Here is a 112,417-nt window from a genome sequence, read left to right as displayed (position 1 = left end):
GTCCCTGCTCCAGTCGAGCAGCACCGCGGTCATCATGGGACGGTGGGATTCCAGCAGCCCGCACAGGCGGTTCGCCACCCCGTCCACGAAATCCCACCAGGCTCCAGTGCGGATGATTTCCTCGTAGAGGGGAAGCATCAGTGCATCTCCGGCCACCATTCGAAGACCCGTGAGATCAATCGCCGCATACCGCTCCTCCCTGGCTGCGGCCGTGCGCCAGAGATCCAGCACCGTGGAGCGAAGCTGGCCGGCGGAAGTGAACGGATGGGAAGCGGCCGCGGCGAGTGCCAGCCGCCTCACTTCCGGCACCCTGACGCCCAGGGAGGGCAGGGTGGACTTCATGTACGCCTGGACGCCGGCCGCGCGCACCGGGTCCGCCCGTGCCAGCAGTTCCGCCCGGACGGCGTCCAGTACGTCAACATTCGGCGTTTCAGCGTCCGGCACTTGGTTCTCCCGCATGGGGCAACTCTAGGGGCTGACGTTCCTGCCTGCGGCAGGCTCCTGAGCCCACCCCATCCGGTTCAGCCAGGCGGCGCACAGGGCTGTCCACTGGTCCGGCCCCGGAACGTCCGCGGCAAGGCCCAGTCCGTGGCGCCCGTGCGGAAACACATGGAGTTCGGCCGGCACCCCGGCGCGGGCCAGTGACGCGGCGTAGGCGAGGCTGTGATGGACGGGCACCGCTTCATCATCGGCAGTGTGCCAGAGAAACGCCGGCGGGGTAGTGGCTGTGACATGGAGCTCAGCGGACATCCCGCGCAGCAGATCGTCCGACGGCGACGCGCCCAGCAGGTTGTCCACTGACCCCTGATGGGGCTCGTCCAGGCAGGACACTACGGGGTAGCACAGGACTGTCAGATCGGGGACCGCTGCCCGGACATCCAGGGTGGCACTCCCGGTGGCAGCCGCCGTGGACAGGGTTGCCGCCAGGTGACCTCCCGCAGAGAAGCCCAAAACCCCCACCCGCGTGGCGTCCACAGTGAGCCCCAAGGCACCTTCGCGGATGCGCAACATGGCTTCCTTGGCATCCTCGAGCGGGGCAGGGTGACGGTGTGGAGCAACCCGGTACCGCAAAACGTAGGCGTGGATTCCCAGGCCTGCCAGCCAGCTGGCCACAGGTTCGGCCTCGTGGTCGGCCTGGCGCGCATATCCTCCACCGGGGAGGACCAATACTGCCGGCCGGGGCGCCGAAGACGAGCCGAGGTCCGGGACGGCTGTGAACGATCCGGGGAGCATCAGGCTACTGTTTCGGTGCTGCGCCGGAGCGTGACCTGACCGGTGACAGGCGTTAACGCGGCACCGTCACTGTCCCTGCCGGCGGCACTGCGTGCCGCCTGCCGGCCGATTTCCTCAAGGGGAAGGCGGACAGTCGAAAGGGCGGGGCGGAAATCCCGCAGGGTCTCGATGTCGTCAAAACCTGCCACGGTGGCGTCCCGCGGGATCCGCAGTCCCTGGGAGCGCAAGGCGGCGGCGGCCCCGATGGCCATGACATCGTTGACGGCGAAAATGCACAGCGGCTTAGTTGAGCCTGCAGATGTGGCGGCCGGGGGCGGGTCACCCTCAGCTGCGGTGGTGCCCGCTGATCGGGCAGCTTTGATCCTCGCAGCAAGCGTGAGCCCGGCGTCGTAGCCGCCGGACCTGTTGAAGTCCGTCCTCAGGACCTCCGCTGCCGGCCGGCCGGCAGCCTTCAGTCCTTCCTGGAACCCGCGGATCCGGTCATCGGAGGTGAGCAGGCCCGCCGGACCGCCGATGATGACAAAGTCACCGCCGCGGGTGGCGGCAAGTTCGGCCGCGAGCTCCGCGGCCAGCTCTTCATTAGGTACCTGAACCACGTGGTAGCCCTCTGCGGCGCTGGCGCCGATCACCGCGTGGCCAACAACTGCCACCTGGCCTCCGTTGCGGCAGTAGCGGTCCAATTCGGCGGCGAGTTCAGCGTTACCCGCCCGGTCCTCAGGACGGGACATCCGGGATCCGGCAATCACTATCGAATCCGCCCGCCGGGCGGCAAAGGCTGCCACGGCCTCCTTCTCACTCTCCGGAGCACCTTCAGTACTGGCCAGAAGCACCATTTTGCGCTGTTCCCGGGCGGCTTCCTGCACACCGCGGGCGATCGCGGAAAAGTAGGGATCGGCGATGTCATGCACGATCAGCCCGATCAGTCCGGAACTGGATTTGGCCAGTCCCTGGGCCTGGGCGTTGGGAATGTATCCAAGGGATTCTGCCGCCTGGCGCACACGGTCTGCGATGTCCTTGCCCGGCGTGCGGGCGGACCCGTTCAGGACACGGGAAGCTGTGGCCGGCGAGACGCCGGCCAGCCTGGCCACCTCGGTAAGGGTGCTTGCTGCCACGGCTTCTCCTGTTGTTGTCCTTGTTCGGCGCTGTTGGCGCTGGCTTCATTATGGCAGTTTGAAACTGCCGGGGGAAAGCGCTTGCCAAGTAAGGATCCGGTGGTGCATCATGGATGCAGTGGGAATGCGCTTTCCCGAATCAGCTTGAGTAACACTGCTCACTCACCGTGGAGGACACATGGGCTTCGAAACAAAGACGATCCGCATTGCCATGAACGGCATCACCGGCCGGATGGGGTACCGCCAGCACCTGCTGCGTTCCATCCTCCCCATCCGCGATGCAGGCGGCTTCACCCTTGAAGACGGCACCCGGGTACAGATCGAACCGATCCTGGTTGGCCGCAACGAAGCCAAGATCCGCGAGCTCGCCGAACTGCACAAGGTTGCCGAGTGGACCACGGACCTCGACTCCGTCATCAACGACCCCACCGTTGACATCATCTTTGATGCCTCGATGACCAGCCTCCGCGCCGCCACCCTGAAGAAGGCAATGCTGGCCGGCAAGCACATTTTCACCGAGAAGCCCACGGCTGAAACCCTGGAAGAGGCCATCGAACTGGCCCGCATCGGCAAGGAAGCCGGCGTCACTGCAGGCGTTGTGCACGACAAGCTGTACCTGCCCGGCCTGGTCAAGCTCCGCCGCCTGGTGGATGAGGGCTTCTTCGGACGCATCCTCTCCATCCGCGGCGAATTCGGCTACTGGGTCTTCGAAGGCGACGTCCAGGCAGCCCAGCGCCCGTCCTGGAACTACCGCAAGGAAGACGGCGGTGGAATGACCACGGACATGTTCTGCCACTGGAACTACGTCCTCGAAGGCATCATCGGCAAGGTCAAGAGCGTCAACGCCAAGACCGCCACCCACATCCCCGCCCGCTGGGACGAGGCCGGCAAGGAATACAAGGCCACCGCCGACGACGCCTCCTACGGCATCTTCGAACTCGAAACCCCGGCCGGCGAGCCGGTCATCGGCCAGATCAACTCCTCCTGGGCCGTCCGGGTCTACCGCGACGAACTGGTGGAGTTCCAGATTGACGGCACCCACGGTTCCGCCGTGGCCGGGCTGAACAAGTGCGTCGCCCAGCAGCGCGCACACACCCCCAAGCCGGTCTGGAACCCGGACCTGCCCGTCACGGAATCCTTCCGCAGCCAGTGGCAGGAAGTCCCGGCCAACGCAGAGCTGGACAACGGCTTCAAGCTCCAGTGGGAAGAGTTCCTCCGCGACGTCGTCGCCGGCCGCGAACACCGCTTCGGCCTGCTGTCCGCTGCCCGCGGCGTCCAGCTTGCTGAGCTGGGCCTGCAGTCCAACGACGAACGGCGCACCATCGACATCCCGGAGATCACGCTCTGATGACTTCCCTGATCCTTCCCTCCAGCGACGGCGGCACCCGCGAGTACCGCCTCCAGGGCGGCACATCGTGGGCGCGTCCCACGGCCCCACTCACGGCCCGCCGCGCCTACGCCGCCGCGCACGTGATCCCCGAGGTCCTCGGAGACAATACGCCCGGCGCCCCCGCCAGCCTCGACTGGGACGCCACCATGGCCTACCGTCATGAGCTCTGGTCCTATGGCCTCGGCGTCGCCGATGCCATGGACACCGCCCAGCGCGGCATGGGACTTGACTGGGCTGCCACCCAGCAGCTCATCAAGCGCACGGGTGTGGAGGCAGCCTCGGTAGCCTCCTCCGGTAACGCCGCAACTGCAGGCAAGACCGTGCGGGACCTCGTCTCGTGCGGAGCCGGCACAGACCAGCTCGACAGTGCCGCCCTGCCTGCGGGCGAAGCCGGACTTGAAGCCGTGCTGAACGCCTACCGTGAGCAGATCGCTGTCGTGTCCGAAGCCGGACCCAAGGTCATCCTGATGGCCTCCCGTGCCCTGGCGAAGGTAGCCGGCGGCCCGGAAGACTACCTGAAGGTGTACTCCACCCTGCTCCAGGAAGTGGACCAGCCCGTCATCCTGCACTGGCTCGGGACGATGTTCGATCCCGCCCTCGCAGGCTATTGGGGTTCAGCTGATGTGGACCAGGCTACGGAGACGTTCCTCTCCCTGATTCGCGACAACGCGGACAAGGTTGACGGCGTAAAGGTTTCCCTGCTTGACGCCAGCCACGAGGTGGCCCTCCGCGCAGTCCTGCCCGAAGGCGTCCGCCTCTACACCGGGGACGACTTCAACTACCCCGAGCTGATCGACGGCGACGGCAGCCACCACTCGGACGCCCTGCTGGGGATCTTCGCAGCCATCTACCCGGCCGCCTCCGTTGCGCTGCAGCAGTACGACGCAGGCAACGCTGCCAAGGCGCGCGAAATCCTGGATTCCACCCGTGAACTGGGCAAGCACATCTTCAGCGCACCCACCTTCTACTACAAGACCGGGATCGCCTTTATGTCCTGGCTCAACGGCAAGCAGCCCGGCTTCCAGATGGTGGGCGGCCTGCACTCCGGCCGCTCCGTGTGCCACCTGGCCAAGACGTTCGAACTCGCCGACCAGGCGGGGCTGCTGAAGGATCCGGCCCTGGCCGCATTCCGGATGTCGGACTACCTGCGCATCAACGGAGTGGGAGTATGAGCGACTTCTCCCGCCTCGCGATCAACAGCGCCACCACGAAGAAATGGACCCTCGCCCAGGTTGTTGACGGCTGCGTCAACGCCGGAATCCCGTCAATCGGGCCGTGGCGTGACCGCGTCGAAGAAGCCGGCCTGGACAAAGCGGCACGCCTGATCAAGGACGCCGGCCTCCGGGTCTCCTCCCTGTGCCGCGGTGGCTTCCTGACCGCTGCCGATGCCGAGGGGCAGGCCGCCGCGCTGGCCGACAACCGGGCAGCCATCCTCGAAGCCGTGGCCCTGGATACCAAGGAACTGTTTCTTGTGGTCGGCGGACTGGCGCCAGGCGAGAAGGACGTGGTGGCCGCGCGCCGGCGCGTCGCGGACCGCCTCGCCGATCTGGCCCCGTTTGCCCAGGAAAACGGCGTCCGCCTGGTCCTGGAGCCGCTGCACCCGATGTACGCGGCAGACCGTGCGCTCATTTCCACATTGGGGCAGGCGCTGGACCTCGCGGCACCCTTCGACGCCTCCACAGTGGGCGTGGCCGTGGATACCTTCCACGTCTGGTGGGACCCGGAGCTCAAGGCCCAGATCGCGCGGGCCGGCCGGGAGGGCCGGATCGCCTCCTACCAGGTATGCGATTTCAACATGCCCATCGCTGCCGATCCGCTGCTCTCCCGCGGTTACATGGGCGACGGCGTCATAGACTTCGCAACCATCGGAACCTGGGTCCGCGACGCAGGCTACACCGGCGATATCGAAGTCGAAATCTTCAATCAGGAGATCTGGGACACGGACGGCAACACCGTCCTGGCCACGGTCAAGGAGCGGTACGAGGAGCTTGTGCTCCCGTACGCCTGACCTGATTCAGACCGCGGGCTCCTGCTAACGTCACGGCAGGAGCCTGCGCCCCACCAGGCAAAAGGACCTGCACCGTTCACGGTGCAGGTCCTTTTGTGTGCCGGCAGGAACTAGGCGAGATAGGCGGCAGCGTGCCTGCGGTACCTGGCAAGGGTGCCGCCGTCGGACGCTCCTGCCTGCATCTCCACACCGCTGAGGGCCCAGGCCGGGAACGCGCCGGCCAGCACCGCGGCAGCCTGGCGGGCGGCGCCGTCGGCTACATATTCGCCGGGCGTCGGAACAAACACGGGCAGGCCCAGCAACTGACTGGCCGCCTGCTGTACCGCGGCGGACTGCGCGCCGCCGCCCACCAGGATGGCGCGCCGGGCATCCACGCCCTGTGCCTGCAGGGCGGCGAGGCCGTCAACGAGGGAACAGACCACGCCCTCGACGGCGGCGCGCGCCAGGTTGGCGGGGGTGTAGTTGGAACGGGTGATGCCGTGCAGGGAGCCGGCGGCCTCGGGCAGGTTTGGGGTTCGTTCGCCGTCGAAATAGGGGACAAGTGTCAGCCCGCCGGCTCCCGGGGCGGCCGTCAGGGCCAGTTCAGTGAATTCCGCGAGGCTGACGTCCAGCAGTGCTGCGGTGGCGTCGAAGACCCGCGTTGCGTTCAGGGTGCAGGCGAGCGGCAGGAAGTTGCCCGTGGCGTCGGCAAATCCTGCCACCAGCCCGGACGCGTCCGCTGCCGGCGTGGCCGAGACCGCAAATACGGTGCCGGACGTGCCCAGCGAGATCACCACATCGCCCACCCCCGCGCCCACGCCAAGGGCGGCGGCGGCGTTGTCCCCGGCGCCCGGACCAATGAGCGCCCCTTCCGCAGTCTTCCCTGAAGCGTCCAGGGGGCCGACGACGGCGGGAAGCCGGGGGACGTGGCCCAGGGACTTTTCCAGCGCATCAGGAAGGTACTGGCCGGTGGATGCAGAAAAGTAGCCGGTGCCTGATGCGTCAGAGCGGTCGGTGCGGAGGGCGGCGAGGCCTTCCGCGCCGCTGCCGGGGCCGAAGCCTGCCAGCCGCCAGGACAGCCAGTCGTGGGGAAGGCAGACCGCTGCGACGCGGGCAGCGTTGTCCGGTTCGTTCTCGGCAAGCCAGCGCAGCTTGGTGATGGTCAGGGAAGCCACTGGAACGGTTCCCGTGATGCCGGCCCAGTAGCGCGCCCCCTGGCCGGGATCGCCGCCGCCAGCTTCCCGGATCAGGTCCAGCGCGGCCGGGGCACTGCGGGTGTCGTTCCAGAGCAGGGCCGGGCGGATGACATTCCCGTCAGCGTCCAGGCAGACCATGCCGTGCTGCTGTCCGCCCACGGAAACCGCACTGACGCCGCCGAGGCCGCCGGCCTGGTGGACGGCTTCCTGGAGGGCGTTCCACCAGTGGTCGGGATGCACCTCGGTTCCCGCGGGATGGCCGGCGCGGCCCTGACGGAGGAGCTCACCGGTGGCAGCGTCGCGGATCACCACTTTGCAGGACTGGGTGGAACTGTCGATGCCGGCAACGAGGCCCATGGTCAGCGGGCGTTGAGCAGGTGCTCGATGGCCAGTTGGTTAAGCCGCACAAAGGCGAAGGAGCGCTCGGCAGCGGCGTCGGCGTCGAACGTCTCGAAGGCCGCGGTGTCCGCCAGAAGGTCCGCGGCTGATTCGCCGGCTGCCAGGGTGGACTCGCCCAGTTCGAAGACTCCGGAGGCTGCCAGTGCTTCCTGCACCTGCGGGTCTGCGCGGAAGGCGAGGGCCCGTTCCTTGAGGAGGAGGTACATGGACATGTTGGACTTTGCGGATTCCCAGACACCGTCATAGCCGTCGGTGCGGGAGGGCTTGTAGTCGAAGTGGCGGGGGCCGTCGTACTTTGGCCCGCCGTTCGGGAAGCCGTTTTCGAGCAGGTCCACGGTGAAGAAGGCGCTGGTGAGATCACCGTGGCCGAACACGAGGTCCTGGTCGTATTTGATGCCGCGCTGGCCGTTGAGGTCGATATGGAAGAGCTTGCCCGCCCAGAGGGCCTGTGCGATCCCGTGGGTGAAGTTCAGGCCGGCCATCTGCTCGTGGCCCGTCTCCGGGTTCAGGCCCACAATGTCGCCGTGTTCCAGTTCGGCGATGAACGCCAGGCCATGGCCGACGGTGGGCAGGAAGATGTCGCCGCGGGGTTCGTTGGGCTTGGGCTCCAGAGCAATGCGGAGGTTGTAGCCCTTGTCCTTGATATAGGCGGCGGCGGTGTCGACGCCTTCCTTCATCCGGTCCAGGGCAGCGGACAGGTCCTTGGAACCGTCGTACTCGCTGCCTTCACGGCCGCCCCACATCACGAATGTTTCAGCACCGAACTCGGCGGCAGAATCGATGTTGCGCAGTACCTTGCTCAGGGCGAAGCGCCGGACCGAGCGGTCGTTGGAGGTGAAGCCGCCGTCCTTGAACACCGGGTGGCTGAAGAGGTTGGTGGTCACCATCGGGACCTTGAGGCCGGTCTCGGCGAGTGCTGCCTTGAAGTTCTTCAGGATCAGTTCGCGCTCAGAGGCAGTGGCGTCGAAGGGGACCAGATCGTTGTCGTGGAACGTGAGGCCGTACGCGCCGAGTTCGCTGAGCTTGTGGACCGCTTCCACCGGGTCCAGCGGCTTCCGGGTGGCAACGCCGAAAGGATCGGCTCCCGTCCAACCGACGGTCCAGAGGCCGAAGGTGAACTTATCGGTGGGTGCGGGCGTGAGAGTCATGATGCGTCCTTGCATGTCAGGGACCGGAAGTACCGGTGAGTTAGTTTATTGCTTGAACTATATGATCCGGAATGAGCTAAGGTCAATAGCAAAGCGGGCGGTTGCGCCGTCCGGGCAGAAGGCGTCCAGGCAGAAGGAGGGGCCATGGCAGGTTCAGCAACGGCTGCAGGTTCCCCGGAGCAGGGGACGCCGGGAAGCATGGGTGACGTCCGCCGTGCCAACCTGGCCCTGGTCCTTGGCCGGATTGCCAAAGCGGGCGCCGGCACCCACCTGACCCGGGCCCAGATCGCCGTTTCCACGCGGCTCACCAAGGCCTCCGTATCGAGCCTGGTGCTGGACCTGATCGACGCCGGAATCATCAGGGAAATAGGGCTGAAGCCGCAGGGTGAGCGGGGACGTCCAGGCGTGGGCCTGGAACTGAATCCGGCCAACGCCGTGCTGGGAATGGAAATCAATGTCGACTACATTTCCGCAGGGCTTACTGACCTGGCAGGAAACCTTTTGCTCCAGGAGGTGCGGGAGCGGGATAACCGCGGAACCGCTCCTGCGGCTGTGGCGGCGGCCCTGGCCCGGCTGGCAGCCGAACTGCGGGATGCGGCCCGGGCGCGGGGGATCCGCGTGCTCGGCGGCGGACTTGCGGTGCCCGGACTTGTCGATCCCAAATCCGGGACCGTGATCGCGGCTCCCAACCTCGGCTGGAACAACGAATCCTTGGACTTGCCGGCACTGGTTCCCAATGTGCCGTTGGGCACCACACTTTTCAACGAGGCTAACGCTGCAGCCCTGGCGGAAGTTCGCTACCGCCCTGCCGGGGACGCAGACTTTCTGTTCGTCTCAGGGGAAGTAGGCGTCGGCGGCGGGCTGGTGATCGGCTCTGAGCTGTTCACCGGCCCGCACGGACACGCCGGCGAGCTGGGCCATGTAGTGGTCCAGCCTGAGGGGGCCGCCTGCTCCTGCGGCGGCAGGGGCTGCCTGGAGACAGTGGCAGGCCAGGATGCAATTTTTGTTGCGGCGGGAGTTACCACGAACCGGCAACAAAACGCGCAACTATCCGCCGCTCCGTCACGGTCCGAAAGCCTGGCGCAGTTGCTGGCAGCGCTGGCCGCCGGGGATGCGGACGCCCTCGACGCCGTCGCGCGTGCCGGCCATTACCTCGGCGTGGCTGTCGCCTCCACCGTCCGGCTGCTGAATATCTCCTCGGTGGTACTGGGGGGCCATTTTGCCATTTTGGGGGAGTGGATCACGCCGGCGCTCTCTCAGAGCCTGGCAACCTACGCCCCTGGAATAGTACTGCCGGGCAGCATCAGCCTGTCCGCAGTAGGCCAGGCGGGTGCCGTCCTTGGAGCTGCCGGCAGCGTGGTGCGGGCTTTGGTGGAGGCCCCGCACAGGCTGTCTTCCTAAGGGGATTTGGCGCCATCCGTGCTTCCCCGGCCCTCTGCCGGACCGAGCTCCTGGAACAGTGTCACCTGAAGCCCCGCCGGTGCTGCCAGCCTGGAGTTCAAGGACCGCCACGGGGTTTCGCGCGGCGTGGCAAGGAGTTCAGCCCCGGCTTCCACCAGCTCAGCGGTTACGGACGCTGTGTCCTCCACCTCGAAAGCGACCCTCAGCCTGGCGCTGGGCTGGCCATCAGCTTCCACCCTGTCGATAAGCTTCACCTGGGCAGGGTTGGACAGCTCCAGGGTGGCCCGCCCGGCATCAAGTATCGAGACGCGCGCGTCCCCTTCGCCCTCATACGCTTCCAGCTCCGCAAGGCCAAGCACATCGCGGTAGAAGTGCAAGGCCGCTTCGTAGTCCTCGGACTCAACAACAAGGCGGAGCTGGCGTACGGGACCCTTGGCATTTTCGGTGTTCATGCTTGTACCGTAAGCCCTGGAGCCACCCTGTCCGGGGCAAGCGTGCGGATTGCCCCCTTACGCTGCAAAGTCGAGTGGCCCTGACCTTGCGTTTCCGCAGGTCAGAGCCACACACTTTGTGCCCCAGGAGGGAATCGAACCCCCGACCGGCGGATTAGAAGGCCGCTGCTCTATCCCCTGAGCTACTGGGGCACGTGGCGCCACGACCAGAAATCCGGCGCATGAAAAGTTTACATTGCCCCGTGCACGGCAGCGTCACGGTGGCTGGTTGCCGGCGTCCGTGTCCCTTCGGGGCACATCCTGTCCTCCACAGGCGGACCTGGCCAGAGTTATGCACATACGGAAAGTTGCCCCTGCCTGTCCTGTCCGGTCCGCGCGAAGCTGGTCTTGCCGCCAAGGCACCACCTTTAGAGACAGGACATGACGATGAATGACACGATTACGATCCGTGGCTTCGTGGCTACCGAGATCAAGACCTCCACCACTCCTGGTGGGGTTCCCACCGCCTCCTTCCGCTTCGGCTCCACCGGCCGTCGCTTTGACCGGACCTCAAACAGCTGGGTGGACCTGCCCACCAACTGGTTCAATGTCCAGGGCTACCGCCAGTTGGCCGGGAACATGGCCTGCAGCATCAAGAAAGGCCAGCGCGTGATTGTGGTCGGCCGGCTCAAGCTGCGCAGCTGGGAGAAGGACGGCCGGACCTACCATTCGACTGAGATCGACGCCGACTCGGTAGGCCACGATCTGATGTGGGGTTCTGCCAACTACACCCGCAATGCGAACAACGGCCTGCACCTGGTGCCGGAGAACACCGCGTCGGGGCAGGGGCTGGCGGAGCCGCCGCATGACATCGGCCTCACTGATCCCGAGGACGACGACCGCGATCCGGGCGATGAAGACCACTCTGACGATGGTGAAGCCGCCGGGATATTTCTGGAGGATTCAGACGGCAACCGCACCCCTGTCAATGCTGAAACGGGGGAACTCGCCGGGTCCGCCGTCTGACCCGCCGTCTGACCCGCCGTCGTCCCTGCCGCCGGCCCCGCAACCGGTCCTGCAGTTCCGTCCGGGGGCGGGCCGCGTGGCAGAATGGCGGCATGAAGCGAGCCACGGTGGACCCACAGCCAGCCCAGGTCACCCGCAGGCCCGCTCACTCCCGCACGGGTCAGTGCCGCACAGGGCTGGCGCCTGCACCGCGGCCGGCCGCGGTGCTTACAGGGTGCCTCATGCTGGCCCTCTCACTCGCAGCCTGCACCGGCGGCCCATCGGATGTGGCGGCTACTGCAGCGGCTACGCCGTCGGAGTCGCCCGGCACGGCTACGCAGCCTGACGCCACTGCGCCCGGCACCACCGCCCCCGGCGCAGCTGGTCCTGTTGCCGCCGCACCGGCCGAGGACGATGCTACTGCCCTTCTGAAGCAAAGGGTCTCTGACGCGTTGAGCCGGCTGGCGTCGGGAACGCCCAAGCCGGCCACCGCGCAGGTGACAGATGCGCTGACCGGCGCCGGGGTAGCACCTGCAGCCCTGGAAGTTTCGGCGAGCCGTACACCCACCGGGCTGGAGGCCGATGCCATTGAAGCCGGGGTATTGCAGGGCAGGGACTGTGTGATCGGCCAGGTCCGGGACGGCAGCGTTACGGTCACAGTTCTTCCCGTGCTGGCAAGCGGCAAGTGCTTTGTGGGCTCAGCCGCCTGACCCTTCGAATGTGAGATATGCACGCCAACCCACTAGATTTGGAACCATGGCGGAATTTATCTACACAATGACCAAGGCCCGCAAGGCTGTTGGCGAAAAACTCATTCTTGACGACGTAAGCATGTCCTTCTTCCCGGGCGCCAAAATTGGTGTTGTTGGCCCGAACGGCGCCGGTAAGTCCACCATCCTGAAAATCATGGCCGGACTGGACACCCCTTCAAACGGCGAGGCCCGGCTCAGCCCGGGGTACACGGTGGGAATCCTGTTGCAGGAACCACCGCTGAACGAGGAAAAGACCGTCCTGGGCAACGTCCAGGAAGGTGTGAGCGAAATCTTCGGCAAGATCCAGCGCTTCAACGAGATCTCCGAGGAAATGGCCAACCCGGACGCCGACTACGACACATTGCTCGAAGAAATGGGCCACCTCCAGGAGGCCATTGACGCCGCCGACGCCTGGGACCTCGACTCCCAGCTGGAACAGGCCATGGACGCCCTCCGCTGCCCGCCCGCGGATGCTGACGTGACCCTCCTCTCCGGTGGTGAGCGCCGCCGTGTGGCCCTCTGCAAGCTCCTGCTGCAGAAGCCGGACCTCCTTCTCCTGGACGAGCCCACCAACCACTTGGACGCCGAGAGCGTGCTGTGGCTGGAACAGCACCTCTCCAGCTACGCCGGAGCCGTCCTGGCCGTCACCCACGACCGTTACTTCCTTGACCACGTCGCGGAGTGGATCGCCGAAGTGGACCGCGGCCACCTGTACCCCTACGAAGGCAACTACTCCACTTATCTCGAGAAGAAGCGCGCCCGCCTCGAAGTCCAGGGCAAGAAGGACGCCAAGCAGGCCAAGCGCCTCACCGAAGAACTCGAGTGGGTCCGCTCCAACGCCAAGGGCCGTCAGACCAAGTCCAAGGCCCGCCTGGCCCGCTACGAGGAAATGGCCGCCGAAGCGGACCGTACCCGCAAGCTCGACTTCGAAGAGATCCAGATCCCGCCGGGGCCCCGCCTCGGCGGGCTGGTGCTCGAAGCCAAGGACCTGCAGAAGGGCTTCGAGGACCGGACCCTCATCGACGGACTGTCCTTTACCCTTCCCCGCAACGGCATTGTCGGCGTCATCGGCCCCAACGGTGTTGGCAAGACCACGCTGTTCAAGACCATCGTGGGCCTGGAACCGCTCGACGGCGGCGTCCTGAAGATCGGCGATTCGGTCAAGATCTCCTACGCGGACCAGAGCCGCGGCGGCATCGATCCGAACAAGACCCTGTGGGAAGTAGTGTCGGACGGCCTGGACTACATCCAGGTGGGCCACGTCGAAATGCCTTCGCGTGCCTACGTGGCTGCATTCGGCTTTAAGGGCCCGGACCAGCAGAAGAAGGCCGGGGTGCTCTCCGGTGGTGAGCGCAACCGCCTCAACCTCGCGCTGACCCTCAAGCAGGGCGGAAACCTGCTGCTCCTTGACGAACCCACCAACGACCTCGACGTGGAGACCCTCAGCAGCCTCGAAAACGCGCTGCTTGAATTCCCCGGCTGCGCCGTGGTGGTTTCGCACGACCGCTGGTTCCTGGACCGGGTGGCCACCCACATCCTTGCCTACGAAGGCGACGAGGAGAACCCCTCCAAGTGGTACTGGTTCGAGGGCAACTTCGAATCCTACGAGGAGAACAAGGTGGAGCGCCTCGGTCCCGATGCGGCCAAACCGCACCGCGTGACGCACCGCCGCCTCACCCGCGACTAGTCACAAACCGCGGCGACAACGCGGCTGAACAGAAAGGCCGGCTTCCCGTCAGGGGCGCCGGCCTTTCTGCTGCCCAGGAAATGTCCTAAGGGCAGGCGGAGTCAGTCCCGCCCGGCCTTGCGGATCTGATGTTCCAGGACTTTGGTTTGGAAGGCACCCACCACTTTGTTCTTCAGGTCCGTGGGAACGCGGACCATGCCCTCCTGTGCCACGGAGGCGACGTGCTGCCCGGCCCGGTTGAAGATCTTGCCGGTCGCTAGTCCGCGGGCACCCTGGGCGCTGGGGGATTCCTGGACGTACAGCAGCCACTCATCCACGCGGGCGGGCCGGTGCCACCACATCGCATGGTCAAGACTGGCAACGCTCATGCCGGGCGTGATCCAGCTGAGCCCGTGCCGGCGCAGGATGGATTCGAGCAGGGTGTAGTCGCTGGCGTAGGCCAGGGCAGCCCGGTGCAGGTTCGAATCATCAGGCATAGGCCCGAACGTCTTCATCCACACCGCGTTCCTGGCCTCCTTCTTCCCCTTGGCCGATACGTACAGCGGTGGGTCCACGTGCCTGATGTCGAAGGGCCGCTCGTACGCCCAGTGCCGTGCCACGGGGTGGTCAAACTTGCCAAGCAGTTCGGCGGTGCTGGGCAGCGACTCGGGGTCGGGAATGCCGGCGGGCATCGTCGACTCGTGGTCGATTCCGTCATCCAGGCCCTGGAACGAGGCGATCATCGAGAGAATGGGCAGGCCTTCCTGATAGGCGTGGACCCGCCGCGCCGAAAAGGACCGGCCGTCGCGCAGCCGCTGCACGCCGAAGGTAATTGCCTTGTTGGCGTCGCCGGGGCGCAGGAAATAGCCATGCATGGAATGCACAAACCGCTCGGGGTCCACTGTCCGCATCGCCGCGACAAGTGACTGGGCCAGAACCTGGCCGCCGAAAACCCGCTGATGGGGCTGCTGCTGGGACGGTCCAAGGAAGATGTCCTCGTCGGTCCGGGCGCCTTCAAGCTCACCCAGGTCAAGGAGTTGGATCAGCGATGAGGTGGGGTCACCGCTGGGAGGTGCCAGCAGTCCGGTTTCGGCTTCAGTCATGGTTTGACTCTAGACGGCGCCCCGCCGCTGCTCAACCAAGGTCCAGCCGGTAGTGTTCATGGTGTGTCTGACCTACTAACCCAGTCCTTCCGGTTCGCCGATCCGCGTGATCTCGCCGATCTGCGCACCTTCGCCACCCGCGCAAAAGCAGTCGACGACGGCGCCATCCGGCTTCAGGGGGCAGGCTCGGTTCTCGCGGCGTACGTATGCGTCCTAAGGCCGCGGCTGCTGGGCGAATCCACCCCCACCATTCTTGGGCTGCGCACCATGGCCCTCGCCGAGCCCTCCGCGACCGATGTCACGGTTCCACTGTCGGCTGTCCTGGACCGCCTTGCCAGGGCGGGGGAGGACGACGTCGAGCTGCCGGTTCCGCCGTCCACCGTCAGCGAATCGTGGACCGGAGTCGGCGCGCCGCGCACCGGCTGGGAGCTGGTGGGAACGCTGCCCGATTCAGGGCTCCGGCAGGCGGCCGAAACCGGCATCTCCGAAGTTGCTGCCATCGTGCCGACCAACCCGGGCGCGCTGATCGTCAATAACGCCAGGGCCGCGGTCTGGGGCAGGGAGCTGGACGCATCAGGGATTCCGCTCGGCGCGGCCTTCGCTGCACTGACCCTGGGTTTCCTGGCCGACGGGGACCAGAAGCTTTTCCGGTCCGGGCGCTGGTTCCGCCTCAGCGGTCCGCGCGGCCACGTCCTGGCCAGGACCGGCAGCGGGCTGCAGCAGCCCTGACCCCGGTCACGGCTGCACGGAGTCCTAAGGCTCCGAAGGACTGTTCACCATGGACAGGGCGGCCCGTTCCATGTAGTCCCACAAGGTCCCCTTATACAACGGAGGAAGGTCCAGGGAATCCACGGCTGCCCGCATGTGGAACAGCCAGCGGTCCTTCGCTTCTGGTGTAACACGGAAGGGTATGTGGCGCATCCGCAGGCGAGGGTGGCCGCGTTCCTCGCCGTACGTGGTGGGCCCGCCCCAGTACTGTTCCAGGAACATCAGGAACCGCCGCTTGGCGGGGGCCAGGTCCTCCTCCGGATACATCGGACGTAGCAGGGGATCCGTGGCCACGCCGTCGTAGAACACATCGATCAGCTTGACGAACGTCGGATGCCCGCCCACGGCGTCGTAGAAGTTGTCCGTGTAGCCGGGCTGGCTGAACGGATCGTTCTGCATCAATTGGCGGGGCTGCTGCGGCTCGGCAGGTGTGGTCATGACTCTATTCTCCGGCCTTCTGGACAGTCTTTTTCGCCTCGGTGGGCGGCTCATGCAGTGCTGTCTCGGTTGCCGCGTCAGGGACCTCGGCCGCCGGGACGTAGTTACCCTGGGAGCGGTTGCCGACCCTCAGGATTTCACCGTTGCGCAGGTACCAGATGGCGCCGTCCTCGGAGCGGACCCGGGTGATGCGCAGGCCCATGGACTCCACCACACCCACAACCTCGCTGGTTTCGATGACATCGCCGATTCCGTACTGGTCTTCAATGGTAATAAAGATTCCGGCCAGGAAATCGCGGATCAGCTGCTGGGCGCCGAAACCGATGGCTACACCCAGGATTCCCACGCTGGTCAGCAGCGGGGCGATGTTGATGTCAAGGTTCTGCAGGACGTACATGCTGGTGATCACGGCCACGAGCACGCCCACGATGCTGTTGAGCAGGGACCCGATGGTTTCCGCCCGCTGGACCCGGCGCTCATGGTCCAGCGCCCGGATGGCCGGTGCCACCCACTTGAAATGCGCCTTCTTGAAGAAGTTGCTCCCAGCGGCCACCCGCTTGCTGATCCGGGAAATCACAAAGGTTGCCACCAGCCAGATAGCGATACCGACACCCAGGCTGATGACGATTCCGGTGAGGCTGATGCCGTCCGGCTCACTGGCGGCGGATGGAAGTATGGACAACATGCTGAACATTGGGGGTGAAACTCCTTGAGGGTCTCCGGCGGCGGCCGGTGGAAGGCATAGGCTGGCGCTCGGGTTGCCCCGGCACGCCTGGCTCTGTTCTCTTTCAACCCTAGCGCCGTACCGTGGACCCATGCGCATCCTGATACTCGGTGGGACTGCTTTTCTCTCCTCGGAAATCGCCCGGCAGGCCCTGGCCGCCGGGCACCAGGTCACGTGCCTGGCCCGCGGTTCGGCGGCTCCACCGCCGGAGGGGGTCCAGTGGCTGCAGGCGGACCGTTCACTGGGCGCAAACGCATATCAGGGTGTCAGCGGCGGTTGGGACGCCGTGGTTGAAGTGGCCCGCGATACGCGACAGGCCGAGGAAGCGCTCGTTGCTCTCGCACGGCGGACCGGGCACTGGACGTTTGTCTCGAGCTGCTCCGTCTATGCGGACCATTCGACGCCGGGAGCAGCAGAGGATGCCGCCCTCCTGCCGCCCCTGCCTGCCGGGACGGAATCCACCCCGGAAAACTACGGGGAATCGAAATCAGCCATCGAGCAGGCCACCCTGGCCGCGGCCGGGGACAAGGCGCACCTTTGCCGCGCCGGGCTCATCGGCGGCCCAGGCGACGCCACGGACCGTTACGGCTACTGGCCGGCCAGGTTTGCCCGGGACAACGCGCCTGCGGTGGTGCCGGACATCGCCGGCCATCCCACGCAGGTCATCGATGTCCGCGACCTCGCCCGGTGGATCCTGGATGCCGCGGAGAGGGGTGTCACCGGAGCCCTGAACGCGGTGGGAGACCAGGTGCCCTTCGGCGATTACATCGCAGCGGCAAGGACCGCCGGCGGGTACCAGGGCGAGGTGGCCACAGCGCCGGAGGACTGGCTGGTGCAGAAGGGGATCGATTACTGGTCCGGCCCCGATTCCCTTCCGCTGTGGCTGCCGCCTCGCCACGAGGGCTTTTGCGCCCGCAGCAACCTGGCCGCCCGTGCCGCCGGACTGAGAACCCGGCCCTGGCAGGAGACCGTGGCTGACACGCTGCTGGGCGAGCGGAGCCGCGGCCTGGACCGGCACCGGAAGGCCGGGCTTTCCCCCGCCACGGAGTCCCGGCTGGCAGTTGAGCTCCTGGCAGGCGCCTAACCGGCCAGGGTCACGGGTTCGTGCAGCACCGGAAAATTGACGCTCCGCGCGATGAAACAGACCTGATTGGCCTCGTGATGCATCTGCTCGGCCAGGGCCACGTGGGCCGGGTCCGCCAGGGTCACCTGCGGGTGCAACGTGACCGACTCAAACTGCCCGCTGCCGTCCCGGTTCAGGCGCAGGATTCCCGTGGCGTCATCCTGGTAACCGGTGACCACCACGCCGTGCCGGACGGCCACGTGAAGGAACGAAAGCATGTGGCACTGCGCCAGGGCCGCCAGGAGCAGCTGTTCCGGGTTGTACCGTTCGCGGTCCCCGTGGAAGGTCGGATCGGCTGAGCCCGGCAGGACCGGCAGGCCCGGGATCCGGATGTCGTGGTCCCGTGAGTAGCCACGGTACGACGACGTCCCATCCCCCAGGTTGCCGGTCCACTGCACGGTCAGCGCATAGCGATGCTCACTCAGGCTCATGGCCTCACGCCCGGAGTTCGCCGGGGAGAACGTCCGCCGCGCGAGCCCGCAGGGCGCGGGCAACGCCGTCGCGGTTCTCCAGCATCATCCGCCGCAGCGCGGTGCTATCTGCCGCAAGGCCGGCCAGGAAACGGTCTGTACGGTCCACGGTTGCCTGTGTTGTCAGGAGCGCGGGATAGAGCCCGACGACGATCTGCTGGGCAAGTGCGTGGGTCCGCTTCGCCACGATCCCCGGGACAGCCTCGAAGTACTTCTCCGCGTAAGGCTCAAGGAGCGTCCGGTCCAGAACGCGCATAAAGCCGGTCACCGCCGAACCCTGCAGTGCGTTGGACAGCTCTCCCTTGACCACAATCGCATCCCAGGCCTTGGCCTTGGCCTCGGCGGTAGGGATAGCCGCCGCAGCCAGGGCTGCAGCGTTCTGTCCGCTCGCGGTGTGGTCACGGTCAAGCTCTGCATCGATGTCGTCCTGGCCCAGCCGGCCGCCCGCCACCAGCGAGGCGACCAGCTCCCAGCGGAGGTCCTGGTCCACGGTCAGCCCTGCCAGCGTTTCCGAGCCGTCCAGCAGCCCGGCCACGGTATCCAGCTGGTTGCCGCTGCGGGCCAGCTGGGCGAAGGCTTTCACGAACTGCAGCTGGGCGTCCGAACCGCCGGGTGCGGCGGCGGCCAGGTCCCGGAGCGAGGCGGCGGCGTCAACAGCGGTGGCCTCGCGGTACTCTTCGGCCACGTAGAAATTCAGGGTGGTTGCGAGCTGGCGCAGCTGGGTCTGGATGACGGACGAGTCCGATTCCGAACCAACATTGGCCAGGATCAGCCGGACGTAGCGGCGGGCCGGCGTCTCGCCATCACGGGCTGCGTCCCAGGCGGAGTTCCACACCAAAGTCCGGGGGAGGCTCCGGCTGAAATCCTTGAGGTGGGCCGTGGCGGTGGCCAGGGATTTTTCGTCCAGCCGGACTTTGGCATAGGCGAGGTCGTCGTCGTTGATAAGGATCAGGTCCGGCTGTGCCAGCCCGGTGAGGCCGGGCACCTCGGTGCGCTCGCCGTCCACGTCGAGTTCCTCGCGGTGGATCCGCTCCAGCTTGCCCGCACCGTTGAGGTTGTAGAAACCCACGGCCAGGCGGTGCGGACGGATGGTGGGCCACTCTTCAACAGCCGTCTGGATGATGCTGAACGAAGCAAGGTTCCCGTCCGCGTCCAGGGTGAGCTCGGGCTGAAGGGTGTTGACGCCGGCAGTTTCCAGCCAGAGCCGGCCCCACTGGTCGAGGTCGCGGCCGCTGGCTTTTTCGAGCTCCACCATCAGGTCGCTGAGCTCAGTGTTCTGCCAGGCGTGCTTGGCGAAGTACTCGCGGACACCGGCCATGAACTGCTCCGGCCCCACCCAAGCGACCAGCTGGCGCAGCACCGATGCCCCCTTGGCGTAAGTGATGCCGTCGAAGTTGACCTCCACGTCCTGCAGATCATTGATTTCAGCGAAGATCGGATGCGTGGTGGGCAGCTGGTCCTGGCGGTAGGCCCAGGATTTTTCCACGGAGGCGAAGGTGGTCCAGGCGCTGGTGAAGGACGTGTTTTCCACCGCCGCAAGGTGGGACATGTATTCGGCGAAGGATTCATTCAGCCAGAGGTCGTTCCACCAGCGCATGGTCACGAGGTCGCCGAACCACATGTGGGCGAGCTCGTGCAGGACGGTGATCGCGCGGCGCTCCACCTGCGCGTCCGTCACCTTGCCACGGAAAACATAGCCTTCCAGGATGGTCACGGCGCCGGCATTTTCCATGGCGCCGGCATTGAACTCGGGGACAAACAGCTGGTCGTACTTCTCGAACGGGTACGGGCAGCCGAACTGGGCCTCGAAGAACTCAAAGCCCTGGCGGGTCAGCTCGAAGATGTTGTCCGCGTCCAGGTACTGCATCAGGGACTTGCGGGCAAAAACGCCCAGCGGGATAACACGGCCGTCGGAGCTGGTAACTTTGCTGCGCACCGACTGGTACGGGCCGGCGATCAGAGCCGTGACGTAGGAGGAGAGCCGCGGCGTCGGTGCGAAGGACCACACGGACCGGGCTCCGCCGTCGTCCGCCGGCGTGGTGGTTTCCGGAGCCGGGGTGGGGGAGTTGGAGATGACATCCCAGTGCGACGGTGCGGTCACGGTGAAGGCGAAGGTGCCCTTGAGGTCAGGCTGTTCGAAGACCGCGAACATCCGGCGCGAATCCGGCACCTCGAACTGGGTGTAGAGGTACACCTCGCCGTCCACGGGATCCACGAAGCGGTGCAGCCCTTCGCCCGTGTTCATGTAGGGCGCGTCAGCCACCACGGTCAGCTCATTTGAACCGGCAAGGTCAGGCAGCTGGATCCGGATTCCGTCAGCTGTTTCGGCGGGATCGAGCTGGCGGCCGTTGAGCGTGATGCTGTGCACGGTGTGGGTCACCGCATCGATGAAGGTGGAGGATCCAGGCGCCGCGGTGAATTTCACGTGCGTGCTGCTGCCGAAAACCTTGTCGCCCTTTGTCAGGTCCAGGCTGACATCGTACGACTCGACACTGATCAGTTCGGCGCGCTCGCGGGCTTCGGTGCGCGTCAGGTTCATGCCTGGCAAGTGGTTCCTCCAGAATGGGGTAGCGGTTGCCGGCGGGCGGTGGCCTGCACCGGCACAGTGAAGTCATTCTGTCACGGCCCCCGCCGGGAGTAGCGTTAATGCATGGGAAAGTTCCGGGATTCTGTGGATGGCAGTGCACTGCGTTTCGCGGTGGGCTTTCCCGTCGTGCTGGCCGCGGCTTTTGTGTTCTGCGCCTTCTTGCTGCGGCCCGATCTTCCGGAACCCATGGCAATCGGCTGGACGGCCGACGGCGGCTCCGCCTTTGCTCCTTTTGGCGCCTACGCCGGTGGCGGCGCGCTGATCATCATCGCCGCCGGATGGCTGGTGCTGTCCCAGGCGGTCCCGCTCTCGCGTCCCGCCGTGATGCGCCGGATCATGATGGGGACAGGCCTGTTCCTGAGCCTGTTTGTCACCTCCGTCCTTGCCGCGGGCCTGGTGGGCCAGACCGGCCTGGCCGACGCGCGGGAGTCCCACGTTGACCTGACAGTACTGGCGCTTGGCAGCGGGGCCGCCGTCTCGCTCGGGGTCATCATGGCGTTCGTCTTCAAGGCCGACAGGCAGTGGTCGCCGGAGGATGACAGGGCCCTGGAGCTGGCCCTCGCCCGCGAGCTTGATCCTGAACTGGCCGGCGACACCATCCGCCTGTGGGTGCACGCGCGCAGTTCCGTGTTCGTCATGATCGCCGTTGCCACCCTCTTCCCGGCCGCGCTTATTACCGTGGCGCTGCCATGGCTTGGCGCCCTGGTGGCCATCCTTGCGGTGGTGGCTGCTGCTTTCCTCTGCGCCCGGGTGAAGGCCGACCGCCGCGGCCTGCGGGTCTTCGTAGCGGGCGTGCTGCCCGTTATGGATGTGCCGGCGGCTGCGATCTCCGCCGCCAGCGCCGCGGACGTCCGCGCAGCAGATTATGGCGGGTGGGGCTACCGGAACCACAGCGGCACCGCCGCGATGCTCGTCAGCAGCGGTCCCGCCGTCGTCGTGCGTAAGACCGACGGCCACAGCCTGGCGGTAAGCGGCGGAAGTCCTGACAAGGCGGCGCGGCTTGCCGAAGTCCTCACCCGCGTCGCGGCGCGGGCACGCCGGGGCGGTGCAGCCAATCAAGCCGCCGGTGCCCCGGAGTCCTAGCATCCGCAGCGTCCTAGTATCCTTGTCCGTGTTGATCTGCCCCTGGCCTAATGAACGGATACAGCTGTGACTTCTTCCCCCTCCTTCCCGCGGGTCCACATCGCCACCGACCATGCGGGCATGGAACTCAGCGCCCATCTGGTCACACACCTCACGGCCAAGGGCTACGACGTCGTGGACCACGGCCCCAAGGTGTATGACGCCCAGGATGACTACCCCTCCTTCTGCATCAACGCCGCGCTCGCAGTGGTGGCTGACCAGCAGTCCGGCGTCCACGCCCTCGGAATTGTGTTGGGCGGCTCCGGCAACGGCGAGCAGATCGCCGCGAACAAGGTCAAGGGTGTCCGCGCTGCCCTCGCCTGGAACCTCTCCACGGCCACGCTGGCGCGCGAGCACAACGACGCCAACGTGGTGGCCGTGGGCGGCCGCCAGCATTCTGTCGAGGAAGCCACCGGACTCATCGAAGCCTTCCTGGCGGAGCCTTTCAGCAACGACGAACGCCACGTCCGCCGGATCGGCAAGATTGCGGCCTACGAGGCCACCGGCGAGGTCATCGAGTAGTGCCGGAGGGGCATTCCGTCCGCCGCCTGGCGCAACAGTTCGGGGACGTCTTCACAGGTGCTGCGCTGTCCGTGAGCAGTCCGCAGGGCCGGTTCGCCGCAGGCGCCGCCGTGCTCGACGGCCACACACTGACCGAATCCCGCGCCCACGGCAAACACCTCTTCCTGCACTTTGACCACGCGATGGTGCTGCACGTCCACCTGGGCCTCTACGGTGCGTGGGATTTCGGCGGCGACGCCACGTTCCGCGGTGCCTCCAGCATCGGCGCGCCGCGGAAGGTGGGGGAGCAGGAACTGTACGACGCCGGCGGCGCCGGGGTTGGCGGCGAGGACGTCTACCAGGGGCCTCCCGAGCCCCGCGGCGCTGTCCGTGTCCGGCTCGTCAGCGGGCACGGCTGGGCGGACCTCCGCGGGGCCACCACCTGCGCCGTGATCACTGAGGCAGAGGCGCTGGCTGTCCTGGCAAGGCTCGGCCCGGACCCGCTGCGGAACCTGCCTGCGGACAGGGCTCGTTTCGTTGACGGACTGCTGGCCCGGAAGACGCCGGTGGCTGCGCTGCTGATGGACCAGAAGGTGATCGCCGGCGTCGGGAACGTCTACCGGGCCGAAGTGCTCTTCCGCCGGCAGCTGGATCCGTGGCTGCCGGGCAACGCCCTCTCCCGCGGAGCCGCCGGGCTCCTGTGGGACGACACCGCAGCAGTAATGTCCGACGGCGTGCGCGACGGGCGGATCATCACCACACCTGCGGTTTACTGGGAGGCGGGTGCGCTCCTGCCCGCGGGAGAGCATGCGCACTATGTCTACAAGCGGGAGGGGCTGCCATGCCGGGTTTGCGGCGTGCCCGTGGCGATCACCGAGCTCGCCGGCCGCAAGCTGTACTGGTGCCCGCGCTGCCAGCAACCCAGAGAGTAAGCCCCGCACGAAGCTGCGGGACACAAAAAAGGGCCCCTCGTGTGCGTCAGGGGCCCTGCTCTTTGCTGGAGGGGACGACGGGAATCGAACCCGCGTAATCAGTTTGGAAGACTGAGGCTTTACCATTAAGCTACGTCCCCGGGAGTACAGCGTTGCTGATGGTTTCCATCTTAGCGGCCGGACTTTCGGGCTGGCTGTTGAAGCCGGATACAACTAAACCTAATTCATGCCCCACGTGTCAAATGTGCATTCACGACCGGAATGGCCGTAGACTTGCCTGTGCACTTACGGGGTGTAGCTCAGCTTGGCTAGAGCACCTGCTTTGGGAGCAGGAAGTCGCAGGTTCAAATCCTGTCACCCCGACTCTGCGGCCCGGGCCGACGGCCTGGACAGATCGTTGCATTTGCAGAAAACCCATCCCACAAACCCAGGAGTACTTAGACCGTGAAGAGCGCTGTCGAGAACCTCACCCCCACGCGGGTCAAGCTCAATGTTGAGGTCCCCTTTGAGGAATTGAAGCCCAGCATCGACGAGGCATACAAGACTGTTGCTTCGCAGATCCAGGTCCCTGGCTTCCGCAAGGGCAAGGTCCCCTCCAAACTGATCGACCAGCGCGTTGGCCGCGGCTACGTCCTGGAGACGGCCATCAACGAAGGCCTTAACGGCTGGTACCAGGCAGCGGTGCAGGAATCCGGCATCCGCCCCCTGAGCCGCCCCGAGGTTGAGATCACCGAAGTCCCGGACCCCACTTCCACGGACGGGGAACTCAAGTTCCACGCCGAGGTTGATGTGCGCCCGGAGATCGAACTGCCTGACTACGCCGGCATCAAGGTTGAGGTTGCCGCCGCAGAGTCCTCCGACGAAGACGTCGACAAGGCCCTGGATGAACTCCGCGGCCGCTTCGGCACGCTGAAGTCCGTGGACCGCCCCGCTGCCGATGGCGACTTCCTGACCATCGACATCAACGCCTCCATTGACGGCGCCGACGTCGACTCCGCCTCGGGCCTGTCCTACCAGGTAGGCGCCGGAACCATGCTCGAAGGCCTGGACGAAGCCGTCACCGGCCTCAGCGTTGATGAAGACGCCATCTTCGAAACCACCCTGGTGGGTGGCGACCACGCCGGCGAAGCCGCGCAGGTCAAGGTGGTTGTCAAGGCTGTCAAGGAGCGCGAGCTTCCCGAGGCCAACGACGACTTCGCCCAGCTGGCCTCCGAGTTCGACACCCTTGCCGAACTCCGCGAAGACCTGGCCAAGCAGGCTGCCGATTCCAAGGTTGTCGAGCAGGGCGTAGAAGCCCGCGACAAGGTCCTGGACAAGCTCGTTGAGCTCGTTGAGGTTCCGGTTCCGGACTCCGTGGTTGAAGAGCAGCTCGAAGCCCACTTCAAGGAGGGCAACGGCCACGGTGAAGGCGAACACGACACCGAGGAACACCGCGAAGAGGTCAAGGCCAACACCGCCCGGGCGTTCCAGAACGAAGTCATCCTCGACGCCATCGCCGAAAAGGAAGAAGTCAACGTCAGCCAGAACGAGCTGATCGACTACATCGTCACCACCGCCAGCCAGTACGGCATGGACCCGAACCAGTTCGCCCAGATCATCGATCAGAGCGGCCAGGTCCCCATGATGGTCTCCGAGGTCCGCCGCCGCAAGGCGCTGGCCGTGGTCCTTGGCCAGGCAACGGTCACCGACACCGACGGCAAGGCCGTTGACCTCAGCGACTTCGTCCGCCCCGGCGGCGAAGAGGAAGCTGCTGGCGTTGAAGCCGAAGCCGTCGAGGCGGAGGCTACCGAAGGCGCCGAGGCCGAAGCCGCCAAGAACGACGATCCGGCAGCCGTAAAGTTCTAGCACGCCCTGCGTGAGAGCAGCCCCTGGACCAAACGGTCCGGGGGCTGCCTGCTTTAACCGACGCCCCATGGCGATCGTGCGCCGTCAGCGAACAGCGCGATTCCGGCGAACAAATAGGCCGGCAAAACGGTTAGTGTCCAAGTAGTGAAGTTCAGTGATGTCGTTCAGTAACGTCACCGTCACCAGCGAGAGGTAAGTACACATGTCACAGCACGCAGAGGCCCCCCGGATGGCGACGGTCGATCCCGCAGCCCAGGACAACTACATCTACAACCGCCTCCTGAAGGAGCGGATCATCTGGCTCGGCTCCGAGGTGCGTGACGACAACGCCAACGCCATCTGCTCCCAGCTGCTGCTCCTGTCCGCCGAAAACCCGGAAAAGGACATCTACCTTTACATCAACTCCCCGGGCGGTTCCGTGACGGCCGGCATGGCTATTTATGACACCATGCAGTTCATCCCGAACGACGTCGTCACAGTCGCCACCGGCCTGGCAGCCTCCATGGGCCAGTTCCTGCTGTCCTCCGGCACCAAGGGCAAGCGCTACGCCACCCCCAACGCCCGCGTGCTGATGCACCAGCCCTCCGGCGGTATTGGCGGTACGGCCTCGGACATCAAGATCCAGGCCGAGCTGATCCTCCACATGAAGAAGGTCATGGCCGAGCTGACCGCCGACCAAACCGGCCAGTCCGTGGAAACCATCCTCAAAGACAACGACCGCGACAAGTGGTTCACCGCCACCGAAGCCCTCGAGTACGGTTTCTTCGACAAGATTGCGGCCCACGCGGGTTCGGTGTCCGGTGGCGGCGGCACCGCCAACGGCACCTCCGGCGACTCCGCCTCCTAGAAGTAACCCGGCACTGCAGAACACCCAGATCAGGAGCAACAAAAATGACCTACAACTTCGGATCGACTGCCGGTAATCTTCCGACCAGCCGCTACGTCCTTCCCCAGTTCGAAGAGCGCACGCCTTACGGCTTCAAGCGCCAGGACCCCTACACCAAGCTGTTCGAAGACCGCATCATCTTCCTCGGCGTCCAGGTGGACGACGCCTCCGCCGATGACGTCATGGCCCAGCTGCTGGTCCTTGAATCAACCGACCCGGACCGCGACATCACCATCTACATCAACTCCCCCGGTGGTTCGTTTACGGCCATGACGGCCATCTACGACACCATGCAGTACATCCGTCCCGAGATCCAGACGGTTTGCCTGGGGCAGGCAGCAAGCGCAGCAGCAGTCCTGTTGGCCGCCGGCACGCCGGGCAAGCGCCTGGCACTGCCCAACGCCCGTGTCCTCATCCACCAGCCGGCCCTCTCCGGCGGGCAGGGCGGGCAGGCCTCGGACCTCGAGATCCAGGCAGCTGAGGTCATGCGCATGCGCGCGTGGCTCGAAGACACGCTGGCAATGCACTCGGGCCGGACCTCCGAGCAGGTCAACAACGACATTGAGCGCGACAAGATCCTCACCGCGGCCGACGCCATGGCCTACGGCCTGATCGACCAGGTGCTCGATTCGCGCAAGATGAAGCCGCAGGCCATTACCCGCTAGTACAGGTTCCAACAGGCCGGTGCGGTCCAGTTATTTTGGGCGGCACCGGCCTTCTCTTTCCACCCTTGAGGCCGAATGTGACCTAGAGTGGAAGATGTCACGGCCGGCCCTCCCAGGCCCGCCGCGTTTCCAGCAACGGTGCACAGCTGCCTGGCAGCAAGATACTAAAGGGGTTCACATATGGCTCGGATTGGCGAGAGCACGGATCTGCTGAAGTGTTCTTTCTGCGGAAAGAGCCAGAAGCAGGTGCGCAAGCTCATTGCCGGGCCCGGTGTCTACATCTGCGACGAATGCATTGAGCTCTGCAATGAGATCATTGAAGAGGAACTCGCGGAAGTCGCCGATCTGGGAAGCTTTGAACTCCCCAAGCCCCGCGAGATTTTTGACTTCCTGCAGGAATACGTCATCGGCCAGGAGCCCGCCAAGCGGTCGCTCGCCGTCGCGGTTTACAACCACTACAAGCGGATCCAGGCCGGGCACGCGCCCAAGAGCGGCAGCCTCGCTGAGGGCGGCCATCACGACGACGTCGAGATCGCGAAGTCGAACATCCTCCTGATCGGCCCCACCGGCTGCGGCAAGACCTACCTCGCGCAGACCCTGGCACGGCGGCTGAACGTGCCGTTCGCCGTAGCCGATGCCACCGCCCTCACCGAGGCCGGGTACGTGGGCGAGGACGTGGAGAACATCCTCCTCAAGCTCATCCAGGCGGCGGATTACGACGTCAAGAAGGCCGAACAGGGCATTATCTACATCGACGAGATCGACAAGATTTCGCGCAAGAGCGAGAACCCCTCCATTACCCGTGACGTTTCCGGTGAAGGCGTTCAGCAGGCGCTGCTGAAGATCCTGGAAGGAACCGTGGCCTCCGTGCCGCCGCAGGGCGGACGCAAGCACCCGCACCAGGAATTCATCCAGATCGACACCACCAACGTGCTCTTTATCGTGGCCGGCGCCTTTGCGGGCCTGGAAGAGATCATCGGATCCCGTTCCGGGCGGAAAGGCATCGGTTTCGGTGCCCCGCTCAACGACGCCAGCAACAAGGTGGACTCCTACGGGGAGGTTATGCCCGAGGATCTCCTGAAGTTCGGACTGATCCCGGAATTCATCGGCCGGCTTCCCGTCATCACCACGGTCTCCAGCCTTGACCGCGACGCCCTCATCCAGATTTTGTCCACGCCGAAGAACGCTCTGGTCAAGCAGTACCAGAAGATGTTCCAGATCGACGGCGTGGAACTCGTGTTCGACGACGGCGCGCTGGATGCCATCGCCGAGCAGGCGCTCGAACGTGGAACCGGCGCCCGGGGTCTTCGCGCCATCATGGAGGAAGTGCTCCTGCCGGTCATGTTTGACCTCCCCAGCCGCGAAGATGTTGCCAGCGTGATCATCACCGAGGACGTTGTCCTCAGCAAGGCCGAACCCACCCTCGTTCCGCACGTGACCAAGCGCCGCAAGTCCGCCTGACACCACCGCAGCCGCAGTTTCGAAACCGTAAGAATCCAGAGGTAATCACGCATGTCTGAAACCACCACCAACCACGCCGACTTCTGGTTCGATCCGCTGTGCCCCTTCGCCTGGATTACTTCCCGCTGGATCGGCGAGGTCGAGGACGTCCGCGACATCAAGACGGTCTGGCACGTCATGAGCCTTTCCGTCCTGAATGAGGGCCGGGACCTGGAACCGTCCTACCGCGAAGCAATGGACAAGGGTTGGGGGCCTGTCCGGGTCATCATTGCAGCCCGGGAGCAGCACGGCGATCAGGTCATCAAGCCGCTCTACGACGCCATGGGGACACAGATCCACATTGGCAAGGAGAAGGACTTCAGCGTCGTCATCAAGAAAGCGCTGGCAGAATGTGGACTTCCCGCCGAGCTGGCCGAAGCCGCCACCACAGACGCCTGGGACAAGCAGCTGAAGGCCAGCCACGAGGAAGGCATCTCCCTGGTGGGCCAGGACGTCGGAACCCCGGTTGTTGCCTTCAACGGCACCGCCTTCTTCGGCCCGGTGCTCACCCGGATCCCGCGGGGAGAGCAGGCCGGTCAGCTCTGGGATGCGACGGTAACGCTGGCCGGGTATCCGCACTTTTTCGAGATCAAGCGCAGCCGGACCGAGAGCCCGGAATTCAGCTGACCTGCGCGAACAGAGCCCCGGAAGAACTACTCTGATGTAGTTCTTCCGGGGCTCTTGCGCTTCCCTGCCTGCGGTACCAAAATAGTTCTTACCCACTTCGAAAGAAGCGGGACGCAGGAACCGAAGATTCAGTGATATGTATTCGACGCAGCCATCGGCAAAGCCGGATACAAGCTACCAGTGACGAGGTAGGAAGACCTGAAATTCTTAGGATCCCGCCAGACCATCAAAGACGTCACCAGATGGCCGAAAAGTCGAAGCCCCACCAACGGCAAAACGCTGATGGGGCTTCCCCTTTGCCCAAAAACAGGAGGCCCGCCCGGAGTGGGCGGGCTCCCATCAGGCCGTAGGGCCCTCTTCAGCCGGGGCCAGGACGACGTCGCTGACGGTCAGTTCGCCCTCGCCGGCCACCAAGGCGATCTCGCGGGCGTTCGACGCTGCCTTGAGGTCACCCAGCCCCGCCTTCAGCTGGGTGGTCAGTGACTCGGACGCCGTGATCGTGGCTGACAGGACCTCCGTGCGCTGCTTGACCTTGGCTTCGGACTTCGCTTTCCGGACCCCGCTCAGGGCAGAGCCAACCGTGGCGAGCAGCGTGGTGTCGCCGTCGACCTCCAGGGCTGTGGGCCATTCGGCACGGTGGACCGATCCGTTGCGCCACCAGCCCCAGACCTCTTCAGTGGCGAAGGGCAGGAACGGGGCGAACAGCCGCAACAGGGTGTCCAGGCTTGTCGCGAGAGCCGCCAGGACCGATGCCTGCTCAGCCTCCCCGGCCGCTCCGTATGCACGGTCCTTGATGAGCTCCACGTAGTCATCCGTGAACTGCCAGAAGAAGCTCTCGGTGATCTGCAGGGCACGGGCGTAATCGTAGTTATCGAACGCCTTGGTGGACTGACGCACCACGTCCGCCAGCTGGGCGAGCACCGCCCGGTCCAGGGGATTGGCGAGGACGGACAGGTCAGTGGACACCACCGAGTTCTCCGTCGCACCCAGGTTCAGGACGAACTTGGAAGCGTTCAGCAGCTTGATGGCCAGGCGGCGGCCGATCTTCATCTGCGCAATTTCGTACGCCGTGTCAGCGCCGAGCTTGGCCGAGGTAGCCCAGTAGCGGACGGCGTCCGAGCCGAATTCGTCGAGCACGTCAGTGGGAACCACTACGTTGCCCTTGGACTTGGACATCTTCTTCCGGTCAGGATCCAGGATCCAGCCGGAGATGGCCGCGTGCTTCCAGGGGGCCGTGTCCTGCAACGCATCAGCCTGGACCACCGAGGAAAACAGCCAGGTGCGGATGATGTCGTGGCCCTGGGGACGCAGGTCAAACGGGAAGACCTTGGCGAAGAGGTCCTCGTCGCGGCTCCAGCCGCCCACGATCTGCGGTGTCAGGGAGGAGGTTGCCCACGTGTCAAGGATGTCGGCGTCACCGGTGAAGCCGCCGGGGACATCGCGCTGTGCTTCCTCGTAACCCGGGGCGGCATCTGCGGCGGGGTCCACGGGCAACTGCTCGTCCCGCGGAACGATCGGGGCCTCGTACTGGGGGTTGCCGTCAGCGTCCAGGGGGTACCAGACGGGGATGGGCACGCCGAAGAAGCGCTGGCGGGAGACCAGCCAGTCGCCGTTCAGTCCCGAGATCCAGTTCTCGAAGCGGGACCGCATGAAGGCGGGGTGGAAGTCGATCTCGTGGCCGCGGGCGATCAGGCGGGCGCGGCGCTCTTCGTCACGGCCGCCGTTGCGGTAGTACCACTGGCGGGACGTGACCACTTCGAGGGGCTTGTCGCCCTTTTCGTAGAAGTTCACGGGGTGCATGATCTTCTTGGGTTCGCCGTCGATGAGGTCCTCGGCGGCAAGAAGCTCCACCACGGCTTCCTTGGCGCTGAAGACGGTCTTGCCGGCGATCGCTTCGAAGGCGGTGCGGCCGGCGTCGGTGGTGATCCAGGCCGGGGTCTCGCCGACGATGCGTCCGTCGCGGCCCACGATTGCGCGGGTGGGGAGCTGGAGTTCGCGCCACCAGGTGACGTCGGTGAGGTCGCCGAAGGTGCAGACCATGGCAATGCCGGAGCCCTTGTCTGCCTTGGCCAGAGGGTGGGCCCTGACTTCAACCTCGACGCCGAAGACCGGGGAGGTGACCTTCTTGCCGAACAGCGGCTTGTACCGTTCGTCATCGGGGTTCGCCACCAGCGCCGCACAGGCGGCCAGCAGTTCGGGGCGGGTGGTCTCGATGAAGATCTTCTCGCCGTCTTCGGTGAAGAACGGGTAGCGGTAGTAGGAACCGGCAACCTCGCGGTCCTCCAGCTCGGCCTGGGCCACGGCGGTCCGGAACGTGACATCCCACAGGGTGGGGGCCTCGGCCATGTACGCGTCGCCGGCTGCAAGGTTGGCCAGGAAGGCGCGCTGGGAGACTTCGCGGGAGGCGTCATCGATGGTCCGGTAGGTCAGCTGCCAGTCCACGGACAGGCCAAGCTGCTGGAACAGGCTTTCGAAGACCTTCTCGTCTTCCACAGCCAGTTCTTCGCACAGCTCGATGAAGTTCTTGCGCGAGACAACATCGAAATCGCGCTGGTTCTTTGCAGGCTCGGCGGGAGCACGGTAACCGGCGTCGTAGGGGATGGCCGGGTCGCAACGGACGCCGTAGTAGTTCTGGACGCGCCGCTCGGTGGGCAGGCCGTTGTCATCCCAGCCCATCGGGTAGAACACGTTCTTGCCGATCATGCGCTGGTAGCGGGCCAGCACGTCCGTCTGCGTGAAGGAGAACATGTGCCCCACGTGCAGGGAGCCTGAGGCGGTGGGCGGGGGAGTGTCGATCGAGTAGACCTGCTCCCGGGTGGTGTCCGGGTTGAACTTGTAGGTCCCTTCGGCCAGCCAGCGCTGCGTGAGGGCAGCTTCGAGCCCCTCAAGGGCGGGCTTGTCCGGAACGTTGATAGGGGCGGTGGAGGGCGTGTCTGTACCCTGAGTGTCTTCAGCCATTTGCCAATTGTTTCATGGCAGGGACTTCATCCGGCGACATCGGCTGGGACCGCCGTCGCGTTGGTCCCGTTAGGGTGGTGCCATGACTGAAGATTCACGCAACGCAACAGCACCCAAAGCGGCAGTAGTCACCGGCGCCAGCACCGGCATCGGCGAGGCAACAGTCCGCGCCCTGACGGCGCAGGGATGGACGGTCTTCGCCGTTGCGCGGCGCGCCGAACGGCTGGCCGCGCTGGAAGCTGAAACCGGCGCCGTCGCAATTCCCGCTGACATTGCAGAGGACGACGACGTCGCCAGGCTGCTCGCCCGCGTCACCGAAGCCGGGGGCGCGGACACCCTGATAAACATTGCCGGCGGTGCCCGGGGTGCTGACCAGGTGGGGGACGCCAACACAGAGGACTGGGAGTGGATGTACCGGGTCAACGTCCTCGGCACCATGAAGATCACCAGGGCGTTCCTGCCCATGCTGCGGGCCACCGGCGAGGGCACAGTCCTGAACCTGACGTCTACTGCTGGCCTGGTTGCCTACGAGGGCGGCGCAGGCTACAACGCCGCCAAGTTCGCCCAGCATGCCCTGACCGGGGCGCTCCGCCTCGAAGAAGCCGAGAACAACATCCGGGTCATCGAGGTGGCTCCAGGGCTGGTCCACACCGAGGAGTTCGCCCTGAACCGGCTCGGCAGCCAGCAGGCGGCCGCGAAGGTCTACCAGGGTGTGGAGAAACCCCTGACTGGCGCGGACGTGGCCGAGGTGGTGCGGTATGCCGTGAGCGCTCCCCACCACGTCAACCTGGACCAGATCGTCATCCGTCCGGTGGCCCAGGCGGCCAACCACAAGCTGATCCGCAAGGGCTGACCGGCCTGCCTGACCCGTCTGACCGCGAATGACGGTCAGCGGAACGGGTCAGGCGGAACGGTCAGGCGGCCGGGAGGGCGAGCGGGAGGGCGAGCATGGCCAGGACGGCGGCATGGTCCGTGCCCGGCACGCTGTGGACCTGATAGCCGGAGCTGCCCACCTGCGGGCTGGTGACCACGTGGTCGATGGCGATCCCGGGAAGCGGCGGACCCTCCATCGGCCACGTTGGCAGGAGCCGGGAGCCCGAGGCTGTGCCCACATCCACCAATCCCTGGCCGGCGGTGAGAAGGTCCCGGAATTCGGAGTGGTCGTAGGTGGCGTTGAAGTCACCCAACAACAGCCTGTTTCCCGGACGGTCCGCCAGCCGGCCTACCGCCGCCAGGTCACTGCGCCACTGCTCAACGCCGTCATCCACCGGTGGCAGCGCATGCACGTTTGTCACTTCCAGAACACTGACCGGTCCGCCCTGCCCAAGCGTCAGCCGGACCGTAGGCATCCGGAACGGAGTGTCCGGGATGAGGCCCACCTGTTCGAGGGCGTACGTGGAGTACACAGCACTGCCGGCACCGTCATCGGTGGGATCGCTGATCCGGTGCGGCAGGATGGTGTCCAGCCCCGCTGCCGTGAGCCGCTGCTCCAGTGCGCCGCTGTGTTCCTGCACGGCCAGGAGGCCAATTCCGTGGTCCTTGACCAGCTGGACTATCCGGGCGGCGTCGGCCTGGCCAAACTCGGCATTAACACTCATCACCTTGAGCTCCACCATGCCGGCGCCATCGGCGCCCGCATTCGCGCCCGCAGCGGCTTCTGCAACCGGCCGGGGTGCGTCGAGCGAAAACAGCCAGAAAACCTGGCACAAAAGCAGTGCCGCGGCAACAATCTGCAACCATCGCTGACCGCCGAGGAACGCCAGGACCAGCGCCACGGCAGCCGGCACCATCAGCCACGGGGTGAAAGACACCAACTGGACTGCAAGGACCGGCCATTCGGCGGGAACCGCCCGGAGGACCGAGCAGCCGGCGGCCGGCAGCGCCACCAGGAGTGCCAGCCAACGGCAGGCCGCGGCGGCCACTTTCCTTGCATTGGCACTGGCACTGCCTCGGCCCCCGCCCGGACCCGGGCCCGGGCCCTGAGCCGTCCTCACTGCATCTGGTCCGGCCGCGAAGGTGTGCGGCGTCACTGCTTTGGTGCCAGGGGCGGAAGACGTCATGGGTCCGAGTGTAGGCACTGGGTGGCGATGGTGCGCTGTCCCTGCTGTCAGCCGGGGAGCCGGAGTTCCACCACGACGGCGGAGTGGTCGGTTCGTGCAAACCTGACGATAGCGAAATGCCCGACGCTGATGTTGGGGGTGACCAGGACATGGTCCAGGGCCACAAACGGCGGGATCCCGGCATTGACCGGCCAGGTGGGTGCCAAACCCTTGCCCGCAGCCTTGGCCGCATCAATGAGCCCGGTGGCCAACAAGTCCCGGAACTCCCGGTGGTCCTGGCTGGCATTGAAATCGCCGAGCAAGATGGCCGGATTGGAGCCCGGCAGGGCCAGCCGCAGCTCGCCCAGCTGACGCAACTCGCGGCGCCAGAAAGGTGTATGTCCGGGCCGGGGTGAGGCAACATGAACGGCGGTCAGGTGGACACCGCCGGTTGTACCCGGAATGGTTGCCACTGCCCGGGTCTGGTAGAAGTTCGTACCGGGCACGCGCTCCTGGGCAGCCAGCGGGAACTTGGAGAAGATTGCGCTGCCCGTTCCGGCCCAATCCACATCCAGTGCACGGTAAGGGAAGTCGCCCGCCAATCCGGCGCCATCAAGGGCTTCCAGGCCCAGCGGTGCAAGCTCCGGCAGGGCCAGAATATCCACGTTCCTGGTCCGCACCTCGTCCAGCAAAGCCTCCGCATCGACGCCGGTGGAGCCCACATTCAGTGCCATGACGGTGACTCTGCGGGCCGCCGGGGCATCGCCGGCTTCCGGGGCCGCCAGGGGCGCTGCCGCCGCCAGTTCAGTGCCGGGAAGGATGCGCGGCGCCACAGTGCCCATCTGCAGCAGCATGACCGCGGTTACAGCGGTGGCCAGCAGCGTCCGGCTGAACCGGGGATCCAAACACAGTGCCAGCACAGCGGCCGCCAGCGCAACAGCAGTGAGCGGGACGCTGGCTGGGAAGAGGGACAGCAGTTGGAGCCAGGGCGTCCCGATGTCCCACGGCATCAGCCGAAGCCCTGTCAGGAAGGCGCCGGGCAGGAACAGCAGTGCCGCAGCTGCCCAGCAGAACCATGCGGTCACGCGCCGGAGCCGCTTGTCCCGTCGGCGCACACCGGCCCTCTGCATACGGTCCATTATTGGGGGCCGGTCCCGGTCCTCCAACGGTTACGCCCCCCAACATGCCCCCCATCTTCCACAGTGGGCCCGCGCACCAGGACTGGCCACCACTACCGCACCCACGCCGGGAGACCCACAGCCGGCTCCGCGACGGGGAATGGCGGCGGGCTGCCTGCCGATAGTAGACTCAGAGGCGGCGACGACCCGGCTATCACCGGTGAGCTTCCGGAAGAACGCATGGACGGCCAGGGATCTGGCCGGCGGTGTCAGTAGAACCGGACGGGTAAGCCCGTCACAGCAGTAATGAGCGGCCGGTTGGCAGTTTCCTCCCAAGGAACGCTGGCACCGGTAAGTGAGGTGGTACCGCGGTAAGCGTGCAGTCCCCGGACTGCACAGGAGCCGTCCTCGCATCCTGAACGGAACTGGGCAGCAGCAGCTGGACAGTTCACCAGCTCAACCCAGGATGTCGAGAATGACGTATTACCCCAAAGCCTCAGCTACCCCGTTGGCCACCGATTCGACCGGCCCTGCCGCCGGCGTGTCCCACTCCGTGAAGTTCCCGGAGATCGAGGAGCGCATCCTGAAGTACTGGGAGCAGGACGGCACCTTCCAGGCCAGTATTGACCAGCGCAGCGCCGATGCTCCCGGGGGAACGCCTGGCAGCAACGAGTTCGTCTTCTACGACGGCCCGCCCTTCGCCAATGGCCTGCCTCACTATGGCCACCTTCTCACCGGCTACGCCAAGGACCTGGTGGGCCGCTACCAGACCCAGCGCGGCAAGCGGGTGGAACGGCGTTTCGGCTGGGACACGCACGGCCTCCCCGCCGAGCTGGAAGCCATGAAGCAGCTGGGCATGACAGACAAGACCCAGATCGAAGCCATGGGCATCGACAAGTTCAACGACGCCTGCCGTGCTTCAGTGATGAAGTATGCCGATGAGTGGAAGAGCTACGTCACCCGCCAGGCCCGCTGGGTTGACTTCGAAAACGACTACAAGACCCTCAACGTTGAGTACATGGAGTCCGTGCTCTGGGCGTTCAAGCAGTTGCACGAGAAGGGCCTGACCTACAACGGCTACCGCGTGCTGCCGTACTGCTGGAAAGACGAAACACCGCTGTCCAACCACGAGCTGCGCATGGACGACGACGTCTACAAGAACCGCCAGGACCAGACCGTCACGGTCACCTTCCCCATCACGGCAGGGGATTCCGAGCTGTCAAAGCAGCTGACCGGGGTCCAGGCGCTCGCCTGGACCACCACCCCCTGGACCCTGCCCACCAACCTGGCGCTCGCCGTCGGGCCTTCCATCACCTATGCGGTGGTGCCTGCGGGCCCCAACGGCATCAAGGCCGCTTCGGCAGACGCGCCCGTCGCGGGAACCTTCCTCCTGGCCGCAGACCTGCTGGCCGCCTACGCCAAGGACCTTGGCTACGAGGACGCCGAGTCCGCAGAAGGGGCGGTGGTTTCCACCCACCTCGGCTCAGACTTGGAAGGGCTGCAGTACCAGCCGCTGTGGAGCGACTTCAGCGACACCGAGAAATACGGCACCCAGAACGCCTGGCGCATCCTGGTGGCTGACTACGTCACCACCACGGACGGTACAGGCCTGGTCCACCAGGCCCCCGCTTACGGCGAGGATGACCAGAAAGTCTGTGAAGAGGCCGGCATCCCGGTGGTGCTTTCCGTGGATGAAGGCGCCAAGTTCCTGCCGCTGTTCAAGCACGGGGACCTGCACGACATCGCGGGCCTCCAGGTCTTCGAGGCCAACAAGCCCATCACCCAGGTGCTGCGAGCCCAGGGCCGCCTGGTGCGCCAGGCCAGCTACGAGCACAGCTACCCGCACTGCTGGCGCTGCCGCAACCCGCTGATCTACCGCGCGGTCTCCTCCTGGTACGTGGAGGTCACCAAGTTCAAGGACCGGATGTCCGAGCTGAACCAGGAGATCAACTGGATCCCGGGCAACCTCAAGGACGGCCAGTTCGGCAAATGGCTGGCAAACGCCCGCGACTGGTCCATCAGCCGCAACCGCTACTGGGGCAGCCCCATCCCGGTATGGCAGTCCAGCGATCCGGAATTCCCGCGCATCGACGTCTACGGCTCCCTCGCCGAGATCGAAGCCGATTTCGGCCGCCTGCCGCTGAACAATGACGGCCAGGTTGACCTGCACCGCCCGTTCATCGACGAACTGACCCGCCCCAACCCGGATGACCCCCGCACCCCTGAAGAGGGCCAGTCCGTGATGCGCCGCGTCGAGGATGTGCTGGATGTCTGGTTCGATTCCGGGTCCATGCCGTACGGCCAGGTGCACTACCCGTTCCAGAATGAAGCCTGGTTCGATACCCACAACCCCGCCGATTTCATCGTGGAGTACATCGGCCAGACCCGCGGCTGGTTCTACATGCTGCACATCCTGTCCACCGCGCTCTTTGACAGGCCGGCGTTCCGCAACGTCATCAGCCACGGCATTGTGCTGGGCTCGGACGGGCAGAAGATGTCCAAGAGCCTGCGCAACTACCCGGACGTGTCCGAGGTACTGGACCGCGACGGTTCAGACGCCATGCGCTGGTTCCTGATGTCCAGCCCCATCCTGCGCGGCGGCAACCTGGTGGTCACCGAGCAGGGAATCCGCGATGGCGTCCGGCAGGTCATCCTGCCGCTGTGGAACGTCTACAGCTTCTTCACGCTCTACACGAACGCGGCCGGCGCAGCCGGTGGACAAGCGAAGGGCTACGACGCCCAGCTGCGCTACGACGGCTACTCCGACACGTTGGACCAGTACCTCCTGGCCAACACCGGGGACCTGGTCCGCAACATGACCGCCCAGCTGGACAGCTACGACATCTCCGGCGCCTGCGACGAACTCCGCAGCTACCTGGACATGCTCACCAACTGGTACGTGCGCCGCAGCCGCCAGCGCTTCTTCGACGAGAGCGTTGACGCCTTCGATGCTCTTTACACCGCGCTGGAGACCGTCTCCCGCGTTGCTGCCCCGCTGCTGCCGCTGGTTTCCGAGGAGATCTGGCGCAGCCTCACCGGCGGCCGGTCCGTGCACCTGGCAGACTGGCCCGAGGCAAAGCTTTTCCCCTCCAACCCGGCGCTGGTGGAAGCCATGGACCGCGTGCAGCAGATCTGCTCCACCGGCTCCTCACTGCGCAAGGCCGCCAACCTTCGCGTCCGGCTCCCGCTGCAGGAACTGACCGTTGTGGCACCCGGCGCGGATGCGCTGGAAGGCTTCGCCGCCGTCGTAGCTGACGAACTGAACATCCGTTCGGTCCGGCTGCTCGACGCCGGTAGCGCCGCCCCGGAGGAGTTCGGGATCGAGCAGAAGCTGGTGGTCAACGCCCGTGCTGCGGGCCCGCGCCTGGGCAAGAACGTCCAGCAGGCCATCAAGGGATCCAAATCCGGCGATTGGTCAGTTACCGACGCCGGTCTGGTCACCGCCGGGGGGCTGGAACTGGAACCGCAGGAATACACGCTGGAAACCGTGGTCGCGGAAACCGCTGAGGGTGCCGGTTCACGGGCCGCTGCAGTGCTGCCCGGCGGCGGCTTTGTGGTGCTCAACACCGAGGTCACACCGGAACTTGAAGCCGAAGGGACGGCACGCGACATGGTCCGCGCCATCCAGCAGGCCCGCAAGGACGCCGGGCTGAACGTCAGCGACCGGATCCGGACCACCGTCACGGCCGTGCAGCAGGTCCTCGATGCCCTGCTGGCCAACGCCGAACTGGTCAAAACCGAAACCCTGACCCTCGAGCTGGACACCGTACCGGCCGGCTCAGGCGAACCGCGCATCACCGTCGAAAAGACAGAGGCCTAGGAAATGACCGACGAATTCTCCGTGGAAAGTGTCTACGCCGAGCTGCTGGGCCGGGCCCCGGAAAACAAGATGGAGCCGCGTCTTGCGCCGCTGTTCCGTGCCATGGATGTGCTGGGGGAGCCCAACAAGGCTTTCCCGATCATCCACGTGACCGGCACCAACGGCAAGACCTCCACTGCCCGGATGATCGAGGCAGGGCTGCGGGCGCACGGCCTGAGCACCGGCCGCTACACCAGCCCGCACCTGTCCAAGGTCACCGAACGGATCAGCATCGACGGCCACCCTGTGTCGGATGAGACGTTTGTCCGCATCTGGGATGAGATCCGGCCCTACCTGCAGATCGTCGACGACGAACTCACCGCAGCGGGCGAGCCCCGGCTGACGTACTTCGAATGCCTGACCATCCTGGGGTTTGCCGTGTTCGCCGACCAGCCGGTCAACGTGGCAGTGATCGAGGTGGGACTTGGTGGCATCACGGACGCCACCAACGTTGGCGACGGCCAGGTATCAGTGATCACCCCCATCTCCCTGGACCACACGGACCTGCTGGGAGACACCACCGAGGACATCGCCTACGAGAAGGCCGGGATCATCAAACCCGGCGGTTTCCTGATCAGCGCAGCCCAGCCCGTTGACGCGGCCCAGGTGCTGCTGGAAAAGGCCAAGGAAGTCTCCGTGCCGTTCCGTTTCGAAGGCGTGGAGTTCGGCGTCGAGTCCCGGACTGTGGCTGTCGGCGGGCAGGTGGTCAGCATTCAGGGCATCGCCGGCCGGTATCCGGAACTGCTGCTGCCGCTGCACGGCGCGCACCAGGCCCAGAACGCGGCCGTTGCCGTGGCTGCCCTCGAGGCCTTCTTCGGCGGCGAAAAGGAACTCGACGCCGAAGTGCTGCAGGAAGCCTTCGCTTCCGTCACCTCGCCGGGCAGGCTGGAAGTGGTCCGGACGGCGCCCACCATCATCGTGGACGCCGCCCACAACCCCGACGGAATCCGGGTCTCGGCCGAAGCGATCCAGGAGGCCTTCAGCTTCACCCGGCTCGTGCCGGTGGTTGGCGTGCTGAAGGAGAAGGACGCCGAGGAAATCCTGCGCCAGCTCAAGGAATCCCTCGGTGAAATCGCGGAGGAATATTGCTTCACCCAGTCCAACTCGCCGAGGGCAGTACCGGCAGCCGAGCTGGCTGAACTCGCAGTGGAGATGGGTTTCGGCGAGGACAACATCCACATCGCCGAAAAGCTCGACGACGCCCTCGAATGGGCCGTGGAACGCGCCGAAGCCAACGACGACCTCTCCGGTGGTGTCCTGGTGACGGGGTCAATCACCCTGGTGGCCGAGGCACGGATCCTGCTCGGAAAGACGGAGGCTTAGCCATGGCCAGACTGACCAAGGCCCAGCGGGAGTGGCGTCCCGGGATGCCCAAGAAGCGCCGGTCCACAAAGGTGATGTTCGCTTCCACAGTCCTGCTGCTCGAGGCATTCGTGGTGTTTTTCGCCACCCTGGCCGTTTTCGGACTTAAGCGCGGGGAGTTTCCGCCGGCGCTGATCCTGGGCACCGGAATCGCCCTCAGCCTGGTTATGATCTTCGCGTGCGCGGTGCTGTCCAGGCCTTGGGGTGTGGGGCTGGGCTGGATCCTGCAGATCGTGCTGATCCTGACCGGGATCGTTGAACCCATGATGTTCCTCGTGGGCGCGCTGTTCGCCCTCGCGTGGTGGTACGGGATCCGGACCGGCATCCGGATCGACTCCGAGTCCGCGCAGCGCGAACGCGACCAGGCCGAATGGAACTCGGCGCACCGGGACACCCCGGAAGCCTCGTAGAATTGTCCCGAAACCCCACCAACGCATTGGAGCAGTTGTGAGCATTGAGCGCACCCTAGTTTTGATCAAGCCCGACGGCGTGGCCCGCAACCTCAGCGGCGCCATCCTGAGCCGCATTGAGGCAAAGGGTTACACCCTCGCCGAGCTGAAGAAGGTGGACGCGAGCCGCGAGTTGCTGGAGCAGCACTACGAGGAGCACGTGGGCAAGCCGTTCTACGAGCCCCTTGTGGAGTTCATGCTCAGCGGGCCCGTAGTGGCAGCGATCTTCGAGGGCCACCGCGTCATCGAAGGCTTCCGCTCCCTCGCAGGAACCACCGATCCCACCATTGCCGCACCGGGAACCATCCGCGGCGACTTCGGCCGCGACTGGGGCCTGAAGGTCCAGCAGAACCTGGTCCACGGATCGGATTCGGTGGACTCCGCTGAGCGCGAGATCAAGATCTGGTTCCAGGCCTAGCCAACGCGGGGTCACTGAAAACCCATGCCGGGCTGTTTATCGGGCGTTATATGACCCCGCCCTGCACACAAAAAAGAGCCCCCGCTTCTTCGGAAACGGGGGCTCTTTTGTGCGTCTGCTAGAAACCGGACGTACCCGCGAATACCTGAATGAAGGCGAAGAAGATCGTGGCGATCACTGCCACGTACAGCAACGCGGTGATGATCCAGCCAGAGTCGCCGAGCAGGCGCGCCGCGCCGGCCGGGGCCGGGATGACACCATGGGTGACGTTCCGGATGGTCACCCAGACAAACAGTGGAATCATCGCGGCCCAGACGATCATGCAGAACGGGCACAGGATGTGGATCTCGTAGAGGGCCTGGGACCACAGCCACACCACAAACGCGAAGCCCAGCGTAACGCCAACCTGGAGCCCGAGCCAGTACCAGCGGGCGAAGGTGGCCGCGGACAGCAGGGCCATGCCGACGGCGAGGGTGACGGCGAAGGCCACAATGCCGATGAACATGTTGGGGAAGCCGAACACCGAACTTTGCCATGTCTGCATGACCTGGCCGCAGGAGATCCACGGATTCACATCGCACACGGTGGTGTGGTTGGGATCCTTGAGGACCTCAAGCTTTTCCAGGACCAGCGTCCCGGACGCCAGCCAGCCGATCAGGCTGGTGATGACCATCAGCCAGCCCAGGGGCCGGTTGCGGGTCATGGGCGGAACGGCTGCTGAAGTCACAGGATCCGGGCCTGCCATGCGTTCGGCTGCGGGGCTGCCGGTGCCTGTGGCGGGGGAGATGCTGGGCATGGTTCGTGGCGTCCTTTGCGTCGGGTGCTCCTTGCCTGATTGTAACGCCGTGGGCTGGGGACAGCATTCAGCCGGAAGGCCGTTCGATCCGCGTCCGGGCTTCCGCCGTCTTTCAGTCCGGGTGTGAGAGAATGAACGTGGCTGGAGGCCGACCCACATTCGGACTCCGGTCCGGTGGCTTGTTCCCAAGACCGCCAATGACGAGCAGGGCAGGCTTTGGATCCTCTGATCCGGCGTCCCGCGTCCCATTGGTCGGCACCTGGTTGTGGCACGTAGAACAACGGGTTTCAGGACACAGCCAACGGCTCCCACGGGCTGCCGCACCCCACTGCCGGTGCGAACCTGAGAGTATCCACTTGACTTCTGTCAACGCCTGCGGGTTTTGACAATATGTGCCCCACTGGGTGCCGGATGTGGCGGTACGTCAGGGGCAGGAGTGTTGCCACATATGGAAAACGAACAAGTACCAGCCGTTAATGACGAAGCAGCAGTGGCTGAGGCCGTTGAAGCGCCGAAGAAGGCCACCCGGACCCGCCGCAAAGCGGCACCCAAGGCTGCAGCCGCCACGGACACCGCAATCGACGCCGGTGCCGCAATCGACTCCGGTGCCGCAACCGCGGCAGAGGCAGCAGCGCCCGGCACGCCTGAGGCACTGACTCTGACCGGCGACGACGCCGCCGCTGCACCGGCCGCCAAGGCGCCCGTCCGCCGGACACGCACACGCAAGGCAGCCGAGGCAGAACCGCTTCCCGCCTTCGCTGCCGAGGCCACGGAAACACCCGCTGCTGTAGAGCCTGCTGCCGTGGAGGCTTCCGCCGCGGTACAGAGCGAAGAGACTGCCGTGGACACGAAACCTGTCCGTCGCCGCCGCGTAGCCACCCGCAAGACCTCAGCCCCTGCGACTGCTGCACCGGAAACTGCCGCAGCCGCTGCTCCTGAAGCCGTGACTGCCCCTGAGACTGCCGCTGCTCCTGGAGCCGCTGTGGCTGTGGCCGCAGTAGTACCCGGAGGTGAGTCACCGGAAGTTCCTGAAGCCCCTGCAACGCAGGCTCAGGAGCAGCAGGAAACAGCTCGGCAGGAGACCGCTGCCCCGGCGGCAGAGTCCGCCCGCGCCGAGGTGGCCAGTCCCTTTGGTTCACTTTTCCTTGAACCAGGCTCGTCCACGTCGGTGCTTTTCCAGGCGCCTGACCTGAGCACGGTGGCCCGCCCGGTGCCGGCCGCCGTTCCAGCGGCCGTTGAACCTGAAGAGGACGACGCCGAAGACGGCGAAGCGGACGACGCCAACGGCCGCCGCAGGCGCCGCAGCCGTGGCCGCCGTGGCCGCAGCCGCACCGACGATACTGATAACGACGCCGAAGCTGCCGAAGGCGGCCAGGACGGCGCCGCTGAAGACGACGAAGAATCAGCAGGCCAGGCCGAAGAAGGCGTGACGTCCCGCCGTCGCCGCCGCCGCCGCCGTGGTGATCAGGACCTGGAGCTGACCGGTGGAGAAGGCGACGATCCGCCCAATACGGTGACACGCGTCCGCGCACCGCGCGCCGCCACCGAAGCGCCGGTCAATAACCGCGTGACATCCGTCAAGGGCTCCACCAGGCTCGAAGCCAAGAAGCAGCGCCGCCGCGAATCCCGCGATACCGGCCGCCGCCGCACGGTGATCACCGAGGCCGAGTTCCTGGCCCGCCGTGAATCCGTTGACCGGCAGATGATCGTCCGCCAGCGCGACGACAGAATCCAGATCGCGGTCCTCGAAGACGGCGTCCTGGCCGAGCACTTTGTCTCCAAGACCCAGCAGGACTCCCTGATCGGCAACGTCTACCTCGGCAAGGTGCAGAACGTGCTGCCTTCCATGGAAGCCGCGTTCGTTGACATCGGACGCGGCCGCAACGCCGTCCTCTACGCCGGCGAAGTGAACTGGGAAGCAGTCAACCTCGAAGGCAAGCAGCGCCGGATCGAAAACGCGCTCAAGTCAGGCGATACGGTCCTGGTTCAGGTCACCAAGGACCCCGTAGGCCACAAGGGCGCCCGCCTGACCAGCCAGATCTCCCTGCCCGGCCGCTACCTCGTGTACGTTCCCGGCGGCTCCATGACCGGCATATCACGCAAGCTCCCCGACGTCGAACGCAACCGCCTCAAGCGCATCCTCAAGGACCGCCTCCCGGAGCATGCCGGCGTGATTGTCCGCACCGCTGCCGAAGGCGCCTCGGAAGAGGAGCTCACGCATGACATCAACCGGCTGCGCGCCCAGTGGGAGGGCATCGAAAGCCAGTCCACCTCAACGAAGATCCTTGCCCCCGAACTCCTCTACGGCGAACCGGACCTCACCATCAAGGTGGTCCGAGACGTCTTCAACGAGGACTTCTCCAAGCTGATCGTCTCCGGTGAAGAAGCCTGGGACACCATCGAGGCCTACGTCACTTACGTTGCCCCGGACCTGGTGGGCCGGCTGGAAAAGTGGACCAAGGACCAGGACATCTTCGCTGCCTGGCGGATCGACGAGCAGATACACAAGGCGCTCGAACGCAAGGTCTTCCTGCCGTCCGGGGGCTCCCTGGTGATCGACCGTACCGAAGCCATGACCGTGGTGGACGTCAACACCGGTAAGTTCACCGGCAGTGGCGGCAACCTCGAGGAAACCGTCACCAAGAACAACCTCGAAGCAGCCGAAGAAGTGGTCCGGCAGCTCCGGCTCCGCGATATCGGCGGCATCATTGTCATCGACTTCATCGACATGGTGCTCGAGTCCAACCGCGACCTCGTCCTGCGCCGCATGGTGGAGTGCCTGGGCCGCGACCGCACCAAGCACCAGGTCGCCGAAGTGACATCACTGGGCCTGGTCCAGATGACGCGCAAGCGGATGGGCACCGGGCTCCTTGAGGTCTTCGGGGAACAGTGCGAAACCTGCGCCGGCCGCGGAATCGTCACCCATGACGACCCCGTGGAACACCGCCGGGCAAATACTGTTGCCGCTGAGCACCACGTGCAGCGTGCCGACAGCCACCGGACCGAAGCGCCGCGCACCGATCAGCGCCCTGACCAGCGCATGGATCCGGCGCGCGGAGACAACCAGCCCGGTGGCCGCACGGACCGCAAGCGCCGCCGTGGCCGCGGGGGCCAGCCCCTCGAAGTCGCGCCGGCAGCCCCGGTGCAGATCCACACGGTCCACCCTGACCCCAGTGACGCCGAGCGCCACGCCAAGGCTGAGGCCACCAGGGCTGCACTGGCAAACATTGCCGCTGCTGCACACGCTGCACACGTGCATGAAGAGGAGGTGGCGCAGGCACTTGGCGCTGCTGGCCAGGCTGCTGCGGCGGCACCGGCGAAAGCACCAACGCCGGCACCTTCCCAAGCGTCAGCCGCAGCACCTGCGGAACGCACCGGAACCGACCCCAGCAGCCGTCCCGGTGCAGTGCTGACGTTCGGTGGAGAGCAGGTTGTGCTGCCGTTCGTGGAGCACCACGCGGATCACCCGCAGTCGCCTGCCCTGACCCTGGACCGGCTTGCCGAGGCCTTCGCGCATCTGGGTGCACCGGTTGCCGGGCCTGAAGCCCAGGCAGCTGAAGCTCCGGCTGCCGGGACGGCCGTACCGGCCGAAAAGGCCCAGGCTGCAGTCCAGCCGGCCCGCCAGCAGCCAGCCGCGGAGGAGAAGGACTACTCGGATCACACCGCGGACCAGACACGTACCCGCCGGCCGCGGCGTAACCGAAGTGCCAGCCGTGCCCAGGGCGCAGCCAATGCCACGTCAGTGGAGCATCACGAGGCCGCGCCTGCGGCTTCCGCCGGGCACTCCCACGCCGCCAAGGCACCGGAACCCGCCAAGGTTCCTGCCGCTGACAAACCGGCTGCGGAGGCCCCCATCATCCTCGGTGTAGGGGTTCCGGCTTCAGAGCTCTGACCAACCAAGCCGCGATGCCCGGCCGCGCCTGTTCTAGACAGGCGCGGACGGGCATTGCGCTTTAACCACCCGCCTTCAGGGTGTGGACGCTGGCCCCAAAACGTCACGGAAGGCCGGAACCCGCACAAGAGGCTAGGCTGAACCACTGACACGGGGTGCCGCGCAGAGTGCCGGCTGAGATCCAGACCCGTTGAACCTGTCCGGTTAGCACCGGCGAAGGGATGTCTCCTTGGCTTCTACTCTTATCCTGCCCCCGGCTGCCAGTACCTCCACTGCAGCTCCTTCTTCCGAAACTACCCCGGGCCAGACCTTACAAAGCCGCTCCACTGACGGCCACGTGCGGTGCGAAATACCCCGCGTTCTGTCCATCGCGGGCTCTGATCCCTCAGGCGGCGCCGGCATCCAGGCCGACCTGAAAAGCATCGCGGCCTTCGGTGGCTACGGGATGGCCGCCATCACCGCCCTGACCGCCCAGAACACCCTGGGCGTCCGGGCCGTCCACGTCCCCCCAGCATCCTTCCTGGCCCAGCAGCTCGAGGCCATCAGCGACGACATCACCATCGACGCCGTCAAAATCGGCATGCTGGGTGACGCTGAGGTGATAGCCGTGGTCCGCGGGTGGCTGGAAAAAGTCCGCCCCGCCGTCGTCGTCCTGGACCCGGTGATGGTGGCCACAAGCGGGGACAGGCTCCTGAAGGAAGCCGCCGAGGGTGCCCTCAGGGACCTGCTCAGGCTCGCTGACCTGATCACGCCAAACCTGGTGGAACTTGCACTCCTGCTCGGCGAGCCGCAGGCGCAAAACTGGGAAGAGGCACTGCAGCAAGGACGCCGGCTTTCTGCCGCCACCGGGGCCACCATCCTTGTGAAGGGAGGCCACCTCGACGGCGATACCTGCCCTGATGCCCTGGTCAACGCCGGGGGACTGCTTTCGCAGGAGGTGGTGGAGTGTGCGGGGGAGCGCGTTGTCACGCCGAACAGCCACGGGACCGGATGCTCGCTGTCATCGGCGATGGCTGCCGTGCAGGCCCGGCTGGGCGACTGGGAAGCCTCGCTGCGGCAGGTGAAGCCCTGGCTGGCCGGCGCGCTCCAGGCCTCCGGCCAGCTGGAGGTGGGGGAGGGAAACGGCCCGATCCACCACTTCCACCACGCGAAGCATGGCTTGGCGGAGGGCGAATTCGCTGAACTGCTGCGGCTGGAGGCGGCTCCGGAACTGGAAGCGATCTACGGGCTGGAGGTTATCCGGGACCTCACGGCCGGCTCCCTGAGCGAGGCGCAGTTCAGCTACTACCTCGCTCAGGACGCCATCTACCTCAACGGCTACTCGCGGGTGCTGGCCCGCGCCAGCGCGCTGGCGCCCACTGAGGCTGGTCAACTGTTCTGGGCCCGCTCCGCGCAGCAGTGCCTGGAGGTCGAGTCAGAGCTGCACCGGAGCTGGCTCAGTTCCCGCACGGTGGAGCCGGGCCTCGGGCCGGTCACGAAAGCGTATGTGGACCACTTGCTGGCGGCCTCGGCCTCCGGCAGCTACGCCGTACTGGTGGCTGCTGTCCTCCCGTGCTTCTGGCTGTACGCCGAAGTGGGGCAGACGCTGCACCGGGAGTTCGTCGATGCAGGCTCCCCGGATTCGCACCCTTATGCCGAATGGCTGCGGACCTACGCGGACGAGGACTTCGCTCAGGCCACCCGGGAAGCCATTGCCCTGGCTGACGACGCCGGACGCAGGGGCTCCGAGGACGAGAGGGTGGCCATGTTGGCGGCCTTCGGCCAGTCATGCCGTTTCGAAGTGGAGTTCTTCGACGCGCCGCGCCTGCACGCCTGAACGCCTGCGGCGCTTTCAGCCGGTAGGATAGTCGGGCACGGTTCCTGGTTGTCAGTGCTGTACCTGCTTGTGGGTCCTATCACAGTCAACCTGCCGTAACCAGCCTCATTTGCGGCCGAAGGCAAAATTAGCGTATTCTAGATCTTCGGTGCTTACGCCAACACTTGGGTTACGACCCCACGGCGTTGAGGCACAGCGAGAGCCCAGCCAAACATGGACCCAGGTTCCGCACGCAAATCTAGTAATAAACGTCGAGAGAAGTGAGTTCCCAAGTGGTGTACGCGATTGTCCGCGCAGGCGGCCGGCAAGAGAAGGTCTCCGTTGGAGACTTCGTTACCCTCAACCGCGTCGCCGGTGGAGCTGGCAGCACCATTGAGCTGCCCGTCCTGCTCCTGGTTGACGGTGAGAAGGTCACTGCCGCAGCTGCGGACCTGGCCAAGGTAACTGTCACGGCTGAGATCCTCAATGACCTTCGCGGTCCGAAGATCGTCATCCAGAAGTTCAAGAACAAGACCGGTTACAAGAAGCGCCAGGGTCACCGTCAGGAACTGACCAAGGTCAAGATCACTGGTATCAAGTAACCTTTCGTTACTGTTCAAGTTTTCAGCAGATTCCCCAGAATTTAGAGGCAGGCATTTCAAATGGCACATAAAAAAGGCGCGAGCTCCACTCGCAACGGTCGTGACTCCAACGCCCAGTACCTCGGCGTCAAGCGCTTCGGCGGCCAGGTAGTTTCCGCAGGCGAGATCATCGTCCGCCAGCGCGGCACCCACTTCCACCCGGGTGCAGGCGTAGGCCGTGGCGGCGACGACACCCTGTTCGCACTGACCCCGGGAGCTGTCGAATTCGGCACGCGCCGTGGTCGCCGCGTAGTCAACATCGTTGCTGCTGCAGCTGCAGAGTAACAAATAGTTCTGAAGTGGTGGGGCGGACCTGTTGGTCCGCTCCACTGTTCTTTTAACCGCATTACAATCGTTTTGGTGCCTTCGGGCGTCCAGGAAACAGCACTGAGGAGATCCACGTGGCGAGCTTTGTAGACCGGGTAGTACTGCACGTATCCGGCGGTACCGGCGGCCACGGCTGTGTCTCCGTCCACCGCGAGAAGTTCAAGCCTCTCGGCGGGCCCGACGGCGGAAACGGCGGCGACGGCGGCGACGTCATCCTGCGTGTGGATCACCAGACCACCACCCTGTTGGATTACCACCACGCCCCGCACCGCCACGCCACCAACGGCGGCCCCGGCATGGGTGACTGGCGCGGCGGCAAGAGCGGCGAGACCCTCATCCTCCCGGTCCCGGACGGCACCGTAGTCAAATCCAAGGACGGCACCGTCCTCGCTGACCTCGTGGGCGAAGGCGCCGAGTACGTTGCGGCGGCCGGCGGCCAGGGCGGCCTGGGCAACGCATCACTGTCCTCCCAGAAGCGCCGGGCCCCGGGCTTCGCGCTCCTCGGCATCGAGGGCGAGTCCAGCGATGTTGTGCTGGAACTGAAGTCCATTGCGGACATCGCCCTGGTGGGCTTCCCGTCTGCCGGCAAGTCCAGCCTGATCGCGGCCATGTCCGCCGCGCGGCCCAAGATCGCCGATTACCCTTTCACCACGCTTATTCCCAACCTTGGCGTTGTCCAGGCCGGCGATGTCCGCTTCACCATCGCTGACGTCCCGGGCCTGATCGAGGGCGCCAGCGAAGGCAAGGGCCTGGGCCACCACTTCCTGCGCCACGTGGAGCGCTGCGCCGCACTGGTGCACGTTCTGGACTGCGGCACGCTCGAAGCGGACCGCGATCCGCTCTCCGATCTGGCCATCATCGAGGCCGAACTGGAAAAGTACGCCGTGGACATGAGCTACGCCGGCACTGACGGCGAAGTTGTCCCGCTGAACCACCGCCCGCGCCTGGTAGCCCTGAACAAGGTGGACCTCCCGGACGGCAAGGACATGGCCGAGTTCGTCCGCCCGGAACTGGAATCCCGCGGCTACCGGGTCTTCGAAATCTCAGCCACCAGCCACGAGGGCCTGCGCCAGCTCGGCTTTGCCATGGCGGAAATCGTCCAGTCTGCCCGTGACACCCTTGCCGCGGCACCGCCGAAGGTCCAGCCGCCCGTGCTGCGTCCGCGCGCCGTGAACGAGGCCGGCTTCAAGATCCGCCGCGAGGAAAAGAACCTTGAGCCGCTGTTCCGCGTCCTCGGTGACAAGCCTGTGCGCTGGGTCAAGCAGACGGACTTCACCAACGAGGAAGCCATCGGCTACCTCGCAGACCGCCTGGCCAAGCTCGGCGTGGAAAACGAACTGTTCAAGCAGGGTGCCAAGCCCGGTGACACCGTGGTGATCGGCGAGGATGACGGCGTGGTGTTCGACTGGGAGCCCACCATGATGGCCGGTGCCGAGCTGCTCGCCGCCCCGCGTGGCACCGACGTCCGTTTTGCGGACATCGGCGACCGCCCCACCCGTGGCCAGAAGCGGGACGAGCAGCAGGAGCGCAAGGATGCCAAGGCAGCCGCCCGCGCCGAGCTCGAGTCCGAACGGAAAGCCGGGATCTGGACCGAGTCAGTCAGCAGCCGCCGCATCGCCAAGCCGCTCAAGGAGAGTGGACTGGGCGCAGACGATGACCAGTAGCACCACTGCCGCGGTGCCGCACCAGCGGACCGCGGACCGGGGTGTGCTCTCCGGCGCCCGCAGGATTGTGGTCAAGGTGGGTTCGTCGTCGCTTACCAGCATCAAGGGGGGCATCTCCGAGGAGTCCCTGACCGCATTGGCGGATGCGCTGGCAGCCAAGCGGAATTCCGGCACGGAGATCATCCTGGTTTCCTCCGGCGCCATTGCGGCTGGCCTCGCGCCCCTTGGCCTGGCCAAACGGCCGCGTGACCTTGCCACCCAGCAGGCCGCCGCCAGTGTGGGCCAGGGCCTGCTGATGGCCCGCTACACCCAGGCTTTCGGCGCCCACGGCGTGACCGTCAGCCAGGTGCTGCTCACCGCAGATGACCTGATGCGCCGCAGCCAGCACACCAACGCCTTCCGCGCCCTGGACCGTCTCCTGAACCTTGGAGTGGTGCCGGTGGTCAACGAAAACGACACCGTGGCAACCCACGAGATCCGCTTCGGGGATAACGACCGCCTCGCCGCCCTGGTGGCCCACCTGGTCCGCGCCGACGCGCTGGTGCTGCTCTCCGACGTCGACTCCCTGTACGACGGCCCGCCGTCGCACGGTGCCAAGCGGATCCCGCTCGTTGAAGGCCCGCACGATCTCGACGGTGTGTCAATCGGCAAGGCCGGCAAGGCCGGTGTGGGGACCGGCGGAATGATGACCAAAGTCGAGGCGGCAACCATTGCGGCCGGCTCCGGCATCCACGCCCTGGTCACATCCACGGGCAACGCAGCCGCCGCACTGGCGGGGGAAGACGTGGGCACCTGGTTCACCGTCAACGGTGCCCGCAAACCGGTCCGCATGCTGTGGTTGGAACACCTTGCGTCCGTCCATGGCCGGCTTATTCTCGACGACGGCGCTGTCAAGGCAGTCCGGGACCGCCACACCTCGCTGCTGCCGGCCGGCATTTCCGCCGTTAACGGGGATTTTGAAGCGGGCGACGCCGTCGAGATGGCCAGTGCCGACGGCACCGTCATTGCCCGCGGGCTGGTCAACTACTCCGCCGCGGAACTGCCGCAGATGCTGGGCCGGTCCACCAAGGAACTTGGCAAGTCGCTGGGGCGCCGGTATGACCGTGAAGTTGTTCACGTTGATGACCTGGTGCTGGTCTGAGCGTCCGGCTCGCCTAAACTTGAACCATGACTGAGGCGCTGACCCATACCACTGCTGCGACTTCCGGGGAGAACACTGCCGTTCCTGCTTCACCGGATGCACCTGCCGTTCCGGCCTCCGCCGCTGACGTTGAGGCCGCAGTGCACGCGATCGCCGACCGTTCACGGCATGCGGCCCGGCGGATGGCAAGGGCCAACCGGGCGTGGAAGGACCGCGGCCTGCGCGCCATTGCAGCTGCCCTCCAGGAGCGCAATGGCCTTATCCTCGCCGCCAATGCCAAGGACGTGGCTGCCGGCAAGGCTAACGGTACGTCCGCGGCCATGCTGGACCGCCTGACGTTGACTGAAGCCCGCATCACCGGACTCGTGGACGCGCTGGATAATCTCGCCAACCTGCCGGACCCGGTGGGAAATGTGGTCCGCGGCCAGACCCTGCCCAATGGCCTGCGCCTGCGCCAGGTCAATGTGCCCATGGGTGTGGTGGCCGCCATTTACGAGGCCCGTCCCAACGTCACCGTGGACATCGCCGGACTCGCCCTGAAGAGCGGCAACGCAGTCATCCTCCGGGGCGGCACAGCCGCTGCCGCCACCAATGAGGCCCTTGTCCACGTACTCCGCGAAGCCCTTGACAGCGTGGGTCTGCCGTCCGACGCCGTGCAGACCGTGGACCAGTACGGCCGCGAAGGTGCGAATGCGCTGATGCGCGCCCGCGGCCGGGTTGATGTCCTGATCCCGCGGGGCGGGCGGGAACTGATCCAGTCCGTCGTCACCAACGCCGCCGTGCCCGTCATCGAAACCGGCGAGGGCAACGTCCACATCTTCATCGACGAATCCGCCGGTGAAGAGATGGCCGTTGACATCCTGCTGAACGCCAAGACACAGCGGCCCAGCGTGTGCAACACCGTGGAGACCCTGCTGGTCCATTCACGCTCCACCGTGCTCCCTGCCGTGGCTGCCGCCCTGAGCGCCGCAGGGGTGAGGCTGCACGTTGATGAGCGGGTCCGCGCGGCCCTGCCCTCCTCCGTAGAGTCCGAGCCGGCGTCGGACGTTGACTGGGGGACTGAATACATGGACCTTGACCTCGCCGTGGCCATGGTGGACAGCCTCGACGACGCCGTCAAGCACATCCGCACGTGGTCCACCGGCCACACCGAAGCCATCCTGACCAACAACCTTGCCAATGCGGAGCGGTTCATCGCCGAGATCGATTCGGCTGCGGTCATCGTCAACGCTTCCACGCGGTTTACCGACGGCGGCGAGCTGGGGCTGGGCGCCGAAGTGGGCATTTCCACCCAGAAGCTGCACGCACGCGGACCGATGGGGCTGACTGAGCTCACCACCACCAAATGGATCGTGCAGGGCGAGGGCCAGGTCCGCGGCTGACAACGCGGTAACATAGACAAAAGTCCTACAACAGCGGAGAATCCGCTGCTACATCCTTGAACCCTAGGGGAGAAAATGCTGCTCCAGCAGATTGCCATGACCGTTGCCGAAGGCGAAGAACACGAACTCGCCCCGCTGTGGGCTGACCCGTATGTCTTCGGCGCGGTCATGTTCGCCATCCTGCTGGTGCTGATGTTCATCACGCTGTCCTACTCCAACCTGGGCAACCGGCACACCGCAACGGAAGAGCACGCCGATCCGCACCGCCAGCACCCCAACAAGCACGACCACGGCCAAGGCCACTGACATTTCCACTGTTCTGCACCGTGAAGGTGCTGAAGGCAGGCTGCGGCTGGGCGTGATGGGCGGGACGTTTGATCCCATCCACCACGGCCACCTCGTCGCCGCCAGTGAAGTAGCAGCCAAGTTTGGTCTGGATGAAGTGGTCTTTGTCCCCACCGGGCAGCCATGGCAGAAATCGCACAAGCAGGTGAGCGAGGCAGAGCACCGCTACCTGATGACGGTGATTGCCACGGCCTCGAATCCGCGCTTCACCGTGAGCAGGGTCGATGTTGACCGGCCCGGGCCCACGTATACCATTGATACCTTGCGGGATCTGAGGACCCAGCGGCCGGATGCGGATCTTTTCTTTATCACCGGAGCCGACGCGCTGGCGCAGATCCTGTCCTGGAAAGACATCGATGAGTTGTGGTCACTCGCGCATTTTGTGGGCGTGACGCGGCCAGGGCACGTGCTCGACGGCATGGGCCGGAAAGACGTCAGCCTCCTGGAGGTGCCGGCCATGGCCATCTCCTCCACCGATTGCCGGATCAGGGTAGCCGGCCATAATCCAGTCTGGTACCTCGTGCCGGACGGTGTGGTGCAATACATCGCCAAATACGGACTGTACGCCGAGGGACCATTTCCCCAGGACGTCAGCACTACCGAAACAGACGAGTCAGCCAGTACTGAATGAGTTCTCAATGAGTCAGGAACAGCCCCCCGTCCGCAGCCGTCGCGAACTGCGGCAGTCCAGAGACGACAAGAAGGTGGCCGGGCCTCCCGCCCCCGGCCAGCTTTCGCCTGCCTCAAAACAACGCCGGGTGTCCGACACCCCGGTGGATTCCGTGCCGGAACAAACACCTGCCGAACGGTCCTCTCAGATCCGTGCCCGCGACCGGGCGGCCCTGCGTGCCATCAAGGAGCTTGAGGAGAAAGAAGGGCAGCTGTCCGCCGGAGGCCCTCCCACCCGCAGGCAGCTGCGGCTGCAGCAGCTTAAGGAACAGGCCGTCACCTCGGCCAATCCGGTCGTTGCCCCTGCGGTCCAGAAGGCACCGGGCAAGCAGGCGCCGGGCGAGCAGGCAAAGGTCCAGCAGGCAGTGGGCCCGCAGAGCGCAGGCCAGCCCCGTGTCGCCCCAGCCAATGCAGGTCCCGGTGCCCGCACTGATCCCATGCTGGCCACCGGCGGCACTGAGGTGCCCGCCCCGGAGACCCGCGTTCCCGCCGGCATGAGTGTGGAACAGGCCCTCGCAGCGCGGTCATTGATCGCCGAGCAGGCCAAGAACCAGCTGGCCAAGATGGAGCACATTGCTTCCCTGGATCCGGAGGCAGTGGATCCGGACATCCTGGCGGAACAGATCGCACTGGCCGAGCGGGCAGCCATCCTCAACCGCCGGGCCATGGCAAAGCAGAAACTGGCTGAGCAGGCCGAACCCGCCACGTCTTCCCTGGGTACAACCACATCCCCCCGCCCGGCGACACAACCGGCCGGGACGCAGCCGTCCGGGACGCGGCCGGGCCCGGCCACTGCCGCCAATCTCGCCATGGTGACGCCGCTCGAGTTCGTCCAGGTGCCAGGCATCGACCGCCCCGTCATGAAACCCTCGGCAACTTCGCATGTGCCGGTGGTAACCCAGCCCGGACAGAAGGTCCGGACCGGCGGCAAAGGCCGCCGGCCGTCCGGCACGCCGAAGCAGTCTTCAACCGGTTCCGCACCCGCAGCGCCCTCAGGCCGTTCCCGGGTTATAGCCAGGGCAGAAGCTGCCGCCAAGGCAGCAGCCGAGCCGAAACGGGCCGCACCCGCCATGCCCCAACAACAGATGGTCGAGCCTGACGATCTCTTCGAGGACCTGCCCCGGATCCCGGCCAGTTCCGCGCACGGGCTGGAACCCCTGGACGCGGCAACCGCAGGCCTGGCCCGCGCGAAGCGGCTCAGGCTGATGCAGGTCCTCGTCCTTGTTTTTGGGATCGTGGCCCTCATCTCCGGCGTCGTCCTCATCATCAGCGGCATGTCCCGCTGACCCGGCGCCCCACCCGTAGCGCCCTCACACAAAGCTTTAGAAAACAACAAGGAGTCCCGTGACTGCATCAGATTCATCCATCGCCATAGCCCGCCACGCCGCCAAGGCCGCCGCGGACAAGATTGCCCACGACATCGTGGCGCTTGACGTCAGTGAGCGGTTGGCTCTGGCCGACGTCTTCCTCATTGCCTCTGCACCGAGCGAACGCCAGGTCAACGCCATTGTGGACGGCATCGAAGAGGAACTGGCCAAACAGGACCTGCGTCCCACCCGCCGTGAGGGCCGCTCCGGCGGACGCTGGGTACTGCTGGACTACTCGGACATCGTCATCCACGTCCAGCACGAAGAGGACCGCGTCTTCTACGCCCTGGAGCGCCTGTGGAAGGACTGCCCCGTGGTTGACCTGCAGCTGGCGGATGACACCTCAGCCAAGGCTCCGGCAGGCTCCGAAACCGAATAAGAGGCCTCGCCGGGCCCAATATGCCGGATTTGGAATTTTCTGAAACGCTGGTCTAAGATATTTGAGTTGCTCCGGGGAAACCACGGATCAGCGAAGGTCCGGGGCTGTGGCGCAGCTGGTAGCGCACCTGCATGGCATGCAGGGGGTCAGGGGTTCGAGTCCCCTCAGCTCCACCGGATGGTCCGCCGGAATCGAAAGATTCCGGCGGACTTTTTTGTTGCCCGGGTTGCGGCTGCCGATTGGCGCGCAAGGCGGATTTCCATTAAGCTGAACAGGTTGCTTCGGCCGGTGTGAACCGCCGGTCAGCAAGGGTTTGGGGCTGTGGCGCAGCTGGTAGCGCACCTGCATGGCATGCAGGGGGTCAGGGGTTCGAGTCCCCTCAGCTCCACCAAATCCGGGAACCATCCCGGGACCAGCGGAAGAGCCACCCAGCGGGTGGCTCTTCCGCTATAAACCCAGTCTGTCCTGCTAGATCCAGTCTGTCCTGCTAGATCCAGTCTGCGTGCTAGACCCAGTCTGTCCGGCGCAATGGCGGCTCTGCCCCGCCGGCCCTCTGCACCAGCACCTGGTTGACGCCCGTGAGGCCGGTCTCGAAACCCAGGGCACTGGAAGCCATGTACAGCCTCCACACGCGGGCCCGGCCCAGGCTGGTCAGCCGGACAGCCTCATCCCAGTTCTCCTCCAGCCGCCGCACCCACGCCCGCAGGGTCAGGGCATAGTGCAGGCGCAGGGCCTCGACGTCGAGCACCTCAAATCCGCCGCCCTCCAGCGCACTGACCATCTCGCCCAGGCTGATCATCTCGCCGTCGGGAAAGACATAGCGCGGAATGAAGGAATCAGGGTCCGGCTTGGTGGGGCCGGCGTTCCACGAAATCGCGTGGTTGAGCAACCGTCCGCCCGGGCGGAGCAAGCCGTGCAGCACCTCTACGTAGCCCGGCATCTGTTCCCGGCCCACATGCTCGGACATGCCGATCGAGCTGATTGCATCAAAGGGTCCGTCGGGGATATCCCGGTAGTCCTGCACACGGATGTCGATGTTTTCGGTAAGGCCGGCGTCCGCTGCCCGTTTGCGGGCACGCACGGCCTGCTCCGAGGAGAGCGTCACTCCCACCACGGAGACGCCATAGTTTTCGGCAGCGTGCAGGGCGAAGCTGCCCCAGCCGCAGCCCACATCCAGCACCCGCATCCCGGGTTTCAGCCCCAGTTTCCGGCACACCAGATCCAGTTTCGCTGCCTGGGCTTCCTCAAGTCCCGCCACAAGGCCGCGGCCGTCCGCCGCAGTGCCGTCCGCAGCCCCGCCAGCCGCCGCCCCGCCGTCGGACGTTCCGGACCCCCATACAGCACACGAATAAACCATTGTCGGTCCCAGCACGAGGGCATAAAAGTCATTGCCGACGTCGTAATGATGTGAAATTGCCGCGGCATCGCGGTGCCGGGTGTGCGGCCGCCCCTTCCGGGTGACCCTCGCCTCCTCCGGGGGAGGCGCGGGGTTGGGCCCCAACGCACCGAGCCGCACAGCGGTACTGAGCAGGGTCAGCAGTTCCCGGGGTGTCAGCGGTGTGAACGGGCCGGGTTCGGAGAACTTGCCCACCGAACTCAGCGCCTGGAATCCTGCGAAAATGTCACCCGGGGCTTCAATGTCGCCCGCGACATACGCCCGGCTGAGCCCCAACTGACCCGGCGACCAAAGGATCCGGCGCAGGGCACGGCGTGATCTGAACTCAAGAACCGGAGCACCGGGCGGTCCAGCCTCCGTGCCGTCCCATGCCCGCAGCCGGAGTGGCACCTCCGCCGAGCCCAGGACAATGGCCAGCGCTTTGGCCAGCAGTGTTGCGGCCCCTTTTTCCCTTGTCATGGTCCCTGCCTTTCTTCCGCCATGGCCCAACAGTACGACGGCGGCCCGCGCCTGTCAGTGATGCAGCCACGATTATCATGGGGGAGTGAACGAAACCTTCCCGCCGTGCCCCGAATGCTCCAGTGCGTACACCTACGAGATGGGCGCGCTCCTGGTATGCCCGGAATGCGGCCACGAATGGTCCGCCGAGGCCAGCGAAGGGCTGGAGGAGGCGGGGCCGCGGGTCATCAAGGACGCGGTGGGCAATGTCCTTGCTGACGGCGATACCGTCACGGTGGTCAAAGACCTGAAGATCAAGGGCAGCTCGAACGTCATCAAGGTGGGCACCAAGGTCCGCGGCATCAGGCTGATGGACGGCGTGGGGGACCATGATATCGACTGCAAAGTGGACGGCGTGGGGCCCATGCAGCTCAAATCCTCCGTGGTGAAGAAGGTCTGACCGGGATCCGCGAAATGTCTACCGGGAAAGCCGTGTCCAGCGGGGAAGTTGATGTGGCGGTCATCGGCGCAGGCCAGGCCGGCCTCTCCGCTGCCTACCACCTGCAGCGCAGGGGTCTGGCTTACAAGGTGTTCGATGCCGAGCAGGGTCCCGGCGGGGCATGGCGCCACCGCTGGAAGAGCCTGCGGATGGCCACGGTCAACGGCATCAGCGACCTCCCCGGCATCGCGAAACCGGACGTGGATCCGGCAGAGCCCAGCTCGGAATTCCTGACGCGGTACTTCGCCGGCTACGAGCGGGAGCTGGGACTTGAGGTCCTCCGCCCGGTCAAGGTTGCCTCGGTGGAGCGGGAAGACGCAGATCCGGATGGCAGGCTGAGGATCAGTACCAGCGGTGGCGGCTGGTCGGCGAAGGCACTCATCAACGCCACCGGTACCTGGACCAGGCCGTTCTGGCCCATCTACCCGGGAAGATCCACGTTCCGGGGCCGGCAGCTGCACGTTGCCGACTATGTTTCCGCCGAGGAATTCCGCGGCCTGCACGTCATCGTGGTGGGAGGTGGGATTTCCGCCGTCGGGCTGCTGGACGAGATCTCACAGGTCACAGCCACCAGCTGGTTCACCAGACGGGAACCGGAATGGCGGGACGCCGCGTTCGATGCCCAGGCAGGCCACGACGCCGTGGCCCTCGTGGAGGAACGCGTACGTCAGGGGCTGCCGCCGCAAAGTGTGGTTTCCGTAACCGGCCTGATCTGGACACCGGCCCTGCGGGCGGCGGCCGCTCGCGGCGCCTTGGAAAGGCGCCCGATGTTCACCGCCATAGAGCCCGACGGCGTCCGCCTCACCGACGGCAGCCTGCACCGGGCGGACGTCATCCTCTGGGCCACCGGATTCCGGGCAGAACTCGAACACCTGGCGTCGCTGCACCTGAGGGGACCCGGCGGCGGCATTGTCATGGACGGAACCCAGGTGGCAGCGGAGCCGCGGGTGCATCTGGTGGGCTACGGGCCGTCGTCGTCCACCATCGGCGCCAACCGGGCGGGCCGCGCGGCCGTGGCGGCCATCCTCAAACTGCCGTCGCTGCGGCAACAACAGCCCAACCCAACAGAACCTACCCAGACAGCAGGAACCAGTGGCTGACAAGAGTCTTGAGGCCGTCTTCGGCACCCTGCGGCGTTACCCGGACGTCGAGGCCCCCAATCTCCAGGCCTGGGATGCCACCGACAGGCTGTTGCTGGAAGCTGCGGCTGATCAACTGCAGGGCGGGCGCGAACTGACGGTGATCGGGGACCGCTATGGCGCCCTCACCCTCGGCGCACTCGCCGGGCTGGGGGTCCCGCGGGTCCGGGTTCATGAAGACCTCATCACGGGGGAGCGGGCGCTCCGGAACAACGCGGCCGCCCTGGGCGTGGAGGCTGCCACAGTGGCCGGAGGGCCGGGCTACGAGCAATTGCCGATGGGAGCGGAGCTGCTCACCGGGGCGGACGTTGTCCTGCTGCAGCTGCCCCGGACGTTGGCGGAACTGGAAGAGGTTACCGCCGCGGTGGCTCGTTACGCGGCCCCGGACGCGGTGCTGTTCGCCGGGGGAAGGATCAAGCACATGTCCCTCAGCATGAACGCCGTCCTCGAACGGCACTTCCAGTCGGTCCAGCCGCAGCTGTCACGGCAGAAGTCCCGGATCATCGTGGCCGGCGGCGCCCGGGGAGCATCCCCTCGAAACGAGGGTCCCGGAGGTGACGGACCCGCCGTCGAACACTCGGCCGCGCTGGACCTCGATGTTGCTGCGCACGGCGCCGTCTTCGCCGGGACCAAGCTGGACATCGGGACCAGGTTCCTGCTGGACTTCCTGGCGGACATGCCTGCCGCCCGGCACGCCATCGATCTTGGCTGCGGCACCGGAATCCTCGCGGCCATGTACGCCCGCCACAATCCCGGTTCGCGGGTCACGGCCACCGACCGGTCCGCGGCCGCTGTTGCCTCCGCCCTGGGCACCGCGCGGGCCAACGGCCTTGAAGACCGCATCAGCGTCCTCCAGGACGATGCCATGAGCACCCTGCCTGCCGGCAGCGCCGATCTGATCCTGCTGAATCCGCCGTTCCATCTGGGCGCCAGTGTGCATGCCGGCGCGGGCATCAAACTGTTTGAGGCAGCCGCAAGGGTGTTGGCTCCCGGCGGTGAACTGTGGACCGTCTTCAACCGCCATCTGCAGTACCTCCCGGCGCTGGAACGGCTGGTGGGCCCCACGAAGGTCAAGGGCGCCAGCCCGAAGTTCACGGTAGCGGTCAGCACCCGGCGGTCCTCCCCGGCCTGAGGGGCGCCCGGCCGCGTCGCGGGCAGCCTCCGGCTCTGGGCGTGCGTCAGGGGGTAACGTACGATTCAGACATGAGTACGCGGCCAAGACTCTAGGGGAGACCGTGCCAGAAGTTCGCCAGTCCTCGCCGCCACGGCGCGGAACCAACCTTCCCCGCATGGGGGATTTCAACCTCACGGTCATCCTCGACGCCATCCGCAGGTCATCCGGCGGGCTCAGCCGCGTGGAACTCGCCCAGATCGTTGGCCTCTCGCCGCAGACCATCTCCAACATCTCGCGCCGCCTGCTGGACCAGCACCTGATCGTCGAGGCAGGCAAGGAAGGCAGCGGACCCGGCAAGCCGCGCACCATGCTTAGGCTCAACCCGGCGGGAATGTATGCAATTGGAGTCCACCTGGACCCCGCCGTGACCACCTTCGTCGTCCTGGACCTTGTGGGCGCGGTGGTACAGCACTCACGAATCAAAACACCGGGCGGCAACGATCCCGCCGCGGTCATTGCCACCATTGCCGCCCAGATCGGGCAGCTCGTGGTGGACTCCGGTGTGGACGTCACCAAGATCGCGGGCCTGGGTGTGGCTGCCCCTGGACCCATCGACCTGGACAACGGAACCGTGGTGGACCCCCCGCTGCTGCCTGGCTGGGACCGGGTGGAACTCCGGAACGCCCTGGCCAAGGCAACCGGCTACTCAGTGCTCGTGGACAAGGATGTCACCAGCGCCGCCGTCGCCGAAACCTGGGCCGGTGGCCCCAGCGGCTCCGGCAGCTTCGTCTTCATGTACATGGGCACGGGCATCGGCTGCGGCATTGTGCTCAATGATGAGGTGGTGCGGGGAACCTCAGGGAACGCCGGCGAGATCGGCCACATTGTGGTGGAACCCGAGGGCCCCCTCTGTGACTGCGGCCTGCGCGGCTGCGTGAAATCCTCGGCCATCCCGCAGGTGCTGGTTGCCGAGGCCGTGGCCGCGGGCATCCTTGATGACGCAGGGACCCGGCACACGGCGGCCGACGTCCAGCACAGCTTTACGAAACTCTGCGATCTCGCCGATGCCGGCAATTCCCAGGCCCTGGCCATCATTGATAAGTCCGCAGTGCTCGTTGCCCGCGCCGTCTCCGTGGTCACCAACACCCTGGATGTGGAACGCGTTGTCTTCGGCGGCCCTTTCTGGAGCCGGATGGCGGAGCGCTACCTGGCCAAGGTCCCGGCGCTCGTGGATGCCAGCAGCGCTGCCCGCCTGATCCACACCATCGAGGTTGTGGGCACCGGGGTAGGCGAGGATGTTGGCGCCATCGGCGCGGCCTGCCTGGTCCTGGAACACACCCTCGCGCCGCGGGCGCAGCGGCTTCTCCTGGAAGCCTGAACCCTCAAGTCCTTGCTTGCAGGGGGCGCCCCCTCTAGCATGTGGATATCGCCGCGGCTGGGGCCCGCAGACAAAGAGGACTGCAGCCATTGAATGAATGGAGCACCATGCGTCCCCGGGCCCTCGTATTTTCTGCATTCATCTCCGCCGCGGCACTGGCCCTGGCGGCCTGTTCGCCGGCTGCTCCCGCCGAGTCGGCCAAGACCCTGAAAGTGGTTTACCAGAAGACCGATTCCTTCACCGCCCTGGACACCCTCTTCCAGGCGGCAAAGCAGGAGTTCGAGGCCGCGAACCAGGGCGTCACGGTCAACCTTGAGCCCATCCAGGCGAACGACGACGACTACGGCACCAAGCTTGCCCTCGCCCTGCGTTCGTCCTCCACAGCCCCTGACGTCTTCTACGAGGACACCTTCAAAGTCCGCTCCGACGTCGACGCAGGATATCTGCTGAAGCTGGACAGCCACCTGGACGGCTGGAAGGACTGGGACACGTTTGATGACGCCGCCAAAGCGGCGGGGCTGGGGGACGACGGCGGCACGTACGCCGTCCCGCTGGGCACTGACACGCGCGGGATCTGGTACAACAAAAAGGTCCTCGCAGCCGCAGGCATCAGCCTCCCGTGGGAGCCCCGCAGCTGGCAGGACATCCTGGACACGGCCCGCAAAATCAAGGCCAATGATCCTTCGGTGGTGCCGTTCAACATGTACGCCGGCAAGGGCACCGGTGAGGGCACAGTGATGCAAAGCTTCTACGAACTTCTCTATGGAACAGGAGCCGGGCTCTACGACACTGAGGCGAAGAAATGGGTGGTGGGTTCGCAGGGGTTCACTGACTCGCTCACGTTCCTGGAAACCCTGTACGAAGAACAGCTCGCCGTCTCGCCGGCAGAGGCCCTTGACGCCAATGTCTGGAAAAAAGTCTTCGGCGAGTGGCTGCCGCAGGGCAAGATGGGCGCCACCGTTGAGGGGTCCTACGCGCCGTCCTTCTGGCAGAAGGGCGGCAGCTACGAATGGCCCGCCTACGGCGAAGAGATGGGCGTGACAGCCTTCCCCACGCAGAACGGCCAGGCGCCAGGCGGGGTGAGCATGTCCGGCGGCTGGACCCTGGCGGTGGGGGCAGGCACCAAGGATGCTCAGCTGGCGTTCGACTTCCTGGCCACGGCACTGAACCAGAAGAATTCGCTGGCCTTCAACGTCGCCAGCTCCCAGATCGCCGTCCGAAAGGACGTGGCCGCGGACCCGGGCTATCAGTCTGCCAACCCGTTTGTGAAGGACGTGTCCGAACTCGTGGCGGTCACGCATTACCGCCCCGCAACCGCCGACTATCCCCGGATCTCGGCAGCCGTCCAGGAGGCCACGGAAGCGGTGATCACCGGGGCGAAATCCCCTGCACAGGCTGCTGCTGACTACGATGCCGCGGTCAAGGGCATCGTGGGTGACGCCAAGACCATCGCGAAATAGCCGGTGCCAGTCACTGAACCGCGCCGCCGCACCCCGCCCGGCCGGAGCGCCCGGCTGCTCCCTGTCATTCCGGCCGTGGTCCTCCTGCTGGTCTTCCTGGCCGGGCCCGTGCTGTGGGCATTCCACGCCTCGTTCACCAATGCGGCCCTGACCGGCCGGAACGCCCGCAACCCCGGCTGGATCGGCTTCGAAAACTACACAAGGCTCCTGACTGATCCGGTGCTGCCGCTGTCCCTGGCCCTGACCGTCCTGTTCGTTGGCGGCTCCGCCATCCTCGGCCAGAACATTCTGGGACTCACCATCGCCGTCCTGATGAGGAGGGCACGCAGGCAGGTGGCCGCCGTCGTCGGAACAGCTGTTGTGGCCGCCTGGGTGCTCCCGGAAATTGTCGCGGCCTTTGCCGCCTACGCTTACTTCAGCCGGGACGGGACGCTCAACCAGCTCGTGGGCGGACTCGGGTTCGGACAGCCTGACTGGCTGTATTCGTTTCCGATGGTGGCCATCATGCTGGCAAATATCTGGCGCGGCACTGCGTTCTCCATGCTGGTCTACCGGGCTGCGCTGGACGAGGTCCCGGCAGAGGTCACCGAGGCGGCCCTGATGGACGGCGCCACCGGCTGGCAACGGCTGGCTTTCATCACCATCCCCATGATCCGCTCCAGCATTGCCACCAACCTCATGCTCATCACACTGCAGACACTGGCGGTCTTTACCCTCATCTGGGTGATGACCGCCGGCGGGCCGGCGAACGCCAGCACCACTCTGCCGGTGCTGGCGTACCAGGAGGCCTTCAAATTCGGCGACATCGGGTACGGCACCGCTGTTGCGTCGGTGCTGATTCTCATCGGCTTGGTGTTCGGCGCGTTGTACGTCCGGCTCCTCCGGGAGGCAAAACCATGACGACGGCGGCGCGAACGTCCACGGGGCCGGTGCGGCCGGCGTCGGGGGCAGTCTCCCGGGCGCAGCAGCGTGCCCGGGTTCCGGCGGACGTGGCGCTGCTGGTGATCGGGGCCTGTTTTGTCTTGCCGCTGCTGTGGCTGGTGTTTGCCTCCCTGGATCCGGCGGCCGGGCATGAAGCCAGGCTGCCCCGGGAGTTCTCGCTGGGCAACTTCGCCGCGATCATGACACCGGGGCTGCTGTTCGGGCCGTTGTGGAACAGCCTGGTGCTCTCGTTTGGAACGGGTGCCGTCAACCTGGTGGCCGCTGTCCTGGCCGCCTACCCGCTGTCCCGTTACCAGTCGCGGTTCAACAAGCCTTTTATGTACACCATCCTGTTCGGGACGTGCCTGCCAATCACAGCCATCATGGTTCCCGTGTACGGGCTGTTTGTGCAGCTGGAACTTTTGGACTCCATGCCGGCCACCATCTTCTTCATGGCCACCACCACCTTGCCCATGGCCATCTGGATGACCAAGAACTTCATGGACGCCGTCCCGGTATCGCTGGAGGAGGCGGCGTGGGTGGACGGAGCCTCCGGACTGACGGCGCTGCGGACCATCGTCCTGCCGCTCATGCGGCAGGGACTGGGCGTGGTGTTCATCTTTGTGTTCATCCAGGCCTGGGGGAACTTCTTCGTTCCCTTTGTCCTGCTCCTGTCAGAAGCGCGGCAGCCCGCAGCCGTTTCGATCTACAGCTTTTTCGGACAACACGGGGCAGTGGCCTATGGCCAGCTGGCCGCCTTTTCCATCCTGTATTCAGTCCCGGTGCTGGCCCTCTACGTCATTGTGGCCAAGGGCGCCGGCAGCTCGTTCGCGCTCTCAGGCGCGGTCAAAGGCTGAACGGCAACCAACTCGCGGCCACGCCATCCGCGGCGCTGCCTCCAGGCCACCGGGGCCACCAGGGCCATCAGTCGATGTCTTCGACCACTACTCCGTACGGAATGGTGTCATCGAGGTGGGCCTGGTGGCCGGTGGGGCCCACGTTGTACGTGACCCGGACCCCGTGGCTCTGGTCTGCAGCGGACTGCTGCAGCACAGGCTTAACGGCAAGGATGAAGCTCTCGCTTTTATCGGCGAGAAACTGCTTGTAACTGGCTGGAAGCTCGCTCATGGCAAAAGGATAGACCTGCGGGACCCCGCATGGGGAGGGGTCCCCATTGCGGCCGGTCCTGCAAGTAGCTTGGATAGGATGGCGGACGGAGTGCTGCCGGGCAACACCGTCCGCGCACCCGCCGCCGTCCAGCAGCCAACAGGGGGAATTCCAGTGCTTAAGACCAGTGCGCCCGCACGTATCGAACCGGCGGAACTGGCCCGTGCACAGCAAGTGGTGGCGAACATCTCCCGCAGCTTCGATGCCAAAGTGGTGGGCCAGGCACGCCTGCGCGAATCACTGCTGGTTGGCCTGATGACCGGCGGGCACATACTGCTGGAAAGTGTGCCGGGCCTGGCCAAGACCACGGCCGCCCAGACTGTGGCAGAAGCCGTCAGTGCCGAGTTCCGCCGGATCCAGTGCACCCCGGACCTGCTGCCCAGTGACATCGTGGGCACGCAGATCTACGACTCCGCCAAGGGCACGTTCGTCACCCAGCTCGGCCCCGTGCACGCCAACATCGTCCTGCTCGATGAGATCAACCGCTCCAGCGCGAAGACCCAGAGCGCCATGCTCGAAGCCATGCAGGAACGGCAGACCACCATCGGCGGACAGGAGTACAAGCTCCCCTCACCCTTCCTGGTGCTCGCCACCCAGAACCCGATCGAGCAGGAAGGCACCTACCAGCTGCCCGAAGCCCAGATGGACCGCTTTATGCTCAAGGACGTCCTGGACTATCCCTCGCCCGCAGAGGAAGCGGAAATCATCCGGCGCATCGACGCCGGCGTCTTCACCCCCGAGCAGATTCCGGCGGCGGCAGCGTCACTGGATGCCGTCTCAGGTGTCCAGGAGCTGGTGAAACGGATCTACATCGATCCGGCCATCATCAACTACATCGTGGGCCTGGTGTTCGTCACCCGCAACGCCGGGCAGTACATTGACCAGCGCCTGGCCGGCTTTATCGAATTCGGCGCCAGCCCCCGCGCCAGCATTGCCTTCAGCCAGGCGGCCCGGGCCGTGGCACTCATCAACGGCCGCGACCACGTGATCCCTGAGGACGTGAAATCACTCGCGCACCGGGTGCTGCGGCACCGGCTGATCCTGGGCTTCGAGGCAGTGGCCGAACAGGTTCCGGTGGAGACCATCATTGATGCCATCGTGGCATCCGTCCAGACTCCCTGAGCCGGCGTGGCAATTCTGCTTCAGCGCGTCAAGTCGAAGATGGCCATCTTCGCCCACCGGAAAGCCCGCGGAATGCTCGACGGCGAGTACGGTTCAGTCTTCCGCGGCCGCAGCCTCGATTTTGATGACCTCCGGGCCTACGTTCCCGGCGACGAGGTCCGCGATATCGATTGGAAGGCTTCGGCCCGCCATGGCTCACCCCTGATCAAGCGGTATGTGGCCGTGCGCCGTCAGACGGTCCTGCTCATTGCCGATACGGGCCGGAACATGGCTGCCGAGGCCCGTGACGGCGAAACGAAGAAGGACATTGCCGTGATGGCGCTGGGTGTGGTGGGCTACCTTGCCCACAGGCACGGTGACGTGGTGGGACTGGTCTGCGGCGACGCGAACGGCAGCCGCACTCTCCCGGCAAAGGGCGGGGAGTCCCATCTGGAACGGCTCCTCCGCGAGGTTGACTCGGCCACCGGGCTGGACTCTGGCCCCAGCAGGATAGAAGGGCAACTGGAACACGTTGCCCGCACCGTTAAGGGCCGGCATCTGCTGTTCGTGGTGGCCGATGAAAGCGCCGCTGATGCAGGCACGGAGCAGTTGCTGCGGCGGCTCCGCGCGCAGCATGAAATCCTCTGGCTGACCATCCGGGATGCCGATCTGGTGGGGGAGAGCAACGCCGGCCAGGACGCCGTCAGCGTCGCAGATGCCGCGCTGCTGCCGGGGCACCTGGCAGCCTCCCCGGGAGTGGCGGCGGCCTATGCCGAAGCTGCCACGGAGCGCGACGCCGGCCGGCACGCCATGTTCCGCCGGGCCGGCATCACCGAAGGCCACGTGACCGGCAGTGCCGGGGTAATAACAGAACTGTTCGCCCTCCTGGAAAGGCACCGGCGTGCAGGATAACCAGGGCTTCTACGGACCCCTGCAGTACAGCCAGGGATGGCTGTGGGCCGGCCTCGCCCTCCTGGCCCTGCTCCTGGGCTGGTACGGGTTCGTTTTCGTCAGCACCCGCCGCCGCCGGCCTCCGGTACCCCGGCCCCTGTTCACGCCGCCGTCGGACCTTGCCGCGCTTAAACAGGATTACCTCCAGCAGATCGACGCGGTGGGGGCGGGCGCCGCCGCCGGACTGCTGTCCGCGCGCGAATCGCACCGGGAGCTGAGCCTGCTGGTCCGCAAGTTCGCTCGTGATGTCACCGGCGTTGACGCTCCGCGGATGACACTTGCGGAGTTGCACAGGCACCCGCTGGCCTCCACTGCCGAAGCTGTCAGCCGGATCTACCCGGGCGAGTTCGGCCTGGAACCGCTGCCGGCCGTCTCCGATTCAGCCGAAACCGCGCGCCAGGCGGTGCGGCAATGGAGCTGATGTTCTGGTGGCTCATCCCGCTTGCGCTGGCCGCTGCTGCCGCGGCCGGTTGGTTCGCTTTCCTCCCCCATTCACGGGGTAACGCCCGACGCCGGCCGGTGGCCAACGCGGACCGGCTCACCGCCCTGCCCGAATACCAGGCCGCCAACCGCCGCCACCGCCGCTGGCACGCTGTGGCGGCGCTCGCCGGAGCAGCGCTGCTGCTGTCCGCCGTGGCCGCAGCGGCACGCCCCCTGGAACTGACCACCAGCCGGCCGGAACAGCACAACCGTGACATCATGCTGTGCCTGGACACCTCCGGCTCGATGAGCAGCGCCGACGCGGCGGTGGTGGACGTTTTTGCCCAGCTGGCGAAGGAATTCAACGGCGAGCGGATCGGCCTCACGGTCTTTGACAGCACCGCCGTCCAGGTTTTTCCGCTCACGGACGACTACGAATACGTCGAGGAACAGCTCACCCTTGCCCGCGACGCTTTTGAGGGGAACCCCGGGAGTTCCGGCTTCCTGGACGGCACGTGGGGCGGCCGCGGTTCCTCGCTGATCGGCGATGGCCTGGCCGCCTGCGTCAATGGCTTCCCGGCCACAAAGCCCGGCACTCCGTCCAGCCCGCAGGCCAGCACAGACTCCAGCACAGGCTCCGGCACAGACTCCGGTCCGAAGCGCTCCCGGTCCGTTGTCCTCGCGACGGATAACTATCTCTCCGGCGATCCCATTTTTACCTTGGAGCAGGCGGGTACCTTGGCCACCGAACGCGGCGTCCGGGTGTACGCGCTGAATCCCGGCGACCTGGACTATGGAACCGGGCCGGGCCAGCCCGGGGCAAGGCTCAGGGCGGTGGCCGAAGCCGGCGGCGGCGCGTACTACGCGCTGGAGAGCCCCGAGGCCGTTGCGGGCATCGTGCGGACGGTTCAGGAGACGGAAGCTGCGGCCCTGCAGGGGGCACCCCGCGCCGTGGTCTCGGACCGGCCCGAGCTGCCCCTGGCCGTGGCGCTCCTGTCCGGGCTCGTGCTGGTGGGCGCGTCCTGGAGGTTGAGGCCATGACGCTGCAACCCATCCTGCCGTGGTGGCTCCTGGCCGCGATAGCCGCGGTTTCGGTGCTCTTTCCGGCCTGGCGGCTGGTCCGTTCGGCGCGGAAGCCTTCTTCGGGTCAGCTGCGCGAATGGCTGTTCCGGAGCGGGCTGGTCCTGCTCCTGGTTGCCGCGGCGCTTCGTCCCGGTATCCCTGGCGGAAGCGCCCGGGAAGCCTCGGCGGACCTCAATGTGTTCTTGGTGGTGGACACCACCACCAGTGCTGTAGCCGAAGATTACGGCAACCGCGAGCCCCGGTTGGAGGGCGTCCGCCAGGACATCATGGCCATCGCCGCTGAACTGCCGGGAGCCCGCTTTTCCGTCCTGACGTTCGACAGCAACGCCGTGGTGCGGATGCCCCTCACCACCGATACCACGGCCCTTGAAACCACCATCTCGGTCCTGGAGCCGCAGGTCACCGCCTACTCCAAGGGAAGCAGCGTGACCATCGCCGGAAAACTTTTGGCCGAACGCCTGACGGCAGCCCGGAAAAGCCATCCTGAACGGCCGCGGCTGGTCTACTACCTGGGCGATGGCGAACAGACCAGCGCCGCGGCACCGGTGGCGATGAGGGCCGACGGCGGCCTGATCGACGGCGGGGCGGTGCTGGGCTACGGCACTCAGGAGGGCGGCAGAATGAAGGAACCAGGCCAGGGTCCGTCCGGCGATGGGGAAGGCAACGGCTACATCCAGGACCGCACCTCAGGTGCAGGGCAGGACGCCTTGTCAGTCATCGATGAAGAACGGCTGCGCGGGATAGCAGTTGACCTGGGCGTTCCCTACGTACACCGCTCCGCCGGGGATCCGGTGGCGCCCATGATGCAGCAAGCCAGCCCCGGGGAACTCCAGCGCGCAGCGGAGGACCGAAACCTTGCCGGCAGGACCGAACTCTATTGGATCTTCGCCCTGGCCGCCTTCCTGCTGGGCCTGCGTGAGATGGTTCTGCTGGTACGCCAGTGGCGCCAACTGCGGCCTCAAGGGGAGGCGCGGCGATGATGCAGCGCCCCACACCCGAACCGGGGGAGCGGAAGCAGCGCAGGAAACGGCTGCTCCTCTGGTCTGCGCTGCCGGCCGCCGTCGCCCTGTGCCTGTCCGCAAAGCTGCTCAGCCTGGGCATCCTGGCCGGCGCGGCTGAACGGGGCTTCGCTGCCGGCGATGCGCGTTCCGTGGCGGACGCCGCGGCCGGACTGGACATCGCCAACGTCATTGAGCCGCACAAGGCTCCGTTCGCCGCGGGAGACAGCCTGGTCCTCGCCGGTGACTTCGCGGGAGCCCGCCAGCGGTTCGAGGAGGCACTCCCGCTCGCAGGCGCCGCGGACGGCTGCATCATCCGCGTCAACCTGGTGCTCAGCATCGAACGGCTCGGCGACCAGAGGGTTGCAGCGGAAGACGCGACGGCGGCCGCCCGGCTCTTCGCCGAAGGCCTCGCCGTGGTGGACTCTGCACCGGAGAGCTGCTTTCCCGCCGGCGGCTCCGGCGGCTCCGGCGGTGCTGCGACGGGTGCCGGCGGGCAGTTGGACCAGGCTGCGGAGCGGCTCAAGCAGAAGGCCGATGACGCCGCCGGCGGTGGAGCCACGCCCCAACCGGCCGAAGGGCAGCCCGCGCCGTCCGATCCGGGCCGGGAGAGCCAGCTGGAGCAGCTGCAGGAGAGTTCACGCGAGTCCCAGCGGGAGCGCAACACGGGGCAGGAGCGGGACGAGTACCTCCGGGATGATGACTACGGATCCGGTCCGGACCGCCCATGGTAGCGGCCAGGGGCGAAGATTATTCCGTCCGGTCACGAAACAGAGTGTAAAGCTGCGTCTTAATTCGGCCGCGAACTTGAACCCTGCGCCGCAGCCTCCTAGAGTTCTATACAAGTTACCGAGGTAACGTGTCAGCGATCCTCCGCTCTGGAGGGTGTGGGTGCCCCCATGTGGGCCTGACATTTGCTCACGGACAACTTCATTCCAGGCGTAACAGTCGCGGCTGCGTCCTCGTGGAGTTCTTCCGTGTTCCCCAAACTCAAATTCATTGCCGGGCACTGGCGTCACATCTGCTGACGTCAGCCCTCAATGGCCCAAAGCCAAGGACGCAAATGTCACCGCCAAGCCTTATCGAATCACATCCCAATCTTTCCGAGAGCACAGCCCCTGTGGCGCTCTCCTATGAGCTCTTTCCGCCCCGTTCAGCGGCGGCAGCCGAGTCACTGTGGAACACCATCAGGGAACTCGAGACCACGGACCCGGACTACGTCTCCGTCACCTATGGTGCCAGCGGCTCCAACCGGGACACCGCCGTCGAACTCATCAACCGGCTCCTGCTCGAAACCACGCTCCGCCCCCTGGCCCACCTGACCTGCGTGGGCAACACCCCGCAGGAACTGGCGGAGATCATCGGGGACCTGCTGGATACCGGAGTCCGCGGCATCCTGGCGCTCCGCGGGGACCGGCCCCAGGACGGGACCCCGCCGGTTCCCGGGTCGCTGCGCTACGCACAGGACCTGATCGAGCTCATCCGCCGTGTTGAGCAACGGCGTTCAGCGCTGCTCTGCGCCGGAAAAATCGCCGTCGGCGTGGCGGCCTACCCCACGCGGCATCCCGAATCGCCCAGCGAAGAACACGACGTCGAAGTGCTGCTGGCCAAGCAGCGCTCCGGCGCGGACTTTGCCATCACCCAGGTCTTCTTTCACACGGACCAGTACTCGGACCTGCTCAGCAGGGCACGCCGGGCCGGGGTCACCATCCCCATCATTCCGGGCATCATGCCGTTCACCAGCCCCCGCCGGGTGAAGCGGCTGGGCGAACTCAGCGGCGTAGAGCCTGACCCGCAGCTGCTGGCCCGCCTGGCCGCCGCGGACACCGATGCCGAACGCCACAGGATCGGCGTCCGGGCCACAGTGGACCTTGCCAAGGCAGCCCTCGACGCCGGGGCCCAGGGCATCCACCTCTACACGTTCAATGAACACCAGAGCGCGCTGGAGGTGCTGGACAAGCTGGCACTGCCGCGTCACTCCCGTTCCGCCGGCCGCCGCACGGCTATTCTCCAGCGCCAGCTGGCCAGCTGACCCGCTTCTTTCTCCAGACCATTCACATGCTTTCACCAACCTCCAAGGACTTTGTCATGCCTGAAAACAATCTCTCCGTCACCCCGTTCCCGGCAGCATCGCTGCTTGGCTACCCCCGCATCGGCCGCCGCCGCGAGCTCAAAAAGGCCATCGAAGCCTACTGGGCGGGCACGATCGACGCCGCGGCACTTGACGCCGCGGCCAAGGAGATCCAGCTGACCATCGCCAGGCGCCTGCAGGAACTTGGCCTCACCGAAGCCGCCGCCGTTCCGGGCACCTTCTCCTATTACGACCAGGTCCTGGACGCCACCGCCCACCTCGGCGCCGTGCCGGCCCGTTTCGGCAACCTCCTCAACGCCGGGGGCCAGCTGGACATCGATGGCTACTTCACACTTGCCCGTGGCACCAAGGACCAGCAGCCGCTGGAAATGACCAAGTGGTTCGACACCAACTACCACTACCTCGTTCCGGAAATCGGCCCCGAGACCGAATTCACCCCCGCCTCCAACCGCATCGTTGAGGAATTCGGCTTCGCCCTGGCCAACGGCATCGAGACCCGCCCGTACATTGTTGGCCCCGTCACCTACCTCCTGCTCTCCAAGGCTTCCGACGACGCCCCGGCGGGCTTCGCCCCGCTGTCCCGCCTCGAGGACGTCCTGCCGGTCTACGTGCAGCTGCTGGACAAGCTCGCCGCTGCAGGCGCCAGCTGGATCCAGCTCGACGAACCCGCACTGGTTGTTGACCAGGACACCCCGGCCGCCGAAATCGAAGCTGCCGTGGCCCGCGCCTACGAAGTCCTCTCCAACGCCGCCCAGCGCCCGCAGATCCTGGTCTCCACACCGTACGGCGCCCTCGATGGCCAGCTGGGAACGCTTGCCGCCACCAACATCGACGCCCTGCACATCGACGCCTTCAAGGGCGCGGTGCCCTCTGCTGCAGCACTCGCCGGCCTTGGCAACAAGACCCTGGTTGCCGGCGTCGTTGACGGCCACAACATCTGGCGCAACGATCTGGCCGTCTCGGCCGCCAAGCTGGATGAACTGAAGGCCGCCGCCGGCCGGATCGCCGTGAGCACCTCCACGTCCGCGCAGCACGTCCCGCACGATGTCACCGAAGAGACCCAGCTGTCCGAAGAGCTGCGCAGCTGGCTTGCCTTCGCCGACCAGAAGGCCGTGGAAGTCAGGATCCTTGCCGATTACGTGGCGGACCCGGCCACGGCCAAGGCCGCAATCGACCAGGCGTCTGCCGTGATTGCCGCCCGCGCCACGGCTGCCGGCGTGCACCGCGAGGACGTCCGGGCACGGACCGGGGCCCTGACCGGGGCTGACTTCAGCCGCTCAGCCTATGAAGTCCGTGAAGCTGCACAGGAAGAGGCACTGGACCTGCCGCCGCTTCCCACCACCACCATCGGTTCCTTCCCGCAGACCCCGGAAATCCGCTCCGCCCGTGCCCGCAACAACAAGGGCGATCTCACCAACGAGCAGTACGAACAGCTCATGAAGGATGAGATCAAGCGCGTTGTGGACCTGCAGGAAGAACTCGGCTACGACGTCCTGGTGCACGGCGAGCCCGAGCGCAATGACATGGTTCAGTACTTCGCCGAAAACCTTGAGGGCTTTGACGTCACGGTCCATGGCTGGGTCCAGTCCTACGGCTCCCGCTGCACCCGCCCGTCCATCCTGTGGGGCGACGTCACCCGTAGCGCGCCCATCACGGTGAAGTGGGCCGAGTACGCCCAGTCCCTCACCACCAAGCCCATGAAGGGTATGCTCACCGGTCCGGTCACCATCCTGGCGTGGTCCTTCGTCCGCGATGACCAGCCGCTGGGCGAGACCGCCAACCAGGTGGGCCTGGCCCTGCGTGACGAGATCGCTGACCTCGAAGCAGCGGGCATCAAGATCATCCAGGTGGATGAGCCGGCCCTTCGTGAGCTCCTGCCGCTGCGCAAGGCGGACCACCCGGCGTACCTGAAATGGTCGGTGGATTCCTTCCGTTTGGCCACCGCCGGTGTAGCCGATGCCACGCAGATCCACACCCACCTCTGCTACTCGGAGTTTGGCGTGATCATCGACGCCATCGACGGCCTCGACGCCGACGTCACCTCCATCGAAGCGGCACGTTCCCGCATGGAGGTTGTCCATGACCTCGAGTCCCACGGCTTCGGCCGCGGCGTGGGCCCGGGCGTCTACGACATCCACTCGCCGCGTGTTCCGGGCGAGCAGGAAGTCACTGAGCTCCTGGCCACCGCCGTCAAGCACGTCCCGTCCCGCCAGCTCTGGGTCAACCCGGACTGCGGCCTGAAGACCCGCGGCTACGCGGAAACCGAAGAGTCGCTACGCAACCTGGTCAAGGCCACCAGGACGGTCCGCGCCGGCCTGCTGCAGGCAGCGAAGTAACGCTTAGGCGCCATTACGACGGCGGCTGGTCACCTTGGGTGACCGGCCGCCTTGTCGTTGCTCCGCCAGGCGCTGATGAGCAGCCACACAGTCCAGGCCACCGTGAGGATGATCCCGGCCAGCGTGGGCACGGCGTTCACGGCCGCAAAACCTTCGGCTCCGATGATCCACCCCTGGGCCCAGTAGGCCACCCCGGCCAGCCCCATCAGGTACCCGATAAAGGGTGAGATCCGCCGGGAGGCCGCGATGACGATGCCCAGGAGGACAAGGGCGGTGCCCAGCAGCAAGCTGTGGTAGCTCCGCATCCCCCACTCGAGCCAGCGGATGCCTTCCGCGGTGGCGAACCGCATCGCTTTCTCCGGCTCGGCAGCTGACGCCCAGGAATCCGCGGCGTGCTTCAGTGCCACTCCGTCAACGGCCTGAAGCGCGCCATAAAGGGCCAGTGATACGGCCGCTGCAAGTGCGCCCAAACGTGCTGTCCAGGCCAGGGCACCGTGCCGCACCTGAAGGGCCCTTCGCAGGGTTATCAAACCGCAGGTCAGCAGGGCCATGCCGACGAACTGGCCGAGGTGCGCGCCGGTCCAGATGTCACTGTTGGCGTACGCGGTAATGAGGCGACGTGGTCATTCGCATCGGCTGCCTCTGCGTGAAGCATACCGGCGCCTACCGAAACCACGACGCCGGCCAATACCAGTACCGCCGCCAGGCGCATGGCGCGTCTGTCCACCGCTTGCGTCCAGGTTCGGTGCAGAGCCGCCGTCTCCCTGGTCCGGCTGTCTCCCGCGTGGATATCTTCCATGGTGCCCACCGTCCTTTGAGTGGAGGCAAGGAAAATGGCACTTCCATGGTGACGCCGGCGTGGCAGCCCGCACTAGGGCTAAAGGACCCTCAGGACTCCCAGAGAATTTCGTCGTCCACTACGCCGTCTTCGTCGGCGGCAGCCACCAGCACCTCATCGGTGAAGTGGGCGCCAAGGGTGAAATCAAGGACAAAGTAGCGTTCGGGCTGGCCGGGGTAGATGCCCACGTGGCCGAGCTTGAGGGCCTTGAGGAAGACGTCGTTGGTGAGCTGGCTCCGGTCCTCAACGCCGAAGACCTTCCGCAGGTGCTCGTCCTTGACGGCGTTGCAGTGGAACTGCAGGTACTCCTGCGGGCTGGTGCCTTCCTGCTCCAGCTCGTCAGCGATCATCTGCCGCACCTCGTCCACGAGTTCGGGCAGGAAACGCAGCCGGTAGTCCACCTTGTGCATGGCCGCTTCGTCGAAGTGGTCATGCGCATTGATATTCAGGTCGAGTTCCAGGGTCTGGCCACCCAGCTCATGTTTAGCGGCGATGTTGTGGTCCCTGCCGTGGTTGAGCTCGATCTCTCCAAAGTGCTGGCTCGCTACCCTGTTCATATCTTCAACATAGACCCCAAAAGCGGAGCATTCCAGCGTTCGGGACTATTTCCCTGCGGTTCCGGAACTGGCCAGCGTTTCGGCGAGCAGGTCCACGAAAAGCTGCACGCGGGCTGTTTTCTTCTCGTTGATGAGCAGGGCGAAGACGTTCCGGGCGAGCCGGATCTCCGGGACATCCAGAACCACAACACCGGCCGGCCGGTTCCGCAAAGCCAGCTCCGGCACCAGGGCCGCGCCCAGTCCGGCGGCCGCCATCTCGAGGCTGGCGTGGAAGTCGTCGCTGCGGGCCACCACGCGGGGATGCAGGTTGCAGCTGGCGAAAAGCCGTTCGATCACCACGGCGTCCGGGCTCCCTGGGTGGTGCATGATCCACGGCAGTTCGGAGAGGTGGTCCGCCGCTACCTTGGCGTCGGAGCGGAAGCCCCAGCCTGCGGGCAGCACCACCCGGAAGTTGTCATCGCCGATCCACTGCCGGTTGATGGTGTGCGGCCACGCGAGCCCGGACTGGCCCACCTGGAAGACCAGCGCCACATCGAGGTCCCCGCCGGTCCGCAGGCCCTGGATGGTCTGGGCAGGTTCGGCAACGGAGACCTTGAGGTCGATGCCGAGGTCCTTCCAGGCAGGGTTTTTGAGGATCCGGGGGAGGACGTACGTGGCCAGGCTGGGGAAGATTCCCAGCCTCAGTTCCTGGCTGGTGGCATCGTGCGTCTTGGCCGCGGCGGCCATCAGGGCCTCGATGTCGGTCAGTACCTTGGCCGCGTGCCGGGTCATGACCACGGCGGCTTCGGTGGGAACCACACTTTTGGCCGAACGCTGGAAAAGGACGACGCCGGTCTCACGTTCCAGCGTTGACATCTGTTGGGAGACCGCCGACGCCGTGTACCCCAGGCGTGCCGCGGCCGCAGCGAAAGAGCCCAGCCGCGTAACCTCTAGGAGGGTCTTCAGGTGTACGGGATTTACCAACTCTGTCCTTCTTTACGGGGCGGGCTTGGCACGTTGCCTGCCGGGTCCGGGCGGGCCGCTTCATTCTGGCACAAAGATTCCTGGAATCTGACTCATCCGCGCGGCTCCCGGCGCCGAACTGCCCCTAGAGAGTTTGTACCAAGCACTACATGAGGCAGTCCGAGCAGAGGAGCAGAACAGTGTCTGTGGCAGGGAACCTGGCGTATAAGCCGCAGGGGCGGCGCATCGCCGTCGTAGGCAGCGGGGTGGCTGGCCTGACCGCCGCCTATGTCCTCAACAAGCAGGACAATGTCACCCTGTTCGAGGCGGACAGCAGGCTGGGCGGCCACGCGCACACGCACAGCGTCCCCCAGCAGGACGGCAGCAACCTGGGAATCGACACCGGCTTCATCGTTCACAATGAGCGGACCTACCCCACCCTGCTGAGGCTTTTTTCCGAACTGGATGTCCAGACCCAGGACTCCGAGATGAGCATGTCGGTCCGCTGCGACGGCTGCGGCCTGGAGTACGCCGGTGCCCGGGACGGCGCCCGCGGGATCATTGCCCGCCCCTCCAGCCTGCTGCGTGGCCGCTACCTGCTGATGCTGCTGGAGGTCATGCGCTTCTACCGCAAGGCGCGTGCGTTGATCCAGGCTCCAGCGTCCGACGCCGGCCCGGGCACGGACGGTGCGGAGCCCACCCTCGGCGAATTCCTGGCAGGGGAGCGGTTCAGCCCGTACTTCATCTCCCATTTCATGACTCCTGTTGTCAGTGCCGTCTGGTCCTGCGACCCCACCACCGCCCTTGCCTATCCTGCGCGTTACCTCTTCACCTTCCTGGGCCACCACGGCATGCTGGGAGTCAAGGGTTCGCCGCAGTGGCGGACCGTCACTGGCGGCTCGGAGAGGTACGTGGAAAAGCTCGCGGCAACGTTGCCGGACATCAGGCTCAGCACTCCTGTCACCGCCATCCGCCGCCACGCGCTTGGCGTTGAGCTTGTCACTGCCCGGGGAATCGAAGATTTCGACGCCGTAGTCATCGCCACCCACCCGGCCCAGGCGCTCAGCTTCCTCGCCGATGCCACCCCGGCCGAGAAGGAAGCGCTGGGCGGTATGCCCTACTCCGTCAACCACACCGTCTTTCACCGGGACCCGGCAGTCCTTCCCGCCGCGGACAATGCCAAGGCGTCCTGGAACTACCGGCTACCGGGCTGCGACGCCCGCCCCGACAAGGTGCTGGTCAGCTACGACCTCACCCGGCTTCAGCGTCTGGAGCCCACCGACGGCCGGCCGTACCTGGTGAGCCTGGGCGAGTCCGAGCTGATCGGCGAGGACCGGGTCCTTGAGCGCATGGTGTACGAACACCCGCAGTACACCCCCGAGTCACTGCGCGCGCAGCAGCAGATCGCAGCCCTCAGCGACAGCACGGTTGCCTACGCCGGCGCGTACCTGGGCTGGGGCTTCCATGAAGACGGTGCGCTCTCAGGCGTCCGGGCCGCCGGGCACCTGGGCCGCAGCTGGGACGCGCCCGGCCTTCAATCCCCCGAGCCCGAACTGCAGACGGCCGCGGAGGGCACGTGAGCACCACGGCAGCCATCTACCGCACCTCCATCTCCCATGTGCGGCAGACCCCCCTGAAGAACGCCTTTACCTACCGGAGCTACAGCTGGTTTGTCGATGTTGACCGGCTCCCGGTTCTGCCGCGGATCCTGCGTCCCCTGGCTGTCTTCCGGGCATCCGACCACCTGGGTGATCCCGCTGCCAGCATCCGCACCAATGTGGAACGGTTCCTGCGGACCCGGGGGATAGAGCCCGACGGCGGCGCCATCCGGATGCTGACCAGCGCCCGGGTGTTCGGGCACGTTTTCAACCCGCTCTCCCTCTTCTGGTGCTACCGGCAATCCGGGGAGCTGCAGTGCGTCATCGCCGAGGTCCACAACACGTACGGGGAACGCCACTGCTATCTCCTGGACACGGATTACGCCGGCCGGGCCAGCGTGCCCAAGGCTTTTTACGTATCACCGTTCAATGACGTTGCCGGGCAATACCGCATGAAGGTGCCCGCACCCCGGGAACGGCTTGCAGTCTCCATCGTCCTGGAGCGGGAGGGCCACCGGCCCTTCGTTGCCACCATGGACGGGGACCGGCGTCCGGCCACCGTACCGAACATCCTGGCAGCAGCTGTGGCGGTTCCGGCCGCGCCGCTGCTGGTTTCCGCTTTGATCCGGATCCAGGGCGTTAAACTCTGGGCAAGACGCCTGCCCGTCGTCACAAGGCCACATCACCCCTCACAGGAGGCAGTTCAATGACTATGACCGATGAGAACGGAACGGCTGCAACTGCCGAGGTGGCAGCCGCGAAGTCAGCTGCCAGGCACCCGGTGACGGTGCACAACGCTGCCGGGGTACCGGCGTCGCCGGCCACCATCGATCCGGAAGTATGGCCCGGTGTTGCCCAGCCGCCGTCGGGCACCAAGGCAGTGGTTGCGGGGAGAGCCGCGGGGCTCCTCTTCAAGGCTGCAGTCCGCAGGCTTCCCGTCCTCGTGGCCTACCCGGACGGCTCCGTGGTGGGCTCCGGCGGTCCCGACGCGCCGGTCATGACCATGGTGCGTCCCGAGGCGTTCGAAGCCAGGATCGGCGACAACGGCCTGATCGGGCTGGGCGAGTCCTTTATGGCCGGTGACTGGGAAGCCTCTGACCTCGCGGCGGTGCTGGAGGTCTTCGCCGCCTCCGTGGACACGCTGATCCCCAAGCCCCTCCAGGTCCTGCGGAACCTGTACCTGCCCCGGACTCCGCGGCACGAGGAGAACGCTGAGCACAATACCCGCAGCAACATCTCGCGCCACTACGACCTCTCCAATGACCTCTTCTCCAACTTCCTTGACGGAACCATGAGCTACTCGTCCGCACTGTTCCCGCTGGCTGACGGGGCGCTGGACTCGGTGCCGTTTGAGGCGTTGGCGGAGGCGCAGCAGGCCAAGATCGATAGGCTCCTGGACAAGGCCGGCGTGGGAACCGGCACCCGGCTGCTGGAGATCGGCACCGGCTGGGGAGAGCTGGCCCTGCGGGCAGCGGCCAGGGGCGCCACCGTCTACAGCGTGACGCTCTCCAGCGAACAGCAGGCCCTGGCGCAGGAACGGATCGCCGCCGCCGGCTACGCGGACCAGGTCACCATTGCCCTGCAGGACTACCGCGCAGTGGAAGGTGAGTTCGACGCCGTCGTGTCCGTTGAGATGATCGAGGCGGTGGGGTATGAGTACTGGCCCATCTACTTCCAGACCATTGACAGGGTGCTGGCCCCGGGCGGCAAGGTGGCCATCCAGGCCATCACCATGCCGCACGGCCGGATGCTGGCCACCCGCAACGCGTACACCTGGGTGCACAAGTACATCTTCCCGGGCGGATTCCTGCCATCGGTACGGGCCATCGAGGGCGTGACCCAGCAGAACACCACGCTCCGCGTCCGCGAACGCATGGGGATGGGGGACCACTACGCGGCCACCCTGCGCCTGTGGGAGGAGCGCTTCATCGCGCGCTCGCAGGAAGTGGAGGAACTCGGGTTCGATGCCGTCTTCCAGCGGATGTGGATCTTCTACCTCGCGTATTCGCGGGCAGGTTTCCAGTCCGGCTACCTCGATGTGCAGCAGATTGTCCTGGACCGCCGGGAGGCGCAGCTCTAGTAGTAGGGTGATTCGGGCGTGCCGCTCGGTTCGCAGGCCGGGCCTTAGCGGTCCCGGGCGGATTCCAGTGGCAAAGGACCGATCATGAAGTGGAAAACCACCCGGAAAGTTCCCGGCGGCAATGCAGGGGACGGCGCAGCTCCGCAGCCCGGACAGCCATGGAGTGAGCGTCCGTGGACCCGGTCGTACGGTCCGGGGGTCCCGGCCAGCCTGGTGCTCCCGGAGGGTTCGCTGGTGGACCTCATGGACCAATCGGTGCGCCGCTACGGGTCCAGGACCGCCCTGGAATTCTTTGGCGCCCGGACCAGTTACCGTGAGCTCGGAACACAGATCAGGCGTGCTGCCGCCGGTCTCGCGAAGATGGGCGTCAGGGCCGGCGACAGGGTTGCCCTGGTCATGCCCAACTGTCCCCAGCACGTCGTCGCGTTCCACGCCGTGCTGCGACTGGGCGCGGTGGTGGTCGAACACAATCCGCTCTACACGGACCGCGAACTGCGGCACCTGTTCGAGGACCACGGGGCCACCATCGCCATTGTCTGGGACAAGGCGGTGGAGCGGGTCCGCCAGCTGCCGGCCGACGTTGGGCTCCGCAGCATTGTCTCGGTGGAACTCATACCGGCCATGCCGCTGCCGCAGCGGCTGGCACTGAGGCTTCCGGTTCCCGCAGCCCGGAAGGCCCGCGCCGCCCTCACGGTCGGCAAAAACGAACCGAAGGGCCGGCCGGCACCGGCAATGCGGACGGTGCTGCCGTGGCGGGAGCTGCTCAACGCCGGGGAGCTCAAAAGGAAACACCCCCGGCCGGCTGCCCAGGACCTCGCAGTCCTCCAGTACACGTCCGGCACCACGGGCCTGCCCAAGGCCGCCATGCTCACCCACGCCAATCTGCAGGCGAACGCCGCGCAGGGGCGGGCCTGGGTGCCAGGCCTCAAAGAGGGCCGGGAAACCGTCTTTGCTGTGCTGCCGCTGTTCCACGCGTACGGCCTGACGCTGTGCATGACCTTCGCGTTGAGCATCGGCGCGAAGCTTGTCCTCTTTCCCAAGTTCGACGTTGACCTTGTCCTGAAAGCCTTCCGGAAGTCGCCGGCAACGTTCCTGCCTGCCGTGCCGCCCATCTACGATCGGATCGCTGCGGCCGCGGCCGAACGCGGCATCGGGCTGGAAAGCATCCGCTTCTCGATCTCCGGCGCCATGAACCTGCCCACGGCCACGGTGGAGACCTGGGAGAAAGCCACAGGCGGTTACCTGATCGAGGGCTACGGTCTGACCGAAACCTCCCCGATTGCCATCGGGAACCCGTTTGGCCCCAGCCGCAAGCCGGGCACCGTGGGGATTCCGTTCCCCCTGACCGACATCCGGGTGGTGGACCCCAGGAACGTTGCGCTGGACCGCGCCCCGGGCGAGGAGGGGGAACTCCTGATCCGCGGCCCCCAGGTGTTCGCCGGCTACTGGAACCGCCCGGAGGAGACAGAGGACTCACTGCTCGACGGCGGCTGGTTCCGCACCGGCGACATCGTCTCGGTGGATGGTGACTATTTCGTCACCATCCGGGACCGGATCAAGGAACTGATCATTACGGGCGGCTTCAACGTCTCGCCCAGCGAGGTGGAGGACGTCATGGCCACTTTCCCGGGCGTTTCGGAAGTCTCGGTTGTCGGGCTGCCCCGCCCTGGTGGCGGCGAAGACGTGGTGGCGGCGGTGGTGCCGATCCCTGGATCCACCATCGATCCTGCTGCGCTCCTGGCCTTCGCCCGGGAACACCTCACCGCCTACAAGGTGCCCCGCCGGGTGGTGGTGCTCGATTCCCTCCCGCGCTCGCTTATTGGCAAAGTCCTGCGCCGGGAGATCCGGGACAACCTGTTGGCCCAGGGCTGAGGCGGGTCCGCCGGCATCGTCCGGATGTGCCCCCGGCCACCACATGTAGTGGTCAGCCACTCGTTTCCAACGCCTTGCCACTACGCGCTGCCACTACGCGCGACACGCCGTCCAGCACGCGACACGCTGGGGGTTAATTGTTGCTAACTACTCCACAGGGTGTGGATTTCGTCCGCGAAATTGCCTGAAACCCGGACATTTTGAGGGCCTCTGCCTGTGGATTAAAAGTGCATTAAATGACATACTTGTAATACATCATCTTGGGGTTCCGGAGAGCCGTCTGCACTACATGTAGTATCGACGTACAGCTTGGGCGGGACAAAGACGAGCGAAGATTTCGATAAAGGGGACAGGGAAAATGACCGTTACGGTTTACACGAAGCCGGCTTGCGTTCAGTGCAACGCAACCTACCGTGCGCTGGACAAAAAGGGCATCACTTACCAGAGCGTTGACATCTCACAGGACGCCGAGGCCCTTGAGCGCCTGAAGGCACTGGGCTACATGCAGGCTCCCGTAGTGGTCACCGATCAGGACCACTGGTCAGGTTTCCGCCCGGACAAGATCGAGGAACTGGCGTTGGCCTCCGTTTCCTCCGTGGCCTAAGGCCTCCACTTCCGCCATCCGGCAAAACATCGACACTCCTGAGGTAAGTCCCGTGGCAGCACTGGCAGTGGCCGAGGCCCAAGTGGCCGGGTTGCAGCCTGTCACCACGCAGAGCCAACTCATCTACTTTTCCTCCACCTCCGAGAACACGGCCCGCTTCGTCTCAAAGCTCGGCCGCGAGCAGGCTCGGATCCCTATTCATTCAAAAGACGCACCCCTTCTCGCCACCAGGCCGTTTGTGCTGGTGCTGCCCACGTATGGCGGCACCGGGGGAGAGGGATCGGTGCCAAAGCAGGTCATCCGCTTTCTGAACAACCCGCAGAACAGGAAACTGATCCGCGGCGTCATCGGTGCCGGCAACACAAACTTCGGGGACAACTACTGCATGGCTGCGGACATCATCGCCGCCAAATGCCAGGTACCCCGGCTTTACCGTTTCGAACTTATGGGCACGCCAGAAGACGTGGCCCGGGTCAACCAAGGATTGGATACGTTTTGGACACGACTGTCTCAGACACAGAAGTAACCAGGGCCGAAGGCCAGGTCGCCCGTGCTGAAAAGCACGGCGTCGACCTCGAGAAGCCTGAAATGCCGGCCGCCTATAAGGGCCTGGGCTACCACGAGCTGAACGCCATGCTGAACCTGTACGGTCCCAACGGCGAGATCCAGTTCGAAGCTGACCGCGAGGCTGCGCACCAGTACTTCCTGCAGCACGTGAACAACAACACCGTGTTCTTCCATGACCTGGAGGAGAAGCTCGACTACCTGGTGAAGAACCAGTACTACGAGCGCGAAACCCTCGACCAGTACACGATGAACTTCATCCGCGAGCTCTACAACCGCGCGTACAAGAAGAAGTTCCGCTTCGAGACCTTCCTGGGCGCGTTCAAGTTCTACACGTCCTACACGCTGAAGACGTTTGACGGCAAGCGTTTCCTGGAGCGCTACGAGGACCGGGTCTGCATGGTTGCACTGCACCTGGCCCGCGGCGACGAGAAGCTCGCGCTGCAGATGGTGGACGAGATCATCGAAGGCCGCTTCCAGCCGGCCACCCCCACGTTCCTGAACGCCGGCAAGCGCCAGCGCGGCGAGCTGGTCTCCTGCTTCCTGCTCCGCATCGAAGACAACATGGAGTCGATCGGCCGGTCCATCAACTCCGCCCTGCAGCTGTCCAAGCGCGGCGGCGGTGTGGCGTTCGCGCTGACCAACATCCGCGAGGTGGGCGCCCCGATCAAGCAGATCGAGAACCAGTCCTCCGGCGTCATCCCCGTAATGAAGCTCCTCGAGGACAGCTTCTCCTACGCCAACCAGCTCGGTGCCCGCCAGGGTGCCGGCGCGGTGTACCTGCACGCGCACCACCCGGACATCTACCGCTTCCTGGACACCAAGCGCGAGAACGCGGATGAGAAGATCCGCATCAAGACCCTCTCGCTGGGCGTTGTCATCCCGGACATCACGTTCGAGCTGGCCAAGAAGGACGAGGACATGTACCTGTTCTCCCCGTACGACGTCGAACGCGTCTACGGCATGCCGTTCTCCGACGTCTCGGTCACCGAGAAGTACTACGAGATGGTGGACGATTCCCGGATCAAGAAGACCAAGATCAAGGCACGCGAGTTCTTCCAGACGCTCGCCGAGATCCAGTTCGAATCCGGCTACCCGTACATCATGTTCGAGGACACCGTGAACCGGGAAAACCCGATTGACGGCAAGATCATCATGTCCAACCTGTGCTCGGAGATCCTCCAGGTCTCCCAGCCCACCACGTACAACGATGACCTCTCCTACGCCGAAACCGGCAAGGACATCTCCTGCAACCTGGGCTCGCTGAACATCGCCAAGACCATGGACAGCCCGGACTTCGGCCTGACCATCGAGACGGCCATCCGGTCCCTCTCGGCAGTCTCGGACATGTCCAACATCACCTCGGTGCCTTCCATCGCCCGCGGCAACGATCAGAGCCACGCCATTGGCTTGGGCCAGATGAACCTGCACGGTTACCTGGCCCGCGAGCGGGTCCACTACGGCTCCGAAGAGGGCCTGGACTTCACCAACATCTACTTCTACTCGGTGGTGTACCACGCGGTCCGCGCCTCCAACCTGCTGTCCATCCAGACCGGCCAGACGTTCGGCGGCTTCGAGAAGTCCAAGTACGCCTCGGGCGAGTTCTTCGACAAGTACACGGACCGTGAGTGGGTGCCGCAGACCGAGAAGGTTGCGGAGCTGTTCAAGAACATCCACATCCCCACCCAGGATGACTGGCGCGAGCTGAAGGCTTCGGTCATGAAGCACGGCATCTACAACCAGAACCTGCAGGCCGTGCCTCCCACGGGCTCGATCTCCTACATCAACAACTCCACCTCCTCGATCCACCCGGTGGCGTCCAAGATTGAGATCCGCAAGGAAGGCAAGCTGGGCCGCGTGTACTACCCGGCTCCGTACCTCACCAACGACAACCTGGAGTACTACCAGGATGCGTACGAGCTCGGCTACGAGAAGGTCATCGACACCTACGCCGCCGCCACGCAGCACGTGGACCAGGGCCTGTCCCTGACGCTGTTCTTCAAGGACACCGCCACCACGCGCGACATCAACAAGGCCCAGATCTACGCCTGGAAAAAGGGCATCAAGACCATCTACTACATCCGTCTCCGCCAGCTCGCGCTGGAGGGAACTGAGGTGGACGGCTGCGTCAGCTGCATGCTTTAATCTTCAACTAAATTGTGACAGTACGACGGCGGGCGCCCGCCCGCCGTCGTACGCTTAACTTCAAAGAACAACCCAACTTTTAGGGGATGACATGACCGAGAAGGTCAAGCTGCTTAGCCACGTCGAGGCCATCAACTGGAACCGCATCCAGGATGAAAAGGACGTGGACGTCTGGAACCGTCTGGTCAACAACTTCTGGCTGCCAGAGAAGATCCCGCTGTCCAACGACGTCCAGTCGTGGGCCACGCTGACCCCGGACGAGCAGCAGCTCACCATGCGCGTGTTCACCGGCCTGACCCTGCTGGACACCATCCAGGGCACCGTCGGCGCCGTCTCTTTGATTCCGGATGCCCTGACCCCGCACGAAGAGGCCGTGTACACGAACATCGCCTTCATGGAGTCGGTGCACGCCAAGAGCTACTCCTCCATTTTCTCCACGCTGGCCTCCACCAAGGAGATCGACGAAGCTTTCCGGTGGTCCACCGAGAACGCGAACCTTCAGAAGAAGGCGCAGATCGTCATGGACTACTACCAGGGCGATGACCCCCTGAAGCGCAAGGTGGCCTCCACTCTGCTGGAGAGCTTCCTGTTCTACTCGGGCTTCTACTTGCCGATGTACTGGTCCTCACGCGCCAAGCTGACGAACACCGCTGACCTGATCCGCCTGATCATCCGCGATGAGGCCGTGCACGGCTACTACATCGGCTACAAGTTTCAGAAGGGCCTCGAGGGCCTGTCCGAGGAGCGCAAGCAGGAGATCAAGGACTATACGTTCGAACTGCTCTTCGAGCTGTACGAGAACGAAGTCCAGTACACGCATGATCTCTACGACTCCGTGGGCCTGGCCGAGGACGTCAAGAAGTTCCTGCACTACAACGCGAACAAGGCGCTGATGAACCTGGGCTACGAGGCCATGTTCCCGGCTTCCGTCACCGACGTGAACCCGGCCATCCTCTCGGCACTGTCACCGAACGCGGACGAGAACCACGACTTTTTCTCCGGGTCAGGTTCCTCGTATGTGATCGGCAAGGCCGTGAACACCGAAGATGACGACTGGGACTTCTAGTCCTCCATTCGCGCGAAGAGCATTAGATGTACATCTGATGTCCGCAGATGTACATTTGATGCATGTCGACCATCAACATCACGGACGCGCGATCGCACTTGCCGGAGCTCATCGATAAGGCCGAATCTGAGCCGGTATTTATAGAACGCCGCGGTCATCGGGCAGCGGTTCTGCTATCGCCAGAGCGATATGAACAGATGCTTGATGCGTTGGAAGAAATCGAGGACATTGCCGCGTTCGATGCAGCAATGGCGGAAGAAGGCGAGAACATTCCCTGGGGACAAGTGAAGGCGGATCTGGGCTGGGCGTGAGCCCCTACCGAATTCAGCTAAGACCCGCGGCCATCCGTGCACTTCGGAAAATTCATCCCGAGGACAAAGAACGTATTCGAGGCGCGATCGCGCTCCTCGGCCAAGACCCGCGGCCGCCCAAAGCAATCGCCTTGAGCGGCCGTCCGGGTTATCGCGTCCGTGTAGGTGACTATCGGATCATCTATACGATCCAAGACGATGTCTTGCTCGTGGTTGTTGTCACCGTAGGGCATCGACGCGACGTCTACGATAAGTAGCCGCCGCTCTACTTTTCGGCCAAGGATGCCAATGGGCGCAAAGCCGACATCAGCATGTTTGCAGACGACCAGTTGGGTTCAGGCGAGGTGCTGCCCGGTGACAAGTCGCGTGGGTACATCGCATTCGATATCGCCCCGGGCGCCGCTACCGTGATGATCTCGGACCCGCTGCTGCAGGAAGCCGCACGGATTCAGATTCCGGGGTAGCTTCAGCGCTAGAAGTGCAAGGAGCCCATGTTGTTTGCAGACAGGGGCTCCTTGTGGGCGGATGGTGATAGACAGAGCCCCTTGGAAGGCGGCCAGATCCGCACGCCGTGTGCGGGGTCCCCTGTGCGTTGGGCGCCAGGTCGTGCGGATCCGGCACCCGAGGTACGGCGGTGGGGCAGCAGAGCCCAAGGAGGTCTGCGGGGGCCTGGCTGGTTCGTCCGGCAATCACCTAGCGCCGAGGTATGCGCGCAGGCAGTCTTCTCCTGCCGAGCGCGGTATCTGAAGATAGTCCGCAGGACCACCCGAGACGGTGGACACAGATGCATAGGGCCCAGGGCGTGGCCCGTCGCCGGCTCGCGGCCGCAGTGACGGTGGCAAATGGGGCGGTTCCCAGTCTTGGGGTTCGCTTTTGTAAATCCGCCCGGACGGTGAGATCCAGCCGGGCGGCTCATTCTTTGTTGCCGGCGTCGATCTCCAGCCGACGGCGTGCTTGAGCCCGTGGTGCCGGGCACATAACTGTCCCAGGTTGCTGATTCCAGTGGATCCGCCGTGATGCCAGGCCAGGAGGTGGTCTGCCTCGTTATCCAGAGAATGGTTGCTGCAGCCGGGGAAAGAGCACCTGCCGTCCCGCATCCGCAGCCAGTTCCGCATTGCTTTTGTGAGCCTGTAACTGGTCCGGCTGATTTCCAGTGGCGCCCCGTCCCGCGGATCAACGAGCACCCGGTAGAACGAGTCCGCCCCGTTGGCCACCAGTTCACGCGCCATGGAGGCAGGGATGGGACCGAACCCGTCCAGCATTGCAGGCTCTTCCGTTATCCCGAGGAGGGAGAGGAAAGGAAGGGTGACCAGGACTTCGGTTCTCGGCGTGGGGACATCGGCAAGGCCCGGCGCCTCCGCCCCAGCCACGACCTCAGTCCCGGCGCCGGTATGGCTTCGGAGCGCGGCCGCGGCGAAGGCGTCTGCTCGTAGCTGCGTGAGCGTCCGGTCCTCGTGGGGACCTTGCAGGCCGCGGGCGATGGCGGTAAAGCGGTTCCAGATTGCGACTGCCTGGTCCGCGGGAAGGTACGCAGACAGCCGCGCCATGCCATCGTGCTCCGGGGCGTATTCCAGGCACCTGTCCTGCGCGCCTTTGATGTGGCGTTCCTCGATGCTGTCCGGGTGATGACGTTCGCGCCAGATCCGGGCCTTGCGCCGGAACCTGTAGGCGGGCATCTCGCCGGCCGCGCAACCGCCGGCGGGGTTAGGCGCGTCGGCGTCGAGGAAGTGGGCTTCCAGCTCACCTGCTGCTTCGCGGTCAAGGGTGGCGGTCTCGTCCACCATCACTTTGGCGTGCTGCCAGGAAACGGTCCCGGCCTGTAGGGCTGCCAGGGTCCGTGGGAGGGACGTTGCCAAGGCGTAGGACTGGGCCAGAAGTGCGCCCGCGGCCCCGTCGCCGATGGCGAGTACGCAGCCCACCTCCGCGGCGATGGCCATTTCCTGCGCTTGGACCAGCATTTCCGGAGGCGCCGCCGAGCGTGCAGAGTCTGCGTATCTGGCGGCTGCCGCCGCCTTCAAAGCTGCGACCCGGGCCTCGGTCCGTGCAACTCCGGCGAGGATGTCCAAACACTCATCAGCAATGGCGGCGAGTGGATCGGTGTTAGAGACCAGCCCGAAACCGGACTGAGCCACCGCGGCGTGAAGCATGGCAATAGCGGCGTCCACCGCCTCAAAAGCCTCAACCACCGCTTCGCTTGCCATGTACTCATTATGGAAGGGGTGTACGACATTTTTGCGTGGGCACCATTTCTATGTGCACCTGAAGTGTCCACGGTAAGTAGCCGTCCGCGAATTTCTGGCCAGGACATCGGTGGGCGGCGCTCTCTGCCCAAGCCCCAGCGAGCAGACCCCAGTCCGACGCTACTTAACAAAAGAACGACGGCGGTCAGCCGCCGTCGTTCCTTGCCTAATTCCCGTAGGTGGCGAAGTTCTGGGTGGCAACCAGCTGCGCGCCGTACTGGGAACCTGATGAGAGCCGTGCCGAACCAAAGCCGAAGTCAGTCAGGCTGGCGTTGAGCATGTTGGTGTTGTGGCCGGGGGAGGCCTTCCATGCAGCAAACAGCGCATCGGCGCTTGCATTCACGGCGATGTTCTCCGCCGTGCGGGTCCAGCCGGACGGGATTTGAGCACTGGCGTCCGGGTTGTGCCGGAAGCCGGCGCTGCCCTGGGCGTTGATGTCCGTCATCATGGTGGTGGACCAGTTCTGTGCCACCGTTTCCAGGCCTGTGTTGTAGCGCAGTGCAGGGCGGCCGTTGGCCAGCCGGTATTCATTGATCAGCTGGAAGGACCGCACGGCCACGGCGTTCGACGGCGTGTTGCCAGCTATCGGAGCAGCCGCGGGGGCCGCGGGAGCTGGTGCAGCAGGGGCGGGGGCCGGCGCGGCCGGGGCAGGGACTTTGACTGGGGCCGGCCCTGCGGGAACCGGGACGGCTGCTGGAGCGGGCGCTGGGGGAGCTGGAACCTCTGCCGGAGCCTGCGTAGCAGGAGTCTCAGCGGGGGACGACGTCGTCGGAGCGGGAGTCGCAGCAGGGGCGGACGTTGATGGAGCCGGTGTGGGCGTACGCGTGGTGGGAGTCGCGGACGGCTTCGCAGACGCCGGGGATTGGGCGCTGGCGGTGATCCAGTCCCACCAGCCGAACGGCCAGGAAGCGGCGCCGGCGGGAGCGGAAGCACCTGTCAGCAGTCCGGCGGCCAGAACCAGGGTTATAAGGGGGGCAATAATATGTTTTTTGTATTTTCGCATCCGAAGAACAGTACCCACTGCTCACGCCACGCTGCACATTGAGTGACGTTGCTCACCCAGCGAGGAACACGCCAAGACGAACCGTGTTAGGTTGCCGAGGTTGCCCGCCCTGCCCAATCAGGCCGGGCTCCCGCCTCAATAGGAAGTGGAATCCGGCAGCAAGACTCAGTAGCGTCATACCAACAGCGCAAATTTCGGCAGACAGGTGCAGTGTGGGCAAGAGCAACAAGAAACGCCGTGTGGAAAACCGTCCGGGCGGGAGGCAGAACCCCGGATCGGTCTCTCTCAGTTCCTTCAGGGCAAGCCGTGCCTTGGACCTTCTGGCTCCGACCTTTGTCCACTGGTTCGACGACGGCTCGCCCGGCGCGGCCGCTGCAGCCCTGCAATACCTGAAGCTGGTTGAACCGGTCCTGGGCCGTTATCTTGACAAGGCGCCGAGTCCGCAGGCGACAGCGTTGGAGCCTTTGCCGTTGGCGCTGGCCATCTCAGAAGAAATCGCAGCCACTGCGGGCCTTCAGGGAACCGGGTCGCCGGACGTTGAACACGCTGCATATACCGTTGACGCCGTTCACACCTACGTCGTCTTCCTGTCCGAAACGGGCAAGTGGACCGGAACCTCGGAGCAACTAGCAGAAGTCCTGGATTTTTTTGACTCCCTGGCTGAGCGCGACGATGAGCCTAGCCTCATCAACATTCCGGAAGTTCCCCAAGAGACGGCACTCGATGCGTTCTCGGCACTGCCGCTGATTCAGCGTGCCTCAGCATTGCTACGGTGGATCGGCGACGGCAAACCCGTCACGGGAACCGGCGCGCTTCGCCTGCGGGACATTGAAGCGGCCGCCGCCTGCGTTGGCGTGGCGGTTAGAGGTAGCAGCAAGCGGGACGGCACAGGCGATGGGGTCCCGGCGGTGCGGAGCATGTACGAGGTACCGCTGCTGGCACAGATGTGGGCCGCGCTTGAGGCCGCCGAACTGATTGCCATCAAGGCAACGAAGGTGGTGCCGTTCCACTCCGATGGTTTCCTGGCCGGCGAGGCGTCGGAGCAGTTGGGGGAGTTTTCCGTGTTCGCCTCGCGGTTCCTTGAGCAGGCCGTACTACGCCACGATCCCGATCAGCCGTGGGAGAAGCTCATATCCGCGATGCAGACGTCCCTCCTGCTGGCGGCGGCTACCCCTGAGCCACCCTCGCTGGAACGTGTCCTGGCCACCCCGGATCACGCCCCGGACGCAGAAAAAACGATGGCCGCTTTGCTGACCAGGTTGGCAATGGACCGCATGGAGGCACTCGCGGAACTTGGGTTGCTGACCATCGACACCCATTACCGGGTGCCCCCCGCGCTTATTGGTTGCGTGGCGGATGCTTTCGACAACCCCTGGGTGCTGGCGGAACTGGGTTTGGGTGAGAAGCCCGGCGAAGAATCGGAGCCTCAGCCCAGTGAGCGCACTGGGATTGTGACGCCCGGGGAGGGGCCCCGGCCGGCTGAGGGTTCGATTCTGCAACTGAAGATCGCACTCAAAGAGTCCAAACCGCCTATCTGGCGGCGGGTGTTGGTTCCAGCGGGTATGCCGCTCCCGCTCCTGCACCAGGTGATCCAGAGGGTGTTCGCCTGGCAGGATTACCACCTGCATCATTTCCAGACCGGGGGATTCCGCGGCCCAATCTATGCACCGGTGGCGCCTGACGGTGAGGGTGACTTCTATGGTGAGAACTCCCAGGACGAAACGAATGTGACAGCTGCCCAACTGCTGCCTTCCGTGGGAAGCACCATGACCTACACCTACGATTTCGGCGATGACTGGGAACACGCTGTAACGCTGGAAAGGGTTCTGAATTCCGACGACGGCGGGCAGTTCCCGCGGTGCACCGGGGGCCGCGGTGCCGCCCCCGCCGAGGACAGTGGCGGCGTCTGGGGATGGATGGGCATCGTACAGGCCGTCAACGATCCCGGCCACGGGGAGCACAGCACGTACCGGGAATGGTTGGGACTAGGCCCCGGCGAGACCCTGGACCCCACGGCCTTTGACCTCGAACACGTCAACGAACATCTGGCGGTGCTCTTTTGACCGCAGACCAGTGCCACCCCGGGGAGCTCCGCCGCAGCCGGAAGGATGACTGAGGGTGGCCGGAACGCCGGTAGGCTCGCTTTTGTGATGGGTCCGCAGAACGGTGACGAACGCTATGTCGTCCTGCCCTGGTGGAGGGGACGATCCCTGCCGTGGGCTGTTTTGGTCATTGTCTCCATCGTCGTGACATGCATCGCCCTGGAACGGATGGCATTCTTCATCACCGAATCGGACCCGGAATTCATCGAACGGGTGCGCGTGGGCCGGCTGGTCATGCTTGCCGGATCTGCAGCGTCGCTGGCAGCTGCTATTTGGTCTCAGGTCCGCGGCAATCCGCTATGGGTGACCATTTGCGTGGCCTCACCGGCAGTGCTGGTGGGCCTGGCCACCATGATGATGACGCCCCCTTCCCTTACTCCACTGGTCGCCGGGCTCGTCGCTCTGCCGGCAGCCGTAGCAGGACTCATCGGAGGCCTGCGTCCGAGGGTCAAGGACTGATCAAGCGTCAGGCCGAAAGCAAGCATCATGGGCGGCTTTCCTTTATTGCTGCCTCGAATGCGGGCAAGCTTTGTTCAATCATGTCCTCGTTGGCCGTCAGGGAGATCCGGAAGAAGCCCGGTGTCTCGAACAGCACGCCCGGCAAGACGAACACATCCCTGCGTGCAAGTGACTCGGTAAACCCCTCGTCGTCCGGAGTCGGGGAGGGGATGTAGAGGTAGAAGGTGCCCTCCGAACGCCAGACGCGGTAACCCATGCCGCCGAGCACCTCGATAAGGCGGTCCCGGCGGCGCTGCAGCTGGCCGACGTCGATGGTGAATTGCTCCAGCTCGGGAAGCGCATGCTGGAGAAGGGCGTTCGGATACACCCAGCCCATTGCCACCTGCAGGCCGCTGATGGCCGGTTCCATCACGTCCCGGTCAGGCATGGTGGGCGGCAGCGCCAGATAGCCCACCCGCTGTCCGGGCGAAAGGTGGGTCTTGCCATAGGAGTAGGCCAGCAACGTGTGCGGGTAGAACTCCACAGGGCTGTGGAACCGCAGGCCGTCGAACACAATCCGGTTGTAGGCCTCGTCCGAGATGAGGTAGATCCGCCGGCCGATCCTCGCCGAGGCAGCCTCCAGCAGTTCTGCCAGCCGGCGCAGCAGTTCCGGTGGATATATCCGGCCGGTGGGATTGTTTGGCGAGTTGACGATCACCACCCTGGTGCGTTCCGTAACGGCGGCCTCGATCGCGCTGAGGTCAAGGTCGAACGTGGTGGTGTTGATTTTCACCTTCACCGGCACCAGGCCCGCTTCAAGGACCAACGGCTCGTAGAGGAACCACGGAGGGAGGCTGTAAATGACCTCATCACCGGGATCCGCCACGGTCTTCAGCGCCAAGGCGATAGCGGCAAAGCCGCCCGTGGTGAGGTAGATGTCCTCTGGCCGGAAGGGCACGTCCAGCAGCCGCCTCAGGGATTGCGCTGCCGCTTCACGGGCCGCCTCGCCGTTGGACTGGTAGGCGAACCACTGGTCATCCTGCGGAGTCAGGGCCGCCCGAAGCGTGTTGACATAGCGGTCCGCCGGCATCTGGTGGGGATTGCCGAAGGTGAAGTCACAGCCGCCTGTCCGGCCCTGCCGGCGGGACCCGAACTCGTGAATATACGCCTCAACACGCTGGAAAGAAGGGATCGATGCCAGCCGGGCAGCGCGCGCCGATACCGCCGAGGTGACCTGGGATGTGGCCCTTGGATCATTCATGTCAGCGCTCCTGGATAGGGCCGTGGTGGAGTATCTTGTCCGCCAATGCTCCGGACCCTGCGGGCCACATGCGGGGAGTTCTGCCCGCAGCGACGTCCTCGATCCAACCCAAGCACAGGATGGTGATTCCCAGAAGGGGCCAGACGCTCAGGAACAGCAGCCAGTCGCTTTCCAGTAACCAGGGAATGGCCGTGCTGAGGGAGAGGTTTCCCCAGCCAAGGTCAATCAGCGATACCGCAGCCACGAGCAGCAGGTTGTGCCATAAATAAATGGTGATCGCGCGGTTATTCATGAGCGTTATCACCCTGTCAAGGATCCGCATTGGCCCCGGCAGTGCAGGCCAGACGGGGGACAGCCGCAGGAGAACCGCGCAAAACCCCAAGGACCAGAGCGCTTGGGCCATCGGGATATCGTTCAGGTTCCAGCCTTCTGCGCCTAGATGGCTGGCCGCCCAGGAGAGTCCTAGTGCCATAAGTGCCAACGCGAGGGCGATCACTATCGGGAGCCGGAGCTTTCGCAGCAGGCCATCATGGTGGGCGAAACCAAGGATCCAGCACGAACCGAAGGTGGCGAAATCGGTGACAGTGCTGTTTGCCCAGTCGGGTAATGGCGCGGCGTGTTCCTGATTCAGCGCTACAAGGAGCAGGAGCGGTGCCAGCAGGACGGACCGGGGAAAGCGTCGAAACGCTTTGAGCAGCAGCGGCGAAAGCAACATGAACCAGAAGTACGCCCGGATATACCAAAGGATTTCTTCAGCCTGAAAACCCCAGGTGGAGTCGGCGAGGAAATCGTTCGTGCCAGCGTTTTCCGGGTACGGCGGTACCCCAACAGGGAGGAACCACAGTGCGATGTTCAGCCAGGCGCCTTCCTCCTCCTGCCACGGCCGCCAGCCCGCGAAAACCAGCAGGCCGAGCACTATGATGGCGTAGGCCCAGAGCGGGAGCAGCAACCGCCGGGTTCGGCTTTTCAGAACTCCGCCGGCCGAGCGATCCAATGAGCGGGCCATCAGGGATCCTGCCAGCGCGAACATCACACCCATTGAGGGGAACACCAGGCTCAGCCAGACAGCCCCTGAGAAGCTGTGGAACGCAACTACCCGCGCCAGCGCCACGGCACGCAACGTGTCCAGATAGCGGTCGCGCCCGGCGGACCGGAGGGGAGTCAAAGCTGTCTGCGCCACCGGGATGAGAACATGCGCAGGGCGAGGGCCCTCAAAGCCGGGTTCGTCGTCGTGATTTTTCATCGACTTCCCTCAGGGGCGCAGGGCTACCCGGCGAGGCGGGCGCCCCCGGCGTACTCTCCGTCGTTTTGGGCTGATGCTGCCGTGCCGGCGCGATGAACGGACGGCGCTCTTCCTGGGCGCCCTGACTCCGGAGCGGCGTTCCGCCCGGCCCAGAAGCGCAAGCATGGAGGAGGTGATTGCAATCCAAAGAATGGCCGCAGCAAGGACGATGAAAATTGAAGTCAAAGAGTCCATTTGAGATCTTCCAAGGGATACCTCGGTCCGGGGGATTTTCGTTTCCCGGCTACTGATTGTCCCTTTGTCTGGAGACCTGTTTGCATGTTCTCAGATTCCGTCCCCGTGCGGAAGTACTTCAGGTTTGCGGCCCAACCACAGTTAGAAGGAGGGCCATTTTGGGGTTGTTGGCTGCGTCGCCTTCGGGTGGTTGGCGTGTTGCTGGAGTGGCTTTGGTGACGCCTGTTGCCGCGATCCGGGCCTGCACTTATGGTGGCCGATTGAAAAGACCGCAAAAAGGGTAGTTCCGGCCCTAGCGCCCGGCCATACGCAGGCGCAAAATATAACGACCGGACCACGAACAGGATGAGTCCGGATCCAAGCCCCCCGCTTAGCCGGGGCGTGCTATTTGAAATTGGGACGGGCAGGCTGCGGCCGCCACACAGATCACGCGAGACATGCTCAGTCGCGCCATGCTCAGTCGCGTCGGCTCAACTCTGTCCAGAAAAAAATGGTGAATCCCATCCTTTCTAGGAGCAACAAAATGTCCATCACTCAAACCGCAAAAACCCGCTCAACCCGGGCAAAGATCGCCCTGGTTCCGTTCCTCACGTTAGGTATGTTCGTTGGATCCCTGGCAGTTGCCGGCCCGGCACAAGCCAACCACAACGACAATGACCGCGTTCGCGGATGTACCGTGAAGCCTCTGGATCCTCGCGATCTTCGGGGCAGTAGAGTCGATTTCAAGATTGAAGTGCACTGCAACGACGACCGGACCGTCCAGGTCCGCCAGCTTCGCTACGAAGACGAGCGTGGCCCGCGGCGCAGCGACGACTTCCTTGGTCACTCTCACTTCACGGTGAAAGTCAATGACGACGACAAGAAGACCATCCACAGTGTGGACCACGTCCGCAACCTTGACCGCAGGGGTGCAGAAGAGGTCTACCATCTTGTTTCGTTCCGCGTGAAGGAAGACCATGGGCGCTGGTCCGACTGGACTGGCTGGACCGATTGGAAGAAGAGCAAGGTAGTCGAGGTACACCGCTAAACACCTGGTGGTGCACAGGCAATCCATGCGGCCGGGAGCCAGAGGCGTGAGCCCCTGGCTCTCGGCCTATGCATTTTGGTATCGCGGAGGCGGCCGGCCCTGACATGCTGGTGTGGTGACATCGATCTCCACCCACCCACCCCGTACCGCACTCACGTGGAAGCTGCTGCCGGCGGCGCTGCTCTCCGCGTCAGGGGTGCTGCTGTTCGGCGTCGAGAATGACATGTTGGGTTACGCCCTGCTCGCCTCGAGCCTGGTTGCGGCGGTACTCGTCGACCGCGAGTTGTCCCGGCACCTCACTTTGATCGCGGCAGGCATGGTCTTCATCAGCCTGGTTCCGCTTAACGCGGACCTCAGTGTCACGCACATGACCCTGATGGGCGGTGTCCTGGCCTTGGCCGTGCTGGTGCCGTGGCTGGTGTCGCGCTTTGTCTACCGCGAGAGAATCATCAGATTCCCGGTGAACACGGGCCATAAATGGCCATTGGCTGCCAAGCTGTACCTGTTCGCTGTTGTTGCCCTCGGGTACCTGATCCTGCCGGTTTACCTGATCCGCACCGGGGTTTACCAGAACTGGCCGGACGCCTCCGACCCCACCATCTTCTGGCGGCTCTTCCTCGGCGTGAACACGGTGGGCATCTGGGACGAGCTGTTCTTCATCTGCACCACGTTCACGCTTCTCCGCCGCCACTTTCCGGACTGGCTCGCCAACGTCCTGCAGGCCGTGGTGTTCACGTCATTCCTCTGGGAAATCGGCTACCAGGCCTGGGGCCCGCTCCTGACGTTCCCGTTCGCGCTCCTGCAGGGCTACACGTTCAAACTGACAAAGTCCTTCACCTATGTAGTGACGGTGCACCTGCTTTTCGACTTTGTACTGTTCCTCGCCCTGGTGCATGCGCACAACCGCGATTGGCTGCCGATCTTCCTGTACTGAGCCCGGGCTTCAACGCACCAGGGCGCGGGTAGTGCTTACCGCTCCAGCACTACGTCCTCGGTGTTCGGGAAGATGAACTTGTAGCTGAACCCAGCAATTGCTGCCCCAATCAGCGGTGCCACAATGAACAGCCAGACCTGGCCGAGGGCATCTGCTCCAGCGAACCAGGCAACACCCAGCGACCGTGCCGGATTGACGGAAGTATTCGTAACGGGGATTGAGATCAGGTGAATCAGGGTCAGGGACAGGCCGATGGCGATCGGAGCGAAGCCTGCCGGTGCCCTGGTGTCCGTGCTTCCCAGGATGACGTAGAGGAACACTGCGGTCAGTACGATCTCGGTCAGCAGTGCCGCGACCAGGCTGTAGCCGTCGGGGGACCGCTCACCATAGCCGTTGGAAGCGAAACCGGACTCGACTGCGTTGAAGTTGTCTTTACCCGACGCGATGGCGAACAGCACCAGCCCCGCGACGGAGGCGGCGACGATCTGGGTCACCCAGTAGGGGAGGAGGAGTTTCCATTCGAGCCGGCCGGCAAGTGCGGCGCCCAGGGTGACGGCGGGGTTGAAGTGTCCACCGGAGATATGGCCTACAGCGTACGCCATTGTCAGGACAGTGAGCCCGAAAGCGAGGGCCACACCCAGGAAACCGATGCCCATGTTGATGTTCCCGTCGGCAATCACTTTGGCCGCCAGCAAGGCGCTGCCGCAACCGCCGAAAACAAGGACGAAGGTTCCGAGGAACTCGGCACTAAGGCGAGATGGAAGGGAGGAAGTATTCATACTGTGCTCCTACGCTCAAGGGCGGACATGATTCCCTGAAGCTAGCCCACTTTTGATCGCCGAGGGAGACTAAACGGGTTAACTTTTGGTTGCACGGGGACGTAGTGGTTCAGTACTTCTGGGCCAGCAGAGCGGCGGCGGCGATCTGTCCGCCGTCGAGCAGGACCGATTGTTCCGGCATTCCGGCTTCCTTCCACTGGACCACCAGACGCAGATCGCCGCCGGCCGGGAGCGGCCACAGCCATAGCCTGGTCGCTCCGGTCAGTTCATCGTCGTTGCCGCTTCCCCCTTGGCCGTTGGCCACCAGGACCGGCCCGGTGACGGTCTCGCTGCCGTCAAACATGCCGGGCCGGATGTGCGTGGAAGTGGTCTTTTGCCCGTCGGGAAACTCGGCCCCAAAGAGCAGCGCAGATTCAAGGTCCTCCGCATAGCCCGGACCGGGCGGCGGCTGCCGGAAGAAGCGCGCGTTCCCTGCAGCCCATTCCCTGTCACTTTCGTTGGTCCGCCGGACGCACCAGACGACATCGACGGCGCAGCCATTCGAGTAGACCTCTGCGCACTTGACGGCCATGACGAACCCCGGCGAACGGTGAAGGAACTTTCCAACATGGATAACGCCGGGCAGCTCGTCGGCCGGCGGTCCAAGCCATTCCGGCATGACGTGACGTGGAGGGCGCGGACGTTCCGGCGGTTCGGGCAGGTCCTGGAAGAAACTCATGCGCTCATCTCCTGAAGTTGGTTTGAGTGTACTGCGAAGGTCTGGATCAAGCCGGATCCCGGGTCTACATTGGTTTAAGGCTTATGCCGCGGGCCGACCCAGCACCGATCCACGATCAGGAGGGGACCATGAGCCCCACACCAAAACAACCAATGACCGATGACAGCATCCAGGTCCGCCAGGTCAACCACTACCAGTTCAGCTGGGTGGCGGGGGACCCCGGAGAAGAAGGCATCTGGACCCTCCAGCTTGTGCTCGACCAGGGTGCATGGGAAGAGGTCCTGACCCTCGATGCGGACGACGCCGAGGTCCTCCAAAGCCTCCTTAAGCGTTCTGCGACCGTGTACTACGATGTCCGGCGGCGGACACTTATGTTCGGGACCACCCCCGCAGGTCAGTAGCCAGCCGCGCTGGGGCCGTCATTCATGGTGAGTTTCGAGGATGCGCCGCGCGTTCTCCTGGGCTTCGAGGGCCTGCTCACTGACGGTCTCGCCACGCACATGGCCCGAGGCTGCGATGACGCTTCGAAGTTCCGGGACGGTCCGCGGGGTGCTGACTCCACGGTGGGCCATGGCGTGGCAGTTAGCGCACAGCGGCACCAGGTCCGCTACCGGGTCCAGCTGGTAACTGATTCCCAGCAGGGAAGCCGGCACCGTGTGGTGGACGTGGATGAAACCCTCGCCCATCACGCCATAAGTGGCTTCGAAGGAAAAGCCGCAGGCAGCACACGAGGTCCCATGGAAGGCAAGGCACATCCGGCGGGCACCCGGATCCAGCTCGTAGCGGTTCACCTCAATCCGGCTTACCGCTTCGCGGGGGTAGGTGCCGGGAACCACACAGGCGGGGTCCACTGCAGCCGGCCCCTGTTCCCGCCAGAGCTGACGTAAGCCAGGCTCCGACGACGGCGGGACCGGCGTTGCGGTGCGCCGGTTACTGCCCTGCCACCGTATGCCGGGGACAGCGGCAACGAGGGTTCCCGGCTGGATCTGCTCCCCAAGGGGGAGCAGCGCATCGAAGGCGACACTGACGTATGTCTCGGGCGCCGCCGGCGCACCGGACGGTTCGGCTTCAAAGGTCTCCGAGACCACGGTCCCGTGGCCGATCAGTCCACGGCCTGCGTCGCTGCCGCCCTGCAGCACGAGCCAGGCCTCCGTCCCGGGCTTGATGTTGCGGCGGCGGCCAACACTCCACCGTTCAACGTGCTGGCCGGAGTCGGCAACCTCCTCGACGACGGCGCGGTAGTTCCACCCTGTCCACCGGTCCGGGTTCCAGCCAAGAAATACTGCAGCCATCATGTCCCTCCTGTCGCAGTCTGAGACTATCCCCAGCCGGCTTCGGAAGGTGACCGCACGCCGTCGTCGAATTTACTGGTAGTCAGCCAGCCAGAGATCCGGACCGAACACTTCGTACTGGATGTCCTTGGGGCGCGTCCCTTTGGCGATGAGATCGCTCCGTACTGCCTGCAGGAACGGCAGCGGGCCGCAGAGGTAGTACTCGGCGTCAATCGGCAGCTCCACCGCATTGATATCCATGAACCCTGTGAACGCGGAGCCGCCCGCATTGCCGCCATTGGATGGATTGAGGAACCAGCTGTGCATGGAGCCCTCGGCCAACGCGCCGATGTCCTCGCTGACCTGCTTGCGGAGTGGAAACGAGTCCGCACTGTCATCGGCATGCAGGAGCATTACCTGGCGCTGGGACCCGGCCTTGACAAGGTGCGAGAGCATTCCGGCCATGGGCGTGATGCCGATGCCGGCGCTCGCCATCACCACCGGCCGGTCGGTGTACTCCAGCACCACGTCGCCGAACGGAGCGGAGAGCACCACCTCATCGCCCACCTTGACATCGTTATGCAGCAGGCTGGACATCTCGCCGTCGGGAGTGCTGAGCCCGTGAACCCTTTTGACGGCGAAATGACGGTGACGGCCGTCGTCCGCACGGGTGAGGCTGTACTGCCGCGGCTGGTGCACGCCGTCCTTCATGAGCATCTTGATGGTCACATACTGTCCGGGCAGCGACGGCTTCACTTCCCGTTCGTCAATACGCTCCACCACGAAAGTGACGACGTCGTCCGTCTCCTGAATGCGCTCGGCCACGCGCCAGGTCCGCCAGATGGTTTCCGGCGAAAGGTGGACAGCGTTGTAGAGGCCGCGTTCCTGGTTGATCAGCAGGTTGCCCATCAGCCAGTAGACCTCGTCCCAGGCAGCCGCCACCTCCGGCGTCACTGCATCCCCCAGTACATCAACGATGGCCCAGAACAGGTGTTCGTGGACGATCTGGTACTGGTCCGGGGCCAGGCCGAGTGAGACGTGTTTGTGGGCAACCCTCGACAGCAGATGGTCAGGCAGCTGATCCGGTTTTTCCAGGAGGAGGGTGGCGAACGCAGCGATCGATCCGGCCAGTGCCTGCTGCTGCCGGCCGTCCGCCTGGTTTCCCCGGTTGAAAAGACCGTCCAGCAGGTCCGGCCTCGCCTCGAACATGTGTTTGTAGAACCGTTTGGCGATTTCTTCGATGTTTGCACCAACCACGGGCAGCGTTGCCTGGATGATGGGGCGGGAAGTGTCAGAGAGCATGGTGCGTCCTTCCGGATTGACCGGCATCTGCCAAGCCGGCGTTGCCTTGGCCGTGCCAATGTAGCAGTCAGGGTATGCCCCATGACCGGGCGATGGTCCCTTGTACCTGCGTCAGTAAAGGTGTACGCCCGGGCGAGGGGGACCCTCGCCAAATGATCCACGCCGAGGTTTCGGCCCACGCAGCCCGGCGGTCCGTAGCTGCAGCAATAGGGGGTCCGTACTTCCTCGCGGGCGGGCAGAAGGGAGTAGGCTGGGAAGACCGTTAGGCAGAATGCGGACGCCAGTTAAGACTGGGTTGGATCCCAGCATCCGGAAGGTTGCCCATGTCTGCCCGAGTTCCCCTCTCCTATCCCGCCGCCGACATCACCCGTCATGTCGAGGACCTTGTCCTGGATTGTGCGGACCTTTCCGGCTTCCTTAAAGACCTTGCGGTTTTCTGCGCTGGGCAACAGGCCTTCGTTTCCGGGGACGTCTCCTGCGGAATGACGGTGCTCAGAGCTTCCGGCATCCCCCACACAGGCGGCTCCGAAGAACCCACACGAGGCCTGGAGGACGTCCAGACCCGGTACCGCGAGGGACCTGGGTTGTCGGCTGCCCTGGACGAGGCGATGGTCCTTGTCACGGATCTGAGATCCGAAGAGCGCTGGCCGAGCTTCATCGACGCGGCGAGGCGCGAGAAGGTGCTCTCAGTCCTGGCGCTGCCGGTTCAGCTGGAAGGCGAAGCCAGTGCTGCCATGAGCTTCTACAGCCTGCGGCCCCATGGGTTCGGCAGGGACGCCATTGCCAGCGCGCATGCCCTGGCTGCTGACGCATCGAAGGGATTGCGACTTGTCCTTCGGATCGCCACCCTGCGGGAAACCGAGCAAAATCTGCGGGCGGTGATGGCTGCGCGCCCGCCTATTGATATCGCCGTTGGTGTGATCATCGGGCAGGAACACTGCAGCCAGGACGTGGCGCTCGAATGGCTGTTCCGGGCCTCGCGGACCCGCAACGTCAGCATCCGCGATCTCGCTACGGAAATTATTGCCACTGCCGGGAACGCGCACCCGGTCAAGATCCATTTCGACGACTGAAGGGACATGGGAGTTTTGCGATGGACGCCGGGACGATCAGCGCCTTGATCGGCGGGTACATTGCCGCCGTTGTTGCTGTGTTTCTCATCTACTCGCCGGTTCTGCTCCTCTTCGTTGGTCTGCTGATCACGGCAGGCCTCATGCAGCTGGTGGCCTGGCCCTTCCTCATTCTGATCCGGAAACTACGGCGGCATCAGCCGGAGCCCCCATCGGACGGATCCTGGCTCCTGCATTGAGCCGTACTGAGCTGCATTGAGCTGCATTGAGCTGCACTGATCAGCGCTGGTCCCTCTGCGTTGGTCCGCACGGAGCGTGGGAGGGGGAAGTGGCATGACCTGGATTGTAGTGCTGTTCCTGGTGGCCCACGGGCTGGTTCACCTGGGCCTGTGGTGTACGCCCTTCGATCCCGCCAAGGCGCCCTTCGATCCCCGCCGCTCCTGGATCGCTGCGCGGCTTGGAATGGAAAAGGCGGCGAGGCGGCTCAGCGTGGCACTCGCGGTGGCTGCCGCCGTCGCATTCGTTGCCGCGGGGATTTCAGTGATGACCGGCGCCGCATGGGCGCCGGCAGCTGCTGTGACCGGGGCGGTGATATCCCTGGTGCTCACCGCCCTCTACTTCCACCGTTGGCTGGTGCTGAATCTCCTGATCAACGCAGTCGTCATTGCCGTGGCGGTGCAATAGTGCCGTCAGGATTCAGCGGAGGCCTCGCCTGCTGAGAAGTCACGTTTGAAAAGGCGGGCCAGGAGAAGTCCTGCCGCGATCAGTGTCAGCCAGACGATGCTGATGACGGCAATCTCGAAGACGTCGCCCCGGTCGATGCCAAGAAGGGCTGATACTACGGCGAGCGCCAGGAGAACGGCTGCAAAGCTCAGCAGAAACAGCCAACGCAGGCTCTTCTCGAGACGGGTTCCGCTGCCCAGCGCCGGAACCAGACAGAGGAACACCACACTCATCAGCAGGTAGCCAAGCTCCTCGAGGGCGATGAAGATGCCGTTCGGGTTGTACTGGCTGAAAATGGCCCATCCGTCGAGCTGCCCCTTTTCGAGGCTAAGCTGCATAACCGTGGCCTGGATGTAGTAGTCGATCAGAAGAACGGCAGCTGCAATGACCGCCACGGCCAGGGCCAGCAGACTGTAGACCTTGCGGTCCGGCGGAGTGTGTTCATGCACAGCCGCCACGAGTGCCACGAAGAGCAGCATCAGGATCATGGCCGGAAACAGCCAGTAGTAGTCGCCCGGCCATTGATCGGATATCACCTCACTCGTGAACGGATAGGGGACCTTGTCCGGCAGGGCGGTCAGGGCCAGTCCGAACGTCAGGACAGTCACCAAAGCCGTTGCCAGGGCCACGCGGCGGCCGAACCGGGAATTGGCAGCGCCCCCGGGGACCGCCGAGGGCGACACGGACGGAAACAACCTCTTTTGGCTGTCCATGATGGTGACCTCGCGACCTTGGTTATGGACTGCAAAAACAGACCAGCACCTTGCTGTATGTGGCCACTATGGATCGTGTTGATTCCGTCGCACAAGAGGACAAAAGACCCTGCTCAAGCTTCGGAGGCAGGTGTTTCAGTGGGGATATGACCGAACATCGCCTGGCGCTGAAAGCTGTCAAGGTATTTCACACGTTTGCCTGGTTTACGATCGAGGCCTGCATGGTGTTCGTGCTGTACGCCGGGATCCGGGGGCAATCTGACCGGAGGGCGGGTCAAGCCGCAGCTGTGGTTGCCGGCGAAACCCTGATCTTTGCCGCCAATGGTTTCCACTGCCCGCTGACGCCCCTCGCGCGGCGCCTGGGTGACCCCACAGGTTCCGTGACGGACATCTATCTGCCCAAGTGGTTCGCGCACAACCTGCCGGCGATCCACGTTCCGCTGATCATTCTCGCCGTCGTTCTCCACACCCGGAACCTCAGGGCTGCACGGCTCCGTATACCGGGGAAGAGGCCCTGACATGGCGGACTCCACAAAGATTGTCAGCGCGGCTGTATTTGTCATCGCCATACTGCTGTGGGCCGTCTCAGGCGGGCTGGGCTAAATGGGTTCCTTTGCCAGGGCTTTGGTCTTGGCCGGAGTTTCGCGCCCGAGACGTTCATCAAGGGTCACGCGCAGCCTCGCTGCGGCCACTTGAACGCGGTGCTCGGCTGGCGAGACCTTTTTGGCCGGCGCGGGGGAGGCGTTCCGGGGAGTATGGATGTACCGGTGTTCAGATGTGCCTGCACTCATGGTCCAACCTCCTTGGCCTCGTCCTCATATGTCGTTCCATTGTCGCCCATGTAATCGCCGGAGTCCACGGCATCGGCGGGGAGCCCGCCCGAGTTCCCCGCCCCGGCTGCCGTTTCGTTTACGCCCTCCACTTCCCCGAAGCCCGCTGCGACCACGGCGCCATCGGGTTCCCCGTTTTCGTCACCGGAGACGTTTTTCCAGGCAATGTCGAAAAGCTCGAGTTCTTCCTTGCGTGCCAGCTCACTGCGGGCCAGGACGTCCAGGGTCGCCAGGCCAAGGGCCTTGGTCCCTTCATCCTCGTCCAGCGCACGGTCCAAGGCCCACTGGGTCCGGCGCCACCACTCAGCCCGGCTGTCCGCCTCGGTCTTCTGTTGCAGGGCCTGGGCATCCGCTTCGCGCTTCTGTTCCAGGGTGGTCTTATCTGCGGTGGTTCGCTGTTTCAGGGTCCGCCAGTTGATATAGAAAGCCAGGAGGGCCGCAATCAGGACGGCGAGCGGCCCCAGTCCGGCCAGGATCACCCACCAGTCGGCCGGCCCTGAATGGATGACGACGTCAAGGGGGCTCGGGGAGGGCGTCGCAGTCACGAGACCAGCTTAGGCCGCAGCGGCCAGGAGTACCCGCAGTTCCGTCCGGGCCGCGGCGATGAACTCGCTGAGGTCCGGATAGCCAGTCCCGTCGGCAACCACCATGACATTGAACTGACCGGCGTATGACATCGCGCCGACACCGAGGGATACATTGCCGGTCAGGTTCAACAGCGGGAAGACCTCGAGCAGCGGGGACCCGGCGAAGTAGAGCTGCCGTTGCGGCCCGGGCAGGTCCGCGGTTTCCAGGTTGATCCGTTGGCGGATGATGAGCCGCAGCAGCACCGCACCCACCAGCCGGCTGCGGAAGGTGGTTCCCAGTGATGGGCGTGCCATGGCCTTTCGCCTGCCGGTTTCAGCCGCAATGTGCCGAAGTTTCAGCACGGGATCGCCGGGGCTGACCGGGAGCCGGACCACCATCTGCGTGATGAGGTTCCCGCCCACTTTCGGTGCACCCTGGGTGGTTCGCAGGGAGACCGGCACATAGACCGGGAGGGCCACTCCCTGTACGGGCTCGCCCCGGCTTTGGAGCAGGCCCCGCAGGCCACCGGCGGTGATCGTCAGCAGGACGTCGTTGATTGTGGCGCCGTTGGCGTGGGCGATGCGCCTGACCGGTTCGAGGTCAGCGCGGAGCAGGCCGAATCTGCGATCCGCGCCGGTCACGCGGTTGAGGCTTGTGCGGGGTCCAGGTTCTTCGGCCAACAGTTCGCGCAGGGAGGGCCAAGCCGTCCGGGCGCGACGCAGCACACCCACAGGGTCGGCGATGCTGGTCAGCGAATGTGTGAGGCCGGCCGCGCTGCGCCGGAGGTTATCGATGATGAGATCCCGCCCAAAGGGCAATGCTGCAGGACTCCACGGGGGTGAATCAGGAGGCTCGGCGGACGGGCTGACATCGAGGAACGCGGCAAGGTCTGCGACCCCTGCCATGCCGTCGGCCACTACATGGTGCAGCCTGATGAACAGACCCACGCGGGCTTGAGGCAGCCCGGGCAGGAACCACATCTCCCAGAGCGGGCGGTCCCGGTCCAATCTGCAACGGCGCAGGCGTTCGACGGTCTCCAAAAGCTGAGCTTCATCTCCCGGAGCAGGCACCGGTGCGATGTTGACGTGGTGCTCGATGCTGAACCGGTGATCGTCCACCCACACCGGCCAACCGAGACCCCTTGCGGGCGTGAAGAGCAGTTGGCGGAACCGCGGCAGCAGGTGGAGCCGCCGCTGGACAGCCTCCCGGGCGGCGGCGAGACGGAAGCCCCCGTCTGCTCCGAGAAACGCCGCGCCGTCGATGACTGCCAGTGCGCCGACGTCCTGGGGCCACAGCTCGTCCGGCCAGAGAGTAAGCCGGTCTTCAGCGGTGATTCTCTCCACATGCACCCCCTCCTGTCCATCGTCTGGGGGAGTTGACCGGCAGGTCCAGAGTCATTGGACCCAACCCACCGCTGCCCTCCGGAACTCCCATGTACAAGCTTCCCGTCAGAAGCGATACTGAAGGCCTCGCCGCGATTCCCACAACGGACCAACGATGCTCCCGAGGCAGGTGATGGACATGGCTGTCACAGGCTCGGACCTGTGGCGCATGGGCGCCGGTGAGCTGGCCGGGGCTATCAGGTCAAAGCAGGCCTCCAGCCGGGAAGTGGTGGAGTCGCATTTGCGGCGGATCTCCCAGGTGAATCCAGCAGTCAACGCCGTCACTGTTGTGCTGGCAGAGGATGCCCTGGCCGCTGCAGCAGCAGCCGACCAGGCCACAGCCCAGGGGGCCGAGTTGCCTCCCCTGCACGGGGTCCCCTTCACGGTTAAGGCCAACATCGACCTCCTCGGCACCCCGACCACCGCCGGTCTCCGGGCGCTGTCAGACGCGTATCCCTCGCAGGACGCGCCACAGGTCGGGCGCCTGCGAGGGGCAGGCGCCATTCCGCTCGGGCGGACCAACTGCCCGAGCCTCGCGGTGCGGTGGCACACGGAGAGCGAGCTGTGGGGTGCCACTGTCAATCCCTGGGATCGCTCGCGGACGCCCGGTGCTTCCAGCGGAGGCGAGGCGGCAGCGCTGGCCACCGGCATGACACCCCTGGGCCTGGGCAATGACGGCCTGGGATCGCTCCGGTGGCCAGCACAATGCTGCGGCATCACCGCGCTGAAGCCCACTTTCGGCCGCATCCCACACGCCACGATCGAACCGGCCGAGGTGCCGATCGGCGTCCAGTTGACAGATGTGGAAGGCCCACTGGCCCGGCGGATCGCAGACCTGAGGATCGCCCTCGAAATCATGGCGGGGCCGCACTGGCGCGATCCGTGGTCAGTGCCTGCCCCGCTCCGAGGGCCCGATCCAGGTAAGCCCATCCGCGTCGCACTCGTTATGGATCCCTGCGGCCAGGGGACCGCCAAGCAGGTGCAGGACGGCCTTGCCAGGGCAGCCCAAGCCCTCCGGGATGCGGGCTACGCCGTCGAGGAAGTGGAACCGCCATCAATCGACGAGGCTGCAAGGACTCTCCTGGCCATGCTGAACACGGCGGAGGTCCAGGCCCTATGGGAAACCATGGGCCCGACGCTTCCGCTGCCTACGCAACGGTTTTTCTCGGCCTTTTACGAGATCGCCGGACCCTCCGACCCGGTCACGACGCTGCAAAGCTTCATGACGCGGCAGTCGCTGCTGCGCGCCTGGGGCGAGTTCCAGGAATCCCATCCCCTGATCGCCGGACCCGTCTACACCGGCGTTCCTTTCGAGGCCGGTACCGATCTCGACGAGGGGAAGGTCGCTGAAACAATCAGGGGCATGCGGTTGACCATGGCGGTCAACGCCCTGGGCCTGCCTGCCGTGGCTCTGCCTGTAGGCCTCGGGGAGGGGCTGCCGCAGGCGGTTCAGCTGATCGGGCCGCGGTTCCGGGAAGACCTGTGCCTGGACGCCGCGGCCGCAATCGAGGACAGGCTGGGAATTATCACTCCGATCGACCCTCGTGGTTGAGCGGTCACCCTGCAGAAAAGAGCCAGCGGGAGGAGTTGATGCAAGGTGTCCACCGAACATATCACCGGAGAGCCTGAGCAGGCGGATGAGGTTGCCGTGCGGGCGAAGGCCGCCGAGGTGCTGAACATCTGGCCCTCGGCCGGAGTGGCAGTGGCAATAGTCCGCAACGGAAGGCCGCCCCGGTTCCACAGCCACGGCGTCGCGGATACCTCTACCGGCGAACCGGTGACTGAAGACACCGTTTTCCGGGTCGGCTCGCTCACGAAAACGGTCACCGCTGTGGCCATCATGCAGCTGTGGGAGCAGGGGCTCATCGATCTGGACGCCCCGGCCAACCGCTACCTCACCACCTTCCGGTTGAGGCCCGTCCGGCCGGACCTCCCACCGGCCACGGTCCGGCACCTGCTCACGCACACGTCCGGCGTCGGGTATTGGCGCCGGCTCCCGGACCTGCTCCGTCCGGGCTTTGGCGCGGGCATCAGCGCACCCCGGCTGGTGCCGCTGGGGGATTACTACCGCCGTGGATTGCCGCAGGAGATCGAGCCGGGGACCAAGTGGGCCTACAGCAACCACGGTTTCGCAGCGCTGGGCCAGATTGTCGAGGATGTCACGGGCCAGGCGTTGGGCGACTACTTTCGCGCGCATATCTTCGATCCCCTCGGCATGGATCACACCGATCTGGTCCGCTCCGTGCGGGTGCTGCCCGGCCTTGCCACCGGCTACGTCATCCGCCGCCGGGGGCTGGTCCCTGTGGATGACTTCGAGGTGCCGGCGCCCGGGGGAGGAGGCCTGTACTCGACGGCCGCAGACATGGCCCGCTACACCGCCTGCTTGCTTCCCGGAGGAGCCGCAGGCCAGGGGGCGATACTGCAGCCTTCGACGGCGGAGCTGATGTTCCAGCCACACTTCCAGCCTGATCCGCGCCTGCCGGGAGTGGCGCTGGGATTCAATATCGGTGCGGAAGGGGAGCACCGCATCGTGGGTAAGGACGGTATCCTGTCAGGCTTCCTGGCGCATCTGGCATTGGCTCAGAGCGAGGGCGTCGGCGTCGTGGTCCTGACGAACACCGGGGCAATCAGCGGCCAGGGAGCGGCAACCCCCCTCGGCACAGCACTGCTCCGCCTTCTGCTCCGCCTTCCCCACGAAGCGCTGCGTACCGATTTGCCGCCGCACGCGGAGGTGTGGTCCGCGTTGTGCGGCTGGTACGCACCCGCCCCCGGGCCTGTCACCAACCTGTTCAATCGCTTGCTCATGGGCGCCGGCGTCGAAGTGGCCGTCCACCGCAACCAGCTGATGATGAAGCCGCTCACACCGGTACCCGCGATGCGCAAAGGCATGCGCCTTTACCCTGACAACCCGGACGATCCCTACACCTTCCGAATCGATATGACCGAACTCGGCCAAGGAACGATTCCGGTGGTCTTCACCAGTCCCACCGGCGCCGGGACCAGTCAGCTCCTGATGGACACCCTCGCGTTCCAGAAGCGCCCCGACGCGCAGAACCCGAGGCGGCTGGCCGCCGGAGCCCTGGCCGCGGGGGCAGCTGTTCTCACCCTCCGGCGGGGCCTGCGTCATTAGGCTCGGACGCCGGGCCCCCGGTCCGCAGGCAACGGTCCGCGGGGTCGACGGCGGTCATGATCCGTCTGCCGATGCTTCCCAGCTGGCGGGACTGCGCCTTTGTGAGGGGATCAAACACGAGGTTGCGGAGGGCCTCCACATGCCCCGGAGCCGTCCGGCTGACCTTCTGCCAGCCCTCGTCGGTGAGCGTGGCCAGCGTGATCCGGCCGTCGGAGGGATCGGTGGAACGGCTGACCCAGCCACGCTTTTCCAAGCGGGCCACCACCTGGGACAGGCGGGGGAGGCCGGACTCCGTGAAGGCGGCAAGATCGCTCATCCGGCGGGTGCGGGCAGGCGCTTCGGACAGTCCGGCCAGAACCATGTATTCGAAGTGGCTCAGCCCGGCATCACGCTGCAGTTGGGTGTCCAGCGCAGCAGGGAGCTTCATCATGACGCCCACCAGTGTCAGCCAGACATCGCGTTCATCGTTGCTCAGCCAGCGTGGCTCATTGTCATGCTCCATGGGTTCAGTGTAGGCCGTTTACTTCAAGTATGAAGTTTCTTGACTCTCGAACCGCTTGCGTCGTGAACCAATGGGCTGTACGGTTTACTTTAATATTCAACTAATACTGCTGGCTTTGGCTTCGTTCACTGCGGGGTCAACCCGCTGCCTTCGTACCTGCTTCCCGAGGAGCTGAGATGACCGTTTTGTCCGGGACCATGGTGCGTCCCTACGAACAACCGGCCACCGTGCGCAGCCAGGTCACCGTCCCGCTGCGTTTCCCCGACGGCTTCATGGCCACGGCCGAGGTGATGACGTTCCACGGACTGTCCGACGGTCAGGAGCACCTGCTGCTGGCGCTCGGTGAGTGGGAGCAGACCCTCCTTGACCAAGGATCGTCAGGTAAGGCACCCCTGGTCAGGCTCCACAGCGAGTGCCTCACCGGCGATGTCTTCGGCAGCGAGCGCTGCGACTGCGGCCCACAGCTGCGCGAGGCAGTCGAGGAAATCTCCGCCGTCGGGGGCTTCCTCCTTTACCTCCGCCAGGAAGGGCGCGGGATCGGCCTCTACTCCAAGCTCGACGCGTACGCGTTACAGGACCAGGGCATGGACACGTACGAGGCGAACCTCGCGCTGGGCCGCGGCGAGGATGAACGCGATTACAGCTCTGCGGCCCAGATGCTTGGAGCACTTGGCGCAGGCCGCATCAGCCTCCTCACCAACAACCCGGACAAGGTGGGCCAGCTGGCGGCCCTCGGCATCAATGTCAGGGAACAGGTTCCCACCGGCGTCCACCTTTCGGAGGCCAACCACCGTTACCTGTCCGCGAAAAGGAACCACACGGCACACACCATCGAGCTTCCGGAGGCCATGCCCGGTGACGTTCCTGCTTCTGCACCTGCCAGCGTCCAGGTCCCCACCCACGATGAGCTGCTGGCCCGTGTGGATGCCCTTGTTCCGCGGCTGCGGGAGCGCGCCGAAGAGACCGAGCGGATCCGGCAGGTCCCGGAGGCCACGATGGCGGAACTGAAGGAAGCGGGCGTCTTCCAGATGCTCGCACCCAAGGCTGTTGGCGGATTCGGCATGGGCCTGGAAACCTATGTCCAGGTGGTGCGCCGGCTGGCGCAGGGTTGTGTCTCCACTGCTTGGAGCGTGGGGCACCTCGTGGAGCACGTCTGGATGCTGGCACGCTGGCCCCAACAGGCCCAGGACGAAGTGTTCGCCAACGGGCCCGCCCCCTTGGCGGCAGCCACCGGGGCGCCCCCGGGCAAAGCAGCGGAAGTTCCAGGCGGTTTCACTATCTCGGGCCGGTGGAGCTTTGCCTCCGGCGTCATGCACTCCGAATGGGCTCTGCTGGCCGCACAGCACGGCGGTGCCCGGATGCAGTTCCTGGTCCCTGTGGCTGAACTTGAACTGCTGGACGTGTGGCACACGGCCGGGCTGCGGGGGACCGGCAGTAATGACCTCAGGGCTGCAGGGCTCTTTGTCCCTGCGCACCGGGCGCTGGCCTGGGACCGGCTGGCGGCGGCGGACAACCCCGGCAGCAGCATTCACCCGGATCCGAACATCCACGTCCCGATGGCCACGTTCCTGAACATGGTTGCCCCCGCGGCCGCCCTGGGTGCCGCCGAGCACGCCCTCGAGGTGTTCCGCGGGCTGATGATGGTGCGCAAAGTCAAGCAGACGGTGCAGCTGCGCCAGGCCGATTCACCCCTCGCCCAGGCCCGCTTTACACAGGCATACGGGCAGGTTGCCACTGCGCGGTTGCATTGGGAAGAAGCCGTTCGGGTGGTTTCCGGTGCGTATGAGCGCCCGCCCGTGACTTTCACGGACGAGGAACGGTCCCGGTACCGGCTCTCCCTTGGCCTGAGCGGCGCGGCGTCGGCCGAGGCCGTCCGCCTCATTCTCACGGGGTCAGGCGGTAGCGTCCACCGGCTGTCGCATCCCCTGCAGCGCATCCAGCGCGATGTCAACGTCCTGCTCAACCATGCTTCGCTGACCATGGATCCGATCCTGGAACAGGCCGGCCGCGGACTCCTTGACCTGGGCTTCAGCATCCCGGCTGAACAATTCTGAGCTCGCGGGTTCGACAGCCCACCAGAGGCCACCGGCCCTTGCGGGACTTCCGGAGCGGGAGGAGGATATTCGCCTCAGCCGAGGAGGCCTGTGATGATCGAGCTTGGAAAGTTTGAACGGTATCTGATCGAGGAATTCTTCGACGATTACCGCGCCGGCGAGATGTCCCACCGCACATTCACCCGCCGGGTCGCGTTCATCATGGGAAGCAT

Annotated in this window: 105 protein-coding genes, 5 tRNA genes and 1 riboswitch (2 of these 111 running past the window's edge); of the genes, 75 read left to right on the top strand and 35 right to left on the bottom strand. The window is 65.2% G+C overall.

The features are described from left to right. The 3 genes in view from ACP7AX_RS08795 to ACP7AX_RS08785 are tightly spaced (at most 9 nt apart) and all read right to left on the bottom strand, a layout consistent with a single transcriptional unit that may run on beyond the window. Positions 1–459, bottom strand: the 5' portion of a protein-coding gene (locus ACP7AX_RS08795; RefSeq protein WP_426226138.1) for a DNA alkylation repair protein. The gene continues 279 nt to the left of window position 1, outside the view; only the first 459 of its 738 coding nucleotides appear in the window; the start codon lies at positions 457–459; its stop codon lies beyond the left edge, outside the window. Between the two features lie 9 nt (positions 460–468). Then, positions 469–1,233 (bottom strand): alpha/beta hydrolase, encoded by a 765-nt coding sequence (locus ACP7AX_RS08790; RefSeq protein ID WP_426226137.1) that lies wholly within the window; start codon positions 1,231–1,233, stop codon positions 469–471. Beyond that, positions 1,233–2,345 (bottom strand): substrate-binding domain-containing protein, encoded by a 1,113-nt coding sequence (locus tag ACP7AX_RS08785; protein WP_131683920.1) that lies wholly within the window; start codon positions 2,343–2,345, stop codon positions 1,233–1,235. The genes ACP7AX_RS08790 and ACP7AX_RS08785 overlap by 1 nt, the downstream gene beginning before the upstream one ends. 178 nt (positions 2,346–2,523) lie before the next feature. Between ACP7AX_RS08785 and ACP7AX_RS08780 the strand changes: the two genes are divergently transcribed. Genes ACP7AX_RS08780 through ACP7AX_RS08770 form a run of 3 tightly spaced genes read left to right on the top strand, consistent with a single transcriptional unit; the run spans position 2,524 to position 5,743 of the window. Next, positions 2,524–3,693: a Gfo/Idh/MocA family protein gene (locus ACP7AX_RS08780; protein ID WP_131683921.1), complete on the top strand. Its 1,170-nt coding sequence runs from the start codon at positions 2,524–2,526 to the stop codon at positions 3,691–3,693. Continuing rightward, positions 3,693–4,907 carry a dihydrodipicolinate synthase family protein gene (locus tag ACP7AX_RS08775; protein WP_426226136.1) on the top strand — a complete coding sequence of 405 codons (1,215 nt, stop codon included), beginning with the start codon at positions 3,693–3,695 and terminating at the stop codon, positions 4,905–4,907. Before ACP7AX_RS08780 ends, ACP7AX_RS08775 begins: the two co-directional genes overlap by 1 nt. Then, the gene (locus tag ACP7AX_RS08770; protein ID WP_426226135.1) at positions 4,904–5,743 is read left to right on the top strand and encodes a sugar phosphate isomerase/epimerase family protein; all 840 of its coding nucleotides are present in this window, start codon (positions 4,904–4,906) and stop codon (positions 5,741–5,743) included. Before ACP7AX_RS08775 ends, ACP7AX_RS08770 begins: the two co-directional genes overlap by 4 nt. Before the next feature lie 110 nt (positions 5,744–5,853). On the opposite strand, the gene ACP7AX_RS08765 is transcribed toward ACP7AX_RS08770, so the two are convergent. Both ACP7AX_RS08765 and xylA read right to left on the bottom strand, forming a co-directional pair. Then, positions 5,854–7,275 (bottom strand): FGGY family carbohydrate kinase, encoded by a 1,422-nt coding sequence (locus ACP7AX_RS08765; RefSeq protein WP_426226134.1) that lies wholly within the window; start codon positions 7,273–7,275, stop codon positions 5,854–5,856. Between the two features lie 2 nt (positions 7,276–7,277). Further along, positions 7,278–8,465: a xylose isomerase gene (gene xylA / locus ACP7AX_RS08760; protein WP_426226133.1), complete on the bottom strand. Its 1,188-nt coding sequence runs from the start codon at positions 8,463–8,465 to the stop codon at positions 7,278–7,280. 144 nt (positions 8,466–8,609) lie between these two features. Between xylA and ACP7AX_RS08755 the strand changes: the two genes are divergently transcribed. Then, positions 8,610–9,866: an ROK family protein gene (locus ACP7AX_RS08755; protein WP_426226132.1), complete on the top strand. Its 1,257-nt coding sequence runs from the start codon at positions 8,610–8,612 to the stop codon at positions 9,864–9,866. Here ACP7AX_RS08755 and ACP7AX_RS08750 read toward each other — a convergent pair. Both ACP7AX_RS08750 and ACP7AX_RS08745 read right to left on the bottom strand, forming a co-directional pair. After that, on the bottom strand, positions 9,863–10,318 hold the full coding sequence (locus ACP7AX_RS08750; RefSeq protein ID WP_426226131.1) for a VOC family protein: 456 nt from the start codon (positions 10,316–10,318) through the stop codon (positions 9,863–9,865). The two genes, ACP7AX_RS08755 and ACP7AX_RS08750, sit on opposite strands and share 4 nt — an antisense overlap. A gap of 119 nt (positions 10,319–10,437) precedes the next feature. Continuing rightward, positions 10,438–10,510, bottom strand: a tRNA-Arg gene (locus ACP7AX_RS08745). A 234-nt stretch (positions 10,511–10,744) separates the two neighbouring features. On the opposite strand from ACP7AX_RS08745, the gene ACP7AX_RS08740 reads away from it, so the two are divergent. The 3 genes from ACP7AX_RS08740 (at position 10,745) to ettA (ending at position 13,741) form a co-directional block, all read left to right on the top strand. Then, entirely contained in the window at positions 10,745–11,323 is a 579-nt protein-coding gene (locus ACP7AX_RS08740) for a single-stranded DNA-binding protein (RefSeq protein WP_426226163.1), read from the top strand. Positions 11,324–11,544: 221 nt separating this feature from the next. Next, positions 11,545–12,012, top strand: coding sequence for a DUF6993 domain-containing protein (locus tag ACP7AX_RS08735; RefSeq protein WP_426226130.1), 468 nt, complete (start codon positions 11,545–11,547; stop codon positions 12,010–12,012). Between the two features lie 46 nt (positions 12,013–12,058). Beyond that, positions 12,059–13,741, top strand: a complete 1,683-nt coding sequence (gene ettA / locus ACP7AX_RS08730) for an energy-dependent translational throttle protein EttA (protein WP_426226129.1) — start codon at positions 12,059–12,061, stop codon at positions 13,739–13,741. A 101-nt stretch (positions 13,742–13,842) separates the two neighbouring features. Here ettA and ACP7AX_RS08725 read toward each other — a convergent pair whose 3' ends face one another. Next, positions 13,843–14,823 carry an acyl-CoA thioesterase gene (locus tag ACP7AX_RS08725; RefSeq protein WP_426226128.1) on the bottom strand — a complete coding sequence of 327 codons (981 nt, stop codon included), beginning with the start codon at positions 14,821–14,823 and terminating at the stop codon, positions 13,843–13,845. Between the two features lie 63 nt (positions 14,824–14,886). On the opposite strand from ACP7AX_RS08725, the gene ACP7AX_RS08720 reads away from it, so the two are divergent. Then, positions 14,887–15,552, top strand: a complete 666-nt coding sequence (locus tag ACP7AX_RS08720; RefSeq protein ID WP_131683931.1) for a hypothetical protein — start codon at positions 14,887–14,889, stop codon at positions 15,550–15,552. A 24-nt stretch (positions 15,553–15,576) separates the two neighbouring features. Here ACP7AX_RS08720 and ACP7AX_RS08715 read toward each other — a convergent pair whose 3' ends face one another. Together ACP7AX_RS08715 and ACP7AX_RS08710 are read right to left on the bottom strand one after the other, a co-directional pair. Next, positions 15,577–16,029, bottom strand: coding sequence for a globin (locus ACP7AX_RS08715; RefSeq protein ID WP_426226127.1), 453 nt, complete (start codon positions 16,027–16,029; stop codon positions 15,577–15,579). Between the two features lie 4 nt (positions 16,030–16,033). Next, positions 16,034–16,723 carry a mechanosensitive ion channel domain-containing protein gene (locus ACP7AX_RS08710; protein WP_131683933.1) on the bottom strand — a complete coding sequence of 230 codons (690 nt, stop codon included), beginning with the start codon at positions 16,721–16,723 and terminating at the stop codon, positions 16,034–16,036. 121 nt (positions 16,724–16,844) lie between these two features. Here ACP7AX_RS08710 and ACP7AX_RS08705 point away from each other — a divergent pair, with 121 nt between their 5' ends. Beyond that, positions 16,845–17,837, top strand: a complete 993-nt coding sequence (locus tag ACP7AX_RS08705) for an NAD-dependent epimerase/dehydratase family protein (protein WP_426226126.1) — start codon at positions 16,845–16,847, stop codon at positions 17,835–17,837. On the opposite strand, the gene ACP7AX_RS08700 is transcribed toward ACP7AX_RS08705, so the two are convergent. Continuing rightward, entirely contained in the window at positions 17,834–18,307 is a 474-nt protein-coding gene (locus ACP7AX_RS08700) for an OsmC family protein (RefSeq protein WP_131683934.1), read from the bottom strand. The two genes, ACP7AX_RS08705 and ACP7AX_RS08700, sit on opposite strands and share 4 nt — an antisense overlap. Before the next feature lie 4 nt (positions 18,308–18,311). Then, entirely contained in the window at positions 18,312–20,885 is a 2,574-nt protein-coding gene (gene pepN, locus ACP7AX_RS08695; RefSeq protein WP_426226125.1) for an aminopeptidase N, read from the bottom strand. Positions 20,886–20,996: 111 nt separating this feature from the next. Between pepN and ACP7AX_RS08690 the strand changes: the two genes are divergently transcribed. The 3 genes from ACP7AX_RS08690 to ACP7AX_RS08680 all read left to right on the top strand — a co-directional run bounded on the left by ACP7AX_RS08690 (position 20,997) and on the right by ACP7AX_RS08680 (position 23,488). After that, positions 20,997–22,016, top strand: coding sequence for a hypothetical protein (locus ACP7AX_RS08690; RefSeq protein ID WP_426226124.1), 1,020 nt, complete (start codon positions 20,997–20,999; stop codon positions 22,014–22,016). A 66-nt stretch (positions 22,017–22,082) separates the two neighbouring features. Continuing rightward, positions 22,083–22,577, top strand: coding sequence for a ribose-5-phosphate isomerase (locus ACP7AX_RS08685; RefSeq protein ID WP_131683937.1), 495 nt, complete (start codon positions 22,083–22,085; stop codon positions 22,575–22,577). Further along, positions 22,577–23,488, top strand: coding sequence for an Fpg/Nei family DNA glycosylase (locus ACP7AX_RS08680; protein WP_426226123.1), 912 nt, complete (start codon positions 22,577–22,579; stop codon positions 23,486–23,488). The genes ACP7AX_RS08685 and ACP7AX_RS08680 overlap by 1 nt, the downstream gene beginning before the upstream one ends. A 66-nt stretch (positions 23,489–23,554) precedes the next feature. Here the strand turns inward: ACP7AX_RS08680 and ACP7AX_RS08675 are convergent. Beyond that, positions 23,555–23,628 (bottom strand) — tRNA-Gly (locus ACP7AX_RS08675). A gap of 148 nt (positions 23,629–23,776) precedes the next feature. Here ACP7AX_RS08675 and ACP7AX_RS08670 point away from each other — a divergent pair. The 6 genes from ACP7AX_RS08670 to ACP7AX_RS08645 all read left to right on the top strand — a co-directional run bounded on the left by ACP7AX_RS08670 (position 23,777) and on the right by ACP7AX_RS08645 (position 29,011). Further along, positions 23,777–23,851 (top strand) — tRNA-Pro (locus ACP7AX_RS08670). Between the two features lie 81 nt (positions 23,852–23,932). Further along, positions 23,933–25,333 (top strand): trigger factor, encoded by a 1,401-nt coding sequence (gene tig, locus ACP7AX_RS08665; RefSeq protein WP_131683939.1) that lies wholly within the window; start codon positions 23,933–23,935, stop codon positions 25,331–25,333. 229 nt (positions 25,334–25,562) lie between these two features. Continuing rightward, entirely contained in the window at positions 25,563–26,180 is a 618-nt protein-coding gene (locus ACP7AX_RS08660; protein WP_131684107.1) for an ATP-dependent Clp protease proteolytic subunit, read from the top strand. A 44-nt stretch (positions 26,181–26,224) separates the two neighbouring features. Next, complete coding sequence (locus ACP7AX_RS08655; protein ID WP_131683940.1) at positions 26,225–26,884, top strand: ATP-dependent Clp protease proteolytic subunit; 660 nt, start codon at positions 26,225–26,227, stop codon at positions 26,882–26,884. Positions 26,885–27,064: 180 nt separating this feature from the next. Continuing rightward, the gene (gene clpX, locus ACP7AX_RS08650; protein ID WP_131683941.1) at positions 27,065–28,345 is read left to right on the top strand and encodes an ATP-dependent Clp protease ATP-binding subunit ClpX; all 1,281 of its coding nucleotides are present in this window, start codon (positions 27,065–27,067) and stop codon (positions 28,343–28,345) included. A 51-nt stretch (positions 28,346–28,396) separates the two neighbouring features. Beyond that, on the top strand, positions 28,397–29,011 hold the full coding sequence (locus ACP7AX_RS08645; RefSeq protein ID WP_131683942.1) for a disulfide bond formation protein DsbA: 615 nt from the start codon (positions 28,397–28,399) through the stop codon (positions 29,009–29,011). A 339-nt stretch (positions 29,012–29,350) separates the two neighbouring features. Here the strand turns inward: ACP7AX_RS08645 and valS are convergent, their stop codons facing one another. Then, entirely contained in the window at positions 29,351–31,969 is a 2,619-nt protein-coding gene (gene valS / locus ACP7AX_RS08640) for a valine--tRNA ligase (protein WP_426226122.1), read from the bottom strand. An 82-nt stretch (positions 31,970–32,051) separates the two neighbouring features. On the opposite strand from valS, the gene ACP7AX_RS08635 reads away from it, so the two are divergent. Then, complete coding sequence (locus tag ACP7AX_RS08635; RefSeq protein ID WP_426226121.1) at positions 32,052–32,822, top strand: SDR family oxidoreductase; 771 nt, start codon at positions 32,052–32,054, stop codon at positions 32,820–32,822. A gap of 61 nt (positions 32,823–32,883) precedes the next feature. Here the strand turns inward: ACP7AX_RS08635 and ACP7AX_RS08630 are convergent, their stop codons facing one another. Next, positions 32,884–34,029: an endonuclease/exonuclease/phosphatase family protein gene (locus ACP7AX_RS08630; RefSeq protein WP_426226120.1), complete on the bottom strand. Its 1,146-nt coding sequence runs from the start codon at positions 34,027–34,029 to the stop codon at positions 32,884–32,886. Between the two features lie 47 nt (positions 34,030–34,076). After that, the gene (locus tag ACP7AX_RS08625; RefSeq protein WP_426226119.1) at positions 34,077–35,138 is read right to left on the bottom strand and encodes an endonuclease/exonuclease/phosphatase family protein; all 1,062 of its coding nucleotides are present in this window, start codon (positions 35,136–35,138) and stop codon (positions 34,077–34,079) included. Between the two features lie 463 nt (positions 35,139–35,601). On the opposite strand from ACP7AX_RS08625, the gene ileS reads away from it, so the two are divergent. Genes ileS through ndk form a run of 4 tightly spaced genes read left to right on the top strand, consistent with a single transcriptional unit; the run spans position 35,602 to position 41,214 of the window. Continuing rightward, the gene (ileS, locus tag ACP7AX_RS08620) at positions 35,602–38,946 is read left to right on the top strand and encodes an isoleucine--tRNA ligase (RefSeq protein ID WP_426226118.1); all 3,345 of its coding nucleotides are present in this window, start codon (positions 35,602–35,604) and stop codon (positions 38,944–38,946) included. 3 nt (positions 38,947–38,949) lie between these two features. Then, the gene (locus ACP7AX_RS08615; RefSeq protein WP_426226117.1) at positions 38,950–40,308 is read left to right on the top strand and encodes a bifunctional folylpolyglutamate synthase/dihydrofolate synthase; all 1,359 of its coding nucleotides are present in this window, start codon (positions 38,950–38,952) and stop codon (positions 40,306–40,308) included. A 2-nt stretch (positions 40,309–40,310) separates the two neighbouring features. Beyond that, a complete protein-coding gene (locus ACP7AX_RS08610; protein WP_131683948.1) occupies positions 40,311–40,757 on the top strand; it encodes a DUF4233 domain-containing protein in 447 nt (148 codons plus the stop codon). Between the two features lie 37 nt (positions 40,758–40,794). After that, positions 40,795–41,214, top strand: coding sequence for a nucleoside-diphosphate kinase (gene ndk, locus ACP7AX_RS08605; protein ID WP_426226116.1), 420 nt, complete (start codon positions 40,795–40,797; stop codon positions 41,212–41,214). A gap of 118 nt (positions 41,215–41,332) precedes the next feature. Here the strand turns inward: ndk and ACP7AX_RS08600 are convergent, their stop codons facing one another. Further along, positions 41,333–42,010: a vitamin K epoxide reductase family protein gene (locus ACP7AX_RS08600; protein ID WP_426226115.1), complete on the bottom strand. Its 678-nt coding sequence runs from the start codon at positions 42,008–42,010 to the stop codon at positions 41,333–41,335. 448 nt (positions 42,011–42,458) lie between these two features. Here ACP7AX_RS08600 and ACP7AX_RS08595 point away from each other — a divergent pair, with 448 nt between their 5' ends. The 13 genes from ACP7AX_RS08595 to ACP7AX_RS08535 all read left to right on the top strand — a co-directional run bounded on the left by ACP7AX_RS08595 (position 42,459) and on the right by ACP7AX_RS08535 (position 56,003). Beyond that, entirely contained in the window at positions 42,459–45,902 is a 3,444-nt protein-coding gene (locus ACP7AX_RS08595) for an Rne/Rng family ribonuclease (protein WP_426226114.1), read from the top strand. Between the two features lie 141 nt (positions 45,903–46,043). After that, positions 46,044–46,141: riboswitch (TPP riboswitch) on the top strand. Between the two features lie 110 nt (positions 46,142–46,251). Beyond that, positions 46,252–47,718 carry a bifunctional hydroxymethylpyrimidine kinase/phosphomethylpyrimidine kinase gene (locus ACP7AX_RS08590; protein WP_426226162.1) on the top strand — a complete coding sequence of 489 codons (1,467 nt, stop codon included), beginning with the start codon at positions 46,252–46,254 and terminating at the stop codon, positions 47,716–47,718. A gap of 272 nt (positions 47,719–47,990) precedes the next feature. Then, positions 47,991–48,299 carry a 50S ribosomal protein L21 gene (gene rplU, locus ACP7AX_RS08585; RefSeq protein WP_108600109.1) on the top strand — a complete coding sequence of 103 codons (309 nt, stop codon included), beginning with the start codon at positions 47,991–47,993 and terminating at the stop codon, positions 48,297–48,299. A gap of 60 nt (positions 48,300–48,359) precedes the next feature. After that, positions 48,360–48,623, top strand: a complete 264-nt coding sequence (gene rpmA, locus ACP7AX_RS08580) for a 50S ribosomal protein L27 (RefSeq protein ID WP_009372867.1) — start codon at positions 48,360–48,362, stop codon at positions 48,621–48,623. Positions 48,624–48,739: 116 nt separating this feature from the next. Then, positions 48,740–50,329 (top strand): GTPase ObgE, encoded by a 1,590-nt coding sequence (obgE, locus tag ACP7AX_RS08575; RefSeq protein ID WP_426226113.1) that lies wholly within the window; start codon positions 48,740–48,742, stop codon positions 50,327–50,329. Further along, positions 50,319–51,470: a glutamate 5-kinase gene (gene proB, locus ACP7AX_RS08570; RefSeq protein WP_426226112.1), complete on the top strand. Its 1,152-nt coding sequence runs from the start codon at positions 50,319–50,321 to the stop codon at positions 51,468–51,470. Before obgE ends, proB begins: the two co-directional genes overlap by 11 nt. 26 nt (positions 51,471–51,496) lie before the next feature. Continuing rightward, positions 51,497–52,852, top strand: a complete 1,356-nt coding sequence (locus ACP7AX_RS08565) for a glutamate-5-semialdehyde dehydrogenase (protein ID WP_426226111.1) — start codon at positions 51,497–51,499, stop codon at positions 52,850–52,852. A gap of 75 nt (positions 52,853–52,927) precedes the next feature. Beyond that, positions 52,928–53,158 (top strand): hypothetical protein, encoded by a 231-nt coding sequence (locus ACP7AX_RS08560; RefSeq protein WP_131683955.1) that lies wholly within the window; start codon positions 52,928–52,930, stop codon positions 53,156–53,158. Between the two features lie 40 nt (positions 53,159–53,198). Then, complete coding sequence (gene nadD, locus ACP7AX_RS08555; RefSeq protein ID WP_426226161.1) at positions 53,199–53,828, top strand: nicotinate-nucleotide adenylyltransferase; 630 nt, start codon at positions 53,199–53,201, stop codon at positions 53,826–53,828. 7 nt (positions 53,829–53,835) lie between these two features. Beyond that, positions 53,836–55,152 (top strand): hypothetical protein, encoded by a 1,317-nt coding sequence (locus ACP7AX_RS08550; protein WP_426226110.1) that lies wholly within the window; start codon positions 53,836–53,838, stop codon positions 55,150–55,152. 58 nt (positions 55,153–55,210) lie between these two features. After that, the gene (gene rsfS / locus ACP7AX_RS08545) at positions 55,211–55,612 is read left to right on the top strand and encodes a ribosome silencing factor (RefSeq protein WP_131683958.1); all 402 of its coding nucleotides are present in this window, start codon (positions 55,211–55,213) and stop codon (positions 55,610–55,612) included. Positions 55,613–55,712: 100 nt separating this feature from the next. Further along, positions 55,713–55,785 (top strand) — tRNA-Ala (locus ACP7AX_RS08540). A 142-nt stretch (positions 55,786–55,927) separates the two neighbouring features. After that, a tRNA-Ala gene (locus tag ACP7AX_RS08535) sits at positions 55,928–56,003 on the top strand. Positions 56,004–56,117: 114 nt separating this feature from the next. Here ACP7AX_RS08535 and ACP7AX_RS08530 read toward each other — a convergent pair. Next, positions 56,118–57,467: a class I SAM-dependent methyltransferase gene (locus tag ACP7AX_RS08530; protein ID WP_426226109.1), complete on the bottom strand. Its 1,350-nt coding sequence runs from the start codon at positions 57,465–57,467 to the stop codon at positions 56,118–56,120. Between the two features lie 85 nt (positions 57,468–57,552). Between ACP7AX_RS08530 and ACP7AX_RS08525 the strand changes: the two genes are divergently transcribed. The 7 genes from ACP7AX_RS08525 (at position 57,553) to ACP7AX_RS08495 (ending at position 64,814) form a co-directional block, all read left to right on the top strand. Beyond that, positions 57,553–57,906, top strand: a complete 354-nt coding sequence (locus ACP7AX_RS08525) for a zinc ribbon domain-containing protein YjdM (RefSeq protein ID WP_426226108.1) — start codon at positions 57,553–57,555, stop codon at positions 57,904–57,906. Positions 57,907–57,920: 14 nt separating this feature from the next. After that, complete coding sequence (locus ACP7AX_RS08520) at positions 57,921–59,045, top strand: FAD-dependent oxidoreductase (protein ID WP_426226107.1); 1,125 nt, start codon at positions 57,921–57,923, stop codon at positions 59,043–59,045. Next, entirely contained in the window at positions 59,038–60,216 is a 1,179-nt protein-coding gene (locus ACP7AX_RS08515; protein ID WP_426226106.1) for a class I SAM-dependent methyltransferase, read from the top strand. Before ACP7AX_RS08520 ends, ACP7AX_RS08515 begins: the two co-directional genes overlap by 8 nt. Before the next feature lie 157 nt (positions 60,217–60,373). Continuing rightward, positions 60,374–61,576, top strand: a complete 1,203-nt coding sequence (locus ACP7AX_RS08510; RefSeq protein ID WP_426226105.1) for an ROK family transcriptional regulator — start codon at positions 60,374–60,376, stop codon at positions 61,574–61,576. Between the two features lie 107 nt (positions 61,577–61,683). Then, positions 61,684–63,036: an extracellular solute-binding protein gene (locus ACP7AX_RS08505; RefSeq protein WP_131684110.1), complete on the top strand. Its 1,353-nt coding sequence runs from the start codon at positions 61,684–61,686 to the stop codon at positions 63,034–63,036. 3 nt (positions 63,037–63,039) lie between these two features. Further along, complete coding sequence (locus tag ACP7AX_RS08500; RefSeq protein ID WP_426226104.1) at positions 63,040–63,936, top strand: carbohydrate ABC transporter permease; 897 nt, start codon at positions 63,040–63,042, stop codon at positions 63,934–63,936. Next, positions 63,933–64,814, top strand: coding sequence for an ABC transporter permease subunit (locus ACP7AX_RS08495; RefSeq protein WP_131683965.1), 882 nt, complete (start codon positions 63,933–63,935; stop codon positions 64,812–64,814). The genes ACP7AX_RS08500 and ACP7AX_RS08495 overlap by 4 nt, the downstream gene beginning before the upstream one ends. A 67-nt stretch (positions 64,815–64,881) precedes the next feature. On the opposite strand, the gene ACP7AX_RS08490 is transcribed toward ACP7AX_RS08495, so the two are convergent. Next, the gene (locus ACP7AX_RS08490; RefSeq protein ID WP_131683966.1) at positions 64,882–65,085 is read right to left on the bottom strand and encodes a hypothetical protein; all 204 of its coding nucleotides are present in this window, start codon (positions 65,083–65,085) and stop codon (positions 64,882–64,884) included. 153 nt (positions 65,086–65,238) lie between these two features. Between ACP7AX_RS08490 and ACP7AX_RS08485 the strand changes: the two genes are divergently transcribed. The 8 genes from ACP7AX_RS08485 to metE all read left to right on the top strand — a co-directional run bounded on the left by ACP7AX_RS08485 (position 65,239) and on the right by metE (position 74,105). After that, complete coding sequence (locus tag ACP7AX_RS08485) at positions 65,239–66,246, top strand: AAA family ATPase (protein ID WP_426226160.1); 1,008 nt, start codon at positions 65,239–65,241, stop codon at positions 66,244–66,246. Between the two features lie 6 nt (positions 66,247–66,252). Further along, positions 66,253–67,137: a DUF58 domain-containing protein gene (locus ACP7AX_RS08480; RefSeq protein ID WP_426226103.1), complete on the top strand. Its 885-nt coding sequence runs from the start codon at positions 66,253–66,255 to the stop codon at positions 67,135–67,137. Next, positions 67,127–67,597, top strand: a complete 471-nt coding sequence (locus tag ACP7AX_RS08475) for a hypothetical protein (protein ID WP_426226102.1) — start codon at positions 67,127–67,129, stop codon at positions 67,595–67,597. The genes ACP7AX_RS08480 and ACP7AX_RS08475 overlap by 11 nt, the downstream gene beginning before the upstream one ends. Continuing rightward, a complete protein-coding gene (locus ACP7AX_RS08470) occupies positions 67,588–68,637 on the top strand; it encodes a vWA domain-containing protein (protein ID WP_426226101.1) in 1,050 nt (349 codons plus the stop codon). Before ACP7AX_RS08475 ends, ACP7AX_RS08470 begins: the two co-directional genes overlap by 10 nt. After that, positions 68,634–69,659 (top strand): VWA domain-containing protein, encoded by a 1,026-nt coding sequence (locus tag ACP7AX_RS08465; protein ID WP_426226100.1) that lies wholly within the window; start codon positions 68,634–68,636, stop codon positions 69,657–69,659. The genes ACP7AX_RS08470 and ACP7AX_RS08465 overlap by 4 nt, the downstream gene beginning before the upstream one ends. Next, complete coding sequence (locus tag ACP7AX_RS08460; RefSeq protein ID WP_426226099.1) at positions 69,656–70,411, top strand: hypothetical protein; 756 nt, start codon at positions 69,656–69,658, stop codon at positions 70,409–70,411. The genes ACP7AX_RS08465 and ACP7AX_RS08460 overlap by 4 nt, the downstream gene beginning before the upstream one ends. A gap of 329 nt (positions 70,412–70,740) precedes the next feature. Then, the gene (locus ACP7AX_RS08455; protein ID WP_426226098.1) at positions 70,741–71,709 is read left to right on the top strand and encodes a methylenetetrahydrofolate reductase; all 969 of its coding nucleotides are present in this window, start codon (positions 70,741–70,743) and stop codon (positions 71,707–71,709) included. Positions 71,710–71,765: 56 nt separating this feature from the next. Further along, positions 71,766–74,105: a 5-methyltetrahydropteroyltriglutamate--homocysteine S-methyltransferase gene (gene metE, locus ACP7AX_RS08450; RefSeq protein ID WP_426226097.1), complete on the top strand. Its 2,340-nt coding sequence runs from the start codon at positions 71,766–71,768 to the stop codon at positions 74,103–74,105. A gap of 29 nt (positions 74,106–74,134) precedes the next feature. Here metE and ACP7AX_RS08445 read toward each other — a convergent pair whose 3' ends face one another. The 3 genes from ACP7AX_RS08445 to ACP7AX_RS08435 all read right to left on the bottom strand — a co-directional run bounded on the left by ACP7AX_RS08445 (position 74,135) and on the right by ACP7AX_RS08435 (position 76,463). Beyond that, positions 74,135–74,575 (bottom strand): hypothetical protein, encoded by a 441-nt coding sequence (locus ACP7AX_RS08445; protein WP_426226096.1) that lies wholly within the window; start codon positions 74,573–74,575, stop codon positions 74,135–74,137. Between the two features lie 418 nt (positions 74,576–74,993). After that, positions 74,994–75,500 (bottom strand): DUF2004 domain-containing protein, encoded by a 507-nt coding sequence (locus ACP7AX_RS08440; protein WP_426226095.1) that lies wholly within the window; start codon positions 75,498–75,500, stop codon positions 74,994–74,996. 45 nt (positions 75,501–75,545) lie between these two features. After that, a complete protein-coding gene (locus tag ACP7AX_RS08435; RefSeq protein WP_131683975.1) occupies positions 75,546–76,463 on the bottom strand; it encodes a LysR substrate-binding domain-containing protein in 918 nt (305 codons plus the stop codon). A gap of 179 nt (positions 76,464–76,642) precedes the next feature. Here ACP7AX_RS08435 and ACP7AX_RS08430 point away from each other — a divergent pair, with 179 nt between their 5' ends. The 11 genes from ACP7AX_RS08430 (at position 76,643) to ACP7AX_RS08380 (ending at position 87,146) form a co-directional block, all read left to right on the top strand. After that, positions 76,643–78,022 (top strand): NAD(P)/FAD-dependent oxidoreductase, encoded by a 1,380-nt coding sequence (locus ACP7AX_RS08430; protein WP_426226094.1) that lies wholly within the window; start codon positions 76,643–76,645, stop codon positions 78,020–78,022. Beyond that, complete coding sequence (locus tag ACP7AX_RS08425) at positions 78,019–78,750, top strand: DUF1365 domain-containing protein (protein WP_426226093.1); 732 nt, start codon at positions 78,019–78,021, stop codon at positions 78,748–78,750. Before ACP7AX_RS08430 ends, ACP7AX_RS08425 begins: the two co-directional genes overlap by 4 nt. Continuing rightward, a complete protein-coding gene (locus ACP7AX_RS08420; protein WP_426226092.1) occupies positions 78,747–80,120 on the top strand; it encodes a class I SAM-dependent methyltransferase in 1,374 nt (457 codons plus the stop codon). Before ACP7AX_RS08425 ends, ACP7AX_RS08420 begins: the two co-directional genes overlap by 4 nt. Positions 80,121–80,204: 84 nt before the next feature. Beyond that, entirely contained in the window at positions 80,205–81,992 is a 1,788-nt protein-coding gene (locus ACP7AX_RS08415; RefSeq protein ID WP_426226091.1) for a long-chain-fatty-acid--CoA ligase, read from the top strand. 358 nt (positions 81,993–82,350) lie between these two features. Next, complete coding sequence (gene nrdH, locus ACP7AX_RS08410; RefSeq protein WP_131683980.1) at positions 82,351–82,596, top strand: glutaredoxin-like protein NrdH; 246 nt, start codon at positions 82,351–82,353, stop codon at positions 82,594–82,596. A 52-nt stretch (positions 82,597–82,648) separates the two neighbouring features. After that, positions 82,649–83,122 (top strand): class Ib ribonucleoside-diphosphate reductase assembly flavoprotein NrdI, encoded by a 474-nt coding sequence (gene nrdI, locus ACP7AX_RS08405; protein WP_131683981.1) that lies wholly within the window; start codon positions 82,649–82,651, stop codon positions 83,120–83,122. A 62-nt stretch (positions 83,123–83,184) separates the two neighbouring features. Next, positions 83,185–85,305, top strand: coding sequence for a class 1b ribonucleoside-diphosphate reductase subunit alpha (gene nrdE, locus ACP7AX_RS08400; RefSeq protein ID WP_426226159.1), 2,121 nt, complete (start codon positions 83,185–83,187; stop codon positions 85,303–85,305). A gap of 91 nt (positions 85,306–85,396) precedes the next feature. Next, positions 85,397–86,371: a class 1b ribonucleoside-diphosphate reductase subunit beta gene (gene nrdF, locus ACP7AX_RS08395; protein ID WP_108600538.1), complete on the top strand. Its 975-nt coding sequence runs from the start codon at positions 85,397–85,399 to the stop codon at positions 86,369–86,371. A gap of 62 nt (positions 86,372–86,433) precedes the next feature. Further along, positions 86,434–86,682 (top strand): type II toxin-antitoxin system Phd/YefM family antitoxin, encoded by a 249-nt coding sequence (locus tag ACP7AX_RS08390; RefSeq protein ID WP_426226090.1) that lies wholly within the window; start codon positions 86,434–86,436, stop codon positions 86,680–86,682. Beyond that, positions 86,679–86,939, top strand: a complete 261-nt coding sequence (locus tag ACP7AX_RS08385; RefSeq protein ID WP_426226089.1) for a type II toxin-antitoxin system RelE family toxin — start codon at positions 86,679–86,681, stop codon at positions 86,937–86,939. Before ACP7AX_RS08390 ends, ACP7AX_RS08385 begins: the two co-directional genes overlap by 4 nt. A gap of 54 nt (positions 86,940–86,993) precedes the next feature. After that, a complete protein-coding gene (locus ACP7AX_RS08380) occupies positions 86,994–87,146 on the top strand; it encodes a hypothetical protein (RefSeq protein WP_426226088.1) in 153 nt (50 codons plus the stop codon). 225 nt (positions 87,147–87,371) lie between these two features. Here the strand turns inward: ACP7AX_RS08380 and ACP7AX_RS08375 are convergent, their stop codons facing one another. Beyond that, positions 87,372–88,883, bottom strand: a complete 1,512-nt coding sequence (locus ACP7AX_RS08375) for a DUF222 domain-containing protein (RefSeq protein ID WP_426226087.1) — start codon at positions 88,881–88,883, stop codon at positions 87,372–87,374. A gap of 205 nt (positions 88,884–89,088) precedes the next feature. Beyond that, the gene (locus ACP7AX_RS08370; RefSeq protein ID WP_426226086.1) at positions 89,089–89,925 is read right to left on the bottom strand and encodes a CAP domain-containing protein; all 837 of its coding nucleotides are present in this window, start codon (positions 89,923–89,925) and stop codon (positions 89,089–89,091) included. Between the two features lie 311 nt (positions 89,926–90,236). Here ACP7AX_RS08370 and ACP7AX_RS08365 point away from each other — a divergent pair, with 311 nt between their 5' ends. Together ACP7AX_RS08365 and ACP7AX_RS08360 are read left to right on the top strand one after the other, a co-directional pair. Beyond that, on the top strand, positions 90,237–91,988 hold the full coding sequence (locus ACP7AX_RS08365) for a plasmid pRiA4b ORF-3 family protein (RefSeq protein WP_426226085.1): 1,752 nt from the start codon (positions 90,237–90,239) through the stop codon (positions 91,986–91,988). Positions 91,989–92,075: 87 nt separating this feature from the next. Next, positions 92,076–92,486: a hypothetical protein gene (locus tag ACP7AX_RS08360; protein ID WP_426226084.1), complete on the top strand. Its 411-nt coding sequence runs from the start codon at positions 92,076–92,078 to the stop codon at positions 92,484–92,486. A 25-nt stretch (positions 92,487–92,511) separates the two neighbouring features. On the opposite strand, the gene ACP7AX_RS08355 is transcribed toward ACP7AX_RS08360, so the two are convergent. Next, complete coding sequence (locus tag ACP7AX_RS08355; RefSeq protein ID WP_426226083.1) at positions 92,512–93,726, bottom strand: aminotransferase class I/II-fold pyridoxal phosphate-dependent enzyme; 1,215 nt, start codon at positions 93,724–93,726, stop codon at positions 92,512–92,514. 1 nt (position 93,727) lies between these two features. Next, positions 93,728–94,969: an acyltransferase family protein gene (locus ACP7AX_RS08350; RefSeq protein WP_131683989.1), complete on the bottom strand. Its 1,242-nt coding sequence runs from the start codon at positions 94,967–94,969 to the stop codon at positions 93,728–93,730. A gap of 757 nt (positions 94,970–95,726) precedes the next feature. Between ACP7AX_RS08350 and ACP7AX_RS08345 the strand changes: the two genes are divergently transcribed. Further along, a complete protein-coding gene (locus ACP7AX_RS08345) occupies positions 95,727–96,230 on the top strand; it encodes a hypothetical protein (protein ID WP_131683990.1) in 504 nt (167 codons plus the stop codon). 115 nt (positions 96,231–96,345) lie between these two features. Continuing rightward, complete coding sequence (locus ACP7AX_RS08340) at positions 96,346–97,164, top strand: CPBP family intramembrane glutamic endopeptidase (protein WP_426226082.1); 819 nt, start codon at positions 96,346–96,348, stop codon at positions 97,162–97,164. Positions 97,165–97,199: 35 nt separating this feature from the next. Here the strand turns inward: ACP7AX_RS08340 and aqpZ are convergent, their stop codons facing one another. Together aqpZ and ACP7AX_RS08330 are read right to left on the bottom strand one after the other, a co-directional pair. After that, positions 97,200–97,943 carry an aquaporin Z gene (aqpZ, locus tag ACP7AX_RS08335; RefSeq protein WP_426226081.1) on the bottom strand — a complete coding sequence of 248 codons (744 nt, stop codon included), beginning with the start codon at positions 97,941–97,943 and terminating at the stop codon, positions 97,200–97,202. 109 nt (positions 97,944–98,052) lie between these two features. Further along, positions 98,053–98,661 (bottom strand): hypothetical protein, encoded by a 609-nt coding sequence (locus ACP7AX_RS08330; RefSeq protein WP_131683993.1) that lies wholly within the window; start codon positions 98,659–98,661, stop codon positions 98,053–98,055. Between the two features lie 128 nt (positions 98,662–98,789). Here ACP7AX_RS08330 and ACP7AX_RS08325 point away from each other — a divergent pair, with 128 nt between their 5' ends. Further along, positions 98,790–99,062 carry a hypothetical protein gene (locus ACP7AX_RS08325; RefSeq protein WP_426226080.1) on the top strand — a complete coding sequence of 91 codons (273 nt, stop codon included), beginning with the start codon at positions 98,790–98,792 and terminating at the stop codon, positions 99,060–99,062. 18 nt (positions 99,063–99,080) lie between these two features. On the opposite strand, the gene ACP7AX_RS08320 is transcribed toward ACP7AX_RS08325, so the two are convergent. Both ACP7AX_RS08320 and ACP7AX_RS08315 read right to left on the bottom strand, forming a co-directional pair. Next, positions 99,081–99,953, bottom strand: a complete 873-nt coding sequence (locus ACP7AX_RS08320) for an HNH endonuclease (RefSeq protein ID WP_426226079.1) — start codon at positions 99,951–99,953, stop codon at positions 99,081–99,083. A 72-nt stretch (positions 99,954–100,025) separates the two neighbouring features. Further along, positions 100,026–101,234: a globin domain-containing protein gene (locus tag ACP7AX_RS08315; protein ID WP_131683995.1), complete on the bottom strand. Its 1,209-nt coding sequence runs from the start codon at positions 101,232–101,234 to the stop codon at positions 100,026–100,028. 323 nt (positions 101,235–101,557) lie between these two features. Here ACP7AX_RS08315 and ACP7AX_RS08310 point away from each other — a divergent pair, with 323 nt between their 5' ends. The 3 genes from ACP7AX_RS08310 to ACP7AX_RS08300 all read left to right on the top strand — a co-directional run bounded on the left by ACP7AX_RS08310 (position 101,558) and on the right by ACP7AX_RS08300 (position 102,988). Then, complete coding sequence (locus tag ACP7AX_RS08310; protein WP_131683996.1) at positions 101,558–102,307, top strand: ANTAR domain-containing protein; 750 nt, start codon at positions 101,558–101,560, stop codon at positions 102,305–102,307. A 20-nt stretch (positions 102,308–102,327) separates the two neighbouring features. Further along, positions 102,328–102,543, top strand: a complete 216-nt coding sequence (locus tag ACP7AX_RS08305; RefSeq protein WP_426226078.1) for a hypothetical protein — start codon at positions 102,328–102,330, stop codon at positions 102,541–102,543. 94 nt (positions 102,544–102,637) lie between these two features. After that, positions 102,638–102,988, top strand: coding sequence for a hypothetical protein (locus tag ACP7AX_RS08300; RefSeq protein WP_131683998.1), 351 nt, complete (start codon positions 102,638–102,640; stop codon positions 102,986–102,988). Between the two features lie 5 nt (positions 102,989–102,993). On the opposite strand, the gene ACP7AX_RS08295 is transcribed toward ACP7AX_RS08300, so the two are convergent. Then, positions 102,994–103,740 carry a hypothetical protein gene (locus ACP7AX_RS08295; RefSeq protein ID WP_131683999.1) on the bottom strand — a complete coding sequence of 249 codons (747 nt, stop codon included), beginning with the start codon at positions 103,738–103,740 and terminating at the stop codon, positions 102,994–102,996. 146 nt (positions 103,741–103,886) lie between these two features. On the opposite strand from ACP7AX_RS08295, the gene ACP7AX_RS08290 reads away from it, so the two are divergent. Next, complete coding sequence (locus ACP7AX_RS08290) at positions 103,887–104,258, top strand: hypothetical protein (RefSeq protein ID WP_426226077.1); 372 nt, start codon at positions 103,887–103,889, stop codon at positions 104,256–104,258. Between the two features lie 81 nt (positions 104,259–104,339). Here the strand turns inward: ACP7AX_RS08290 and ACP7AX_RS08285 are convergent, their stop codons facing one another. The 3 genes from ACP7AX_RS08285 to ACP7AX_RS08275 are packed head-to-tail and all read right to left on the bottom strand — an operon-like array spanning position 104,340 to position 106,480. Next, positions 104,340–104,531: a hypothetical protein gene (locus ACP7AX_RS08285; RefSeq protein WP_131684001.1), complete on the bottom strand. Its 192-nt coding sequence runs from the start codon at positions 104,529–104,531 to the stop codon at positions 104,340–104,342. Next, positions 104,528–105,115 (bottom strand): hypothetical protein, encoded by a 588-nt coding sequence (locus ACP7AX_RS08280; protein ID WP_426226076.1) that lies wholly within the window; start codon positions 105,113–105,115, stop codon positions 104,528–104,530. Before ACP7AX_RS08280 ends, ACP7AX_RS08285 begins: the two co-directional genes overlap by 4 nt. A gap of 9 nt (positions 105,116–105,124) precedes the next feature. Continuing rightward, the gene (locus ACP7AX_RS08275; RefSeq protein ID WP_426226075.1) at positions 105,125–106,480 is read right to left on the bottom strand and encodes a wax ester/triacylglycerol synthase domain-containing protein; all 1,356 of its coding nucleotides are present in this window, start codon (positions 106,478–106,480) and stop codon (positions 105,125–105,127) included. Between the two features lie 178 nt (positions 106,481–106,658). Here ACP7AX_RS08275 and ACP7AX_RS08270 point away from each other — a divergent pair, with 178 nt between their 5' ends. Then, positions 106,659–108,071, top strand: coding sequence for an amidase (locus ACP7AX_RS08270; RefSeq protein WP_426226074.1), 1,413 nt, complete (start codon positions 106,659–106,661; stop codon positions 108,069–108,071). A 45-nt stretch (positions 108,072–108,116) separates the two neighbouring features. Next, the gene (locus tag ACP7AX_RS08265; protein WP_426226073.1) at positions 108,117–109,649 is read left to right on the top strand and encodes a serine hydrolase domain-containing protein; all 1,533 of its coding nucleotides are present in this window, start codon (positions 108,117–108,119) and stop codon (positions 109,647–109,649) included. Here ACP7AX_RS08265 and ACP7AX_RS08260 read toward each other — a convergent pair. Next, a complete protein-coding gene (locus ACP7AX_RS08260; RefSeq protein WP_426226072.1) occupies positions 109,621–110,151 on the bottom strand; it encodes a MarR family winged helix-turn-helix transcriptional regulator in 531 nt (176 codons plus the stop codon). The genes ACP7AX_RS08265 and ACP7AX_RS08260 overlap by 29 nt on opposite strands. Before the next feature lie 176 nt (positions 110,152–110,327). On the opposite strand from ACP7AX_RS08260, the gene ribA reads away from it, so the two are divergent. Further along, positions 110,328–112,205, top strand: coding sequence for a GTP cyclohydrolase II RibA (ribA, locus tag ACP7AX_RS08255; protein ID WP_426226071.1), 1,878 nt, complete (start codon positions 110,328–110,330; stop codon positions 112,203–112,205). A 93-nt stretch (positions 112,206–112,298) separates the two neighbouring features. After that, a protein-coding gene (locus tag ACP7AX_RS08250; RefSeq protein ID WP_426226070.1) for a dienelactone hydrolase family protein crosses the window boundary here: on the top strand, positions 112,299–112,417 show its beginning. It continues 859 nt past the right edge of the window; 119 of the gene's 978 nt are visible here — the first part of the coding sequence; it begins with the start codon at positions 112,299–112,301; the stop codon falls past the right edge of the window.

Source organism: Pseudarthrobacter sp. DSP2-3-2b1, from assembly GCF_049895945.1.
GTDB lineage: Bacteria > Actinomycetota > Actinomycetes > Actinomycetales > Micrococcaceae > Arthrobacter.
The sequence above is the reverse complement of the archived record's forward strand: the minus strand, read 5'-3'. Positions and strand labels throughout refer to the sequence as shown.

Excerpts from the sequence above, each read along its gene's own strand:
- ACP7AX_RS08660 (WP_131684107.1), top strand. The coding sequence starts at position 25,563 with ATGGCGACGGTCGATCCCGCAGCCCAGGACAACTACATCTACAACCGC.
- ACP7AX_RS08625 (WP_426226119.1), bottom strand. The coding sequence starts at position 35,138 with ATGCAGAGGGCCGGTGTGCGCCGACGGGACAAGCGGCTCCGGCGCGTG.
- ACP7AX_RS08260 (WP_426226072.1), bottom strand. The coding sequence starts at position 110,151 with ATGGAGCATGACAATGAGCCACGCTGGCTGAGCAACGATGAACGCGAT.
- valS (WP_426226122.1), bottom strand. The coding sequence starts at position 31,969 with ATGGCTGAAGACACTCAGGGTACAGACACGCCCTCCACCGCCCCTATC.
- ACP7AX_RS08710 (WP_131683933.1), bottom strand. The coding sequence starts at position 16,723 with ATGTTCAGCATGTTGTCCATACTTCCATCCGCCGCCAGTGAGCCGGAC.
- ACP7AX_RS08550 (WP_426226110.1), top strand. The coding sequence starts at position 53,836 with ATGAGTCAGGAACAGCCCCCCGTCCGCAGCCGTCGCGAACTGCGGCAG.
- aqpZ (WP_426226081.1), bottom strand. The coding sequence starts at position 97,943 with ATGAATACTTCCTCCCTTCCATCTCGCCTTAGTGCCGAGTTCCTCGGA.
- ACP7AX_RS08690 (WP_426226124.1), top strand. The coding sequence starts at position 20,997 with ATGGGAAAGTTCCGGGATTCTGTGGATGGCAGTGCACTGCGTTTCGCG.
- ACP7AX_RS08600 (WP_426226115.1), bottom strand. The coding sequence starts at position 42,010 with ATGCCCAGCATCTCCCCCGCCACAGGCACCGGCAGCCCCGCAGCCGAA.
- ACP7AX_RS08770 (WP_426226135.1), top strand. The coding sequence starts at position 4,904 with ATGAGCGACTTCTCCCGCCTCGCGATCAACAGCGCCACCACGAAGAAA.
- ACP7AX_RS08465 (WP_426226100.1), top strand. The coding sequence starts at position 68,634 with ATGACGCTGCAACCCATCCTGCCGTGGTGGCTCCTGGCCGCGATAGCC.
- ACP7AX_RS08595 (WP_426226114.1), top strand. The coding sequence starts at position 42,459 with ATGGAAAACGAACAAGTACCAGCCGTTAATGACGAAGCAGCAGTGGCT.
- ACP7AX_RS08470 (WP_426226101.1), top strand. The coding sequence starts at position 67,588 with ATGGAGCTGATGTTCTGGTGGCTCATCCCGCTTGCGCTGGCCGCTGCT.
- clpX (WP_131683941.1), top strand. The coding sequence starts at position 27,065 with ATGGCTCGGATTGGCGAGAGCACGGATCTGCTGAAGTGTTCTTTCTGC.
- ACP7AX_RS08355 (WP_426226083.1), bottom strand. The coding sequence starts at position 93,726 with ATGAATGATCCAAGGGCCACATCCCAGGTCACCTCGGCGGTATCGGCG.
- ACP7AX_RS08390 (WP_426226090.1), top strand. The coding sequence starts at position 86,434 with ATGTCGACCATCAACATCACGGACGCGCGATCGCACTTGCCGGAGCTC.
- ACP7AX_RS08560 (WP_131683955.1), top strand. The coding sequence starts at position 52,928 with ATGCTGCTCCAGCAGATTGCCATGACCGTTGCCGAAGGCGAAGAACAC.
- ACP7AX_RS08460 (WP_426226099.1), top strand. The coding sequence starts at position 69,656 with ATGATGCAGCGCCCCACACCCGAACCGGGGGAGCGGAAGCAGCGCAGG.
- nrdE (WP_426226159.1), top strand. The coding sequence starts at position 83,185 with ATGCCGGCCGCCTATAAGGGCCTGGGCTACCACGAGCTGAACGCCATG.
- ACP7AX_RS08375 (WP_426226087.1), bottom strand. The coding sequence starts at position 88,883 with ATGGCAAGCGAAGCGGTGGTTGAGGCTTTTGAGGCGGTGGACGCCGCT.
- ACP7AX_RS08520 (WP_426226107.1), top strand. The coding sequence starts at position 57,921 with ATGTCTACCGGGAAAGCCGTGTCCAGCGGGGAAGTTGATGTGGCGGTC.
- ACP7AX_RS08610 (WP_131683948.1), top strand. The coding sequence starts at position 40,311 with ATGGCCAGACTGACCAAGGCCCAGCGGGAGTGGCGTCCCGGGATGCCC.
- metE (WP_426226097.1), top strand. The coding sequence starts at position 71,766 with ATGCCTGAAAACAATCTCTCCGTCACCCCGTTCCCGGCAGCATCGCTG.
- ACP7AX_RS08380 (WP_426226088.1), top strand. The coding sequence starts at position 86,994 with ATGTTTGCAGACGACCAGTTGGGTTCAGGCGAGGTGCTGCCCGGTGAC.
- ileS (WP_426226118.1), top strand. The coding sequence starts at position 35,602 with ATGACGTATTACCCCAAAGCCTCAGCTACCCCGTTGGCCACCGATTCG.
- ACP7AX_RS08530 (WP_426226109.1), bottom strand. The coding sequence starts at position 57,467 with ATGACAAGGGAAAAAGGGGCCGCAACACTGCTGGCCAAAGCGCTGGCC.
- ACP7AX_RS08455 (WP_426226098.1), top strand. The coding sequence starts at position 70,741 with ATGTCACCGCCAAGCCTTATCGAATCACATCCCAATCTTTCCGAGAGC.
- rpmA (WP_009372867.1), top strand. The coding sequence starts at position 48,360 with ATGGCACATAAAAAAGGCGCGAGCTCCACTCGCAACGGTCGTGACTCC.
- ACP7AX_RS08415 (WP_426226091.1), top strand. The coding sequence starts at position 80,205 with ATGAAGTGGAAAACCACCCGGAAAGTTCCCGGCGGCAATGCAGGGGAC.
- ACP7AX_RS08300 (WP_131683998.1), top strand. The coding sequence starts at position 102,638 with ATGACCTGGATTGTAGTGCTGTTCCTGGTGGCCCACGGGCTGGTTCAC.
- ACP7AX_RS08790 (WP_426226137.1), bottom strand. The coding sequence starts at position 1,233 with ATGCTCCCCGGATCGTTCACAGCCGTCCCGGACCTCGGCTCGTCTTCG.
- ACP7AX_RS08310 (WP_131683996.1), top strand. The coding sequence starts at position 101,558 with ATGTCTGCCCGAGTTCCCCTCTCCTATCCCGCCGCCGACATCACCCGT.
- ACP7AX_RS08615 (WP_426226117.1), top strand. The coding sequence starts at position 38,950 with ATGACCGACGAATTCTCCGTGGAAAGTGTCTACGCCGAGCTGCTGGGC.
- ACP7AX_RS08295 (WP_131683999.1), bottom strand. The coding sequence starts at position 103,740 with ATGGACAGCCAAAAGAGGTTGTTTCCGTCCGTGTCGCCCTCGGCGGTC.
- nrdF (WP_108600538.1), top strand. The coding sequence starts at position 85,397 with ATGACCGAGAAGGTCAAGCTGCTTAGCCACGTCGAGGCCATCAACTGG.
- ACP7AX_RS08655 (WP_131683940.1), top strand. The coding sequence starts at position 26,225 with ATGACCTACAACTTCGGATCGACTGCCGGTAATCTTCCGACCAGCCGC.
- ACP7AX_RS08320 (WP_426226079.1), bottom strand. The coding sequence starts at position 99,953 with ATGGCTGCAGTATTTCTTGGCTGGAACCCGGACCGGTGGACAGGGTGG.
- ACP7AX_RS08315 (WP_131683995.1), bottom strand. The coding sequence starts at position 101,234 with ATGCTCTCTGACACTTCCCGCCCCATCATCCAGGCAACGCTGCCCGTG.
- ribA (WP_426226071.1), top strand. The coding sequence starts at position 110,328 with ATGACCGTTTTGTCCGGGACCATGGTGCGTCCCTACGAACAACCGGCC.
- ACP7AX_RS08645 (WP_131683942.1), top strand. The coding sequence starts at position 28,397 with ATGTCTGAAACCACCACCAACCACGCCGACTTCTGGTTCGATCCGCTG.
- ACP7AX_RS08765 (WP_426226134.1), bottom strand. The coding sequence starts at position 7,275 with ATGGGCCTCGTTGCCGGCATCGACAGTTCCACCCAGTCCTGCAAAGTG.
- pepN (WP_426226125.1), bottom strand. The coding sequence starts at position 20,885 with ATGAACCTGACGCGCACCGAAGCCCGCGAGCGCGCCGAACTGATCAGT.
- ACP7AX_RS08715 (WP_426226127.1), bottom strand. The coding sequence starts at position 16,029 with ATGACCACACCTGCCGAGCCGCAGCAGCCCCGCCAATTGATGCAGAAC.
- ACP7AX_RS08495 (WP_131683965.1), top strand. The coding sequence starts at position 63,933 with ATGACGACGGCGGCGCGAACGTCCACGGGGCCGGTGCGGCCGGCGTCG.
- ACP7AX_RS08755 (WP_426226132.1), top strand. The coding sequence starts at position 8,610 with ATGGCAGGTTCAGCAACGGCTGCAGGTTCCCCGGAGCAGGGGACGCCG.
- proB (WP_426226112.1), top strand. The coding sequence starts at position 50,319 with ATGACCAGTAGCACCACTGCCGCGGTGCCGCACCAGCGGACCGCGGAC.
- ACP7AX_RS08350 (WP_131683989.1), bottom strand. The coding sequence starts at position 94,969 with ATGAAAAATCACGACGACGAACCCGGCTTTGAGGGCCCTCGCCCTGCG.
- ettA (WP_426226129.1), top strand. The coding sequence starts at position 12,059 with ATGGCGGAATTTATCTACACAATGACCAAGGCCCGCAAGGCTGTTGGC.
- ACP7AX_RS08420 (WP_426226092.1), top strand. The coding sequence starts at position 78,747 with ATGACTATGACCGATGAGAACGGAACGGCTGCAACTGCCGAGGTGGCA.
- ACP7AX_RS08325 (WP_426226080.1), top strand. The coding sequence starts at position 98,790 with ATGAGCCCCACACCAAAACAACCAATGACCGATGACAGCATCCAGGTC.
- ACP7AX_RS08490 (WP_131683966.1), bottom strand. The coding sequence starts at position 65,085 with ATGAGCGAGCTTCCAGCCAGTTACAAGCAGTTTCTCGCCGATAAAAGC.
- ACP7AX_RS08750 (WP_426226131.1), bottom strand. The coding sequence starts at position 10,318 with ATGAACACCGAAAATGCCAAGGGTCCCGTACGCCAGCTCCGCCTTGTT.
- ACP7AX_RS08630 (WP_426226120.1), bottom strand. The coding sequence starts at position 34,029 with ATGACGTCTTCCGCCCCTGGCACCAAAGCAGTGACGCCGCACACCTTC.
- nrdH (WP_131683980.1), top strand. The coding sequence starts at position 82,351 with ATGACCGTTACGGTTTACACGAAGCCGGCTTGCGTTCAGTGCAACGCA.
- ACP7AX_RS08565 (WP_426226111.1), top strand. The coding sequence starts at position 51,497 with ATGACTGAGGCGCTGACCCATACCACTGCTGCGACTTCCGGGGAGAAC.
- ACP7AX_RS08635 (WP_426226121.1), top strand. The coding sequence starts at position 32,052 with ATGACTGAAGATTCACGCAACGCAACAGCACCCAAAGCGGCAGTAGTC.
- ACP7AX_RS08775 (WP_426226136.1), top strand. The coding sequence starts at position 3,693 with ATGACTTCCCTGATCCTTCCCTCCAGCGACGGCGGCACCCGCGAGTAC.
- ACP7AX_RS08705 (WP_426226126.1), top strand. The coding sequence starts at position 16,845 with ATGCGCATCCTGATACTCGGTGGGACTGCTTTTCTCTCCTCGGAAATC.
- ACP7AX_RS08345 (WP_131683990.1), top strand. The coding sequence starts at position 95,727 with ATGTCCATCACTCAAACCGCAAAAACCCGCTCAACCCGGGCAAAGATC.
- ACP7AX_RS08370 (WP_426226086.1), bottom strand. The coding sequence starts at position 89,925 with ATGCGAAAATACAAAAAACATATTATTGCCCCCCTTATAACCCTGGTT.
- ACP7AX_RS08305 (WP_426226078.1), top strand. The coding sequence starts at position 102,328 with ATGGACGCCGGGACGATCAGCGCCTTGATCGGCGGGTACATTGCCGCC.
- ACP7AX_RS08725 (WP_426226128.1), bottom strand. The coding sequence starts at position 14,823 with ATGACTGAAGCCGAAACCGGACTGCTGGCACCTCCCAGCGGTGACCCC.
- ACP7AX_RS08780 (WP_131683921.1), top strand. The coding sequence starts at position 2,524 with ATGGGCTTCGAAACAAAGACGATCCGCATTGCCATGAACGGCATCACC.
- ACP7AX_RS08270 (WP_426226074.1), top strand. The coding sequence starts at position 106,659 with ATGGCTGTCACAGGCTCGGACCTGTGGCGCATGGGCGCCGGTGAGCTG.
- ACP7AX_RS08440 (WP_426226095.1), bottom strand. The coding sequence starts at position 75,500 with ATGAACAGGGTAGCGAGCCAGCACTTTGGAGAGATCGAGCTCAACCAC.
- ACP7AX_RS08285 (WP_131684001.1), bottom strand. The coding sequence starts at position 104,531 with ATGAGTGCAGGCACATCTGAACACCGGTACATCCATACTCCCCGGAAC.
- ACP7AX_RS08735 (WP_426226130.1), top strand. The coding sequence starts at position 11,545 with ATGCTGGCCCTCTCACTCGCAGCCTGCACCGGCGGCCCATCGGATGTG.
- ACP7AX_RS08290 (WP_426226077.1), top strand. The coding sequence starts at position 103,887 with ATGACCGAACATCGCCTGGCGCTGAAAGCTGTCAAGGTATTTCACACG.
- xylA (WP_426226133.1), bottom strand. The coding sequence starts at position 8,465 with ATGACTCTCACGCCCGCACCCACCGATAAGTTCACCTTCGGCCTCTGG.
- ACP7AX_RS08510 (WP_426226105.1), top strand. The coding sequence starts at position 60,374 with ATGGGGGATTTCAACCTCACGGTCATCCTCGACGCCATCCGCAGGTCA.
- ACP7AX_RS08505 (WP_131684110.1), top strand. The coding sequence starts at position 61,684 with ATGCGTCCCCGGGCCCTCGTATTTTCTGCATTCATCTCCGCCGCGGCA.
- ACP7AX_RS08740 (WP_426226163.1), top strand. The coding sequence starts at position 10,745 with ATGAATGACACGATTACGATCCGTGGCTTCGTGGCTACCGAGATCAAG.
- ACP7AX_RS08330 (WP_131683993.1), bottom strand. The coding sequence starts at position 98,661 with ATGAGTTTCTTCCAGGACCTGCCCGAACCGCCGGAACGTCCGCGCCCT.
- ACP7AX_RS08700 (WP_131683934.1), bottom strand. The coding sequence starts at position 18,307 with ATGAGCCTGAGTGAGCATCGCTATGCGCTGACCGTGCAGTGGACCGGC.
- ACP7AX_RS08360 (WP_426226084.1), top strand. The coding sequence starts at position 92,076 with ATGGGTCCGCAGAACGGTGACGAACGCTATGTCGTCCTGCCCTGGTGG.